This is a genomic window from Micromonospora sp. NPDC000442 (assembly GCF_042898635.1).
Lineage (GTDB): Bacteria > Actinomycetota > Actinomycetes > Mycobacteriales > Micromonosporaceae > Micromonospora.
The window spans coordinates 77,027-191,924 of the sequence record NZ_JBIAYZ010000010.1 but is presented as its reverse complement, the minus strand read 5'-3'; the positions used below and the strand labels follow the sequence as shown (position 1 = coordinate 191,924).

Sequence of the window (114,898 nt, the reverse complement as noted above, 5' to 3'; positions counted from 1 at the left end):
GTGCGACCGTCGGGCGAGAGCAGGACCGAGGTCATCAGGCCGAGCGAGCCGAAGCCCTGCGCGACGGTGTCGGACTGCACGTCACCGTCGTAGTTCTTGCAGGCCCAGACGTAGCCACCCTCCCACTTGAGCGCGGCGGCGACCATGTCGTCGATGAGCCGGTGCTCGTAGGTGAGGCCGGCGGCGTCGAACTCGGCCTTGAACTCGTTCTCGAACACCTCGGCGAAGATGTCCTTGAACCGGCCGTCGTACGCCTTGAGGATGGTGTTCTTGGTGGACATGTAGACCGGGTAGTTGCGGTCCAGGCCGTAGCGGAACGAGGCCCGGGCGAAGTCCCGGATCGACTCGTCGTAGTTGTACATGCCCATCGCGATGCCGCCGCCGGGGAAGTTGGCGACCTCCATCTCGACCGGCTGCGAGCCGTCGGCGGGGGTGTAGGTGATGGTCACCGTGCCCGGGCCGGGGACCACGAAGTCGGTGGCCTTGTACTGGTCGCCATGGGCGTGCCGGCCGATGATGATCGGCTTGGTCCAGCCGGGGACCAGCCGCGGCACGTTGGACATGATGATCGGCTCGCGGAAGACCACGCCGCCGAGGATGTTGCGGATCGTGCCGTTCGGCGACCGCCACATCTTCTTCAGGCCGAACTCCTCGACCCGGGCCTCGTCCGGAGTGATGGTGGCGCACTTGACGCCCACGCCGTGCTCCTTGATGGCGTTCGCGGCGTCGACGGTCACCTGGTCGTCGGTGGCGTCGCGGTGCTGGATCGAGAGGTCGTAGTAGTGCAGGTCGACGTCGAGGTAGGGCAGGATCAGCTGCTCCCGGATCTGCTTCCAGATGATCCGGGTCATCTCGTCGCCGTCGAGCTCCACGACCGGGTTGTTTACCTTGATCTTCGCCATCCGCCGGCGCTCCTCTCAGGGGACATGCTCAAGCAGTACGAGCGTACTGGATCGGCTCGGACAAGGAACGCCGCGCCCACCGGTCGGCCCGCGCCGGCAGGCTGGCGACACGGACGTGCGCCGGGCCCGGCGGAGCAATACCCCACCGCGCCCAGCGCACACCAGCACGCGGACCGCCTGGTTCAGCCGGCGGCCTCCGGCCCGTGCACCCATTGCACGAGTTGGAGGATCACCCCGTTGGGGTCGGCGACCTGGAAGAAGCGCTCCCCCCACGGCTCGGTCTGGATCGGAGTGGCGATCGGCACACCGGCGGCGGTCAGCCGGGCGTACTCGGCATCGATGTCGTCGACCACAAAAGCGACGATCACACCCTCGGTCCGCTGCGTCCGCAGGCTCTCCGGCTGAAGGCTGGCCAACCCGGTACGCAGGAAGATCAGGTTGAAACCGACCCCGTCCCGGGCCAGCGAGACGAAGCCCTCGGCCGACATCTGCTCCTGGAATCCGAAGTGCTGCTTGACGAACGCGACCGAGGCCGGCACGTCCTCGACGTTGAGCGAGATCGCCGATGCAGTGATGTGCACGCGCACCCCCTGTGCGGAGACAATAACTACGTACATTGTACAACGTACTGCGTACGGCGATTCGACCTGCGAAGATCGGAGGGTGCCCGACCACCGCACCGGAGGCGGAGACCCCGCTCACACCCTGCGCCTGCTCTGGCGGCAGACCGACGATGTCCCTCGTCGTGGCCCCCGCCAGGGCCGCTCCCTGGACGACATCGTCACGGCCGCGATCGAGTTGGCGGACGCCGAAGGGCTGGACGCGGTGACCATGCGAGCGCTCGCCCAGGCCGTCGGCGTGGCACCGATGACCCTCTACACCTACGTTCCGGGCAAGGCCGAACTGCTCGACCTGATGCTTGACGCGATCTACACCGGCATGCCCAGGCCGGACCGCTCCGGCGACCCGTGGCGGGCGCGGGTGGCGGCAGTGGCGACGGACAACCGGGACCTCTTCACCGCCCACCCCTGGGCCGCCGAGGTCGCCACCGGCCGCCCGCCGCTCGGGCCGGGTCAGATGACGAAGTACGAGTACGAACTGCGCGCCTTCGACGGCACCGGGCTGGACGACGTGACCCGCGACGCCGCATTGACCTATGTCCTCGACTTCGTCCGGGCTGCCGCCCGCTCGGCGGCCGAGGCACGCTCCGCCCAACAGGAGAGCGCCTGGACGGACGAACAGTGGTGGACGGCGAACGCACCCCTGTTGACGCAGGTGCTCGACGAGCGACGCTTCCCGACCGCCGTCCGGGTCGGTGCCGCGGCCGGAGCGGCTCAGAACGCCGCATACCACCCCGACCACGCGTACGAGTTCGGCCTGGCCCGGGTCCTGGACGGCCTGACCACCCTGATCGCCGCCACCCCCACCACCCCACCGGCCCACCCCGCCGGGGAACCGCCACATTGACCAAGAGGTTTGCGTCTCGGATCAGCTTTCCCGAGACGCAAACCTCTTGATCGACTCAATTCGGTGCGGTCACATGGACGCGACGTCGGCCTGCTTGGCGCGGACGGCCTCGGCGGCCTCCTTGAGCGCGGCCAGCTCGTCGGCGTCGAGGTCGGTCTCCACCACGCGGTTGACGCCCTGGGCACCGATTTCGGCCTCGACACCCAGGTAGACACCGGAGATGCCGTATTCGCCGTCGACCCAGGCGCAGACCGGCATGACCTCGCCGGAGTCCTCCGCGACCGCCTTCGCCATCCGGGCCGCCGCCGCCGACGGGGCGTAGTACGCCGACCCCGTCTTGAGCAGCGCCACCACCTCGGCGCCACCGTTGCGGGTACGCACGACCAGGTCCTCGATCTGCTCGGCCGGCATCACCTCGCGCAGCGGCTTGCCGTTCACGCTGCTCTGCGACGGCACCGGAACCATGGTGTCGCCGTGCGAACCCAGGGTCAGCGTCTTCACCGACTTCACCGGCACCTGCAACGCCTCGGCGACGAAGTTGGTGAACCGGGCGGTGTCCAGCATGCCGGCCTGGCCGAGCACCCGGTTGCGCGGGAACTGGGTGGCGATCTGGGCCAGCGCGGTCATCTCGTCGAGCGGGTTGGAGACCACGATGACGACGGCGTTCGGGGCGTACTTGGCCACGTTCTCGGCGACCTGGCGGACGATCTTGGCGTTGGTCTCCAGCAGGTCCATCCGGCTCATCCCGGGCTTACGCGGCAGGCCGGCGGTGATGACGACCACGTCCGAGCCCTCGATGCCCTCGTAGCCCTCACCGTTCGGGCCGGTCGTGACCCCGACGACCTTGGTCTCGAAGCCCTCCACAGCACGCGACTGGTTGAGGTCGAGGGCGATGCCCGCGGGCTTACCCTCGATGATGTCGGTGATCACGACGGTGTCGAAGACGTCGTACTCGGCCAGGCGCTGCGCGGTGGTAGAGCCGTAGAATCCGGCCCCGACGACAGTGACCTTCTTACCCATGGTCGTCCCACTCCCTGATACCAGTCGGTTTTCCGGACCGTATCAGCCATCCTGGCACCGTTCGGGCCAGGGGCGGACGGTTATGGGCGTTCGGCCCGCTCCACGACGTTGGTGAGCAACATGGCGCGGGTCATCGGCCCGACCCCGCCGGGCATCGGCACCAGCTTGCCGGCCACCTCGGCCACCTCCGGGTCCACGTCGCCGGTGTAGCGGCCCTTGCCGTCGGGGCCGATCACCCGGGTGATGCCCACGTCCACCACGACCGCACCCGGTGTGATCATGTCCCCGGTGAGCAGACCGGGTACGCCCGCCGCCACGATCACGATGTCGGCGGCCCGGGTGTGCCCGGCCAGGTCAAGGGTGCCGGTGTGGCAGAGGGTGACGGTGGCGTTCTCGCTCCGCCGCGTCAACAGCAGCCCCAGGGGGCGCCCGACGGTGTTGCCCCGGCCCACCACCGCCACGTTGGCGCCGCGCAGCGGCACGTCGTGCCGGCGGAGCAGTTCCACGATGCCGCGCGGAGTGCAGGGCAGCGGCGCGTCGTAGCCGAGCACCAGCCGGCCCAGGTTGACCGGGTGCAGGCCGTCGGCGTCCTTGTCCGGGTCGATCAGCTCCAGCACCCGCTGCGTGTCCAGGTGTGCCGGCAACGGCAGCTGGACGATGTAGCCGTGGCAGGCCGGATCGGCGTTCAGCTCGGCGAGGACCTGGTCGACCTGCTCCTGGGTGGCGTCGGCCGGCAGTTCCCGGCGGATGGAGGCGATGCCGACCTCGGCGCAGTCCCGGTGCTTGCCGTTGACGTACGCCTGCGAGCCCGGATCGGACCCGACCAGCACCGTGCCGAGCCCTGGCACGATGCCCCGTTCCGCAAGCGCCTTGACCCGCGCCCGCAGCTCGTCCTTGATCTCGGCCGCGGTCGCCTTGCCGTTCATAAGCGTCGCCGTCACGAGCAGATCGTCTCACGCCCGCCGCCACCGGCTCCCCCGACCTCGACGACCGCCCGATCGGCCGAACAGACTACTTTGCGTGAGGTGTCGTTAGTCACTTAGCGTAACGCCTTGTGCAGCACACCACAGCAAATCAGGATGTCGGGGCACAAATGCCTGCAATCCGGCGATCATGACGAGCAGCCCCAGGCACCCCAGCGCCCCCCTGATGCGCCCCAACCAACCACATCTCCGCACGTCAAGGCGGGGTATCGGCAGCGCGCGTAGCACGCGGGTGTCAACCCGACAAGGCCGGGGGTGGCGTTCCGTTACCCCTTCGCAACCGCTACGTTGCCGATTCGCGGCATATGACCTACCGTTGCCCGTCGTTGCGCAGCGTCACCCAATGCCGGGCCCGACTGCGCAGCGTAATGGAGATGAGGAGGCTAGATGCGTGTTCGTAGGCTTGCCGCCTGGACCGCCCTCCCGCTCGCGGTGACCCTGGGCCTGGTGGCCTGCGGCTCGGGCGGCGACGGTGGATCCGGCGAGAGCGACCCCAACGCGGCCGTGCGGATCGAGATCGCCGAGCCGCAGCACCTGGTGCCGACCAACACCAACGAGACGAGTGGCTCCCAGGTGCTCGCCGCCCTGTTCAGCCCGCTCGTCGACTACGACGAGGCCCACAAGCCGTACGAGGTGGCCGCAGAGTCGATCACGTCCGAGGACAACACCACCTGGACGATCAAGCTCAAGGACGGCTACACGTTCCACAACGGCGAGAAGGTGACCGCCGACAACTACATCGACGCCTGGAACTACGGCGCGTACGCGCCGAACGGGCAGAACTCCAGCTACTTCTTCGAGAAGATCGCCGGCTACGACGACCTCCAGGGCGAGAGCCCGAAGGCCGACACGCTCAGCGGACTGAAGCAGGTCGACGACCTGACCTTCACCGTCACGCTCTCGCAGCCGTACAGCGAGTTCAAGTCGATGCTCGGCTACACCGCCTTCTACCCGCTGCCCGAGGCCGCGTTCAGCGCTCCCGGCGAGTTGGCTGAGGGTTACGAGCAGGCGCCGATCGGCCAGGGCCCGTTCAAGATGAAGGGCACCTGGCAGCACGACGCCAAGGTCGAGGTCGAGCGGTACGAAGCCTTCCCCGGCGAGCAGCCGAAGGTGGCCGGCGTCGAGTTCCGGATCTACCAGCAGCTGACCGCGGCGTACGCGGACGTGCTGTCGGACAACCTCGACGTGATCAAGACCATCCCGACCGAGAACCTCTCCACCGCCGGCACCGACCTGGGCGACCGCTTCCTGCAGAGCCCGGCGTCCTCGCTGCACTTCCTGGCGTTCCCCACCTTCCAGGACGAGTTCAGCAACCCGGACGTGCGCAAGGCCATCTCGATGGCGATCGACCGCGAGGAGATCACTCGGTCGATCTTCAAGGACTCGCAGCAGCCGGCCCGCGCGTTCGTCTCCCCGGCCGTCGCCGGCTACCGGGAGAACACCGTCGGTGCCGCGGGCGAGTTCGACCCCGCCAAGGCCAAGGCGCTCTACCAGGCTGCCGGCGGACCGTCGAAGATCACCCTGTCCTACAACGGCGACGGCGGTCACAAGGACTGGATCGACGCCACCTGCAACCAGCTCAAGGCCAACCTGGGCGTGGACTGCGTCGGCAGCGCCGAGCCCAAGTTCGCCGACCTGCTGACGAAGGTCAAGGCGAAGCAGCCGGTGGGCCTGTTCCGGATGGGCTGGATCATGGACTACCCGTCCATGGAGAACTACCTGGGCCCGCTGTACAGCACCAACGGCTCGTCGAACTACTACGGCTACAGCAACCCGGACTTCGACCGTCTGCTCGCCGAGGGCGCCAGCGCCCCAAGCGAGGAAGAGGCGATCAAGAAGTACCAGGAGGCCGAGGACCTGCTGGCCGAGGACCTGCCGGTCGTACCGCTGCGGTTCGGCCAGAACAACTTCGGCCACTCGACCAAGGTCAAGAACGTCGAGATGGATCTCTTCGACCGGGTCAACCTGACCAAGATCGAAGCGATCAAGTAACACTCACGCCGGCGGGTCGGGTCATCGCGAGGTGACCCGACCCGCCACGCGGTTCGCCCCTTTTCAGGGAGACTGCCAATTATGTTCCGCTTCGTCGTGCGGCGTCTGCTCCAGATGGTCCTGGCCTTCTTCGGGACCACGCTGATCGTCTACGCGCTGATGTTCGCCGGTCAGGGTGACCCGATCCAGGCACTCGCCGGGGAACGCCCGGTCACCGCCGCGCAGCGGGCGTACCTCACGGAGAAGTACCACCTCGACGCCACCGGGATCGGCGGCTTCTTCTACCGGTACTTCGACTACATCTCGAATCTGCTCCGCGGCGACCTGGGCGAGTCGCTCACCGGACGGTCGATCGGCGACATCCTCGCCGCCGCCTGGCCCGTCACGATCAGGCTGGCCCTGATCGCCATCGCGGTCGCGGTCATCTTCGGTGTCACCGCAGGCGTGCTCGCCGGCATCCGGCGGGCCAGCATCTTCGACAACGCCACCCTGCTGCTGACCCTCCTGGTGCTCGGTATCCCGACCATCGTGCTCGCCCCGCTGGCGCAGTACTTCCTGGGTGTCAAGTGGCAACTCTTCCCGCCCACCGCCGGCGCCGACCCCGACTTCTTCGCGCTGCTGTTGCCGGGCATCGTGCTCGGCTCGCTCTCCCTGGCCACCGCGCTTCGGCTGACCCGTACCTCGGTAGCCGAGAACCTGCGCGCCGACTACGTGCGTACCGCGCGGTCGAAGGGCCTGCCGAATCGGCGGGTGGTAAGCGTGCACGTGCTGCGTAACTCGCTCATCCCGGTGATCACCTTCCTCGGCGTCGAGGTCGGCAACCTGATGAGCGGCGCGATCATCACCGAGGGCGTGTTCAACATTCCCGGCGTCGGCTTCAACCTCTTCCGCGGCATCCGCACCGAGGACGGCCCGCTGGTGGTGGGGATAGTCAGCGTGCTCGTCGTGGTCTACCTCGTCTCCAACCTGGTGGTCGACGTCCTGTACGCCGTCCTGGACCCAAGGATCCGCTATGAGTGAGCGCACCCTCAGCAGGTCGATCATGAAGTTGTTGCCCCGACACGCCGCAGAGGCTGGCAACAACTCCATGATCGACGCTCGTGGTGGGGTCGACGGCATCGAGGTGCCGGCATGAGTGACTTCGAGACGGTGGCGGCGTCGGAGAACCAGGCCGCCCGGCGCGGGCCCTCCGGGGAACCGGGTACGCCGAACCAGGTGGGTCAGCCCCGCAAGCCGCGCAGCCTGGCCGGCGATGCCTGGCGCGACCTGCGCCGCAAGCCGATCTTCTGGATCAGCCTGATCCTGGTGCTGCTGGTGACCGCGATGGCCGCCGTGCCGGGCCTGTTCACCAGCAACGACCCCGCCGACTGCATCTTGTCCCGGCAGCACGCGGCGCCCTCCGGCGGAGCCATCTTCGGGTACGACTTCCAGGGCTGCGACACGTACGCCCGGGCGGTCCACGGCGCTCGCGCGTCGCTGCTTGTCGGCGCCCTGAGCGCGCTGTTCACCGGCCTGATCGCGCTGGTCGTGGGAATGCTCGCCGGATACTTCGGCGGCTGGGTCGACGCGGTGCTCTCCCGGGTGATCGACATCGTGCTCGGCATCCCGCTGCTGCTGGCCGCGATCGTTCTGCTCAAGCGCATCGGCAGCGACAGCGCCACGGTACGCGTCGCCGCGGTCATCTTCGTGTTGGCGGTGCTCGGCTGGACCACCGCCGCCCGGGTGGTCCGTTCCTCGGTGATCACCGCGCGGGAGCAGGACTACGTGGCCGCGGCCCGGATGCTGGGGGCCGGCAACGGGCGGATCATGTGGCGGCACATCCTGCCGAACGCGCTCGCCCCGGCAATCGTGGTGCTGACCATCGCGCTCGGCTCGTTCATCGCCGCCGAGGCGACGCTGTCCTTCCTCGGCATCGGGCTGCGGGAGCCGACCATCTCCTGGGGCATCGAGATCAACAACGGTCGGGTGCACATGCGGGAATCGGCGACCCCGCTGGTGGTTCCGTCGACCTTCCTGGCGCTGACCGTCCTGGCCTTCATCATGCTCGGCGACGCGATCCGCGACGCCTTCGACCCGAAGCTGCGGTGAGGCGATTCATGCGAGCGCGAGGAGTGAGCGCAGCGAGCCCCGCAGTCGCGAGCGAAAGGCAGGCACCGCGAGCGCGAGGAGTGAGCGCAGCGAGCCCCGCAGTCGCGAGCGAAAGGCAGGCACCGTGAGTCAGCACGCCGTCCGGCCGACGCCGGCCTCGCCCACCCCGCCCGGCGGGCACCTGCTGGAGGTACGCGACCTGCACGTCGAGTTCCGCACCGGCGAGGGTGTGGCCAAGGTGATCAACGGGGTCAGTTACCACCTGGACCCGGGCGAGACGCTCGCCGTGCTGGGCGAGTCCGGCTCGGGCAAGTCCGTCACCGCCCAGGCCATCATGGGCATCCTGGACACTCCGCCGGCCCACATCAGCTCGGGCGAGATCTGCTACTCCGGCCGTGACCTGCTGAGTCTGCCGGAGGAGCAGCGCCGGCAGATCCGGGGCAAGGAGATCGCGATGATCTTCCAGGACGCCCTCTCCGCGTTGAACCCGGTCTTCCCGGTCGGCTGGCAGATCGGCGAGACGCTGCGCCAGCGACTCGGAATGTCCCGCGCGGACGCCCGTCGTCGCTCGGTGGAGCTGATGGACCTGGTGCAGATCCCCGCGGCGGGGCGGCGTCTCGGTGACTACCCGCACCAGTTCTCCGGCGGCATGCGGCAGCGGGTGATGATCGCGATGGCCCTGGCGATGGAGCCGAAGGTGCTCATCGCCGACGAGCCCACCACCGCGCTGGACGTCACCGTGCAGGCCCAGATCATGGATCTCCTCGGCGACCTGCGGCGGGACCTGGAGATGGCGATGATCCTGATCACCCACGACCTCGGCGTGGTCGCCGACGTCGCGGACCGGATCGCGGTCATGTACGCGGGTCGGATCGTCGAGCACGCCGATGTCCGATCGCTGTACCGGGCGCCCGCCCACCCGTACACGAAGGGTCTGTTGAACTCGATTCCGCGCCTGGACCAGCGGGGCGGGAAGCTGTCCACGATCCGCGGCCTGCCGCCCAACCTGATGCGGATCCCCAGCGGTTGTCCCTTCCACCCCCGGTGCCCGTACGCGCAGCAGGTCTGCGTGGACGTGGTGCCGCACGATCTGGTCCTCGGTGACGGCCGGACCAGCGCGTGTCACTTCGCCCAGGAGGTACGTGATGACCGCGCCGGCTAGCCCCACCACCGTCCGCGGCGAGACCCTCCTCGACGTCAACCACGTGGTCAAGCACTTCCCGATCACGCAGGGCGTGGTTCTCAAGAAGAAGACCGGGGCGGTCAAGGCCGTCGACGGGGTGAGCTTCCAGCTGCGCCGGGGCGAGACGCTGGGCATCGTCGGTGAGTCGGGCTGCGGCAAGTCCACCCTGGCCCGGCTGCTGATGCGGCTGGAGAAACCCACCGCCGGCCGCGCCACCCTGGCCGGTCGAGACCTGTTCGCCGCCTCCGGCGGTGAGCTACGCCGGATCCGGCGCAACATGCAGATGGTCATGCAGGACCCGTACACCTCGCTTAACCCGCGGATGACCGTCGGCGACATCATCGGCGAGCCGTTCGAGATCCATCCGGAGGCGGCCCCGAAGGGCAGCCGCCAGCGGCGTGTCCAGGAACTGCTCGACGTCGTCGGGCTGAACCCGGAGCACATCAACCGGTATCCGCACCAGTTCTCCGGTGGCCAGCGGCAGCGGATCGGCATCGCCCGGGCGTTGGCGCTACGGCCAGAGGTGATCGTCTGTGACGAGCCGGTCTCCGCGCTGGACGTCTCCATCCAGGCGCAGGTGATCAACCTGCTGGAGGAACTTCAGGACGAACTGGGCCTTTCCTACATCTTCATCGCCCACGACCTGTCGGTGGTGCGGCACATCTCCGACCGGGTCGCAGTGATGTACCTGGGCCGGATCGTGGAGATCGGCACCGAGGACGAGATCTACGATCGCGCCACCCACCCGTACACGCAGGCGCTGCTCTCCGCGGCACCGGTGCCGGACCCGGACGCCCGGGAACACCGCAGCATCATCCGGCTGCGCGGCGACGTGCCCAGCCCGGCGGACCCGCCGAGCGGCTGCCACTTCCGCACCCGGTGCTGGAAGGCCCAGGACATCTGCGCCACCCAGGATCCGCAGGCGGTGCTACGCGCCGCCGACCCGCACCCGTCGGCCTGCCACTTCGCCGAACTACGCCCGGGAGGGTGAGCACCGAACCTCCCTCCCTAGTGGATACTGCGGCATCGAAGAAGCACCCGATGACGGATGGCGATCCCCTGCTCACTCACTAGGGTCTACAGCCGTGACGCAGGTGGCGCTACGGCCGACGACAGGCCCCACGGTCGGGGTCGCCGCGACGAACAGCCGGATCGCCGTCCGGTACGTGCAGGCCACCGTCGCGGTCATCGCCCTCGGCATCGTCTGGTGCGTCGCGAACTTCACGGTCGGCGCCGGAACCGAGGCGCTCGCGTACACCTTCGTTCCCGTCGGCGGGGTCTTCGCCGCCGGGTCCGTCGTACACCTGCTCCGCCACGCCGACCTCGACCCGGTCACCCGACGCTTCTGGCGCGCGCTCCTCGTCGCCGCGGTCACCATCACGATCGGGTACGGCTGGCTGGCGCTGGACATGCTGACGCACGCCGCCGAGGCCCGTACCCGAAGCATGCCGTTGCCGGCGGCGGCCTGCGTGGCGATCGGATTCGTCGTCGCCAGCTGGGCGGTGGCCCGGGTGCCGATCGCCGAAACCGGCGGTGTCGAGCGGTGGCGCGTCCTGCTCGACCGCATGATCGCGTTCCTCGGCTGCGCGGCCCTGCTCTGTTACGTCGGGCTGGCCCCGATGCTGACCGCCGACGAGCCGTGGAGCCCGCAGGCGATGGCGCTGGTCGGGCTCGCCTTCCTGGTCGCGGTCGGCGCCGCGACAAAGGTGTCCTTCGTCGCTGGCGGCCCGGTGGATCGCGTCGCCCTACGATTCGTCGCGGCCAGCGGCGGCGTCACCGCCGGGATCGTCGCCGTACTCGCGGTCCGGTTCGGGTACGTCGCCGGCATCCCCGTCCAGGCGATCGTGATGCCGTTGACCCCGGTGTTCTTCACGCTTGGCGTCAGGGCGCAGTGGCGGGCCGGTCTCGGTGTCCGCCGCGATCAGGCCCGCAACGGCGTGCTCCTGCCGTACCTGGCGGTAGTGGCGGTCGACGTGCCACTGCTCGCCGTCGCGTTCGGCGCCCCCCTGAACTGGCCGGTCCGGGTGGTCCTGATCGCCGCCGTGGTGGTGACCGCGCTGGTAAGCGCCCGACAGTTCATCGCCTATCGAGAGAACGCCAGACTGCTGCGCAACACCCGCCTTCAGGAGGAGCGCCTCCAGTACGAGGTCAGCCACGACGGCCTCACCGGGCTGGCCAACCGGGTGCTCTTCCGGGACCGGCTCGCGTCCGCGCTCACCGCCACGACGCCCGCGTCGGTGCTCCTGGTCGACCTGGACGACTTCAAGACCGTCAACGACCTGCTCGGCCACGGCGTCGGTGATCGGCTGCTCGTCTCGGTCGCCCAACTGCTGCGGGCCGAGGTCGGCGACGAGGGCCTGCCGGTGCGGGTCGCCGGTGACGAGTTCGCCGTCCTGCTCACCGGCGCGGACGCCGACCCCGAGGAGTTGGCCGGCCGGCTGCTGGCCGCCCTCGACCAGCCGATCAGTAAGCACCGCCTGCTGGTGCAGGCCAGCATCGGCATCGCCGACGCCGCACCCGGTGCCACCGTCGACTCGGTGCTGCGAGACGCCGACGTCGCCATGTACACGGCCAAACAGCGTGGGAAGGCGAGCTTCGTACGGTACGTGGACGGCATGGGTGAGCCGGTACTGGCGCACATGCAGCTCGGCGGCGAACTGCGGCGGGCCCTGGACGACAACGAGCTGCGGGTCGTCTACCAGCCGATCCTGCGGCTCGACGACAACTGGTTGGTCGGGGTCGAGGCGCTGGTCCGTTGGCATCACCCGACGCGCGGGGTCGTCGGCCCGGCCGAGTTCATCCCGGCCGCCGAGCGGACCGGTCTGATCGTGCCGCTGGGCCGGTTCGTACTGCGCGAGACGTGCCGCCAGGCGGCGGCGTGGTCACGGGAGTTCGGGCCGGACGCACTCCGGGAGGCGGGCCTGAACGTCTCCGCGCGGCAACTGCACGATCCCGACTTCGTCTCCGACGTGACGGCCGCGCTGGCCGAGAGCGGGCTGCCCTGCGAGCGGCTGGTGCTGGAGGTGACCGAGTCGGCGGTGCTCCGCGGTCAGCAGGTCTCCCGAACCCTCTTCGAACTCGACCGGATGGGCATCCGCCTCTCGCTTGACGACTTCGGCACCGGCGAATCGTCGCTCAGCCTGCTGCGGGCCTTCCCCGCCGCGATCGTGAAACTCGACAGGTCCTTCGTCGAGGGAATCGAGATCGACGACGGTCAGGCCGCGGCGGCCGACGCCCGACAGGCGGTGGCCCGCGCGGTGATCCAACTCGCCCGCGCCCTCGGCCTGGAGACAGTCGCCGAGGGCGTCGAGAGCGCCGAGCAGGTCGCCGTGCTCCGCGACCTCGGCTACACCCGTGGCCAGGGCTATCACCTGGCCCGACCGATGACCGCCGACGGCATCTCCTGCCTGCTGGCCCGACAGCGGACCGTGACAGCCATCCGACCGCCGACCTGACCGGATGACCCCCGGCGATGCAGTTTCCAGCTACAGGTTCGGTCCAAACCTTGGACGATTTCCGTTAGCGGCTAACGGAAATCGTCCAAGATTTAGCATTGGCATCTCATCCGGTGAGAACAGGACCGCGCCGCGAGCTAGTGGAAGAAGTGGCGGGTGCCGGTGAGGTACATGGTGACGTCGGCCTGCTTGCAGGCGGCGATCACTTCTTCGTCGCGGATGGAGCCGCCGGGCTGGACGATCGCCCGGATGCCCGCGTCGATGAGGATCTGCGGGCCGTCGGCGAACGGGAAGAACGCGTCCGAGGCGGCCACCGCGCCGCGTGCCCGGTCGGCGCCGGCCCGGCTGACCGCGAGACGGGCCGAGTCCACCCGGTTGACCTGCCCCATCCCGACGCCGACCGTGGCGCCGTCCTGCGCCAGCAGGATCGCGTTGCTCTTCACCGCGCGTACCGCCCGCCAGGCGAAGGCAAGGTCGGCCAGGGTCGCCGCGTCGGCCGGCTCCCCGGTGGCCAGCCGCCAGGTGGCCGGGTCGTCGCCCTCGGCGTCGATCGCATCGCGCAACTGCACCAGTACGCCGCCGCTGACCTGCCGCCACTCGGTCGGACGCGGCTGGAAGACGGGCGCACGCAGCAACCGGATGTTCTTCTTGGCCTGGAGCGTCTCCACCGCACCGGGTGCGTAGTCGGGCGCCACCACGACCTCGGTGAAGATCTCGGCGATCTGCCCGGCCAGCTCGACCGAGACCGGCCCGTTGATGGCGATGACTCCGCCGAAGGCGGAAACCGGGTCGCAGGCGTGCGCCTTGCGGTGCGCCTCCGCCACGTCCGCGCCGACCGCGATGCCGCACGGGTTGGCGTGTTTGATGATGGCAACCGCGGGCTGGTCGGCGAAGTCGTTCGCGGCCCGCCAGGCGGCATCCGCGTCGACGTAGTTGTTGTAGGACATCTCCTTGCCGTGCAACTGCTCGGCCTGGGCCAGCCCGACCGGCCCGGCCGGGTCGGTGTAGAGAGCGGCGCTCTGGTGCGGGTTCTCGCCGTAGCGCAGCACCGACTGCCGACGCAACGCCAGGCCGGCGAACTCCGGCATGCCGTCGGCCGCCGGGGCGACCGACGCGGCGAACCACTCGGCGACCGCTACGTCGTACTCGGCGATGTCGGCGAAGGCGCGGGCGGCCAGCGCCCGACGCTGCGTCAGGGTGAAGCCACCGCCGTCGAGGGCGGCCAGCAGCATCGGGTACGCGCCCGGGTCGGTGACCACGGCCACCGAGGCGTGGTTCTTGGCGGCCGCCCGCACCATCGCCGGGCCACCAATGTCGATCTGCTCGACACACTCGTCCTGACCGGCACCGGAGGCGACGGTGTCCTGGAAGGGGTACAGGTTCGACACCAGCAGGTCGATCCCGGCGATGTGGTGCTCGTCGAGCTGCGCGGTGTGCGCGTCCTTACGCAGGTCGGCGAGGAGCCCGCCGTGGATGGCCGGATGCAGGGTCTTCACCCGCCCATCGAGGATCTCCGGGAAGCCGGTCACCTGCTCCACCGGCGTCACCGGCACCCCCGCCGCGGCGATCGTCGACGCGGTGCTTCCGGTGGAGACGATCTCCACACCGGCGGCGTGCAGGGCCTGGGCCAGTTCGGCCAGGCCGGTCTTGTCGTAGACGCTGACAAGTGCCCGCCGGATCGGGCGCCGCCCGTCCTGGATGGAGTCCACTCCGACCGTGACCTTTCTTCCAGTGATCGTCCAACCTTCACGGACCAGCCGGCCCACCTGCTCGACGAGCTGGCTCCGTTCCGCTTCCTTGATGCGCTCGGTGAGCGTGTCGACGTCGTCGTCGTCGCGTACCGGCACCGCCACCTGCGCGACGATCGGGCCGGTGTCCATCCCGGCGTCGACGAAGAAGAGGGTCGCCCCGGTCACCTTGACCCCGTAGGCGAGGGCGTCACGCGGGCCGTGGATGCCGGGAAACGCCGGCAGCAGGGTGTTGTGCGTGTTGAGGTACCGGTCGCCGAAGGTGGCGAGGAAGCGGGGTCCGACCAGCTTCAGAAACCCGGCCGAGATGACCAGGTCGGGTCGGTGCTCGGCGACCCGCGCGGTGAGCGCGGCGTCCCACTGTTCGCGGTCCGAGTGGTCCTTGACCCGCTCGACGAAGGTGGGCACCCCCGCGGCGACGGCCCGGTCCAGGCCCGCGATCCCGTCACGGTCCGCCCCGACCGCGACCACCCGCGCCCCGTACGCCGGGTCGGCGGTCGCGTCCAACAGAGCCTGGAGATTGCTTCCGGAGCCGGAGACAAGGACGACGATACGGGCGGACTGGGTCACCGGCTCACCCTATCCGGCCGCCGACCGGTGCCCATCCGCTGGGCAGCGCGGTGTCGCGCGACCACCCGACTGGCCGGAACCGGGTACGCTGCCGGTCGCTTGGGACCGGCGCATGTCCGGTCCCGCACCCGTCAGCGAACAACCGTGAGGAGCACGTCGTCATGCAGCCCGAATACCAGTCTCAGCCACCGCAGTCGGTCGACAACAACATGACAATGTCGATCGTCGCGATCTTCCTTTTCTGGCCGCTGGCCATCCCGGCGATCATCAACGCCTCGAAGGTCAACCCGCTGCTTCAGCAGGGTGACTACGCCGGTGCCCAGGCCGCGGCGGCCGAGTCGAAGAAGTGGTCCAAGTGGGCCCTGATCGTCGGTATCGCCTGGCTCGCGATCGTCCTGGTTTGCTGCCTCGGCGGCGGCCTGCTGGGCTCGTTGAGCAGCAACAACGCCAGCGGTTACTGAGTACCGGATGCAGCCCGGTCACCCCGGTCAGGACCCGTACGGCCAACAGCCGCCGTACGGGGACCCGACCACACCCCAGCCGGCAAACCCGTACGCGCCGCCCCCGGCGAACCCGTACGCGCCACCGCCGGCCAACCCGTACGCCCAGCCGACCGACCCGTACGGCCAGCAGCCCCCGGCCGACCCGTACGGTCAGCAACCCCCGGTCCCGGGTCAGCCGGAGCCGCCGGCCTCGCCGGCGCCCTACGATCCGTACGCACCGCCGGCCGGTCCTCCACCGGCCGCCGGGCAGCCCCTGGCGTACGGTCAGCCGGGCTACGGGCAACCGGGCTACGGGCAACCGGGCTACGGGCAACCGGGCTACGGGCAGCCCCACGCCGACCCGTACGCCCCGCAGCCCTACGGCGGCACGCCGATGTACCCGAACGCGGGCTTCACCGGCGCGCAGGGGCAGCAGAACACCCTCGGTCTGGTCGCGATGATCCTCGGTATCGCGTCGATTCCGCTGAGCTGCTGCTACCTCGGAATCCCGCTGGGACTGGCCGCACTCGTCACCGGCTGGCTGGGCAAGCAGAAGGCCGACCAGGGCCTGGCCGGCAATTCCGGTCAGGCACTCGCCGGTCTGATCTGCGGCGCGGTGGGGCTGCTGCTGGGTCTGCTCCAGATCGTGGTAGTCGCACTGAACGTCGGCGGGTCGATGTATCCCTGACAAGAACCTGCCCACCGCCAGGGGCGTCCCGGTGCATCCGGGACGCCCCTGGCTCGTCAGGGTCGCCCCACTTCTCCAGAATCCCCCCACCTACCGCAGCTTTGCCGCCTCCGGCGCCAGCGTGCACCGACAACATCAGGGATGTTGCCGCCTCCCGCCCCCAGGCAGGCCACAACATGGGGGATGTTGCGGCCTCCCCGGCGCGAGATGCAACCACGGTCTAGGGAAGGTGCGGTTTCGGGCGCGGGGAACGAGAGCGCGACGAAGGCTGGGAGCGGAAGGGGACGGGGGCGCGGCGGGAAGCCCAGGCGGCACCCCGTCGGATCTCCGTCTGCGCGAGCCGGGCGAGCCAGGGTGTGGCGGGCCGCTCAGGTCGCGAGCCAGGGTGCGGCAGGACGCTCAGGTCGCGAGCCGGGCGAGCCAGCGGGTGGCGGCGGCACCGAGCAGCGCGCCGGCACCGGTGACCAGCAGCGCCGCGAGCGCCACCTGCCAACCGACCGGCCCGACCTCCGCCAGCCGGCCGGCGCCCAGCGGCCCGCCGGACGCCTTCGCCGCCGCGCCGAGCAGCACGCCGGCCACCGGTCCGGCGAGCGCCGCCGGTACGAGCAGCCGCCGCCACGACAGGGTCGTCCGTTCGGCGATGGCCAGGCGCAGCAACCGGCGCGCGAGCAGCCAGCCGGTGGCCATCCCCACGAGGACGGGCAGGGCGAGAACGGTGACCGCGCCGGGCCCGTCGACCGGCCCGCTGGGCAGGCCGGCGAACAACGGCAGAGCCGGTAGCGCGCCGACCGACACCTCGCTGGTGCGTACCGCCGTGTCGGTGCCGACCGCGAAGCCAGGGCCGAGCAGATAGCTGGCCGACCACACGCTGACATTGGGCGCGTACGCGAGGCTGACCAGGGTGATGCCGGCCTGGCCGGCGACACCGGTGCGGTAGGCGCCGATCAGGTCGGCCGCGTCACCACCACCGGTCGCCACGGCGAGCCCCGCCACGGCGGCCCCCGCGCCGAGCAGCACCAGCGCGGCGACCAGGCCGGCACGTAAGCCCTCGCGCAACGGCATCGGCGTCTGCCCGGCGAAGACCTCCGCCACCCCGGTCGTACGGGCGGCACCGACACCGGCGGCGAGGGTGCCGACGGTCACGAACGTCAGCCCGGCACGTACCGGCGACACGCCGGGGCCACCCGCACTGACCACGATGGCGGCGAGCGTTCCCAGCAGCCCGTACGCGACGCCGACGGCCGTCGCGGCAGCGAGCGTACGGCCCGGGGACCGGCCGCCGCGGGCACCGATCGCGCGGCTCGCGTGCACCCCGGCCCGGGTGAGCCGCCACACCGCCAGCGCGGTCACCGCGAGCGGTGCCAGGCCCAGCGGGCCGGTGGCCGTGGCCAGGGGCACCCCGTGGCCGAGGAGCCAGCCCGCCGCCCCCGCGCGGGCGGCGTCGAGCAGGCTGCCGGCACCCTCGCTGAGCTGGAACAGCCAGAGCGCCAGTGCCACGGGAAGCCAGGTGGTGACGGCCGCCCCGCTGGCCGCGACCAGTGCGGCGACCGCGAGCGGCGCGTGGCTGCGCCCCGTGGGCGACGCCCGCGCAGCCGGCACCCGGCGCGGAAGGCCGGCCCGGCCGGGTGGCCGGGCGCCGGCACCGCGGGCGTCGGTCGCCCGGCGAGGCTGGTCAGGGGTGACAAAGGACATCGGCTCTACTCTGGCATGCCGTGCCGGCCCTGGCTGCCCGACACCCGCCCGCAACCGCACCCGGTACGCCGGACGCACCAGTTCGCCTGATCCGACGTGGGAGGGCGTCGGCTCCTCTAGCCTCGGCTCAGGGGCCGTGACCGACGTCGCGGCAGCATGTGACCGGAAGGGGAGTCGTGAACGCTCCGTATCCACCGCCCCCGCCACCACCGGCCGGCCGGGACCGCACGACCCTCTGGGGCGTGATCGGCATCGTGACCGGTGTGCTCTGCTGCGGCATCCTCGGCATCGTCTTCGGCTGGTTGTCGATCCGCGACGCGCGGCGGTACCGCCAGTCGCCGGTGCTGGGCTACGTGGCCATCGCGCTGGGCGTGCTGAACATCGTCGTCAGCCTGATCCTGCAGGCGACCGGGAACTACCCGTACTGGAACCGCTGAGGGGCCGACCTTTCGGTCGGCCCCTCGATGCGTGGTCCGCTCAGCCCGCGGACATGATCTCGCGCATCAGCTTGGCCGTCTCGGTCGGCGTCTTGCCGACCTTCACGCCGACCGCCTCCAGCGCTTCCTTCTTGGCCTCGGCGGTGCCCGCCGAGCCGGAGATGATCGCACCGGCGTGCCCCATGGTCTTGCCGGGCGGGGCGGTGAAACCGGCGATGTAGCCGACCACCGGCTTGCTGACGTTGGCCTTGATGAACTCGGCCGCCCGCTCCTCGGCGTCCCCACCGATCTCACCGATCATGACGATGGCGTCGGTGTCCGGGTCGGCCTCGAACGCGGCCAGCGCGTCGATGTGGGTAGTCCCGATGATCGGGTCGCCGCCGATGCCGACACAGGTCGAGAAGCCGATGTCCCGCAGCTCGTACATCATCTGGTAGGTCAGCGTGCCACTCTTGCTGACCAGGCCGATCCGGCCGGAGCCGGTGATGTCGGCCGGGATGATGCCGGCGTTCGAGGCACCCGGCGAGGCGATGCCGGGGCAGTTCGGGCCGATGATCCGGGTCCGCTCCCCCTTGGCCACGTTGTACGCCCAAAAGGCGGCGGTGTCGTGCACCGGCACCCCCTCGGTGATCACCACGGCCAGCGGGATCTCGGCGTCGATCGCCTCGATGACCGCGGCCTTGGTGAACTGCGGCGGTACGAAGATGACCGTGACGTCCGCGCCGGTGTCCTTCATCGCGTCGGCGACGCCGGCGAAGACCGGCAGTTCGGTGCCGTCGAAGTCGACGGTGGTGCCGGCCTTGCGCGGGTTGACGCCGCCCACAACGTTCGTACCGGCGGCAAGCATCCGGCGGGTGTGCTTGGAACCCTCGGAGCCGGTCATCCCCTGGACGATGATCTTCGAGTCCTTGGTCAGCCAGATAGCCATGTGTCAGACCCCCGCAGCCGCCAGCTCGGCGGCCCGCTCGGCCGCGCCGTCCATGGTGTCGACCCGCTCGATCAGCGGGTTGTTCGCGCCGTCGAGGATCGCCCGACCGGCCTCGGCGTTGTTGCCGTCAAGACGGACGACGAGCGGCTTGGTGACCTGCTCGCCCCGCTGCTCCAGCAGGCCCAACGCCTGCACGATGCCGTTGGCGACCGCGTCGCAGGCGGTGATGCCGCCGAAGACGTTGACGAAGACGCTCTTGACCGACGGGTCGGAGAGCACGATCTCCAGACCGTTGGCCATGACCGCGGCGCTCGCGCCGCCGCCGATGTCGAGGAAGTTGGCCGGCTTGACGTTGCCGTGCCGCTCCCCGGCGTACGCGACCACGTCGAGGGTCGACATGACCAGGCCCGCGCCGTTGCCGATGATGCCGACCTCACCGTCGAGCTTGACGTAGTTGAGGTCCTTCTCCTTGGCCGCCTGCTCCAGGGGGTCCACCGCCGCCTGGTCGACCAGTGCCTCGTGGTCGGGGTGCCGGAAGCCGGCGTTCTCGTCCAGCGACACCTTGGCGTCGAGCAGCAGCAGCTTGCCCTCGGCGGTCTTGGCCAGGGGGTTCACCTCGACCAGGGTGGCGTCCTCCGCGACGAACGCCCGCCACAGGCTGACCGCGACGTCGACGACCTGGTCGGCGACGTCGGCCGGGAAGCCGGCCGCGTTCACGATCTCCCGCGCCTTCGCCTCGTCCACGCCCTTGACGGCGTCGATCGGTGCCTTGACGACCTTCTCCGGGGCCTCGGCGGCGACCTGCTCGATGTCCATGCCACCGGCGACGCTCGCGATGCAGAGGAACGTGCGGTTCGCCCGATCGAGCAGGTACGAGAAGTAGTACTCCTCGGCCACGTCCGCGGTCACGGTGATCATGACCTTGTGGACGGTGTGGCCCTTGATGTCCATGCCGAGGATGTCGGTGGCGCGGGCCACCGTCTCCTCCGCGCCCTCGGCCAGCTTGACGCCGCCCGCCTTGCCTCGGCCGCCGACCTTCACCTGCGCCTTGACGACCACCCGGCCGCCGAGGCGTTCGGCGATCGCGCGGGCCTCCTCCGGGGTCCTGGCGACGCCGCCGGCGAGCACGGGAAGCCCGTGCCGCTCGAACAGGTCCCGCCCCTGGTACTCGTACAGGTCCACGATTGCGCGTCCCGTCCCGTCTCTGCGGCGCACCGTCGCGCCGCCACCAGCGTATGGAAAGAAAACAGTGTGATGCCCGACATCAGTTGAAGTTGACGCAGGCCGTCGAACCCTCGCCACCGCGACCACGCGCCGCAGCCGACCTGACGGTCCGGCTCGCGGAGGGAGGTGGGAAAGGGTTCATTGGGCGCAGCCTAGCGATGCCGGCACCTCCGGCAACCGAGCGGGTGCGCGGTGTGCGGTAATGCACAGCCCTGGCCGACGCTGGGTCACCGGCAGGGCAGCCGTCAGGGCGGCGGGCCGAGCAACGTCACCCGTTCGAGCGATCTTGTCAGGGCGGCGACGGTTCTCGACGGTGCCGCGTAACCCCGCAGGAAGGGCGTCGTTGAGTCAGGTGTCGGAGCGCTGGAAAGCGCGAAGACGGAAACGGCCGATGCCCTGTCGGTCGAGGGGTGGCGGCGGGGCATCGTGCATAGAGGGGCCGGACGTGTGAGGGGTGCGTCCGGCCCCTCCCCTGTGCTCAGGCCACCGGCTGGGCGACGTTGCCGCGGACCCATTCCACGATGGACGCGGTAGTGGCGCCCGGGGTGAAGATCTTGGCCACGCCGAGCCGCTCCAGCTCGGGAAGGTCGGCCTCCGGGATGATGCCTCCGCCGAAGACGACGATGTCCCGGGCCTCCCGCTCGTCGAGCAGTTCGAGGACCCGGCGGAACAGCGTCATGTGCGCCCCGGAGAGCACTGAGAGACCGACGGCGTCGGCGTCCTCCTGGATCGCGGTCTCCACGATCTGCTCCGGGGTCTGGTGCAGGCCGGTGTAGATGACCTCCATGCCGGCGTCGCGGAGAGCGCGCGCCACCACCTTGGCACCACGGTCGTGGCCGTCCAGGCCCGGCTTGGCGACGACGACCCGAACACGAGAGCTCATCTGGGCATCCCTTTCACCGGCTCCGCGGCATTCACCTGAACGAACGGTAACCCGACCGGCCGGGGCCGGGGAACCGGGGCCGGCAGGACGAGCGGTAAACAGCCTTCGTCATCCGGACCCGCCGTGGCATCCGGTCACCTCACGCAGGCATCACCGGCACTTCACGCAGAGACACGACCGACGCGCGACGCGTCAAGCGGGACGACTCCGCCGATCGGTCACGGTGTGCGACGAATGGAGGATAACGAGGGCACCCCACTGCACCCCCGAGCCATGACAATCTCGGACGGAACCGGACAGAACGTTGCAGGCAATTCGGCGCTTCGGCTTGTGACAGGACTGACGGTTGGCTACCGTGTCCACGGTTGTCATCAGGTCTACGGACGGGTGACGACGCGACCAGCCGACGCACGGTCACCAGATCCGGACGACGGCTGATCCGCATCGGAACCCCGACAACGGAGGGTATGCGTGCGCCAGCGCCTGTCGTCTGAGCCCGACCGATATCGCGGCCGCCGCCGCGTACCCACCCCCCCGCGCAGCCGCTACGCCGCGGTTGTCACCACCGCTTTCGTCGGCGCCGGTGTGGTGGCACTGGGTGCCAGCGCGATGCCGGACGCCAAGAGCGTCAGCCCGACGGTGCTCGACGAGCTGAAGCAGGCGTCGATCAGCAACCAGGGCGCGGCCGAGCGGGCCGACGCCGCCGAGCGGGCCTCCCGGGACAGCCGCAGCGGCCCGGAGAGCGCCGAGGAGACCGGCGTCTGGCTGCTGCCCCTCCAGGGCTACGACTTCAACTCCCCCTACGGCATACGCTGGGGCAAGCTGCACACCGGCGTCGACCTCGTCGCGCCGGAGGGAACCCCGTACGTCGCCATCCACGAGGGCACCGTCACCAAGGCCGGCTGGTTCGGCGGCTACGGACACGCGGTGATCGTCCAGCACGCCGACGGCAGCGAGGCCATCTACGGCCACTCCTCCGCGCTCAACGTGCGCGAGGGGCAGCAGGTCAAGGCTGGTGATCAGCTCGGTCTGGTCGGCAACACGGGCCACTCCTACGGCTCCCACCTGCACCTGGAGATCCATGTCAAGGGCGAGCCGCTCGACCCGGTGCCATGGCTCCAGGAGCGCGGAGTGGACATCAAGCTACAAGTCGAGGCAATCTACAGCGAGGTAGCCGCGTCCTGACCGGCCGTGACGCCCGTTGACCGCCCGGATCTGTCGATCCGGGCGGTTTTGCTTGACCCCTCGCGGCCGTAAGTGTCCCAGCTCACACCCGCGATTGTGACGGGCGGCACACCAGTCGACCGGGTCAGCATCGGGCAGTCGAGAACAGCCAGGCACGAACGCGGACAGCGGCACCGACCACCGTCCGCGCCGCCCACACCCCCGGTACCCACCGACGCCCGGACCGACACCAGGATTTCGAGGTCACGTACCACTCGAAACCAATGAGGTCCCTACCCGTGCAGGACGACAGCCCCACCCCGACCCGCAGGATCCCCCACGCCCCGGCTCGACACCGGCGACGCCTGAGCCGGCACTCCCGTCTCCTGGCCATCGGTGCGGTCGCCCTGGTGGGGCTCGGCGTCGGCGGTGTCGTCATGACCGACCGCGATGAGCGGCCGGCCACCAGCCCGGTCGCCCTGGATGCTCAGACCCGGGCCGAGGCCGCCGAGCGCGCCGACCGTTCGGCCCGCGAACCTGCCGCCTCGGGCAGCTCGTCGCCGAGCCCGTCAGCGAGCGCCAGCCCCACCGCGACGCCCAGCCCCAAACCGAAGCCGAAGGCCAGCCGAACGGCCACCGCCAAGGCGAAGCCGAAGAAGAGTACGAAGCCGAAGTCGTCCTGGGTCCTGCCGATGGCGGGAGGCGGCATCACCTCCTGCTACGGGCCCCGGTGGGGCACCCTGCACGCCGGCATCGACTTCGCCATGCCCGCCGGCACCCCCGTACGCGCCGCCTTCGGTGGCACCGTGACGAAGGCCGGCGACGTCGGCGACGGGTACGGCATCTCCGTGGTCATCGACCACGGCAACGGCTACCTCACCCACTACGCCCACCTGAGCACGGCCAGGGTGAGCGTGGGCGAGAAGGTCGGTACCGGGCAGACGATCGGCCTGGAGGGCTCCACGGGCGACTCCACCGGCCCGCATCTGCACTTCGAGGTGCACCAGGGCCAGATGTGGAACCAGATCGACCCGGCGCCGTTCCTGCGCGCCCGCGGCATCGACGTGGCCTGCTGAGCCTGCGGATCCGCCGGAGCGTCGGGGCTTAGCTGCCGTCTCAGATCTTCTCGATCGGGGCGTGTCGCAGCACCAGCCACAGCGTCTGGTCGCCGAAGTCGATCTGCGCCCGGGCGCCCGGGCCGTGCCCCTCCACGGCCACCACCCGGCCGAGGCCGTACCGCTGGTGGTTCACCCGGTCCCCGGCGGTGACCTTGGGCCCCTGCGGCAGCTCGCTCGCGGTGGCCAGCCGGCTGCCGTCCACCCCGAGCTTGCGGGCCAGCTGAACCGCCCGAGGCGTGCCGCCAGCGAACCCGCCGCGACCGCCGGGGGTCCGGTCCGCGCGACCACCCACGCCGCCACCACCGCCGCCCCAGGAGGTGTACGAGCCCTCGGTCCGCTCCCAGCGGACCAGTTCGGGCGGCAGCTCCTCGACGAACCGGGACGGCGGGTTGTAGGACGGCTGGCCCCACGCCGAGCGGGTCACCGCCCGGGAGAGGTAGAGCCGCTGCCGGGCTCGGGTGATGCCCACGTACGCCAGCCGGCGCTCCTCCTCCAGCTCCCGGGTGTCGCCCAGCGAGCGCAGGTGCGGGAAGACGCCGTCCTCCAGGCCGGTCAGGAACACCACCGGGAACTCCAGGCCCTTGGCGGTGTGCAGCGTCATCAGAGTGACCACGCCCTGATGCTCGGGGTCGTCGGTGGGCACCTGGTCGGCGTCGGCGACCAGCGCGACCTGCTCCAGGAAACCGGCCAGGGTGGCCCGCTCCCCCTCCGCGCCGGTCGCCTCGATCCGCTCGGTGTACTCGCGGGCGACGCTGACCAGCTCCTGGAGGTTGTCGACCCGGCCCGCGTCCTGCGGGTCGAGGCTCTCCTCCAGCTCGGTCAGGTAACCCGAGCGGGTCAGCACCGCCTCCAGCACGTCCTCCGGGGTGCCGTCGACGGCCAGCTCACGGGCGGCGTCGAGCAGCGCCACGAAGTCGGCGATGCCGTTGGCCGCCCGGGTCGAGATGCCGGGCGCGTCACCGGCCCGCCGCAATGCGGCACCGAAGGAGATCCGGTCCCGGCTGGCCAGCGCCTCCACACAGGCCTCGGCGCGGTCGCCGATGCCCCGGCGCGGGGTGTTGAGGATCCGCCGCAGGCTGACCGTGTCGTCGTCGTTGACCACCGAACGCAGGTAGGCCAGTGCGTCCCGGACCTCCTTGCGCTCGTAGAAGCGCACCCCGCCGACGACCTTGTACGGCAGACCGAGGCGGATGAACACCTCCTCGAAGACCCGGGACTGCGCGTTGGTGCGGTAGAAGACCGCCACGTCGCCCGGGCGCGTCTCCCCGTCGTCGACCAACCGGTCGATTTCCCGGGCCACCCAGTCCGCCTCGGCGTGCTCGGTGTCGGCGACGTACGCGACGATCGGTTCACCCTGGCCGGCATCGCTCCACAATCGCTTCGGCTTACGAGACGTGTTGCGGTCGATCACCGCGTTCGCGGCGTTCAGGATGGTCTGGGTGGAGCGGTAGTTCTGCTCCAGCAAGATGGTGCGGGCGTTTGTGAAGTCGCGCTCGAACTCCAGGATGTTGCGGATCGTCGCGCCCCGGAAGGCGTAGATCGACTGGTCCGCGTCGCCGACCACGCACAGCTCCGCCGGGTCGAGGCCCTCGGTGCCGGAGACCAACTCCTTGATCAGGACGTACTGCGCGTGGTTGGTGTCCTGGTACTCGTCGACAAGCACATGCCGGAAACGACGGCGGTAGCTCTCCGCGACGTGCGGATGCGACTGGAGCAGATGCACCGTCGTCATGATCAGGTCATCGAAGTCCAGCGCGTGGGCCTCGCGGAGCCGTCGCTGGTAGAGGGCGTACGCCTCGGCCAGGGCGCGTTCGTTGGGCCCGCTGGCCCGCGCGGCGAACGTCTCCGGGTCGACCAGCTCGTTCTTGAGATTAGAGACCTGGGCGGCCAGGCCACGCGCCGGATACCGCTTCGGGTCCAGGTCGAGTTCCCGGGCGACGAGCTGCATCAGCCGGCGGGAGTCGTCCGCGTCGTAGATCGAGAACGTGGACTTCAGGCCGGCCTGCTCGTGCTCGGCACGCAGGATCCGCACACAGGCGGAGTGGAACGTGGAGACCCACATCAGCCGGGCCCGTGGGCCGACCAGGGCGGTGACCCGGTCCTTCATCTCGCCGGCGGCCTTGTTGGTGAAGGTGATCGCAATGATCTCACCGGGGTGCACGTCCCGCGCGGCGAGCAGGTACGCGATCCGGTGGGTCAGCACGCGAGTCTTGCCCGACCCGGCGCCGGCCACGATCAGCAGCGGCGAGCCCGCGTGGGTGACCGCGTCCCGTTGCGGGCCGTTGAGTCCCTCCGCCAGCTGCGCCGGGTCGAGACGGCCGGGCGCGGGCCGATGGGGCGGCAGCGCCCGGGCAGGCTCGGGCTCGGGCGGGGACGCGGGGATGTCGAAGAGAGGATGCATCGCACGGCGAGTCTATGCCGCCGGCCGGACATCACCCGCCGACGGCACCACCGTCCAGATGCAAGGAAGGGCCCCAGTAGCGCCTGCGGTGGCGGAAGGGCCCCTCGTCGACGGCTTTCCTTGCGCGCCAACCGCCGGGGCGGCATACTCGGCAGCGTGTTCGACAAGCGCTTCTACTTTTACTACGGCTCCGGGAGTCCGGCAGCCGTAGGTCGCGCCTGATCGATCAGACCTACGAAAAGCCCCGGGCTCTCGGAGCCCGGGGCTTTTCGCGTCCCGGAATCCGGGCAACGGGCACCACATCGCGAGGGGTACCTGAAGATGGCAGACGTGATGGAGCAGAACGGCGGCGCGACCGGGTCCGGCACGATCTCGAACGGCGCCGGTCCCACCGGGCCCGAGGGGGGCAACCCGGCCACCGGCACCGCCGAGCCGGACGCCGCCAGCCGGATCGCCGAGATCCGGGTACGGATCGACGAGATCGACCGTGCGCTGATCGAGTTGTGGCAGGAGCGGGCCGCGCTCTCCCAGGAGGTCGGCGCGACGCGGATGGCTTCCGGCGGCACCCGACTCGTCCTCTCCCGCGAGCAGGAGATCCTGGAGCGGTTCCGGTCGGCCCTGGGCGCGGACGGCACCCAACTCGCCCTGCTGCTGCTCCGCGCCGGCCGCGGCCCCCTCTGACCCACCCGCCGACCAAGCTCCGACCGCCCCGTTGATCAAGAAGTTTGCGTCCGGAATCGCGCTGTTCCAGACGGAAACTTCTTGATCGACCCGAGGGCCGGGGCCAGTGACCGGTGAGCCGCGTCGAGGTGGGTGGGGATGTGGACCGGGGCGCCGGCTGCTGGTGACGGCCGACGCCCCGAATCACTGAGGAGGCACTACCTTCACCGCTGCTTCCGGTACGGATGGACGGAGCGGCGGCGTCTGTGGGGCTACTCCGTCGCGTGTACCACGTCGCGCACCTCAGCGAAGTGGCAGGCGCTCGGGTGGCCCGACTTGTCGCGGACCTCCAGCGCCGGCTGCTGCTCGGCGCAGATGTCCTGGGCCTTCCAGCACCGGGTACGGAACCGGCAGCCCGAGGGCGGGTTGGCCGGCGACGGCACGTCACCGGTCAGCACGATCTGGTCCCGATGCCCGCGCAGCTTCGGGTCCGGCACCGGCACCGCGGACAGCAGCGCCTGCGTGTACGGGTGGGTCGGCTTGTCGTAGATCTCGTCCTCGGTGCCGATCTCGATGATCTTGCCGAGGTACATGACCGCGACCCGGTCGGCGATGTGCCGGACCACCGACAGGTCGTGGGCGATGAAGATGTACGACAGCCCGAGCTCCTGCTGGAGCTTCTCCAGCAGGTTGATCACCTGGGCCTGGATGGAGACGTCCAGCGCGGAGACCGGCTCGTCACACAGGATGATCTCCGGGTTGAGCGCCAGCGCCCGGGCGATGCCGATGCGCTGCCGCTGGCCGCCGGAGAACTGGTGCGGGTACCGGGTGATGTGGTCCGGGTTGAGACCCACCAGATCGAGCAGTTCCTGCACCTTGGCCCGCCGCTTGCCCTTCGGCAGCACGTCCGGGTGCACCTCGAACGGCTCCCCGACGATGTCACCGACGGTCATCCGCGGGTTCAGCGAGGTGTACGGATCCTGCATCACCAGCTGGATGTTGCGCCGGCCCCGACGTCGCTCCTCGGCGCTGACCTTTGACATGTTCTTGCCCTGCACGAACAGGTCACCGGAGGTCGGCGTCTCCAACCCCACAAGCATCCGGGCCAGCGTCGACTTGCCGCAGCCGGACTCGCCCACGATGCCGAGCGTCTCGCCGCGCCGCAGCTGCAGGTTGACCCCGTCGACCGCCTGGACCGCTCCGTACTGCTTCTTGAAGACGATGCCCCGGGTCAGTGGGAAGTGCTTGACCAGGTCGCGGGTTTCCAGCACCACGTCACTCATCGCCCTTGACCTCCTTCCAGAAGTGGCAGGCGGCCGTCCGGCTCGGCGACACCTGGTACAGCGGTGGCGCCGGGTCCTGCCGGCAGACCTCCTGCGCGTACCGGCACCGGGGGTTGAAGGCGCAGCCCGGTGGGATGTTAGTCAGCATCGGCGGCAGGCCCTTGATGGCGCTGAGCTCGTGACCCTTGAGGTCCAGGCGCGGGATCGACTCCAGCAGACCCTTTGTGTACGGGTGGGCGGGGCTGGCGTAGATGTCGTTCACGCCGGCTTCCTCGATGACCCGACCGGCGTACATGACCGAGATCTGGTCCGCCACGTCGGCCACCACACCCATGTCGTGGGTGATCAGCACGAGGCCCATGTTCCGTTCCCGCTGCAACTCGGCGAGCAGCGCCATGATCTGCGCCTGCACGGTCACGTCCAGCGCGGTGGTCGGCTCGTCCGCGATCAGCACCTCGGGGTCGAGCGCCAACGCCATGGCGATCATGACGCGCTGCCGCATACCACCCGAGAACTGGTGCGGGTAGTCGTTCACCCGCTGCTTGGCCGCCGGGATCTTCACCAGGTCCAGCAGCTCGACGGCACGAGCCTTGGCGTCCTGGCGGGACATGCCGCGGTGCTTGCGGAACAGCTCCGCGAGCTGGAACCCGACGGTGAAGACCGGGTTCAACGCGGAGAGCGCATCCTGGAAGATCATCGCGATCCGGTTCGCCCGCACCTTACGGCGCTCGGACTCCGGCAGCTTGAGCAGGTCGACACCCCGGTAGAGGATCTCGCCGCCGGTGATGAAGCCGGGCGGGGTGTCCAGGATGCCCATGATCGCCTGAGCGGTCACGCTCTTGCCGCAGCCGGACTCGCCGAGGATCGCACGGGTCTCGCCGGCCCGCAGGTCGAAGCTCACGCCGTTGACGGCGCGGGCGATGCCGTTGCGGGTGCGGAACTCCACGTGCAGGTCCTTGACCTGCAGCGGCAGCGCGTCCGGGTCGACACCCGCCAGCGCCTCCATCTTGACGTTCACATCAGTGCTCATGCCGGCACTCCGCTCGCTCCGTGCCCTCGTGAGGCACCGTCGCCCTTGGCTGATGATTCGCTCGCTGAGACTCGCTCATCGGACTCACCGGAACTTCGGGTCGAGGGCGTCACGCAGGGCGTCACCCATCAGGATGAAGGACAGCACCGTGCCGACCAACAGACCGCAGGGGAAGAGCAGCAGCCACGGGTCGTCCAGGAAGTAGACCTGGTGAGTGCTGATCATGATCCCCCAGGACTGCGCGGGCTGCTGGAGCCCGACACCGAGGAAGGTAAGCGTGGCCTCGGCGGCGACGAACGAACCGAGCACGATGGTGGCGTACACAAGCATCGGGGCGATCGCGTTCGGCAGAATGTGCCGGAACATCAACCGGGAGTTGCGGGCGCCGACCGCCTTCGCGGCGTGCACGTAGTCCAGGTCCTTCGAGGAGATGACGCTGCCCCGGATGATCCGGGCGATGGTCGGCCAGGCCAGCAGGAACAGCACCGCGGTGATGGTCCAGATGTTCTGCCGCTTGATCACGGTGAGGAACACGATCGCGCCGAGCAGGAACGGCAGCGAGAAGAAGATGTCCATCACCCGGGAGATGACCGCGTCGACCCAGCCGCCGTAGTAGCCGGCGAGCAGGCCGAGCACCCCACCGAACAGCACGATGCCGCTTGTCGCCATCACCGCGATCACCATCGACGGGTGGGCGCCGTAGATCGCGTGCGCGTAGTAGTCACAGCCCAGCACGTCGAAGCCGAAGGGGTGCTCCCAGCTCGGCGAGACCCGGGACCGGTCGGTGCTGCACGCCCGCGGGTCCTGGCTGGTCCAGAGCTTCGGGAAGGCCGCCATCGAACCGACCGCGAGGATGTAGAGAAGGGCGACCACAAAGACCGGGTCGCGCAGCAGCTGCCGCCGGGCGTCCGCCCACAGGCTCGCGCTGCGCTCCTTGCCGCCCGGCGCGTCAGTCGTGGGGCTGTCACCGGCCACCGGCGCACCGCCGACGGCGGCGCCCGCGCTCGTCAGGTCACTCATGTCCACACCTCGTTTCGCTCCACCCGGCCACCAGGAACGGTGGGAAGACCAGCGTCCGCCACCGTGGTTCGGTCACTCATAGCGGATCCTCGGGTCGAGCACGGCGTACAGGAGGTCGACAAGCAGGTTGGCGACCAGGACGACAAGCACCAGCATGGTCACCACGCCGACCACCACCGAGGACTCACCGGTACGCGCCGACATCGTCACCAGTCGCCCGATGCCCGGCACGTTGAAGATGGTCTCGGTGACGACCGCGCCGGCCATCGCGGCGCCGATGTCGACGCCGAGGAAGGTGATCACGGGGATCAGCGAGTTGCGGAGCGTGTGCACGCCGATGACGCGCTTGTTGGTCAGACCCTTGGCCTTGGCGGTACGGACGTAGTCCGCCCGGATGTTCTCCATGATGCTGGTCCGGGTGAGCCGGGCGGTGGTGGCCAACGAGACCGCGCCGAGCACCATCCCCGGAATTACGAGACTGGCCAGCGGATAGTCGGGCTTGAATCCAGGCGTGAAGACGCCGACGGAAATCAGGTCGGGAATCCAGTCCTGGCCCCGCAGCACGTTGCCGAACTTGACCCCGACGAACTCCCGGACGACCAGGCCCAGCACGAAGATCGGCACCGAGATGACGAAGACCGTGCTGATCTTCACCATGTAGTCGGTGAAGCTGCCGCCTCGCAGACCGGCCAGCACACCCGCCGCGATGCCGACGACCGCCTCGAACACGATCGCGATCACCAGCAGCTTCAGGGTGAACGGGATGGCATCGGCGACCAGGTCGGTGACCTCCCGCTGGCGCAGGTTGATGCCGAAGTCGAAGTGGAAGAAAATGTTCTGCAAGCGGTCCAGGAAGAGCCCGAAGCAGGGGTTGCCCCGCTGGTCGAGACACGGGTCGGCGTAGCCGAGCCGCTCGGTGATCGCCGCAAGCAGAGCGGGATCCGGCGTCCGGTCCCCGAACAGCGCCCGGACCGGGTTCCCGCTGAACTGGATCGCCAGCGAGGTCATGTAGTGCAGTAGGAACATGGTGCCCAGCACGGTGGGGATGAACTGGAGCAACCGTCGAATGACGTAGCGCCCCATGACGGGGTCTCCTCTCGGCGCTGACGTGGCGGCAACGATCACCCTGTTGGGGTCACCGTTGCCGCCACGTCGTATTACGGCAGGATCAGGAGTCTGAAGCTCAGTTCTGCTTCAGCGAAATCGCACCGTAGTCGGCATCCGAGACGGCGTTCCAGACGAACTGGTCGACGTTCTCGCTGTAGACCGCGCCAACCTTGTTGAACCACATCGGGATGACCGGCAGGTCCTCGCCGAGGATGTCCTCCGCCTTCTGGTAGGACGGGATGGCGGCCTGGATCGAGTCGGCCGAGTCACCCTCCTTCATCAGAGCGTCGAAGGCCTCGTTCGAGTAGCCCGAGTTGTTGCTGCCGGCACCGGTGCCGTACAGCGGGTAGAGGAAGGTCTCCATGAACGGGTAGTCCGGACCCCAGCCGAGGCGGAACCCACCGGTGAACTTCTTCTGGTCAGCGGTCTCGAGGTACTCGGCGAACTGCAGGTTGACCTTGAGCTCGTAGTCGATGCCCAGGGCCTCCTTGATCTGGTCACCGACCGCCTGCAGCCACAGGTCGTGGCCGGCACCGGCGTTGGCCCACAGGATCAGCTTCTCACCGGCCGGCCAGCCGCCGGCCTCGGCGAGCAGCTGCTTGGCCTTCTCGACGTCCTTGGTGCAGTACTTGCAGACGCCCTCGCGAGCACCCTCGAAGGTCGGGGCCACGTAGCCGCTGGCCGGGGTGAACCGGCCGTCGAAGACGGCGTCGATGATCGACTGCCGGTCGATCGACAGCGACAGCGCCTGGCGGATCCGCTTGTCCTTGAAGGCGTCCTGGTACAGCGGCATACCGACGTAGGTGAAGCTGTCACCCGGCTGTTCGTACATCCGGTCGCCGTACTGCGCCTGTGCCTCCTTGTAGCGGGCCGGGGGCAGGGTGTAGAGCACGTCCAGCTCGCCCGCCTGGAACGCGGCGTAGCCGGCGTCGATGTCGGCGAAGATCCGGTACTCGATGCGGTCCGGCTTGCCCGGCTCGCCCTTCCAGCTGTCGCTGCGGACCAGGTTGATGGCGACGTTGTGCTGCCAGCTGCCATCGATCTTGTAGGGGCCGTTACCGATCGGCGTCTCGTTGCACTTCGCGATGTCGTCGACGCAGGCCTGGGCCATCGGGAAGAAGCCCGGGTAGCCGATCGTGGTCGGGAAACCGGAGAACGGCGCGTCAAGCTCGACGGTGAAGGTCAGGTCGTCGACCTTCTTGAGACCCGACATGGTCTCGGAGGTCGGCGCCGGAGCCTTCTTCGGGCCCTCGCCGTCCGGGTCCGCCGGTGCCACGTCCGCCTTACCGGCGATCCGCTTCATGAAGTAGCCGTTGTTCTGGGCGTTCGGCCCGTAAGCGGCGTAGTTCCACGACCGGAGGAACGCGTCGGCGTTGACCGGCTCACCGTTGTCGAAGGTGTAGCCGCTCTTGAGCTTGATCGTCCAGAGCTTCTGGTCGTCCGACTCGACCGACTCGGCCAGGTCCATCTCGACGGCCGAGGTCTCGGCGTTGTACTTGACCAGACCGCGATACAGCTGACGGATCACGTACAGCGACGGCTCGTCGTCGCCACCGGACGGGGTCAGGAACGCCGGCTCGGCGTTGTACACCCGCAGGGTGCCGCCGGACTCGCCGGCTGGCTCGTTGTCGTCGCCACCGCTACTACAAGCGGTAGCCAACATGGCGGTGGCGGTCGCCGCGACCGCCACCTTCAGGAATTTCCCGCGCATGGGAGTGCCTCCTCAGGGCGCTCGGCTCACGAGGGGGTTGTGAGGTGCCTGCAACTGTGACACTCAATGCGCCCAGGCGGGAAGGCGTGTTATCAACCCGATACGCGCCCGGGACGGTGCCGACATCGACCCGCAGGCGCCGCTCCGACGCCCCGGAGGCATGGTATGAGCTGCTCGTCAACCACATTTCCACGCTCGGCCGGCCGTCGGATGACGCGGGGGCGACGACTCCGCGAACCCACCGGAGTATCGACGTGAATCCCGCCACTCCTTCCGCAATCCTATCCGAAAGTATGAGTCTGATTCCAGACCAGCGGTCGACCGTTCTGGTCGGGCGAAGGACTCCTGCCCCCGAAGACGGTCCGGCCCCGGATCCCGCGTGCTGCGGGATCCGGGGCCGGACGGGGTGTCGCGGCGTGGTGATCAGGCCGTGAAGTGGATCCTGCGACGACGCAGCACCAGGACGGTGACCGCGCCCGCGACCAGGAGCACCAGCCCGGCGGCGATCGCGGTGACGATCGGCGCACCGGTCAGCGGCAGACCACCGTCGTTCGAGGCCGGCGAGGTGGACGGGGCGGGGCTCGCCGGCGACTCCTCGGGGGTGCTCGGCGAGGGCTCCGGCGACTCCGTCGGGGTGGACGGGGTCGGCTCCGGCGTCGTCGGCTCGGGCTGAGGGCTGCTCGGCGTCGGCGACGGCGCCTCGGTGAAGGTCGCGGACGCGTCGGCGGTCACCGTGGCACCAGTGCTGCCGCCCAGGATCAGCTTCTGCGCCGCCTTGGGCCCGGTGTAGAGGAACACCCGGCCGAAGGAGACCGAGTCGGCGGCGGACGCGGTCACGTTGACCTCGCCCGCACCCTCGGCGGTGAGCCAGAACTGGCCCTCGTTGCTGGTCGTGGTCAGCGGCGCGCCCTCGGCGTCGACGGCCGAACCGCCGGTGACCGCCAGCGTGATCTCGCCCGCCGGGCCCTTCACGGTGAAGGGTCCGGCCTTCTCGCCGACCGCCGCGGTGGCCGTGGTCGGATCGATGCTCAGCTCAGCCTTCGGCTCGGGCTGGTCGGTGGCGTTCGCGACCAGGTAGTCGTGGACCTTCTTGATCACGTCGTACTTCGCCTTGCCGATCAGGCCACGTCCAGCGACCCAGTCGCCCAGCTCGATGCCGTCGCTGAAGTGCCACACGGCGGTCTGGGTGCCGAAGTAGAGCAGGTTGCTGCGTGCCTTCTCGTTCGTGCCGGCAGGCACGGTGGCACCGGCGGCGGCCAGCAACGCGGCAGGGTCGGCGTTGGGGTACCCGTGGGTCAGCACCCACTGAACCTTCGCGAGGTTCTTCACCTGGGACTCGTCCCAGGTGCCCTCCTGGTACTTCCCGTCGAGCGCGACCCGGGTGTGGTAGTCGATGCAGAAGGCCGGAAGCTGCTTGCCGTCGATCTTGATAGCCAGCGCCGAGGTCTGCTTGACCTTGCCGTCGAGCAGCAGCTTGACGCTGCTGCCGGGCACCGACTTCGCCACGCCGGTGGCCGGGTCCTCGGCGGCGGCAGGGGCGGCGGCACCGAGCGCCAGCGCGCCACCGGTGACGGCAGCGAGCGCGATCCGCGCCCAGCGCCGTCCTCGTTGTCCGATCATGAGTTCGTGCACCTCTCGGGCAGGGAGTGACCCGCGTACGCGCGGGCGGCCGGAGTCGCCGTTCCCGCGGGATGAGCGGCATCCGCACGCGGGAAAGGCGAGGGGAATTATCGACCGCAACTTGATCACATGTCACGCCGAGGAGCCGGAATAGCCGCTTATGCCAGAAAGGTCGGTTATACCAAGCGCCGGTCCGCCGCCCAGCGGGACAGCTCGTACCGGTTGGACATCTGGAGCTTGCGCAGCACGTTGGAGACGTGGGTCTCGACTGTCTTGATCGAGATGTACAGCTCCCGGGCGATCTCCTTGTACGCGTACCCCCGGGCGAGCAGCCGCAGCACCTCGCGTTCCCGGTTGGTCAGCTGGTCCAGCTCCGGATCGGCGACCGGGGCGTCCGGACGGGCCGCGAAGGCGTCCAGCACGAAACCGGCCAGGCGCGGGCTGAACACCGCGTCGCCGTCGGCCACCCGCCGGATCGCCGCGGCCAACTCGTCCGGCGAGATGGTCTTGGTGACGTAACCACGCGCACCCGCCCGGATCAGCCCGATCACGTCCTCGGCGGCGTCGGAGACGCTGAGCGCCAGGAACCGGACCTCGGGATGGCTACGCCGCATCGCCTCCAGCACCGCCCGGCCACCACCGTCGGGCATGTGCACGTCGAGCAGGACCACGTCCGGCCCGGTGGCCGCGATCCGGCTGACCGCCTCGGCCACCGTGCTCGCCTCGCCCACCACCTCGACGTGCGCACCGAGTTCGGCGCGTACCCCTGCTCGGAACATGGCGTGGTCGTCGACCAGGAACACCCGCAGCCTTCCGGGCGCGGTGCTCTCCGGTTCGACCGGTGGTGTCGACTGCTCGGCCATCATCTGTCCCTCTCCGCAGTGGCCGACTCCCGGGAGATCGGCAGGATCAACCGGACCTCGGTCCCCTCTCCAGGCCGGGAGCGGATCTCCGCCCGGCCACCGTGCCGTTTCATTCGCCCGACGATCGAACCTCGGACACCATGCCGATGGTCCTCCACGGTATCCGGGTCGAACCCGACACCCCGATCCCGTACGAAGACACTCACCTGCTCGGGCTCGACCTCGGCGTAGAGCGAGACGGTCTGCACCCCGGCGTGCCGAGCAGCGTTCACCAGCGCCTCGCGCGCCGCGGCCACCAGCGCACCGACCCGCTCGTCGGTTTCCCGGTCGCCCACCACCACCGCCTCCACCGTCATCGCGAAGGTGTCCTCCACCTCGGCCGCGGCCTGTTCCAGCGCGGCAGCGAGGCGCTCGGTGGGTGACGCGGTGGGCTTGTAGAGCCAGTTGCGCAGCGAGCGCTCCTGGCCCCGGGCGAGCCGCTGCACCGTCTTGACGTCGCTGGCGTTGCGCTGGATCAACGCGAGGGTGTGCAGCACCTGGTCGTGCACCATGGCCGCCAGCTCGGCCCGTTCCTGCTCGCGGATGCGGCCCTCGCGCTCCGAGCGGAGCTGGTTCCAGGTACGCCAGAGCACCGGCGCGGCCACCACTCCAACCCCGGCCAGCCCGACCAGCGCGAAGATCACTCCGTTGATCACGGCGTCGAGGTTCTGTGCCGGTGAGTAGACCGCGGCCACACCGATGATGCCGACCGCGACCAGCACCCCACCCCCGACGAAGCGCAGCACGAAAGCCCGCCGGTCGCTCTCCTCTATCACCGCGCCGAGCCAGGGCACGGGCATCGACTCGCCCCACTGCCGTCGCCGCTCGGGCGCGGACTGGTGCCAGATCACGCCGGCGCCGACCGCGATGATGGCGACCAACCAGCCCGCCGTGCCGGCCGCGCCGACCGAGTCGAAGACCATCACCTGGATCAGCAGTACGCCGAGCCCGATGGCCACGAAGGGCAGCAGCTGGCCGACATCGCGGCGCGCCGGCACGGCGTTGTCACCGGGTCGCAGCGGCACGACCGCCCAAAAGGCCGCATAGAGCAGCAGACCCAACCCGCTCAGCCCCAGCAGCACCATGAAGGCGATCCGGACCCGAACCACCGGGACGCCGAGATGCTCGGCGATGCCGGCGGCCACCCCGGCGGCCATCCGGTGCTCCGGAGCGCGGTAGAGGCGGGGTGGTTGACTGATGCTGCTGATCGCGGGCTCCCTGGTCAGCATGGTCGGGCCGGAGGAGTGGCGAGGGTTCCCGGCGCCGGTTCGATCGTCACACGCGGCGTGGCGGTCCGACCACGGGGACGCCCCCGACATTCGGGCGGGCCGGATCTCAGGGTGGGGTCAGGGTCGTCTCCGGAGGACGCTCAGGCGTCGGGCGCAGCAGGATCGAGGCATGACCGACGACGCTGCCCAGCCGCACCGGCCGGGGCCGACCGAACCGGAGCCGACGCCTCCGGCGGCCACCGGGCCGGCCGTACCCGCATCCCCCGGTGCCGCCACGGACGGCCCGGCCGCACCGGCCGCCGGACGGGCGCCGACCGGCGGGACGGCGTGGGACGACACACCGCCACCCGTCGCCGCCGCGCCACCGCCCACCGGCGAGACGGCATGGGACACCACCACCGCGCCACCGTCCGCCGGGCCGGGGGGGCCGGGCGGACCAGGGGGGCCAGGCGCACCAGGGGGACCGGGCCGACCCGGCGGACCGGGGTGGTGGGGCGGGCCGCCGCCGGGGGGTGGCCCGGGCGCTCCCTTCGGCGGTGCCGGCTTCACCTCGCGGTACGGCCTGGTCCGGCCCCGCGAGGGCCGTTACCTGGCGGGCGTCTGTGCTGCCGTCGGCCGAGCCACCAACACCGACCCCGTGCTCTGGCGGGTGCTGCTGGCGGTCCTGGGCTTCTTCGGCGGCGTCGGCATCCTGGTCTACGTCGCCGCCTGGTTGATCATCCCGGGCGAGGGTGACAGCGCCTCGCCCATCGAATCCATGCTGGGCCGCGGGCGTTCCAGCATGTCCCCGGTCACCGTGATCGTCCTCGGCGTGGTGGTCGCGGTGGGTTTCGGCTTCGTCGTCACCGACGCCTTCCGCGCGGTACTTCTCGGCGCGGCCATCCTGGTCGGCGGCGCGCTGCTGCTGAACCGTCAGCAGCGCGAGTCCCGACCCGAGCCGATCCCGACCGCACCGGGTACGCCGGATGCGGGTGTCGCCGCGAATCCACCTCCGCCACCCGGTCCGGTGCCACCGGTCAGTTACCCCGGGCCGACCGCCTATTCCGCGGCGTACCCGGAGTTCGGCCGGACCGCGACCGTCACGCCGCCCGCCTTCCACCCACCCGGCTCGACGTCCGGCGTTCCCTCGGCGCCGGGCGGGCCTGAGGAGCCAACAATGCAGACGTCAGCGTGGCCGACGAGCGCCGCCGCGTCAGGCCCACCGGTCGGCCAATCGACCTACCGTCCCCCGTTCGCCCCGCACGGCCCCTACGCCGGTCCACCGAAGGTGGCTCCGCCGCCACCACCACCGCCCAGTGCGAAGCCGCCCCGCAAACCCCGGGAACGATCAGCCCTGGGCGCGGTGACCTTCTCGTCGATCTTTGTCGCGTTGGGCCTGGTCGGCGTCCTCGACCTGCTGGACGTCTTCGGGATCGGCGCGTCGGCCTACTTCGCCGCGGCACTCGCGGTGATCGGCCTCGGCCTGCTCGTGGGTACCTGGTTCGGGCGGGCCCGCTGGCTGATCGCGCTCGGCCTGGTGACCGCCGCCGCCCTGGCCGTGGTCACGGTCGTCGAGTCCTACGACCGGGTCCGTGGTGTCGACGGGGCGGTCACCTGGGCACCGACGAGTCAACGTGACCTCGCCGTCCGGTACGAACAGAGTTTCGGCGACGCGGTGCTCGACCTGCGGGCGATCGACTTCAGCCAGCAGGAGACGGAGATCACCGTCGCCATCAACTTCGGCGAGGCCACGGTGGTGCTGCCGCCGAACGTGGACGTCACGGCGATGACGCAGGTGACCGCCGGTGACGCCAACGTCCTCGGCCAGCGGACGCAGGGCATGGACAACCGGGCCACCGACATCGTCGATCTCGGCCCGGACGGCGCCGGGGGCGGCAAACTGCGCCTCAACCTGCACGTAAACGCCGGCCACATGGAGGTGACCCGGTGAGGACCCACCGCACCGACCTGGTGTCGTTCGCCTTCGGACTGCTCTTCCTCGCACTCGCCGCCTGGTGGCTGCTCGCCCAGGTGCTCGGTCTCGTGCTGCCGCCGGTCGGCTGGTTCCTGGCCGGTGGGCTGATCCTGGTCGGCGGGCTCGGTCTGATCGGCGCCCTGCGCTCCAGCCGATACAACAGTCGGCCCGCACCGGTCGACACCCCTGACGACACCGGCCGGGACGTCTCGGCACCGGGCGCTGGGGACGCCACCGCGGATCCGCTGCCGGACCCGGCGCGTCCCGACACGCCGACGGACGAGCCGGCCCCGGTCGGCTCGGCAGCGGCAGCCGACCCGGAGCCGCAGGTGGACCGCACGCTGGATCTGTTCGGCGGGGCGGACGAGACGCCACCGCCCGGACGGCCGGGGCGCGACGCCTGACCGTGCGGCCACGGTCGCTCGCCGCCTATGCTGGCCGGTGTGCTCCCGCCAGCGCTGGCCGGCCCGCGCCGCAGGGCAACCCCCGCGGGTCGTCGGCGCGCGGGCCGTCCGTGGCCGGGCCGACCTCGCCGCCGGCGGTGACCATCGCGTCAGTCGCCTCTACCCGTCAGGAGCCCGTTCGACATGACCCAGTCCCCCGCCGTGCGTACGCCCGACCGCTCCGGTCCGGTCCGCCTCGGCGAGCGCGCCGCCCGTACCCTCGTCTCCGAGCTTGCCCGGATCAACGAACCGAAGGCCGCCCTACTGGTCGGTGCGGCTCCGGAGTCCGCGGTGCTGACCGCGGCGATCGAAGCGATGCTGCCCGGCGACACCCTCACCCTGGTACCCGCCGAACGGGTCAGCGCCACGGCGCTGCGGGAGCACGTCACCGCCCAGGGCCGCTGGGTCGCCGAGCGGGTCCGGGTCGTGGACAGCCTCGCCGAGGCGGAGGCCGCTGTGGTGGTCATCGCCGCCGAGGCGTTCACCGGCACCGCGGACGAGGCCCGCGCCACCATCGGGGCACTCACCAAGTACCTGGCCGACGGCGCGGTGCTCAGCGTCGCCACCGCCGTCGCCCGGACCGCCGGCGCAGCCGCCGAGTTGGATCGGCAGGGCGCGCTGTACGGCGTCGGCAACGACCTGGTGCTGCGCAACAACCCGCCGGTACGCGTGTACCGGCTCCGCTTCACCCCGGCCGACGCCGCAGTGGCGGAGCAGCTCGCTCCCGCGTACCGGCCGTCGAGCGTGCCGCTCAGCCGCGACATGCACATCGACTCCAACGGGGTCGCCGCCGCCGGCATCGCCCTCGGGCTGGCCGCGCTGACCCGACTGGCCCGACCGAAGTCGAAGCTCTGGCTGCTGCCCGCGCTGGCCGCCGCGCCGGTGGCCGCCTTCTTCCGGGACCCGCAGCGGGATGTGCCAGAGGACCCTTCGGCCGTGGTGGCCGCCGCCGACGGGCAGGTGTTGTCGGTGCAGCGGCTGACCGACGAACGCTTCGGCGACGGCGAGTTCCTGCGGATCGCAGTCTTCCTGTCGGTGCTGGACGTGCACGTCAACCGCTCCCCGGTGGCCGGCAAGGTGGTCGACTACTTCGTCGCCGACGGCGGGTTCGTCAACGCGATGAAGCCGGACGCGGAGCACAACGTGGCCGCCTACACGGTGCTGGACACCACCCACGGCACCGTGGTGGTGGCTCAACGGACCGGCCTGATCGCCCGCCGGATCGTGCAGCGCGCTCCGATCGGCGCGTTGCTGGCCCGCGGCGAACGGTTCGGGCTGATCCGCTTCGGCTCACGTACCGACGTCTACCTGCCGGCAGAGGCCGCGGAGCCGCTGGTCGGGCCGGGCGACAAGGTCATCGGCGGATCGAGCGTGATCGCCCGCTGGCGCTGAACCCGGGCACCCGCGCAGGCGGCGGCCCGGCTACAGCGGCACCCAGGCCCGAGGCCCGGCACAACGGCACCCAGGCCCGAGGCCGGGTGCAGCGGCACCCGGGTTGCGGTAACCCGGGCCCTCAACCGGCGCGGACACCGCGAGATGCCGCGAGCCGGGTCCCACCCGTCGGGTGAGGCCCGCCGGTTGACAGCTGAGGTGCTTACGAAAGGGGCGTCGCGGCCTGGCCGCGACGCCCCTTTCCAGCAGCGGGTCAAGTCAGACGATGGTGCGGCGCTGGCGCAGCCAGAGCACCGGACCGCTGACCAGGTATCCGATCACGATCAGGCCGAAGGTGAGCCGGACGTCGATCAGGGCGCCGATCACCGGCGCGAGCCAGACCCACGGCGGCAGCTTGACCAGGCGGGCGAGCTTGGCGTATGGGAAGCTGCTGACCATGGTGAAGGCGAGCAGGGCCACCCCGGCGATCTGCACCGCCCCCGGCACCGGCATGCCGATCACCACCATCAGGGCGAGCACGGCGGCCGCCATCGTGGTGGGTACGCCGGAGAAGAACCGTCCGTCGTTCGGTGAGACGTTGAACCTCGCCAGCCGGATGGCGGCGCAGGCGGCGACGAGCGCGGCGGCCACCGCGGCGGCGGCCGTCGGTGCGGAGCCGGCCAGCGACGCGTAGACCACCACGGGTGCGGCGAGCCCGAAGGAGCACATGTCGGCCAGCGAGTCCATCTGGGCACCGAACGGGCTGGACACCCCGAGCTTGCGGGCCAGCGCGCCGTCCAGGCCGTCGAACGCGACGCAGGCGATCAGGAGGAGCGCGGCCAGCCGCACCTCACCCTGCATGGCGACGAAGATCGCGTTGATGCCGAGCAGCAGGCTGGCCAGGGTGCAGGCGTTGACCAGGGCGAACTTCATCCGTCGTGCCGGGGTCCGCTCACCCGGCAGCAGCGGCGCAGGTGTCGCTGACGACGCACCCGGCGCCGGAGCCGGCACGACGGGTGTATTGACCGTGACCGGGCCGACAAGCGGGCTGACCGGGGAGATGGTCTCCATCCCGGTGCGGTGGAACCGCTTGAGGCCGTACCGGCGACGCGGGCGGTCCTGATACCGGGGCTCGGGCAACACGTCGGTCGCGCCGTGCAGTTCCGCACCTCGGCGGCCGACGCGAACCAGCAGGACCTGGCGGGCGAGGGTGCCGCTGCGGCGCAGCGGGCCCGTCCAGCTTCGCCCTGCGGGACGCGGGCTGTCAGTCGTACGACGCCGGCGCCATGGGGCTCTCGGCACGTTTCCTCCATCACCGGATCGGCTTACCGCCGCATGGCGGGCGTCCGGCTGTCTCGTGCCGGACCTTCCTGGCCCGGCAGCCGTTTTGCGGAGTACACCATCGCACAGGGGGTGGGGGAATGGCGATAGCTGCCGGCGGTACTTATATCTCCCCTTAACCGCGCGAACCGCCGTCTTATTCCCATCCGGGACACCATCGCCCGTTTTCTACGCCCGTCCTGCCTCGACTGTACCGGAGTCGTCCGCACCGGCTTGGCGGTGAGATCGGCCCGGCATCGCCACCGTGGGTTACCGCGACGGTTCCAGGGCTGTCGCGGCGATCTCAGTCATCGGAAGATTCCACAGCTTAGATGGGGTGAACCAGGCGGCACGGGCGGTAGAGCCGCCGGCCAGTTCGGTCACCGCCGGTTCGGTCGGCACGTCAACCTGCACCCGGTAGACGACCCGGATGCCGTGCCAGTCGAGGGGGTACCCCTCCGGGCCCAGGGCCGCCGGGTTGTGCAGGTTGTCCACACCGATCAGCTCGGTCACCCGGCCCAGTTGGCCGGACTCCTCGACCAACTCCCGTAGCAGGGCGGTGACGGGTTGTTCACCGTGATCGGTGCCCCCACCGGGCAGGTGCCAGCGCCCCGCTCCGGGATAGCCCTCGGCGATCAGGGTCAGCAACACCCGTCCGCTCGGATCGGTGACCACCCCGTACGCCCCGAAGCGCTGCCGGCGGTCGGCCCCGGGGCGGGGGAACGGCTCTCGACGACGCAGGGCACCGGACGGCAGCGGAACGACCGGCAGACCGACAGCTTCGGCGGTGAACGCCAGCAGCGGCAATTCGGCCGCCTCGTCCAGGGTCAGCCAACGGGCCAGGTCGGTGCTGCCATCGCGCTCGGCACGCAGCCGTCCACCGACGGCCGTCACGTCGAACAGCATCCGATCGGTGTGCAGTGCGACCCCGAGGTCCGGGTACGGCATCACATCCGCGACGACCGCGCGCAGCCCGCTCACCTCGACGGTCAGCCCGGTCTCCTCGCTGACCTCGCGGACCACCGCGTGCGCGGGATGTTCGGCATGTCCCAGCCCACCACCGGGCAGCGACCAGACCCCGGGAAAGTCCGCCAACGCGGAGCCCCGCACCAGCAACACCCGCCGCTCGGCGCCCCACAACACCCCGTACGCCCCCACCCGCCGCACCTGCTCCACAACCCCCGCCATCGCCCCGCCCTCGCCCCGACGCCCGCCGCCCCACGCAGGCCCTACGCCGCGCCGATCATGAAGTTATCGCCGTCGCCATCGGCGTGTCCCGACAATAACTTCATGATCGACGCGCGCACGGGGGTAGGGGTGCGCAGGCGCAGGGAGGCGGGGGTGGGGGGGTGGGGGTGGGGGGGTGGGGGTGGGGGTGGGGGGTCAGGTTAGGTGGGCGGCTTGGACGGCTTCGGCGGTGACCTCGGTGAGGCGGTCGGTGGGGAGAGCACCCAGTTCTTCCCGGGCGAACCAGCGGGCCTCGCAGGTGGAACCCCCGACGTCACCGACGGTGGGCGGAGCCGGCTGGTCCACCACCACCCGGTAGAAGGCACGCACTCCGTGCCAGTCGATCGGGTAACCCTCCGGGCCGAGCGAGGCAGCGTCCCGGTGACTGGCCACCCCGAGCAACCCGACGAGCCGACCGGTCTGCCCGGTCTCCTCGACCAGTTCCCGGATCAGCGCCGCGCCCGGCTGCTCGCCGTAGTCGGTGCCGCCTCCGGGCAGGTGCCAGCAGCCGGCACCCGGGTAGCCGTCGGAGACCCGGGTCAGCAGCACCCGACCTGCCGGGTCGGTCACCACGGCGTACGCGGCGAAGCGCTGCGCCCGGTGCAGCCCGTCCGGGCCGGGTACCGCATAGAAGGAGGGGAACTCCGGCGGCTCGTCCGGGACGATGTCCGCCGACGAGGCGGGCAGCCCGAGAGCGCGGGCGGTGAACGAGCGAAGTGGCAACCGCGCCGCCTCCTCCCGGGTGAACCAGCGGGCCAGGTCGGTGGGCCGGTCGACCCGGTCGGTGAGTGAGCCGCCCCGGACCGACACCCGGTAGACCAACCGGTCGGTGTGGATGGTGATGCCCCGCTCGGGAAGTGCCCGCATGTCGGCCAGCACGTCGTGCAGGCTGGCGACGGCCACCGACAGGCCGGTCTCGGCGGCGGTCTCGCGGACGACGGTGTGGTGCGGGTCCTCGCCGTGGTCGACCGCCCCGCCGGGCAGGGACCACGTGCCGGGGGTGCCGGAGCGCTCCGATGCGCGGACCAGCAGAACTCGGTCTACGGAATCAGTACAGACTGCGTATGCCGCGATCCTGCGCAGCGGCTCGAGCATGGTGGTCACGGAGCCAAATTCTCCCCGTCCCCCGTTGCCGACGCGGAAAAGAGTCGGATTCCTGACTGATGACTCGCCCCTGAGAGCTGGTTCAGGGTAAGGATCCGGGCGGTCACCGAGGTCGATACGCTGCGCGACGGGGACCGTGGAGACATGACTTCCACACCTCACGCTCCGTACCGGCAACTGCGCCGCCCCACCACCGACCGGATGATCGCCGGTGTGGCCAGCGGTCTCGGCCGCTACTTCGGCGTCGACCCCACCCTGATCCGGGTGGCATTCGCCATCGTCACGCTGGTGACCGGCGGGATCGCCGCCCTCGCGTACCCGATCATGTGGTTCCTGATGCCCGAGGAGCCGGCCGGCGCACCCGCCTGGCCGCACCCGGCGCCCGGCGCGCCGCACGGACCCACCGGCACGCCGCCGCAGCCGGCCACCACACCACACCCCGCCTGGCCGTTCCCCGGGCCGACCGGACCGGTGCCGCACGCCGGGCCGCCGGCGCCAGCCACCTGGCCGCCGGCAGCCACCCCGCCCGCGCCGGCCCCGCACCCCGACGTCCCGCCCGCACAACCTGAACCGTCGGCACCTGCCGACACCAAGCCGACCCGGTCCGAGGGCCCATCGGTTCAGCCCGGGGCCACGCCAGCGAATCCCGACGGCCTGCCGGCACAGCCCGCGACCGGCCCGGCCGAAGCAGACGCCGGACCGGAACGTGCGGACACCACGCCGGAGGCCGGGACGACGCCGGAGCCGGCGCCGCGACCGGCGCCTCAGCCGCCCGCGTGAGGCGTCGCTCCAACGGGGTACGGCGTCACTCCCACTCGATGGTGCCCGGGGGCTTGCTGGTGACGTCCAGCACCACCCGGTTCACCTCGGCCACCTCGTTGGTGATCCGAGTGGAGATCCGGGCGATCACGTCGTAGGGCAGCCGGGACCAGTCGGCGGTCATCGCGTCCTCGCTGGAGACCGGGCGCAGCACCACGGGATGCCCGTAGCTGCGCCCGTCACCCTGGACACCGACGCTGCGCACGTCGGCCAGCAGCACCACCGGGAACTGCCAGACGTCCCGGTCGAGACCGGCGGCGCTGAGTTCCTGGCGGGCGATGAAGTCGGCCCGGCGGAGCACATCGAGCCGCTCCCGGTCTACCGCCCCGATGATCCGGATGGCCAGGCCGGGGCCGGGGAACGGGTGCCGCCAGACCATCGCCTCGGGCAGCCCGAGTTGGAGGCCGAGCGTACGGACCTCGTCCTTGAACAGCGTGCGCAGCGGCTCGACCAGGGCGAACTTCAGGTCCTCGGGCAATCCGCCGACGTTGTGGTGGCTCTTGATGTTGGCGGTACCGGTGCCGCCGCCGGACTCGACCACGTCCGGGTAGAGGGTGCCCTGCACCAGGAACTCGACGTCACCGTGCGAGGCGATCTCCCGGGCGGCGGCCTCGAAGACCCGGATGAACTCCCGGCCGATGATCTTGCGCTTCTGCTCCGGGTCGGTCACGCCGGCCAGCGCGCCGAGGAACCGGTCGGCCGCGTCGACCACCTTCAGCTTGATGCCGGTGGCGGCGACGTAGTCCTTCTCCACCTGCTCGGCCTCGCCCGCGCGCAGCAGCCCGTGGTCGACGAAGACGCAGGTCAACTGATCGCCGACGGCCTTGTGGACGAGCGCGGCGGCGACCGCCGAGTCCACCCCGCCGCTCAGGCCGCAGATGACCTCCTTGTCGCCGACCTGCTCGCGGATCCGGGCCACCTGCTCGTCGATGATGTTCTCGGCCGTCCAGGTCGGCTCGATCCCGGCGATCTCGTAGAGGAAGCGGGTAAGCATTTCCTGCCCGTGCGCGGTGTGCCCCACCTCGGGGTGGAACTGCACGCCGGCCCGCCGGCCGGCCAGGTCCTCGAACGCGGCCACCGGCGCACCGGCCGACTCGGCGGTCACCGTGAAGCCCTCCGGCGCCTCGGTCACGCAGTCTCCGTGGCTCATCCACACCGGCAGGTCGGCCGGCAGGTCACGGAGCAGTACGCCTGGTTCGAGCAGGCGGGGGCGCAGCGGGGTGCCGCCGTACTCGCGGCCGCCGGTGCGGGCCACCGTGCCGCCGAGGGAGCGGGCCATCGCCTGGAACCCGTAGCAGATGCCGAAGACCGGCACGCCCGTGGTGAACAGCCCGTCGTCGACCTGCGGAGCGCCCGGCTCGTAGACGCTGGCCGGGCCGCCGGAGAGGATGATCGCGGCGGGATCGCGGGCCAGCATCTCGGCCACGGGCATGGTGTGCGGGACGATCTCGGAGTAGACCTTCGCCTCGCGTACCCGGCGCGCGATCAGCTGGGCGTACTGGGCTCCGAAGTCGACCACGAGGACAGGACGCGGCAGGCTCATAGCCGGCAATCCTACCGAGCGTGACGCTCCCTCCCCCGCCCACCGCCCCCATCGGCCCTCCCCCGCCGATCTTGCACTTTCGGTCGCCGTTATGACCGCTATACGACGTTATGCACGGACAGCAAGTGCAAGATCGAGGAGACGGGGGGCGGGGGGTGGGGGGTGGGGGGCGGGGTCAGGGGTGGCGGAGGGCGGCGGGGGCGTGTGGGGGGACGGCGGGGTGGTGTGGGGGGACGGGGGGCAGGGGGCGGTAGGGGGAGCCGGGGGCGGGGCGGGGGTCGGGGTCACCCTTGTTGGGCCAGAGGGAGAGGGCGCGCTCGGCCTGGGCGGTGATGGTGAGGGACGGGTTGACGCCGAGGTTGGCCGAGATGGCGGCACCGTCGACGACGTGCAGGCCCGGGTGGCCGTGGACGCGGTGGTAGGGGTCGATCACGCCGTCGGCGGCGGTGGCACCGATCACCGCACCGCCCAGGATGTGCGCGGTCACCGGGATGTCGAACGGCTCGGTCAGCGCGCCGCCCGGCGTACCGTCGATCTCCTCGGCGAGCAGCCGGACCGCCTCGTTGCCGGCCGGGATCCAGGTCGGGTTGGGGCGGCCGTGGCCCGGGCCGGAGACGAGCCGACGGCCGAGCGGCCCACGCCGCAGCCGGAGGGTCAGCGAGTTGTCGGTCGACTGCATCACCAGGGCGATCACCGTACGCTCCGACCAGCGGCGGACGGAGAGCAACCGGGCGGCGACCCGGGGCTGCCGCAGCAACTGGCCGAGCCACCGGCGCAGCCGGTGCGGCCCGCCGTCGACAAGCAGCGACTGGAGCAGCCCCATCGCGTTCGAGCCCCGGCCGTAGCGGACCGGCTCGATGTGGGTCTGTGGATCCGGGTGGAACGAGCTGGTGATGGCCACCCCCTCGGTGAAGTCCACGCCACGCTCGCGGGCCCGCCGGTGCGGCACGGAGGCACCGAGGATCGCCTCCGAGTTGGTCCGGGTCAGCTCGCCGAGTCGGGGCGAGAGGCCGGGCAGGTGGCCACGTTCCCGCATCTCGTGCAGCAACCGCTGGGTGCCCAGCGCGCCGGCGGCGAAGACCACCTGGTCGGCGTGGATCACCTGCCGGCTCCGGCGCAGCCAGGCGCCGGTGCGCTCGGTGTGCACCTGGTACCCGCCGTCGACCGGCCGGACCGCGGTCACCGTGGTCAGTGGATGTACCCGGACGCCGAGCCGTTCGGCCAGCCAGAGATAGTTCTTGACAAGCGTGTTCTTCGCGCCGAAGCGGCAGCCGGTCATGCAGGCGCCGCAGTGGGTGCAGCCGGTACGCTCCGGGCCGGCCCCGCCGAAGTACGGGTCGGCGACCCGCTCCCCCGGCCGTCCGAGGTGCACGCCGACCGGGGTGGCGTGGAAGGTGTGCCCCACTCCCATCCGCTCGGCGACCTGCCGCATCGCCCGGTCCGCCGCGGTGGCGATCGGGTATGTGGTCACCCCGAGCATCCGCTTGGCCTGGTCGTAGTGGGGAGCCAGCTCAGCCCGCCAGTCGGTGAGGTGCCGCCACTGCGGGTCGTCGTAGAAGGCGTCCAGGGGTTCGTAGAGGGTGTTGGCGTACACAAGCGAACCGCCGCCGACGCCCGCTCCGGACAGCACCAGTACGCCGCCGCCGGCCCGCCGGCCGGCCGCCCGGAGCAGGGTGATGCGCTGTAGGCCGAAACAACCGAGCCTCGGCGCCCACAGGAAGCGCCGCAGCCGCCACGACGTCCGCGGAAAATCGTCGTCGGCGAACCGCCGGCCCGCCTCCAGTACGCCGACCGAGTAGCCCTTCTCGGCCAGCCGCAATGCGGCGACGCTGCCGCCGAAACCTGATCCGATGACCACCACGTCGTACCGCATGAACGCATCATTACTCGCGAGTAGCTCTCGCGCCAGGACCCGATTCCGCGCGATCATGCTCCGCACCGCGTCGACCTCGCCCGATCGGGACGCAACCACGAGCCCGGTTCACCGCGTTGGACCGGTATCGACCCAGGCGGGTGTCGAAGTCCACCGCCGAGCCGAGGCGGAGTCGCAGGCGGCGTCGCAGGCGGCCAGGGGTTCGGCAGACGCCCTAAGGAGGCGGGGGATGATGCTCGGAGGAGACCGGAGACGGTTGACGTTGGCGCTGGCCGGTCTGGTCACGCTCGCGGTGGTCGCAGTGATCGGCGTGGTGGTGGCCCGTACGGTCGGCGACGACCGCCGGACACCGACCACCGCCACCGGCGGTCCGAGCGGGTCGCCCAGCCCGAGCCCCAGTCCGAGCCCGAGCCCGCCGCCGGGTGCCGACATCACCGGCCCGCTCAACCTGCTGCTGGTCGGGGTGGACACCCGGGTGAGTGTGCCCGGCTGGGAGCCGCACGCCGACGCCGTACTCGTGCTGCACGTGCCGGCGGGGCTGTCCCAGGCGTACCTCTTCTCTCTCCCCCGCGATCTGGTGGTGGACATTCCGGCGTACAAGCCGGCCGGCTACCCGGGCGGGCGGACCAAGCTCACCCATGCGATGAGCTACGGCAGCCGGGTACCGGACCGCCCCAAGCGACCCGACCCCGCCCAGGGGTATGAGCTGCTGCGCCGCACGGTCAGCGACTACACCGACCTACGCATCGACGCGGGCGCGGTGCTCACCTTCGGCGGCTTCGACGAGTTGGTCGACAGTCTGGGTGGCGTGGACATCCGCGTCGACCAGCGGGTCGTGTCCCGGCACCGGCAGCCCGACGGCAAGCACCGGAAGCCGGGCCCGGGGGTGGGCGGCTACGTCGGGCCACAGATGGTCTACGAACCCGGCGAGCGTCACCTCAACGGCTGGCAGGCCCTCGACTACGCCCGCCAGCGTTACCTACCCGGTGGTGACTACGCCCGGCAACGCCACCACCAGCAGCTGATCCGGGCGCTGATCGGGAAGATCCTCGATGCGGACCTGGCCCGGCAGCCCGAGCGGGTCGAGCAGGTCGTCGCGGCGCTCGGCGACGCACTGCTCTACGTCGGTGGCCGGCGGATCGTGGACTTCGCGTACGCCCTCGGCACGCTGCCGCCGCAGGCGGTCACGCTGGTCGGGCTGCCCGGTGCGTCGGTGGGCCGGGGCAACGCCTACCGGGGCGAGGAACTGACCTCCGTCGGCCGCCGCTTCCTCACCGAGCTGCGCGCCGGCAAGGCCGACGCCTTCCTGGCCGAACATCCGAAACTGAAGGTCAAGAGCTGAGCTGCCCGCCACCGGGCGATGAACGCCTCGCCCGGTGGCGGACGAACCCTAGAGGCGCTTCGGAGCGGCGGGCTTCTTCTTGCCGTAGAGCCAGGCGTCGAAGAGCTTGTCCAGCTTCTCACCGGAGATCCGCTCGGCCAGCGCCACGAACTCCTCCGTGGTGGCGTTGGCGTCGCGCTTCTCCCGCGCCCAGGTCTTGAGGATCTCGAAGAACGCCTTGTCGCCCACGGACACCCGCAGGGCGTGCACCGTCATCGCGCCGCGCTGGTAGACCGACTCGCTGAACATGTTCTTCACCCCCGGCTTGCCCGGCGGCGTACGCCAGACCTCCGCCGGTACCCGCGCCATCCGGATCTCGAACGCCTCCTTCGCGGTGAACTCGTCGGTGTGCTCGGCCCACAACCACTCGGCGTACGACGAGAGACCCTCGTTGAGCCAGATGTCCTGCCACCGACTCAGCGCCACACTGTTGCCGAACCACTGGTGGGCGACCTCGTGCGCGACGACGCCGGTGTTCTCGCCCCGCCGGAAGAAGCCCGCCGAGTAGACCGACCTGCTCTGTGTCTCCAACGCGTACCGGATCCGCTCGTCCGAGACGACCACACCGCCGTACGCCTCGACCGGGTACGGACCGAAGACGGTCTCCAGGTAGTCGGCCACCTTGATGGTCTTGGCCATCGAGGCGTCCGCCGCGCCCTTGGACACCTTCCTGGTCACCGCGTTGAACACCGGCCGTCCCTTGTGGCTGCCCTCGGTGATCCGGAACTTCCCGATCGTCACCATGCTCAGGTAGCTGGCCATCGGCGTGTTCTCGGCCCAGCGCCAGGTGGTCCAGCCGTCGGTGCTGGTCTTGCCGCCCGGGACGCCGTTGCTGATCGCGGTCAGCCCGTCCGGGACGGTGATCTCGAACCGGTAGGTGGCCTTGTCCGACGGGTGGTCGTTCACCGGGAACCAGGTGCTGGCCGACTCGGGCTGGCCGAGCGCGATCGCGCCGTCGCTGGTGTGCAGCCAGCCACCCTCGCCGACCGCCTCGTTCTTCAGCGACTTCGGCTTACCCGCGTACGTGATCTCGGCGGTGAAGTCCCGGCCGGACACCAGCCCGTCGGCCGGAGTCACGACCAGTTCGTTCTTCTCCTGCCGGTGCTGCGCCGGTGCACCGTCCACCGTGACCTCGCTGACCTTCAAATGCGCCAGGTCGAGGTTGAACGACGACAGGTCGGCCGTCGCCTTCGCCTGGACCGTGGTGACACCGCTCAACTGGTCCTTCGCCGGGTCGTAGCGGACCTTCACCGTGTAGCCGGCGACGTCGTAGCCGCCGTTGCCGTAGCTGGGAAAGTACGGATCCCCGGCCCCTGCGGCACCCGGCTGGAAGTCCGGTGCCGGTGCGGCCGACTCGCTCGGCGTTGCCGCGCTCGGCTCCGTCTCCTCCGGGGCGGCCGAATCACAGCCGGTCAGCCCCAACGTCCCCACCAGCAGCAAAGCCACGCTCCGCCGCAGGTGCGTCCGCACACCTGTCATCGCACGTCCTCCCCGTGACACGGGACCGACCGACGGCCGGCCCGCGCGACCGACCGTCCGATCGCAGGCCGCAGCCTACCGATCGAATAATCACCGGAAGTACGTCGATCCGGCGGTTGCGGCGGGCCGTTCTCCGGCCGAGGGTGGCCGGGTGGACGAAGCGCCCGTCAGGGCAGGGCGGGGGCGGCGGTGCCGGTCAGCCAGGTGTCGAAGAACGGGCCCAGCTCACGCCCGGAAACCCGCTCGGCCAGGGCGACGAAGTCGTCGGTGGTGGCCGTGCCGTCCCGACGCTCGCTGGTCCACGTCCGCAGGATCTCGAAGAAGGCGTCGTCGCCGACGGTACGCCGCAGCGCGTGCACGGTCAGCGCCCCACGCTTGTAGACGGCGGTGCTGAACATCTGACCGGGGCCGGGATCGAGGGTGCGCCGGGACCAGTCGGTGGCCGCGTACTGGAGTTCGAAGTTGCGTTGGGCGCTGCGCCCGCCGTCGTGCTCCTCCCACAGCCACTCGGCGTAGCTGGCGAAGCCCTCGTTGAGCCAGATGTCACCCCAGCGGGCCAGCGCCACACTGTTGCCGAACCACTGGTGGGCCAGCTCGTGGGCGACCACGCTGAAGTTCGGCTCACCGCCGCGAAAGAAACCCGGCCCGTAGACCGGCCGGGACTGGGTCTCCAGCGCGTACCCGATCCGGCCGTCGGAGACCACCACGCCGCCGTACGACTCGAAGGGGTACGGCCCGAAGCGGGTGGTCAGGAAGTCGGCGATCTCGCCGGTGCGGGCCAGGGAGGCCGCCGCCGGCCCGGTCGCCGGCAGTCCGTCCGGTACGGCGGTGACCACGGGCTTGCCGGCGTGCTCGTCGGTCTGCACCCGGTAGTCGCCGATCACCAGAGTGGTGAGGTAGCTCGCCATCGGTGCACGTTCGGCCCAGCGCCAGGTGGTCCAGCCGTCGGCGCTGGTCTGCTCCCCCGGTACCCCGTTGCTGAGCGCGGCGAGCCCGTCCGGGACGGTCACCTCAAGGTCGTAGGTGGCCTTGTCCGACGGATGGTCGTTGACCGGGAACCAGGTGGCCGCCGAGTGTGGTTGGCCGAGGGCGATCGCGCCGTCGTCGGTGTGCTGGAAACCGCCACTGCCCAGCACGCCGTCGGCGTCCGCCTCGGGCACGCCGCCGTACGTGACCTCCACCGTGAACCGACTACCGGAGTCGAGCCCCCGGGCCGGGGTGACCACGAGTTCGCCGTCGTCCCGCCGGTGCTCGGCCGAGGCACCGTCCACGGTCACCGAGCTGACCTCCAACCCGGACAGGTCCAGGTTGAATCGGGACAGCGCATGGGTGGCGGTCGCGGTGATCTCGGCGTTGCCGGTGAGCCGGTCATCAGCCGGGTCGTAGCGCACCACGAGCCGGTAGTGGGCCACGTCGTAGCCGCCGTTGCCGCTGCCCGGCACGTACGGGTCGCCGAGATCGACGCTGCCCGCCCGGAACCCGCCCGGCTCCGCCGCGTCCCGGTCCCCGATGCCGATGACCAGTACGACCGCCGCCACCACGGCCGCGATCACCGCCGCCGCACCGGCCCCCCACCACCTGCCAACCCTGCTGCTCACCAGCCCGAGCCTACTGCGCCCGCTCCGTCGATCATGGAGTTGTGGCACGTGGCGAATCGGGCATCACCCATCCGACCGGGTGCCACAACTGCACGATCGACTCGGCGGGAGGGGCGGGCTCAGCGGTCCAGGACCAGGCCGACCTTCTGGAACTCCTTGAGGTCGCGGTAGCCGCACTTGGCCATGGCACGGCGCAGGCCGCCGAAGAGGTTGAGCTGGCCGTCCGGTTCGTCGGCGGGGCCGAAGAGGAGGCGCTCCATCGAGCCGAGGGGCTCACCGGCGGTCTCGAAGGCGCCGCGGGGCAGCGACGGGTGGCTGGCCGCCGAGTGCCACCAGGACCCGCCGGCCGGCGCCTCCTCGCACAGCGACAGCGGCTCGCCGAGCATCACCGCGTCCGCACCGCAGCCGAGGGCCTTGGCGATGTCGCCGGAGGTCCGGATGTCGCCGTCGGCGATCAGGTGCACGTACCGCCCGCCGGTCTCGTCGAGGTAGTCGCGCCGGGCCGCGGCAGCGTCGGCGATCGCGGTGGCCATCGGTACCCGGATGCCGAGCACCGACTCGGTGGTGGACCACTCGTCCCCGCCGATACCGACGATCACGCCGGCCGCGCCGGTGCGCATCAGGTGCAGGGCCGTCTTGTAGTCGGTGCAGCCGCCGACGATGACCGGGAGGTCGAGGTCGGCGATGAACTCCTTGAGGTTGAGCGGCTCGTCGGTGGTCGAGACGTGCTCGGCCGAGACGATGGTGCCCTGGATGACCAGGATGTCGACGCCCGCGTCGAGGATGACCGGCGCCAGCGCCAGGGTGTGCTGCGGGGAGACCCGCACCGCCACCGTGCCGCCACCGTCACGCAGCTCGCGGACCCGTTCGGTGATCAGATCCGGCCGGATCGGCTCGGCGTACACCTCCTGGAGCCGTTTGGTGGCGCGGGCGTCCTCGTCGAGGCCGCCGAGCTCCTCCAGCACCTTGCTCGGGTTCTCGTAGCGGGTCCACAGCCCTTCGACGTTTAGTACGCCGAGCCCGCCGAGCTGACCGAGCCGGACCGCCGAGGCCGGGCTCATCGTCGCGTCGGAGGGGTGCCCGACGCACGGAATGCCGAACTGGTACGCGTCGAGCTGCCATCCGGTGGAGACGTCGTCGACGTCCCGGGTCCGGCGGGACGGCACGATGGCGATGTCGTCCAGGTGGTAGCCGCGCTGCGCGGTCTTGCCCAGCCCGATCTCGACCACGTCACGCATGGGGCACTCCAGATGTCTTCGGGGGTGGTGGGAGAGGTCAGCGGGTGTGGTAGTTGGGCGCTTCGACGGTCATCTGGATGTCGTGCGGGTGGCTCTCCTTGAGCCCGGCCGCGGTGATCCGGATGAGCTGACCCCGCTGGTGCAGCTCGGGGATGTTCTCCGCGCCTGCGTACCCCATCGCCAGGCGCAGGCCGCCGACCAGCTGATGGGCCACCCGGGCCAGCGGCCCACGGTACGGCACCTGGCCCTCGACGCCCTCCGGGACCAGCTTCTCGTCGCTTGTCACGTCCTGCTGGAAGTAGCGGTCCTTGGAGTAGGACTTGGCCTGCCCACGGGACTGCATGGCGCCGAGCGAACCCATCCCGCGGTACGTCTTGAACTGCTTGCCGTTGACGAAGATCAGCTCACCGGGGCTCTCCTCGCAGCCGGCCAGCAGGCTGCCGAGCATCACCGTGTCCGCGCCGGCGACAAGTGCCTTGGCGATGTCGCCGGAATACTGGATGCCGCCGTCCCCGATGACCGGCACGCCGGCCGGGCGGGCCGCCCGGGCGGCCTCCATGATCGCCGTGATCTGCGGAACGCCGACGCCGGCCACGATCCGGGTGGTGCAGATGGCCCCCGGGCCGACACCCACCTTCACGCCGTCGGCACCGGCGTCGACCAGGGCCTTCGCGCCGGCGTAGGTCGCCACGTTGCCGCCGACGATGTCGACGGCGACGTCCTTCTTGAGCCGGCTGACCATCTCCAGCACCGCGCGCTGGTGACCGTGGGCGGTGTCCACGATGATGACGTCGACACCGGCGTCGACAAGCGCCCGGGCCCGCTTGTACGCGTCCTCGCCGACACCGATGGCTGCCGCCACCCGCAGCCGCCCGGCCTCGTCCTTGGTGGCGCTCGGGTACTGCTCGCTCTTGGTGAAGTCCTTGACGGTGATCAACCCGCGCAGCTTGCCGGAGCCGTCGACGATCGGCAGCTTCTCGACCTTGTGCTGGCGCAGCAGGCCGAGCGCCTCGTCCTTGCTCACCCCGACCGGTGCGGTGACCAGCGGCGCCTTGGTCATGATCTCGCGAACCGGCACGGCCGGGTCGGAGACGAAGCGCATGTCCCGGTTGGTGACGATGCCCACCAACTGCCCCTGGGCGTCCACCACCGGCACCCCCGAGATGCGGTAGCGCCCGCAGAGCTGGTCGACCTCGCGCAGGGTGTCGTCCGGACTCGCGGTCACCGGGTTGGTGATCATGCCGGACTCGGAGCGCTTGACCAGGTCGACCTGGAGCGCCTGATCCTCCACCGAGAGGTTGCGGTGCAGCACGCCGATGCCACCCTGGCGGGCCATCGCGATCGCCATCCGGGCCTCGGTGACCGTGTCCATCGCGCTGGACAGCAGCGGGATGGAGAGCGAGACGTTACGGGTCAACCGGGTGATGGTGTTCACCCGGCTCGGTACCACGTCGGACTCACCCGGCTGGAGCAGCACGTCGTCGAAGGTCAGCCCCAGCGGCACCACCCTGGCCGAACCGGCGGGCAGCTCGGGCAGATGGCCGCCCAGCTCGCCGCCCTCGACGCCGGCGGAAAGGTCGGTACGGGGCGAATTCTCCACGATTGCTCTCCTGAGCTGCTCGAACCGGGCTTCAGCGAGGTGGCACGGGGGCACCGGCGAACGCCGGGCGAGGGTGCGTCAGCCTCATCGTACCCACTGAAGCTTTCACCACCTGAACCGCGCGGCGCCCGCCCCGGTAACGGCTCGCGCGACCGGGGGACAGGCGTCGACGGTGGCAGGGGACTACGGTGAGGGGGTGCACGACGATCCCATCGACCCGTTCACCGGCGACCCGACCGATCCGGCGGCCGACCTGGACGCCACCGGCGACGACGCGCCGCTGGACCCACTGACCGACGTCGAGCGCCAGGACGTGCTGGAGGACCTCGCCGACCTGGAGATCTACCAGGCGTTGCTCGCGCCGATCGGCGTACGCGGGCTGGTCATCGAGTGTGAGGACTGCCGGGAACCGCACTACTTCGACTGGGACCTGCTCCGGGGCAACCTGCGGCACCTGCTCAACTCCGGGCGCCCACGGGTGCACGAGCCTGCCTACGATCCCGACCCCGACCACTACGTCACCTGGGACTACGCGCGCGGCTACGCCGACGGCGTGCACGACACCCTCAGCGAGGGCACCGACGACGAGCCCGGCGCGGAGCGCTGACCCGCTGCCGCCAGCTCAACTCGCCCGGACCAGCCCGACCTGCCCGGCCGACTTGACCTGCCAGATCGACCCGACCGGCGTGGCCGACCCGACCGCCGTGGCCAGCCGGACCCCCATGGCCGGCCGGACCGCCATGGCCGGCCGGACCGCCATGGCCGACCCGACTTGCCAGATCGGCCTGACCGGCGTGGTCGGCGAACTCGGCCGGACCGATCCGGCCGGCGAACTCAGGCGACCAGCCCGGCCCGGAAGCCGGCGGCCACGGCGTGCGCCCGGTCGCGGGCACCGAGCTTGCGGAACAGCCGCCGGGCGTGGGTCTTGACGGTGTCCTCGGAGACGAACAGTTCCCGGCCGATCTCGGCGTTGCTCTTGCCCTCGGCCATGCCGAGCAGCACCTGTAGCTCCCGCTCGGTGAGGCCGATCACGGACCGGTCGGTCCGCGCTGGCGATGCGGGCTTGTCCGGCTCGGACTCGGCACCCGGTTCGGCCGGATCGTCGCCACGCTGCACCGGCACCACCGCCGGGCTGCCCGCCGCGTCCGTACCCGCCCAGGCGGTGGGCGCATCGCCGCCGGTGCGACCGCCGGGTGCCGGGCGGGTCGGGCTGCCGACCGCTGCGGCGTCCCGGGCGGGATCAGCGATCCGGTGTCGGTTGGTCCGACCGGGCGCGGCCAGCAGCAGCAGCGCCTTGGCGACGGCGCTGGTCAGATCCTGGTCGACCCCCTGAATCAGCCCACGCGCCCCGGCGCCGATGGTCGCCGCCGCCGCCTCGGACTCCTCGGCACCGAGCAGCAGGACAGCGGCCTGCGGAGCGCGGGCCAGCACCCGGCGGACGAAGCCGACGCTGTCGGGGCGGGTTAGTGCGGTGTCGGCGAGCACCACGTCGGCCGGACGTTCGGCCAGCCGCAACATCACCTCGGGGTCGGAGACCGCCGTCCGGACGGCACCCGACAATCCCAACCGCGCTGCCGCGGAGGTCAGGTGCTGCGCCGCGAGCGGCGTTCGAACGCACACGAGAACGGTACGCACAGGCATCTCCTCTCCGCTGACGAGCAGACCATGACCGGCCCCGGTCGGGAGGAGGTTCCGGGCAATCCTCCCAACTTTTCCGACAGATAGGGCATATGCCGCAATCTGTCAGATGCTTTGGATCAAAGACGTGTGAGGCGAGGGACGCCCGGGTAGGGAGTGGCCAGGCCGGGAACGGTGCGCCTGCGCGGCCCGCCGCCCGGACAACCGGCCACAAGCTGTCTCGCGGTGCCGCGCGAGAGGAGGGGTGCTGATGTCGAACGTACGTAGACTGCCCGGACCCATCATCGACCTCTGGGACTGGCAGCGGCTTGGTGCCTGCCGAGGCCGCGACAGCGCCCAGTTCTTCCACCCCGACGGTGAGCGGGGATCGTCCCGGCTGCGCCGGGAATCCTCCGCCAAGGCCGTCTGCCGTTCCTGCCCCGTCCGCGCCGAGTGCGCCGCGCACGCTCTTGCGGTACGCGAGCCGTACGGCGTGTGGGGTGGCTTCAGTGAGTCCGAGCGGCTGCGGCTGCTCGCGGTCGGCTGGGAGGACCTCGCCGACCGCCGACAGACCCGCGTCGACGTCAACCGGCTGGAGGCCCGGCTGGGCAGCTCGCACCGCTCGACGGTGCCCATCCAGCGCAACGTCGCCTGACCAACCGCACCACCGACGCCGCGTCCCGACCCGAGGGACGCGGCGTCGCGCTGTCCGCCCCACTCCCGCCACTACCGGCGGATCGATCATGAAGTTGTTGTCATCGACACGCCGACGGGGCAACAACAACCTCATGATCAACCGGTGCGGGTGGGTGGTGCGGGTGGGGTGGTGCGGATGGGGTGGTGCGGGTGGGGTCAGGTGACGGTGAGCTTGATGGAGTGCCAGCCGGTGGCGCCGTCGGGCGCGACGCCGCGTGGCTCGCCGGTCTGCGTCTCGCCGGTGCTGTCCGTCGCCCGGACCTGGAGGGTGTGTTCCCCCGGGGTGGCCGGCCACTGCCATGACCACTGCACCCAGGTGTCCACCGAGATGGTCGGCGCCAGTTGGGCCTCCTGCCAGGGCCCTTCGTCGACGCGTACCTCGACGCGGTCGATGCCCCGGTGCTGCGCCCAGGCGACGCCCGCGACCGTGACCGGGCCGGCGGCCGGCCGGTTGCGCGGGCGGGGCGTGTCGATCCGCGACTGCGTCTTCACCGGCCCCTGCGCCGACCACCCCCGGGGCACCCAGTACGCGTCGAAGTCCGCGAAGCTGGTCAACTCCAGTTCGGTGATCCACTTGCACGCCGACACGTAGCCGTACAGGCCCGGCACCACCATCCGGGCCGGGAAGCCGTGCTGCACCGGCAGCGGCTCGCCGTTCATGCCGACGGCAAGCAACGCGTCCCGCCCGTCACGCAGCACGGCGGTCGGGGTGCCACAGGTCCAACCGTCCACCGAACGCCCGACCACCTGGTCGGCTCCGTCCAGCGGCCCCACCTCGTCGAGCAGTTCCCGGATCGGTACGCCGAGCCACCGCGCGTTGCCGATCAGGTCGCCGCCGACCTCGTTGGAGACGCAGGCCAGCGTCACGTACCGCTCCACCATGGGCCGGGCGAGCAGATCGGCGTAGCTCAGCGTGACCGGGTTACGGACCCGGCCGTGAATGCGCAACTGCCAGGTCGTCGGATCGACCTGCGGCACCACAAGCGCGGTGTCGATCCGGTAGAAGCTCCGGTTCGACGTGACGTAGCTGGTCAGCCCGGGCTGGGCCAGGTCGGCGCCGGCCGGCACCGCTGGTGCGGCGGAGACCGGGGCCGGCAGCGTGATCGCCTCGCGGGCGGCCGACACCCCCTGACGGCCAGCGAGCCACCGCCCGGCGACTCCCCCGACGGCGGCCACCCCGAGCACCGTGCCGACACCGGTGAGGAACCGCCGCCGCGAGTCCGGGTCGACCCGCCGCCCCGGCGCTGCGGGGCCTGACGGGCCACCGGGGTCCGACGGGCGTCCGAGGGCCGGCGGGCTTCCCGGGACCGACGGGCTTCCGGCCGACGCGGTCGGGTCGGTCGCCGTCCCGTCGGGGACCCCGGCGGTTCCGACCGGATCCGGGTCCGGCTCGGCAGCGGGACCGGTCACGGAGGGCGGGCCGACCGGCGTCGGCGGGGACCAGGGCCAGGGGTCGAGTTCGAGCGGACCGGCGACGAACGCCCAGAGCGCCACCCCGCCGACCACCGCTCCGACCAGCGACGGCAGCACGTCGGCGGCGTCCGCGCCGGCCCGGGTCAGGGCCGCTGCCGCGCCGATCCCGCCGAAGACGACGATGCCGGCCAGGCCGACCGTCAGGCGGCGGACGGCCAGCATGCCCAACAGGGCAGCGAAGCCGCCGAGCAGCAATGCCGTACCGACCAGCAGGGCGATCTTGTCGTACGTGCCGAAGACCTCGATGCCGAACCGCTTGACCGGCTCGGGGGCGGTGTCCACGACGAGACCGCCGACCGCGACGAGCGGGGACGAGCGGGGGCCGGTCAGGGCGGCGACCAGTTCGGCGGTGCCGATGGCCGCCGCAGCGGCGGCGACGCCGGCCAGGGCCGCGAACCGGGGTGTCGTGCTGCTCACCCGCCCAGTGTTTCCCACCGACCAACGGTCCGGAAGTCGCCGTCGGCGTTCCGTAACCTCTCGTCACCGGTACACAGCCCGGTCGGCGTCCGACGCCCCGGAGCCACGCCCGACGACGCTCGGGGCACGCCCGACGCCAGCCGGGGCACGACCGAGGCCGCCCGAAGCCGGCCGGGACGCGACCGAAGTCAACCCGGGGCACGACCGCCCAGACTCAAGACGCGTGGGGCGCACCGTCTGGTCGACGGTGCGCCCCACGTTCGGCGTACGGCAGGCTCAGAAGCCCGGGCCGTGCTGGTGGCTGTGACCGTGGCCGTGCGAGTGGCCGTGGCCACCCGCGGCGGGCTCCGGCTCGGCCGGCTTCTCCACCACCAGGCTCTCGGTGGTGAGCAGCAGACCGGCGATCGACGCGGCGTTGGTGACCGCGTTGCGGGTCACCTTGACCGGGTCGATGATGCCAGCCTTGGTCAGGTCGACGTACTCGCCGACGGCGGCGTCGAGGCCGTGGCCCCAGTCGCTGCCGGTGACCTTCTGCACGACGACGTAGCCGTCGTGGCCGGCGTTCTGGGCGATCCAGCGCAGCGGCTCGACAAGTGCCTTACGCACGATCGACACGCCGACCTTCTCGTCGCCGGTGAAGCCGAGGTCGTCGTCGAGCACCGACAGGATCTGCGCCAGGGCGGCGCCTCCGCCGGGCACGGTGCCCTCCTCGACCGCGGCCTTGGTCGCGGCGATGGCGTCCTCGATGCGGTGCTTGCGCTCCTTCATCTCGACCTCGGTGGCCGCACCGACCTTGACCACCGCCACACCGCCGGAGAGCTTGGCCAGCCGCTCGGCGAGCTTCTCCCGGTCCCACTCGGAGTCCGAGGCCTCGATCTCCTTGCGGATCTGCGCGACCCGGTCGGCCACCTCGCTGGCCTGGCCACCACCCTCGACGACGGTGGTGTTCTCCTTGTCGACCACGATGCGCCGGGCGCTGCCCAGCACCTCCAGGCCGACCTGGTCGAGCTTGTAGCCGAGCTCCGGGGCGACCAGCTCGGCGCCGGTGAGGATCGCCATGTCCTGGAGCATCGCCTTGCGGCGGTCACCGAAGCCGGGCGCCTTGACCGCGCAGACCTTGATGGTCTTGCGAATGGCGTTTACCACCAGGGTGGACAGCGCCTGACCCTCGACGTCCTCGGCGATGATGAGCAGCGGCTTGTTGTTCTGGAGGACCTTCTCCAGCAGCGGCAGCAGCTCCTCGATCGCGGAGATCTTCTGCGTGGTGATCAGGACGTACGCGTCCTCCAGCACCGACTCCTGCGACTCCGCGTCGGTGACGAAGTTCGGCGAGATGAAGCCCTTGTCGAACTGGAGGCCCTCGGTGACGTCCAGCTCGGTGTGCAGCGCGGAGCCTTCCTCGACGGTGATCACACCGTCACGGCCGACCTTCTCCATCGCCTCGGCGATCAGCTCGCCGATGGTGGCGTCCTGCGCGGAGATCGTCGCGACGTGCGCGACCGACTTCTTGTCGGAGACCTCGACGGCCTTGCCGAGCAGCGCCTCGGAGACCTTGGTGGCGGCGGCGTCGATGCCCCGCTTGAGGCCGGCCGGGTTGGCGCCCGCGGTGACGTTGCGCAGGCCCTCACGGACCATGGCCTGGGCGAGCACGGTCGCGGTGGTGGTCCCGTCGCCGGCGACGTCGTTGGTCTTGGTCGCCACCTCCTTGACCAGCTGCGCGCCGAGGTTCTCGTACGGGTTGGTGAGCTCGATCTCCTTGGCGATGGTCACACCATCGTTGGTGATCGTCGGCGCACCGAATTTCTTGTCGAGGACGACGTTGCGCCCGCGCGGCCCGAGGGTGACCTTGACCGCGTCAGCGAGCGCGTTGACACCGTGCTCCAGCAGGTGCCGGGCGTCGTCCGAGAAGCTCAGGATCTTCGCCATCTATGTCCCTTCGAAAGCGACGTTGCCCCGGCCCGGCGAGCCGGACCGGGGCAACGACACTGATCGGTTGCTTACTTCTCGATGACCGCGAGGACGTCGCGGGCGGAGAGCACCAGGTACTCCTCGCCGGCGTACTTGACCTCGGTGCCGCCGTACTTCGAGTAGAGAACGGTGTCGCCGACGGAGACGTCGATCGGCACGCGGTTGCCCTTGTCGTCGATCCGGCCCGGGCCGACAGCGAGGACGGTGCCCTCCTGCGGCTTCTCCTTGGCGGTGTCGGGGATCACGATGCCCGAGGCGGTGGTGGTCTCGGCCTCGTTCGCCTGGACCACGATGCGGTCCTCGAGCGGCTTGATCGCAACCTTGGTCGCGGTAGTCACGGGCATACCCTCCTGGGGTACTTGGTTTCGTTGCCGATCGGCATGCCGACCAGCGTCAATCTGCCACATGCCACCGGGCGGGGCCGTCGTCGCGGGTGCCGGTCCGCCTGGCGTTCAACCCTCGGACACCAGGGCCCGAAGGTTGGCACCCTCAGGGTGAGAGTGCTAATCGCAGGTTATTCCTCGGCTAGCACTCCGTCAAGGAGAGTGCCAATCCGCCACCCCCGTGTCGCCACGCTCGCGCACCCGCACCGCCACTCTTTCCGCAGTCTTCCGTCGCCGTTCGCCAGGGTTGACCGCAACACGCCGACAGTGCCTTCCCGCCGAGCGCGCCGACCCTTACTCTCCGGCGCGACCACGTCACGGAGGGCGGGCAGATGGCGGACATACCAACCCTGGGATTCCTGCGCGACCAGTTGCGCCGGGCCCGCAAGGTACGCGGGCTGAGCCAGGAGGAGCTGAGCAAAATGATCAACTATTCCCCGTCGGCGGTGAGCGCGATGGAAATCGGTCCGAACCAGCTGAGCGCCGATTACCTGGCCCGGTTCGACAAGGTGCTGGAGACCGGCGGCCTCTTCGTCGGGATGCTGGAGCTGATCCGGCTGCACGCCGAGCCGGACTGGTTCCGGCCGTGGGGCGAGATCGAACGCGAGGCGGTCGCGCTGCGCTGGTACGACCCGGCCGTGGTGCCGGGCCTGCTCCAGACCGAGGCGTACGCGCGGGCGATGCTCCGGGCCGGCCCACCGCTTACCGACGAGCAGATCGAGAAGCGGGTGCTGGCCCGGATGGCCCGGCAGGAGGTGCTCGCCCGCGAGGAGCCGCCGCAGCTCGTCGCGGTGCTCGACGAGCAGGTGCTGCGCCGGCAGGTGGGCGAGCGCGCGACGATGCGCGAGCAGTTGGAGCACCTGCGCAGCCTCACCGACCGCCCGCACGTCCAGGTACGCGTCATCCCGGCCGAGACCCCGTGGTACGTCGGACTCAACGGGCCGTTCGTGCTGGCCCGGCTCGCCGACGGCACCGAGGTGGCGCACCTGGACAACCAGCTCCGGGGGCACACTGTGGACAGCCCGAACGACCTTGCCAGCCTCGGACGACGTTGGGAGACTGTGGCCGGTGAGGCGCTGCCGCGCCGGCAGTCCGCCCGCCTGATCGAGGAAGTGGCGAAGTCATGGACCTGACCCGTGCCGCCTGGCGCACGTCCTCCCGCAGCAACAGCAATGGCGGCGCCTGCGTCGAGGTCGCCGACAACCTGCCCGGCGTGGTCGCCGTACGCGACAGCAAGGACCCGGCCGGCCCGGTGCTCGCCTTCACCCCGGCTGCCTGGCGCGCCTTCGTCGCCCCCCACGCCCCCACCCGCTAGACCCGGCCCCGACGCGGCGTCCGCCCGCGCCGCGCGCCCGCCCACCGCCTCCCGGCCCGACTCGGCTCGGCTCGCTCAGCTCGACTCGGCCCGACTCGGCTCGCTCAGCTCGACTCAGCTCGACTCGGCCCGAATCGGCCCGAATCGGCTCGCTCGGCCCGACTCGGCTCGCTCAGCTCAGCTCGGCCCGACTCGGCCCGGCCAGGCCCGGCCCAAGCCGGCCCACCCCGGCCCGGGCTGCCGAGTTGCCCGACCTCGCCCCGCGGGTGTGCGCGCGGGTTGCGGCATGACGCGGCCTCCCGCCGAGCTGACAGCCCAAGATGCCGCAACCCGCGCCTTCCGGCCGGCGTGAGGGCCCAAGATGCCGCAAGTCGCGACCGGCATGCCCGCAAGAGGCCGGCCGGGGCCTCCGGCGGGGCGGACGGGGGCGGGACGGAAGAATGGGGCGGGTGGATCTGGAGCAGTTCGCCGCGTTGCGTACCGCTGAGGGGTCGGCCGCGCTCGACGCGGCGGCCCGGGTGGCCGGCGGTGATCCGCTGGTCGCGGCGGCGGCGCTGCGCTCGGCCGGGGTGCCGGCCGGGCTCGCGGCGGCGGCGCTGACCCAGGCGGAGCTGCGCCGCCGGGCGACCGGCAAGTTCGGGCCGGCGGCGGCCGGCATGTTCTTCACCCGGCCGGGGCTGGAGCAGGCCACCCGGCAGGTCGTCGCCGACCGGCGGGCGCGGCGGCTGCGCGCCGCCGGGGTGAGCACGCTTGCCGACCTGGGCTGCGGGCTGGGCGCCGACGCGCTCGCCGCCGCCCGCACCGGCTTCCGGGTGTACGCGGTGGAGGCGGACCCGCTCACCGCTGCGCTGGCCGAGGCGAACGCCCAGGCCGCCGGGCTGGCCGACCTGGTCACCGTCGAGTGCGGCGACGCGACGGCGTTCGACGTGACCCGGGTCGAGGCGGTCTTCTGCGACCCGGCCCGACGCCGGGCCGGCACCGGCCGCCGGATCTTCGACCCGAACTCGTACTCGCCGCCGTGGGACTTCGTGACCGGCCTGGCCGAGCGGGTGCCGCACACGGTGGTGAAGGTCGCGCCGGGGATCGACCACGCGCTGATCCCGCCCGGTGCCGAGGCCGAGTGGGTGAGCGTCGACGGCGACCTGGTCGAGGCGGCCCTCTGGTGTGGCGAACTGGCCGAGCTGCCCCGCCGCGCGACAGTGCTGAAGGAGAAACTTTCGGCTGTCGTCCCGAGCGGAGCAGCAGTTTCCTCCGGCCACCCGACCGACGGGGAAAGCCGGCACACCGACGGAGCCGGCGGCGGAAGCCGGCACACCGACGGCCCGGCGACGTACCAGCTGACCGGAACCGGGGCACGTGAGGCGGTGGTCGGGCCGGTGCGACGCTTCGTCTACGACCCGGATCCGGCGGTGGTCCGGGCTCACCTGGTGGCCGAGCTGGCGGCCGAGCTGGACGCCACGTTGGCCGACCCGACAATCGCCTACCTCTACGCCGACGCAGCCCAGCGCACGCCGTACGCCCGTTGCCTGGAGGTGACCGACGTGCTGCCGTTCTCCCTCAAGCGGCTGCGGGCGTTGCTGCGGGAACGGCAGGTCGGCCGGGTGGAGATCCTCAAGCGCGGCTCCGCGTTGGAACCCGAGCGACTCCGGCGCGACCTGCGGCTGGCCGGCGACCAGCCGGCGAGCCTGGTGCTCACCCGGGTCGCCAGCGCCCCGACGGTCCTGCTCTGCCGCCCGGTGGCCTGAACCCGAGCCCCCGGAGCCGAACCACCGGCTGAGAAGGCACTGGCTCGGGTATCGGGCCGGGGCTACCTTGGCGGACATGGCGGGACGTGGCACCCCGGCGATCGCGCTGCTGGCGAAGCGGAAGGTCGACCATCGCACCCATCCGTACGACGTCTCGCCTGACGAGCCCAACTATGGCGCGCTGGTCGCCGCCGCGCTCGCGGTGGCGCCCGAGCGGGTCTTCAAGACTCTGGTCACCGAGGTTGACGGGGCGCTGACGGTGGCGGTGGTGCCGGTGACCGGCGATCTCGACCTCAAGGCGCTGGCGGCGGCCGTGGGCGGCAAGCGGGCCACGCTGGCCGAGCGGGCGGCGGCCGAGCGGGCCACGGGGTACGTGCGCGGCGGCATCAGCCCACTGGGCCAGCGGCGACGCCTGCCCACTGTCCTCGACGTCTCCGCCCTGGCGCACCCGACGGTGTACGTCTCGGCCGGCCGCCGAGGGCTCCAGGTGGAGCTGAGCCCCGGGGATCTGGTCGCGCTCACCGACGCGCAGACCGCACGCCTCGCCGCCGTCTGACCCGGCCGGAGGAGTCCCGGCTGAACGGGACGCCGGCACCGGAACACGGACGGTGGCGGCGCGATGTCGAGGGCGTTGCTGAATTGTTACCGCTGACAACAAACTCATGACCGGCGCACCCTTGTGCTGGCGTGTGGCGCGCAATACGTTGCCGGACACAACAAAACAAAAACACCGACACCCTTCCCCACCCTCGAAAGGACCCTGCACATGCGCAAGGGCTTCCTCGCCGTCGGCACCGTGGGCCTGCTGGCCCTCGGCAGCCTGACGGCCTGTGGCGACGAGTCCGGCGGCGACCAGGCCGGCTCCGACGTGACCCCGAAGATCGGCGTGATCCTGCCGGACAGCAAGTCCTCCGCCCGCTGGGAGGGCGCTGACCGCAAGTTCCTCCAGGCCGCCTTCGATGCTGCCGGTGTCGAGGCGGACATCCAGAACGCGCAGGGCGACAAGACCCAGTTCCAGACCATCGCCGACCAGATGATCACGAGCGGCGTCACCGCGCTGATGATCGTGAACTTGGACTCCGGCACCGGCAAGGCCGTCCTCGACAAGGCCAAGTCGCAGGGCGTCGCCACCATCGACTACGACCGCCTCACCCTCGGCGGCTCGGCGGAGTACTACGTCAGCTTCGACAACGAGGCCGTCGGCAAGCTCCAGGGCGAGGGCCTGGCCAAGTGCCTGACCGACCAGAAGGCGGAGAAGCCGGTCGTGGCGTACCTGAACGGGTCGCCGACCGACAACAACGCCACCCTGTTCAAGAACGGCTACGACTCGATCCTCAAGCCCAAGTTCGACGCCAACGAGTACGTCAAGGGCCCGGACCAGTCCGTGCCGGACTGGGACAACGCCCAGGCCGCCACGATCTTCGAGCAGATGCTCACCCAGACCGGTGGCAAGATCGACGGTGTGCTGGCCGCCAACGACGGCCTCGGCAACGCCGCCATCTCGGTGCTGAAGAAGAACAAGCTCAACGGCAAGGTCCCGGTGACCGGCCAGGACGCCACCACGCAGGGCCTGCAGAACATCCTCGCCGGTGACCAGTGCATGACCGTCTACAAGGCCGTCAAGCAGGAGGCCGACGCCGCCGCCGAGCTGGCCATCGCGCTGGCCAAGGGCGAGCGCAAGGAGACCGGCCAGACCGTCAAGGACCCGGAGGGCAACCGCGACGTCCCCGCCGTCCTGCTCACCCCGCAGGCGATCTACAAGGAGAACGTCAAGGACGTCATCGCCGACGGTTTCGTGACCAAGGAAGAGGTCTGCACCGGCAACTTCGCCGCGCTCTGCACCGAAGCGGGCATCAGCTGACCTCACCCGCCTAGGCGGCGCCGCCCGGCACGGTAACCCCGTGCCGGGCGGCGTGCCGCCGCTGGACGGGCCCCGATCTCCCTCCGTGACAAAGGAGAACCCCGTGTCCGCGACCCCTCTGCTGGAGCTACGCGGGATCGACAAGAGTTTCGGTCCCGTCCAGGTCCTACGCGATGTCGCCTTCGCCGCCTATCCGGGCGAGGTCACCGCGCTCGTCGGTGACAACGGCGCCGGCAAGTCGACCCTGGTCAAGTGCATCAGCGGCATCTACCCGACCGACGCCGGGCAGTTCGTCTTCGACGGCCGGCCGGTGAACATCCACAGCCCGCGCGACGCAGCAGCGCTCGGCATCGAGGTCGTCTACCAGGACCTCGCGCTCTGCGACAACCTCGACATCGTGCAGAACATGTTCCTCGGCCGCGAGAAGCGCAGCGGCATCGTCCTCGACGAGCCGACCATGGAACAGATGGCGGCCGACACGCTCGCCGGGCTCTCCGTACGCACCGTCAAGTCGCTGCGCCAGCACGTCTCCAGCCTCTCCGGCGGCCAGCGCCAGACCGTGGCGATCGCCAAGGCGGTGCTCTGGAACAGCAAGCTGGTGATCCTGGACGAGCCGACCGCCGCGCTCGGCGTCGCGCAGACCGCCCAGGTGCTCGAACTGGTCCGGCGGCTGGCCGACAACGGTCTGGCCGTCGTGCTCATCTCGCACAACATGAACGACGTCTTCGCCGTCTCCGACCGGGTCGCCGCGCTCTACCTCGGCCAGATGGTCGCCCAGGTGAAGACCACCGACATCACTCACGCGCAGGTGGTCGAGCTGATCACCGCCGGTCGCTCCGGCGGGCTCGGGCTCACCGGCGAACCGGCCACCAACGGCAACGGCGCGGCGCCGGCCGGTAGCACCACGGGAGGCGTCTCATGAGCACCACCGCCGTCAAGCAGGAAGGGCCGGCCGCCGTCGCGTCGACGCCCTCCGTCGGCAGCCACGTCCGCGACTACTGGCGACGGGTACGCGGTGGCGACATCGGCGCCCTGCCCGCCGTCCTCGGCCTGCTCGTCCTCTGCACGATCTTCTCCATCCTGCGGCCGTCCTTCCTCAGCGCCGGGAACTTCGCCAACCTGTTCACCCAGGGCGCGGCGGTCACCCTGATCGCGATGGGCCTGGTCTTCGTCCTGCTGCTGGGTGAGATCGACCTGTCGGCCGGCTTCGCCAGCGGCGTCTGCGCGGCGGTGCTGGCCAACGTGGTCACCGTGCTCGGATATCCCTGGTACGTCGCGGTGGCCGCCGCCGTGCTCACCGGCATGGTGATCGGTACGATCCTCGGCCTCCTGGTCGCCAAGATCGGCATCCCGTCCTTCGTGGTCACCCTGGCCGGCTTCCTGGCCTTCCAGGGCGTGGTACTGCTGCTGATGGAGCAGGGACGCAACATCTCGGTGCGCGATTCGGTGCTGGTGGCGATCGCCAACCGCAACCTGCCCCCGGTGATCGGCTGGGCGCTCGCCGCCGTGGCCGTCGCCGGCTACGCCGCCGTCCAGTTGCTCCGCCACCGCAATCGCGCCGCGCGTGGCCTGATCACCGACCCGATGACCGTGGTGCTCGCCCGGATCGGCGGGCTGGCGGTCATCCTCGGCCTCGCGGTCTACATGCTCAACCTGGAGCGCAGCCGCAACGTGCTGATCAGCTCGCTCAAGGGCGTACCGATCGTGGTGCCGATCATCGCCGTGCTGCTCATCGTCTGGACCTTCGTGCTCCAGCGCACCAGCTACGGCCGCCACGTCTACGCGGTCGGCGGCAACAGGGAGGCCGCCCGCCGGGCCGGCATCAACGTGGACCGGATCCGCATCTCGGTCTTCGTCATCTGCTCCACGATGGCCGCGATCGGCGGCATCGTCGCCGCCAGCCGGGCCAACTCCGTCGACCCGAACACCGGCGGCAGCAACGTGCTGCTCTACGCCGTGGGCGCGGCCGTGATCGGTGGCACCAGCCTCTTCGGCGGCAAGGGCCGGGTGCTGGACGCGGTACTCGGTGGCGCGGTGGTCGCGGTGATCGACAACGGCATGGGTCTGATGGGCTACAGCTCCGGCGTCAAGTACGTGGTCACCGGTGTGGTGCTGCTCCTGGCGGCCAGCGTCGACGCGCTGTCGCGCCGACGAGCCGCAGCCAGTGGCAGCCGCTGATCCGCTGCACCGAAGGTAGTCACAACCGATGCGCGTGGGACCGAGCCAGGATGAGATTCGTCGGCAGAATCTCGGTGCCCTGCTGCGCTACGTGCACGTGCACGGTGCCACCACACGTGCGGAACTGACCACCGCACTGGGGCTGAACCGGAGCACCATCGGCGCGCTCACCGCCGACCTCGCCGCGGCCGGCCTGGTGACTGAGGGGGCGCCGAAGGAAACCGGCCGGGCCGGACGACCGTCGCTTGTCGTCCGGCCCGAGTCGGACCGGGTCTTCGCGTACGCGTACAGCATCGAGGTGGACCGGCTCCGGGCCGCGCGGGTCGGGCTCGGCGGCGCGGTGCTCGACCGCCGGGAACTGGACCGCCCCCGCGGTCTCACCGCCGCGGAGGCCGCCCCGCTGCTGGCCGGCGCGGTCAAGGAGATGCGGCAGGCGCTGCCGGAGGATGCCGTCTGCGTCGGTGCCGGGGTTGCGGTCTGCGGCATGGTCCGCCGCGACGACGGCCTGGTCCGGCTCGGGCCCACCACCGGTTGGGTGGACGAGCCGATCGGCACGGCGCTCGGCTCGGAACTCGGGGTCGACGTGCCGGTCACGGTCGGGAACGTGGCCGATGTGGCGGCCTTCGCCGAACACGCCCGTGGCGCGGCGGCCGGCTGCGACAACGTCATCTACCTCTATGGCGACGTCGGCGTCGGCGCCGGGATCATCGCCGGAGGCCGGCGGCTGACCGGGCACGGCGGCTACAGCGGCGAGGTTGGGCACATGGTGGTGGTCCGCGACGGGGCCCGCTGCGAGTGCGGCAACCGGGGGTGCTGGGAGACCGAGATCGGCGAGCACGGGCTGCTCCGGGCGGCCGGCCGCTCCGACGCCCGAGGCCGGGAGGCGATGCTGGCGGTCTTCGACGCCGCCGACCGCGGGGACGCCCAGGCCCAGATCGCGGTACGCCAGGCCGGCGACTGGCTCGGCTTCGGCGTCGCCAACCTGGTCAACATCTTCAACCCGGAGATGGTCATCTTCGGCGGCACCATGCGCGACCTCTATCTGGCCGCCGCTGCACAGGTGCGCAGTCGGCTCAACTCCAACGGGCTGCCGGCCTGCCTTGAGCACGTCCGACTGCGTACCCCGAAGCTCGGTGAGGACGCTCCCCTGGTCGGCGCGGGCGAACTCGCCTTCGACCGGCTGCTGGCCGACCCGCTCGACGTCAACTGACCTCCAGTTCCAGATTTCGCGAGCAGGTTTCGCCAATCGGTGAACTGATCGGCCGAACAATCCGTACCAGGTTGCGGACGGCCGACGGGGTGCGGACGTCCGTCGCTCAACGATCGGTTCTCGTCCGAGGAGGCGTCGCAGACATGGCACCGCTGGATTCCGCTCGTCGCCGGCAGGGCAACCGGTCCCGTCGCTTGGCGGTGCTGCTCACCACCATCGCCGCAGCCCTCGTCGTCCTGCCCGGCGTGGCTCTGGCCGCGCCCGCCGCTCAGCAACTCGCCGCCGCCGACCAGGCCCTGCTCGACGGGGTACGGCTCGCCGGGCTCTGGGAAATGCCGGCCGGGCAGATGGCCGCCGAGAAGGGCCAGTCACGGGTGGTCCGCGAGGTGGGCGCCGAGATCGCCCGGCAGCACGAGGAGCTTGACCGGATCACCGTGGAGGCGGCCAACAAGCTGAGCGCCGTCATTCCCAACGCGCCGACCGCCGAGCAGCAGGGCTGGCTCACCGAGATGAAGGACGCCAACGGCGCCCGCTTCGACCAGATCTTCGTCACCCGGCTCCGGGTCGCCCACGGCAAGATCTTCCCGGTCATCGGCGCGGTCCGGGCCAGCACCCGCAACGAGGTCATCCGGGACCTGGCCAACTCGGCGAACACGTTCGTCGGTGATCACATGCGGATGCTGGAGAGCACCGGCCTGGTCCGGTACGCCGAACTGCCGCCCGCCGCACTGCCGGCCCCGGGCAACGACGGCCTGCTCGCCGCCGCGTCGGCCAACACCGGCCCGCAGATCGGCGTCAGCAACACGCTGATCTGGGCGATCTTCCTCGGCGCCCTCGGCACCGGCGGCTTCCTCACGTACCGCATGTTCCGTCGCAGCTGATCGCCGCCACCTGATTCGATGACCGTTCGTACCCGAGCCGCTGCCCTGCTCGGGCTGATCCTCACCGCACTGTGCGCCGCCCTGGGCCCCGCCGGCCCAGCGGCGGCGCACGCCGTGGTGGTCGCCACCACCCCGCAGCGTGACGAGGTGCTCGGGTACGCGCCGCGCGAGGTGCTGGTGACCTTCAGCGAAACCATCGCCGTGGTCCCCGGCCGGGTACAGGTCCTCGCCCCCGACGGAAAGCGGATCAATGTCGGCGAGCCCGAGGTTCGGGACCGGACCGTCCGGATCGCCCTGCGACCCTCGGACCGTCCACTCGGCACCTACCTGGTCAGCTACCGCGTCATCTCGGCCGACAGTCACCCGGTCGCGGGCAGCTTCACCTTCGCCGCCGGGGCACCGTCGGCGACCCCGCCGCAGCCGGCCCTGGCGGAGTCCGAGTCACCGGCCGGGGTGCTGGTACCGGTAGCGAAGTACCTCGGGTACCTGGGGCTGCTCCTGGCGGTCGGCCCGCCGCTGCTCGCGGCCACCATGTGGCCCCGCCGCCGCCGTCGGGGTGCCACGGCCACCGCGCTGTGCGGGCTCGGTCTGGTCGCCGCCGGCACGCTCGGCACCTGGGTCGGGCAGGCGGCACAGGTGGTCGGTGCGCCGGTCGGGCAGCTCTCCCTGGCCGACCTGCGGGCCGTCGCGGACAGCGACGTCGGAGTGGTGCTGGCCGCCCGGCTGGCGCTGGTCGGCTTGGCGGCGGCCCTGCTGCCGGCGGTGCTGCGGGGTGTTGATGACCGTTCGTCGGCCGGTCGCGTCGTCGCCGGGCGGGTACGCGGTGCGGCACTGGCGGCAATCGGCCTGGCCGGGTTCGTCACCTGGCCACTGGCCGGGCATCCGGTCGCCTCGCCGCTGCCGCCGGTGAGCATCGCACTGGGCACCCTGCACGTCGCCGGGGTGACCGTCTGGTTGGGCGGACTGTTCGCGCTTACCGTGTTCCTGCTCCGGGGCACCCACGAGCGGGTGCTCGCCCGGATCCTGCCGGCCTGGTCCCGGCTGGCCACCCTCGCGGTGGCCTGGCTGGTCGCCGCCGGGCTCGGTCAGGCCGTGATCGAGCTCGGCCGCCCTTCGGCCCTGTGGGGCAGCACGTACGGTCGCCTGCTGCTGGCCAAGGCGGCACTGCTGGCCGGGGTGCTGGCGGTGGCGGCCGGGCAACGCCGACTGATCAGGCGACGGGTCGCGGCGGTTCGACCCCGGTGGGTCGCCCGGGCGGCCGGCGTGGAACTCGCCGTGACGGCGGTGGTGCTGGCGCTGACGGCGGTGCTGGTGCAGACACCGCCTGGTCGGTCCGCCGGTACGGCGGCCGACGGGGTGAACCGGGAGGGTGTCGCGCAATCGCTCACCACCGATCTGTTCACCTTGCAGTTCGACATCTACCCGGCGGTCGCCGGCACCACGAACAGCCTGCACGCGTACGTCTACACACCGCAGGCGAAGGAGTTGCCGGTGGCGGAGTGGACGGTCACCGCCGCCCTGCCGGAGGCCGGCATCGAGCCGATCACCGTCGACGTGTTCGCGCTGGAACCGCACCACGGCAGCGCCGAAATCCACTTCCCGGTCGCCGGTGACTGGACGTTGCGGGTCAGCGCCCGAACCAGCGAGATCGACCGTTCCACCGCCACCACCACGGTGACGATTCGCTGACCTGACCTGGCTCGATGACGCCTCAGCGGTCGACCTGGGTGAAGTCCCAGGAATGCGGCTGCCGGGCCAGCAGCATCACCGGCGGGTCGGGCAGCGGCCGAGGGCTGCTGCGCCACTTGGAGATCACCACGACCCGGTGGTCGGTGGAGGAGAAGACCTCGCTGGACACGTGCAGCGGATCGTGCTCGAACTCGGGCAGCGCGCTGTCGCACACCCAGGTGATCAGGTCGGCGAGCGCGTACGGCTCAGCCCGTGCCTCCCACATCCGTACGATCACGTCGTCGTCCTCCTCAGACGCTGACCGTGGTCAGCGGCATGGCCGAATCCGCGGGCAGGTCGAGCCGGCTCGGCGCGACGCCCGAGGCGACCAGGTGCGAGCCGAGCGCCGCCACCATCGCGCCGTTGTCCGTACACAGGCCGGGCCGGGGCACCCGTACCCGGATGCCGTACCGGGCGGCCCGCTGCTCGGCCATCGCCCGCAACCGTGAGTTGGCCGCCACTCCCCCGCCGATCACCAGCGTCTCCACACCCCGACCACGGCAGGCGTCCAGGGCCTTGTTCACCAGCACGTCGCAGACCGCCTCCTGGAAGGACGCGGCGACGTCCGCGACCGGGACCGGCTCGCCGGCCCGCTGGCGAGCCTCCACCCACCGCGCCACCGCGGTCTTCAGCCCGGAGAAGGAGAAGTCGTGGCGGTGCGCCACGAGATCCTTGGCTGCGGTCAGGCCACGCGGGAAGGCGATCGCCGCCGGGTCGCCGGCCCGGGCCTCCCGATCGATGTAAGGCCCACCGGGAAACGGTAGACCGAGCAGCCGGGCCACCTTGTCGAACGCCTCGCCGGCCGCGTCGTCGATGGTGGCGCCCAGCGGGGTCACGCCCCGGGCCAGATCGTCGATCAGGAGCAGCGACGAATGGCCACCGGAGACCAGCAGCGCGATCGCCGGTTCGGGCAGCGGACCGTGCTCCAGCGTGTCCACCGCGACGTGCGCGGCGAGATGGTTGACGCCGTAGACCGGTTTCTCGGCGGCGACCGCGTATCCCTTGGCCGCGGCCACCCCGACCAGCAGCGCCCCGGCCAGGCCCGGCCCGGCGGTGACCGCGATCGCGTCGACGTCGGCGAGCGTCAACCCCGCCTCGGTCAATGCCCGCTGCATCGTCGGCACGATGGCCTCCAGGTGCGCCCGGCTGGCCACCTCCGGCACCACCCCACCGAATCGGGCGTGCTGGTCCACGCTGGATGCGAGCGCATCGGCGAGCAGGGTGTGCCCGCGTACGACACCGACGCCGGTCTCGTCGCACGAGGTTTCGATGCCGAGGATCAGTGGTTCGTCAGCCATGGGCTTTCTCAGTCCTGGGTGCGCTGCATCACCAGCGCGTCGGTGTTGCTCGGTTGGTAGTAGCCGCGCCGCACGCCGATCGGTTCGAAACCGTGCATCGCGTAGAGCCGCTGGGCCGGGGCGTTGTCGGCGGCGACCTCCAGTAGAACGGCGCGTACACCGAGCCGGCCGGCCTCGGCGAGCAGCGCCTCCAGCAGCAGTCGGCCGATCCCCCGGCGCTGCGCGTCCCGCCGGACCGCGATGTTCTGCACCCACGCCTCGTCGGGCGGGGCGACGGCGAGCCCGGCGTAGCCGAGCACCCCGCCGTCGTCGGTGAACACCCGGTAGAAGTGCCCGTGCGACAGCTCGTTCCAGAACATCGCCGCGGACCACTGCTCGGCACCGAATAGATCCGCTTCGATCGGCAGCACCTCGTCGATGTGCCACCAGCGGAACCGGGCCGGCCGCGACCGGCTCACGGCAGCACCGGCTTGCGCGCGGTGGCGGCCACCGCGTCCGGTCGGCGCAGGTAGAGCGGGGTGAGCGGATCGCCGGCCGCGCCGGCCCGGATCCGCTCGGCGGCCAGGGTGGCCAGCGCACCCGCGTCCGGATAGCGGGGTTCGGCCCGCAGCGGCAGGCCCAGAGCCTCGGCGTAGCGGTGGGCACCGTCACCGACCGCCACTGTCGCGCCCAGTTCCCGGGCCCGATCGGCGGCCACCGAGGGCGCACCGACCTCCGGCCCGACCAGACGTTCACCCGCCCCGTCGTAGACCGCCCAGTAGATCTCCCGCCGCCGGGCGTCGCTCGCCGCCAGCACCGGCTCGCCAGCCGCCGCCGGGTGGCCGATGGCGTCGAGCGAGCAGACACCGTACGCCGGAATGTCGAGCACCTGCCCCATCGTGGCGGCGGTGACCAGCCCCACCCGCAGCCCGGTGAACGGGCCGGGGCCGACCCCGGCGACGATCGCGGCCAGGTCGGCGGGACGGGCATCCGCGTCGGTGAGCACCGCCTCCACCTGCGGCGCCAGCAGTTCGCCGTGCGCGCGGGCATCCACCGTGCACCGGTGCGCCCGGGTGACGACCGCGTTCGCGGTGACCTCGACGAGCGCCGCGGTCACCGCCGGGGTCGAGCTGTCCACCACCAGTACGAGCACAATTGACCAGCCTAGCCGCATCGCCTCCGGCCCTTGGACGCCCGCCCGCCATCACCGCCGGGTCGTAGCGCTCGCGCGCACCGCACCCATGACGATGAGTAGTCAGGAGATGAGGGGCCAGGCCCGTGAGCGCCTGGCCCCTCATCGACGGATCAGTTGCGGCGGATCAGTTGCGGCGGCTCCACTGCTGGTTTGCTCCACCCCAGCAGCTGTACAGCTGGATCATCGCCCCGTTACCGCTACCACCGGCGTCGAGGCACAGCCCTGACTGCACGCCGGTGATCGTGCCGTTGGAGTTGATGTTCCACTGCTGGTTCGCGCCGCTGTGGCAGTCATACAACTGGATCCGGGTGCCGTTGCTCGTGCTGGAGTTCGGCACGTCCAGGCACTTGCCGTTCACCGTCAGCTGCCTGCTCGAGGTGTGGGTGAACCGCTGGTTCGAGCCACCCCAGCAGTCATACAACTGGATCTGGGTGCCGTTGCTGGTGCTCGAGTTCGGCACGTCCAGGCACCGGCCGGACTGCTGACCGACGATCATCTGGCCGGACCCGCCACTGGGCGGCGGGGTGGTCGGGTTGGGCGGGTTGGTCGGGCCGGGGCCGGGGGTGCCGCCTTCCGAGAGGGTGATGTCCGAGCTTCCCTGGCTCTGGTAACCCTCGGTGGCCATGATCTGGTAGTAGTGGTTACCGAGGTTCAGGCCAACCCGGGCCCAGGCGTCGAAGTGGTTGGCGGTGGTGATGGTGCCGCTGCTGCGCTTCTGCTGCCGGACGCTCCAGTACTGGTAGAACGTCTGGGTGCCGTCGATCGAGGGCTGGTTGACCCGCTGGCTGCGCAGAATGTCGTAGGTGCCGCCGTCGGTGGTGACGCTGCCCAGCCGGGTGGCGCCGCTGCTCGGGTTGTAGCTGCCGAAGTTCTCGACGACGTAGTACTCGACGAGCGGGTTACGGGTCCAGCCGTACAGGGCCAGGTAGCTGTTGTTGTTACCCGGGTTGTAGCTGCCCGAGTAGCTGATCGTGCGGCGGGTGCCAGGGTTCCAGCCCTTGCCACCGACCCAGTTGTTGGTGCTCCTGCTCCACGAACTGGAGTAGCGGCCGTTCTCACGCAACACCATGCAGGCGTCGCCGCTGTCCTTCCAGAACGAGAAGAAGAACCCGTTGTGGGTGCCTTCCGTGTTCGAGCAGACCTGCCGGTCGGCCTCGGCCTGGGCGGGGCTGGCCGAGATCGCGACGGTGCCAGTGGTGGCCAACACTGCGGCGAAGGCGGCGGCAGCCAGCATCCTGACGCGGCCGCGTCGGCGACTCTTGGGGTGAGTGGGGACTTCGTTCATGGTGGTGTGCTTCTCCCTGCGAGAGGCGGCGTGACGTGATCGGCGGGGTGCGGGTGGTTGAGGGACGGTCACCGCGCGTCGATGCCACGCCATGGTTGTACGAATTGCCGGACTGTCGGTTGTGTAGATGCTCCACTGCTGCTGTGCGTCGCCACTGACCCCCAGACTGAAGACGTTAGCGAGCATCTATATTTCCGATATCGTTATCCAACGATCGACGTCAGTCAAGAAATGTCGTCCGACCGGCTCCACCGACTGACCAGGCGGCTGCCACCACCTGGTACGTGCGGGCGGCGTGGGGCAGGAGCACACGGGTCAGCCGGCCGAGCGCTCCCAGTCGATGGTGGGCAGGCCGGCGTCGGCGAGCGCCTTGTTGGCGGCACTGAACGGGCGGCTGCCGAGGAAACCGCGCGGGTTCATCGGGCTGGGGTGACCGGCCTCCAGGACCACGTGCTGCGGGTTGCCGACAAGCGCCGTCTTCTTCCGGGCGTACCCGCCCCAGAGCAGGAACACCACCCGCGACTCCAGCGCGTCGAGTGCCCGGATGGTCGCGTCGGTGAACTCCTCCCAGCCCCGGTTCGCGTGTGAGCCGGGCGTGCCCTGGCGAACGGTCAACACCGAGTTGAGCAACAGCACGCCCTGCGCAGCCCAGCCGTCGAGGTTGCCGCTGCGCGGCTTCGGCACGCCCAGATCCTCGCCCAACTCCTTGAAGACGTTGCGCAACGACGGAGGCACGGACACACCCTCACGCACGCTGAAGCTCAACCCGTGCGCCTGGCCGGCCCGGTGGTAGGGATCCTGGCCGAGAATCAGCACCCGGCAGGCCGACGGTGCGCAGAGCCGATAGGCCGAGAACAGATCCTCGACCGGCGGGAAGACCGGGCCGGCAGCGTACTCCCGGGCGACGAACTCGGCCAACGCGGACACCCGGGCCGGTTCGAGATGGGGGGTCAGCACCACCCGCCACTCGTCGGGGAGCAGCGCCAGCAGGTCGAGAGCAGGGGTGTCGTCGGGCATCGGCAACCTCTCACCGGTCGGAACGTCTGCGGGCACTGTAGGTATCGGGTACGACAGCGCTCAGCCCAGGGCGGCGAGGCGCTCCGCCCAGTCGCCACCGACCGGCTCCAGCTCCGCCGTGCGGGTGTCGTCGTCGTGCCGGTGCAGGCGGATCCGCAGGTGAGCGTCGGCCAGTTGCTCGACCATTCCTTCGCCCCACTCGACCACGGTCACCGAGTCGTCGACCGAAGCGTCCAGGTCGAGGTCGTCGATCTCGGCCCGCGGGTCGACCGCGTCACCCAACCGGTACGCGTCGGCGTGCACCAGCGCCACCTCTCGCCCGCCGGCCGGGTCCGGGCGGTGCACCCGGGCGATCACGAACGTCGGCGAGGTGATGTCGCCGAGCACCCCCAGGCCGGCGCCGATCCCCCGGGTCAGCGCGGTCTTGCCGGCACCCAGCGGGCCGGTGAGCAGTACCAGATCACCGGCGCGCAGCAGCCCGGCCAGCCGGCACCCGAAGGCGTACGTGTCCGCGACCGTCGGCAGCACGACCTCGGTCACGAGTCGCCCCGCCCGCAGGTGCCGAGAAAGCCGAGCAACGCGGCGTTGACCTCGTCGGCGTGCTCCAGCATCACCACGTGACCGCTGTCGGGGATCCGGACGAACTCGGCGTGCGGCAGCCGCCGGACGATCTCCTCCGAGTGGGTCAACGGTGTGATCATGTCCTTGTCTCCCACGATCACCAGCACCGGCGTGCCCTCCAACGCGGCCAGTGCCGGGAACCGCGAGTGGGTCGCCAGGGTACGCAGGTAGCGGGTCACCGTGTCGGCGGAGGTACGGGAGTTCATCTCCTCCACGTACGACACCAGGGCGGGGCTCGGCTGCCGGGTGCCGAAGCCGTACCTGCGGGTCAGCAACCAGGCCACGTTGGTCGTCGAGCGGCGGGCCCGGTCGATGACCGCGCCGCCGTACCGGGTGACGTTGCCCGCCATGTAGAGCACCGGCGCACCCACCCGGCCCAGCAGGGCGGGCGCGACCAGCTTCGTCTCCGCCAGCAGCCCGCCCGACGTGGCCATCAGCACGGTCCCCACCACCCGGTCGCCGAACATCTCCGGATACAGCTCGGCCAGGGCCATGATGGTCATGCCACCCATCGAGTGGCCGACGAGCACCAATGGCCCGTCGGGGGCCGCCTCGTCGATCACCCGGCGCAGCGTACGGCCGAGCGCGGTCAGGTCGTACTCGCCGGTCTCCAGCCGGCCCGACTGGCCATGCCCCGGCTGGTCGTACGCGACGATCCGGTGCTCACCCCGCTCGGCGAGCAGTTTGCGCTGGAAGTGGAAGGTGCCCATGTCCAGGCAGAAGCCGTGCACCAGCAGCACCGTCGGGTTGCCGTCGACCGGCCTTGTCGGCTCGACCACCTCGACGTGGATGTCGGTGCCGTCGGGCATCTCCAGCCGGTACGCCTCGTCGTACCGCTGGTCGCCGAAGACCTCGCCGGCGTACGGGTCGGTGGGGTCCGCCTTCAGCCGGCGGACCAGGGCGCGTTCCGTGGCGACGCCGGCGGCCAGCCCGGCGGCGGCCACCCCCAGCGCAGCACCGACCAGGCCGGCGGCCTTTCCGGCGGTGGTCCGGGGCCGCGGGATGTGCCAACCGGTCATGCCCGATCGCCGTCGTAGACGCGCGGGACCCGGGTGCTGCCGAACCGGGTCACGATTTCGTAGTTGATGGTGCCGACGGCCTCGGCCCAGTCGTCGGCCGTGGGCTCGCCCTCGGACCCGCTGCCGAACAGGGTCGCCACGTCGCCGGCAGCCACCGGGTCGTCGCCGCAGTCGAGCACGAACTGGTCCATGCAGACCCGACCGGAGATGGTCCGGCGGACCCCGCCGAGCTGCACCGGGCCGCAGTTCGAGGCGTGCCGGGGTACCCCGTCGGCGTAGCCGAGCGGCACCACGGCGAGGTTCGCCTCGCGTTCGGTCGTGTAGGTGTGGCCGTAGGAGACGCCGGCACCGGCCGGCACCCGCTTGGTCAGCATCACCCGGGCGCGGGCGGTCATCGCCGGACGCAGCCCGTACGTCTCGCCCGCCACCGGGGAGAGGCCGTAGACGGCCAGCCCCGGACGGACCAGGTCGAAGTGGGTGTCCGGCCGGGTCAGCGTGGCCGCCGAGTTGGCCAGGTGCCGGTATCGCGGGCGCAGTCCGGCCCGCTCGACCATGGCCAGCCCCTCGTGGAAGACCGCCACCTGCCGATCCGTGGTCGGGTGACCGGGCAGGTCGGCGTAGACGAAGTGGCTCCACACCCCGACCACCTCGACCAGTCCGTCGGCCTGTGCCTTGGCGGCGGCGTCGAGCAGAGCCGGCCAGTCGGCGACCGTCGCGCCACCCCGGGCCAGCCCGGTGTCGATCTTCAAGTGCAGTCGGGCGGGCTGCCCAGCCGTCCGGCTCGCCTCCAGCATCTCGTCGAGCTGCGGCAGGCTGGCCACGCCCAGGTCGACGCCGGCGGTCACCCCGGTGTGCAGCGGTAGCCCCGGGGCGAGCAGCCAGGCAAGCACCGGGGCGTCGATGCCGGCCGCGCGCAGCGCCAGCGCCTCGTCCAGGGTGCAGACGCCGAGCCAGTCCGCCCCCGCGTCGAGCGCCGCCCGGGCGGCCGGGACCATGCCGTGGCCGTAGCCGTCGCCCTTCACCACCGCCATCAGTTCCGCGCTGGTGCCGGCGCGCAGCCGGTCCACGTTCTCCCGGATCGCGTCTAGGTCGACACGTACCTCGGCCTGCCACATGCCCCCACCCTACTTTCCGCGCTGATCACCACGGCGGGTACTCAGGGCAGACGGGCCAGCACGGGACGCAGCGCGACGGCGACGTCCGGCGCGGTCACCGGGCCGCCGCGGGCCGCTTTCCGGCCGGCCAGCCCGTGCAGGTACGCCGCCGCGGCGGCGGCCCGCTCGGCCGGCAACCCGGCCGCGAGCAACGAACCGAGAAGTCCGGCCAGCACGTCGCCAGTGCCACCGGTGGCCAGCGCGGGGGTGCCGGTCGGATTGACGTACGCCCGCCCGTCCGGCGTGCCGACCACCGTGCGATCCCCCTTGAGCAGCACCACCGCGTTCATCCAGGCGGCCAGTCGAAGCGTGGCGGCGACCCGGTCGGCGCCCGGCTCCTCCCCGCAGAGCCGGGTGAACTCCCGATCGTGCGGGGTGACCACGATCGGCGCGTCCCGCTGGCGCAGCTGGTCGGCGAGGGAGCCGTCGACCAGCAGGGTCAGCGCGTCGGCGTCCAGCACCACCGGCACCGGGGTGGCGAGCACGGTCCGCAGCTCGGTGGCCGCCCGCTCGTCGGTGCCCAGCCCCGAACCACACACCCAGGCCTGCACCCGGCCGGCGTCGGACACCCGGCCCGTGGCGATCACCGAGGGGTGCTCGCGGACCACCTCGTCCCGGGCACCGCCGGCGTAACGGACCAGGCCGGTCGGACCGGCGAGCGCACCGCCGACGGAGAGCACCGCCGCACCCGGGTACGTCGCGGAGCCGGTGGCCACCCCGACCACCCCACGGGAGTACTTCTCCGAGGTGGGGCCGAGCCCCGGGTACCAGTCGGCCACGTCCGACCACTCCACGACGTGCAGCGCGGGGCTGCCCCGCAGCCACGGCGCCAGCCCGATGTCGACCAGTTCCACCTCGCCGGCCAACGCGGCGGCCGGGCCGACCGCCAGGGCCGGCTTCAACGCGCCGAAGGCCACCGTCACGTCGGCGCGCACCGCGTTCGGACGGCCGGACGGCGTCAACGGCACCGCCCCGGTGTCCACCGCGACACCGCTGGGCACGTCCACCGCCACGACCGTCGCCCGCTCACCGTCACGTCCCCGGTGCCGCAGCAGACTCGCCGCCAACTGCTCCGCGGTCTCCCGCAGGCCACCACGACCGCCGATGCCGACGATCCCGTCGAGCACCACGTCGACCACGGCCGGCGGTCGCGCCACCACCCGTCCCCCGGCGGCACGCAGCGCGGCCAGCCCTTCGGCGTGCACCCGATCCGGGGTGAGCAGCAATGCCGACACGGCGGCACCGCGCCGGGCGAGCCGAGCGCCGGCGTACAGGGCGTCGCCGCCGTTGTCGCCCGAGCCGACGAGCAGCAACACCGGTGCGGCGTACACCCCGCCCCGCTCGGTGAGCAGCAGCGCGCAGCGGCGGGCCAGCCCGGCGGCGGCCCGTTGCATCAGGGTGCCGGGCGGCACCGTGGCCATCAGGGCGGCCTCCGCCGCGCGTACGTCCGCGACCCGCCAGACCGGTCTCATGCCACACCCCGTTTCCCGATCACCCGGCCAACCCTACCGGCGTGGGGGCCGCAAGATAGCCGTCGGCCGTGCGCCCGGCAACGCCTGTGGACGAACCGGGGGTACGCCCACCGCCGGCTGTCCACAGGGCACGGCCGCCGGCCCCACCACCGCCTAACGTCTGCGTCGTACTGACGCCAGGCGGGAGGAACGATGGCCGAGGGGAAGCTGGCCGTACGGCCGGAACTGCTGCACCGGGTCGGGCGGTCGCTTGGTGACACCGGCTACCGGCTGGCGCACGGGGTGGCCGGCGGCCCCGGTCTGGCCGCACCGGCCCGGGAGTGGTCGACGGCGCGGGCGCTCGCCGGCCTGGAGGCGGCCGTGCACGCCTGGTCCGGTCGGCTCGGTGCCCGGGTCGCGGAGACCGGCGACGGGGTACGCGCCGCCGCCGGGGCGTACGAGTCGGTGGACGCCAGGGCCGCCGCCCGGCTCTCCGCCCTGCCCCGATGAGCGCGCCGGGGCCTGTCGGTTACGCCCAGCTCTCCATGGTCGACCCGGCGGCGTGGCGGGCCACCGGATCGGCCTGGGCGAGCCTGGCGGGGGTGGCCGAGCGGCGGGCCGGTGAGCTCGCCGACGGCAGCACCGCCCTGCGCACCGGTTGGTCCGGCAGTGCCGCCGAGTCGGCCGGTGCCCGGCTGACCGGGCTGCGCGACGAGTTGGTCGCGCTGGTTCCGGCCGCGATCGAGACCGATCAGGTGCTCGCCGAGTTCGCCACGCGGTTGGTGGCCGCCCGGGCTCGGCTGACGGCGGCCGTGGCGTTGGCCGCCGCCACCGGCGTGCTGATCGACCGTCGGGGTGGCGTACGCGCCGATCCCGCCCGGGTCCCGTCCGACCGCACCGGCGCGACGGTGGCCCAGGTGGCCACGGCCCTGCGGGAGGCCCTCGACCTGGCCACCACGGCCGACGTGGAGGCCACGACACGCCTCGCGCGGCTGACCGAGGCCGCCGGTAGCGGCTGGACGGCCCGGCCCCCGTCGTACCGGCCACCGCCGAACGCCGAGCCGGGTCTGGTACGGCGCTGGTGGGCCGGGCTGACCCCGGCCGAGCGCCGCTGGTTGGTGGTGCACGAGCCGGAGCTGACCGGCCGACTCGACGGGGTGCCGGCCGATACCCGTGACCAGGCCAACCGGTTGCTACTCGCGGCCCGGCGAGCGGCACTGGTCGCCCGGTGGGAGCAGTTGCTGGCCCGGGTGCCCCGAGGTCCGCTGGAAGTGGTCGGGCTGCGCAGCGTCGAGGCCGCGCTGTCCGGGCTGGACGCGCTCGTCGCCCGGCTGGAGTCGGCCCAGCAGCCGCGGGCGTACCTGCTGGGCCTGGACGTCGGCGGCGAGGGGCGGGCGGTGGTGGCACTGGGCAACCCGGACCGGGCCACGGATGTGCTCACCTATGTGCCCGGGATGACCGCCGGGCTCGACGACGCCACCGGCGAGTTGGGTCGGGCGGCACGGGTGCTGGCCCGCGGGGCCGAGTTGGCCCCGGGTACGCAGACCTCGGCGGTGCTCTGGCTGGACTACGACGCCCCGGACTTCCTGCACGAGGCGGCCTGGGACGGGCAGGCCCGCGCGGCCGGTGAGGCGCTGCACCGGTTCCAGGAGGGTCTCCGGGCCACCCACGACGACCCGCCGGCCCGGCAGACCGTGCTCGGGCACAGCTACGGTTCGCTGGTGGTGGGCACCGCCGCTCGCGACCACGGCCTCGCCGCCGACGCGCTGGTCTTCGTCGGCTCACCCGGCGTCGGCGTGACGCAGGCGGCCGACCTGGGGTTGCCACCCGGGCAGGTGTGGGCCAGCACCGCACCGGACGACGTGATCCGGCTGACCCGCCCGCCGGACGAGTTGGCCCGGCGGGCGGTGCTCGGTGCCTCGCCGGTCGGCACCATCGCCGGCTGGCTGGCCGGGCCGAGCGACGAACTGTGGTTCGGGCGCGACCCGGCCGAGCCGGGCTTCGGGGGCCGGACGTTTCCCAGCGGCCGGTACGGCCACACCGGCTACTGGCATCCGGACAATCCGGCGTTGGACGGCATGGCGCGGGTGATGCTGGGGCGCTGAGGTCGGTACCGGCGGCCGGGTCGGTCGACCGCCGGTTGCCGCCCGGCGGCTACTCGACGGTGACGGACTTGGCGAGGTTGCGTGGCTGGTCGACGTCGTGTCCCCGGGCGGCGGCGATCTCGGCCGCGAACACCTGCAACGGCACGGTGGTCACCAGCGGCGCGAGCAGCGTCGGCGTACGCGGCACGTGGATCAGGTGATCGGCGTAGCGGACCACTGATTCGTCGCCCTCCTCGGCGATGACGATGGTGCGGGCACCCCGCGCGCGTACCTCCTGGATGTTGGAGACGACCTTGTCGTGCAGCATGCCCCGGCCCACCGGAGAGGGGACGATGCAGATCACCGGGGTGCCCTCGTCGATGAGCGAGATCGGGCCGTGCTTCAGCTCGCCCGCGGCGAAGCCCTCGGCGTGCATGTACGCCAGCTCCTTGAGCTTCAGCGCGCCCTCCAGCGCCACCGGGTAGCCGACGTGCCGGCCGATGAACAGCACCGTCGACTCGGCACGCAGCTCGCGGGCCAGCTCGCGGACCGGCTCGATCCGCCCGAGCAGCTCGCGCAGCTTGTCCGGCACCCGGTGGAGCTGCTCGACCACGGCCGCCACCTCGTCGGCGTACTTGACGCCGCGCACCTGCGCCAGGTGCAGCCCGATCAGGTAGCAGGCGATCACCTGGGTGAGGAACGCCTTGGTGGAGGCGACGGCGATCTCCGGGCCGCCGTGGGTGTAGAGCACCGCGTCGGACTCCCGGGGGATGGTGGAGCCGTTGGTGTTGCAGATGGCCAGCACCCGGGCCTTCTGCTCCTTGGCGTGCCGCAGCGCCATCAGGGTGTCCATGGTCTCGCCGGACTGTGAGATCACCACGATCAGGGTGGACCGGTCCAGCACCGGGTCGCGATAGCGGAACTCGCTGGCCAGCTCCACCTCGCAGGGGATCCGGGTCCAGTGCTCGATGGCGTACTTGGCCACCATTCCGGCGTGGTACGAGGTGCCGCAGGCGACGATGAAGATCTTGTCGACGTCACGCAGATCCTGGTCGCTGAGGCGGACCTCGTCGAGCATGATCTCGCCGGTCTCGGTCAACCGTCCGAGCAGCGTGTCGGCGACGGCCTGCGGCTGCTCCTCGATCTCCTTGAGCATGAACCAGTCGTAGCCGCCCTTCTCGGCGGCCGAGGAGTCCCAGTCGATGTGGAAGTCCTTGCCGCTGGCCGGCTGCCCCTCGAAGTCGGTGATCTCGATGCTCTCGGCGGTGATCAGCACGATCTGGTCCTGGCCGAGCTCGACCGCGTCCCGGGTGTGCTCGATGAACGCGGCGACGTCACTGGCGAGGTAGTTCTCCCCGTCGCCGCGGCCGACGACCAGGGGTGAGTTGCGGCGTGCGCCGACCACCGCGCCGGAGATCGCCGAGTCGACGGCGAGCAGCGTGAAGGCGCCCTCCAACCGCTGGCAGACCACGCGCATGGCCGCGGTCAGCAGTTGCGGCCCGTCCGGCTGGCCCGCCGCACGCAGGTCGGTCAGGGCAGCGGAGAGCAGGTGGGCGGCGCACTCGGTGTCGGTGTCGCTGGTGAAGGTGACGCCCTCGTCCTCCAGCTCGGCACGGAGCTTGGCGAAGTTCTCGATGATGCCGTTGTGGATCACCGCGACCCGCCCGTCGGGTGACAGGTGCGGGTGGGCGTTGCGGTCGGAGGGGCCGCCGTGGGTGGCCCATCGGGTGTGTCCGATGCCGGTGGTGCCGTCGCCGATGCCGATCGGGCTGGCGCCGCAGCCGGCCGGGTCCTCGGCCGCCCGCTCGGAGAGCACCTTCTCCAGGTTGGCCAGCTTGCCGGCCTTCTTCTCGGTCAACAGCGCCCCGTCGCAGACGACGGCGACGCCGGCCGAGTCGTAGCCGCGGTACTCCAGCCGCCGCAAGCCGTCGAGCACGATGCCGAGCGCCGGTCGGGCACCGGCGTAACCCACGATTCCACACATGGGTGGCAGCCTAACCAGTTTCGCTCACGATGTCTGCTCGAAAGCGGGGTAAACAAGCACCGAATTTGAGCGATCTGGCGATGACGGTGAAGGCTGCCACAAAGCACGCATCCGGTGGCGGGCCGGCCGGCAGATCGCACCCGTACCCTGACGGGCGTGATGAGCAGCGATGTCGATCCGCTGGTGGCCCGGATGCGCCCGTTCGGGACGACGATCTTCGCCGAGATGTCCGCCCTCGCGGTGCGTACCGGCGCAGTGAACCTCGGGCAGGGCTTCCCGGACACCGACGGCCCGCCCGAGATGCTCACCGCCGCGGCGGAGGCCCTGGCCGCCGGCCGCAACCAGTACCCACCCGGCCCCGGCGTCCCCGAACTACGGGCGGCCGTGGCGGCACACCAGCGCCGCTTCTGGGGGCTGGAGTACGACCCGGACGGCGAGGTGGTGGTCACCGCCGGAGCCACCGAGGCCATCGCCGCAGCCATCCTCGCCCTCTGCGAACCCGGCGACGAGGTGGTCTGCTTCGAGCCCTACTACGACTCGTACGCCGCCTCGATCGCCCTGGCCGGCGCGATCCGGCGACCGGTGACGCTCCGCCCCGACGCCGACGGGCGGTACGTCTTCGACCCGGCGGAGCTGCGGGCCGCGTTCGGTGCGCGTACCCGGCTGGTGCTGCTGAACTCGCCGCACAACCCGACCGGCAAGGTGTTCACCCCGGACGAGCTGGCCCTGGTCGCGCAGCTGTGCCAGGAGCACGACACGTACGCGGTCACCGACGAGGTGTACGAGCACCTGGCCTTCACCGACGCCGTCAGCGGGCACGTGCCGCTGGCCACGCTGCCCGGGATGCGCGAGCGCACCCTGCGGATCTCCTCGGCCGGCAAGACCTTCTCCTGCACCGGCTGGAAGGTGGGCTGGGCCAGCGGGCCGGCAGCGCTGGTGTCCGCGGTGCTGCGGGTCAAACAGTTCCTCACCTACGTCAACGCCGGGCCCCTGCAACCGGCGGTGGCGGTGGCACTCGCGCTGCCCGACGACTACTTCACCACCTTCCGGGCCGAGCTGCAGGCCCGTCGTGACCAACTGGTCCGCGGGCTGACCGCCGCCGGGTTCGAGGTGCTCAACCCGGAGGGCACCTACTTCGTCACCGCCGACATCACCGCCCTCGGCGGCACCGATGGGGTCGACTTCTGCCGCACACTGCCCGAGCGGTCCGGCGTGGTGGCGGTACCCACCCAGGTCTTCTACGACGACCCCGGGGCCGGTCGGCGGTTGATCCGGTTCGCCTTCTGCAAACGCCAGGAGGTGCTGGCCGAGGCGGTGACCCGGCTGCGCCGGCTGCCCGGGCTCCGGTGACCGACCCGGCGTCAGCTCGGGGTGTGGGCAGTCCCGGTGTCGGCCGGCGTCACGTCGACCGGTGACCGCGCGGCCCGGGCCCGTCGCCGCGCCGCCGACCAGGCCAGCACCATCGCCGCGAGGAAGAGCGCGGGTGCGAGCTGAGCGAACTCGGCTGCCGGACGGATGTCGTCGGTGACCGCGAGGAAGCGGGCACGCTCGGCCGCGTCCTGCCATTCCTCAGGGTTCAGACCGAGGTAATCGTGCGCGAGGACGAGCGCGAAGGCCGCCGGCACTGTCACCAGTAGCAGCGGCAACCGGCCCCGGGTCGACCGGCGCAGCGCGGCCCACCAGGTCAGGGCGGCGAGCGCCAGCGTGCCGACCATGGTGAGCACCGATGCGGTACCGAAGGTGGGCCACCAGACGTTGCGCCGGTCCAGTTCGTTCGCGGTCGCGCCGTACACGGTCAACCAGGGCAGAGCCAGGCCGGCGAGCAGCGCCAAGGTGCCGGCCGCAGCCACGACGATCCGGCCGGAACCCGGCCACCAACTGGTAAGCGCCACGGCGGCGAGAGCTGCCACGACGAGCACCGCGAACGTCAGACCAGGGCTTTCGTAGCCGAACCAGATGGACCCGTAGTCCCGATCCAGGACGGGCGCCACCTGGCGCACGACCTCAGCCCAGCGGGCGGCGCCCTCGTCCGGCGCCGACGAGAGGTGATAAGCGGCACCGGCCAGGATCGTCGACGTGGCCAGCAGGGCGGCACCCGCCGCGACGGCGGCGGCTCGTCCCGCGTACCCGGGCAGCACCACCGAGGCCAACGTCAGCAGCACCAGCGGCACCACCAGGAGCAGATAGGCCCATCCCCACCCGTCGATCTCCGTCACGCTGAGCCCGACTTTCGAATCCTGGTAGAGGAGCGAGCCGGCTCTGCTGCCCAGCACCTCGATGGTCACCTCGGACCACGGTGTCGCAATGGAGCCGACGACCAGCCCCACGACGACCACGATCATGAGCAGGCGACCCCAGCGGGCCCCGATCCAGCTCTGCGGTGCGCTGGGCGGAGCCTCGGCCAGCGGATGGCCGAGGGAACCAGGAGAACCTGGGTGGGACACAGTCACCCCCGTGAGATGTGGCGTCCGCCCGTGCGGCGGCCGGCGGTCATCGTCCCACGGCACGCTACACAGTAGGGGGAGGCCCGTCCGGCCACGGTGGAGCCGATCACCACCTGCGGTCCGGGTCAGGCCGGGCTGGCGGTGCGGACGTGGGCGGCGATGCGCTCGGCGATGTCGCGGGCCGTCGGCTCGGTGGCGGCCTCGACCATCACCCGGACCAGCGGCTCGGTGCCCGACGGGCGCAGGAGCACCCGGCCGGTCTCGCCCAGCTCGGCCTCGGCCCGCTCGACCTCGGCGCGTACCGCCGGTGCGGCGGCACCGACGGTGCGGTCACCGACCGGCACGTTGATCAGCACCTGGGGAAGCTTGGTGACCACGCTGGCGAGGTCCGCCAGGGAGCGACCGGTGGCCGCCATCCGGGCCATCAGGTGCAGCCCGGTGAGGACGCCGTCACCAGTGGTCGCGTACGCCGGCATCACGATGTGCCCGCTCTGTTCGCCGCCGAGGGCGAGCCCGGAGGCGCGCAGTTCCTCAAGCACGTACCGGTCGCCGACCTTGGTCTCGACCAGCCGGATGCCCGCCGCGGACATGGCCAGGCGCAGACCGAGGTTGCTCATCACGGTGGCGACCAGGGTGTCCCCGGTCAGCGTGCCGGCATCCCGCATGGCCAGCGCCAGGATCGCCATCACCTGGTCGCCGTCCACCTCGTCGCCGTCGGCGGTCACGGCCACGCACCGGTCGGCGTCACCGTCGTGCGCGATGCCGAGCTGTGCCCCGTGCTGCACCACCGCCTGGCGCAGCGCCTCGATGTGGTTGGAGCCGCACTCATCGTTGATGTTGAGCCCGTCCGGCTCGGCGTTGATCGCGATGACCTCGGCACCGGCCTCCCGGTAGACGGCCGGGGCCACCTCGGCGGCGGCGCCGTTGGCGCAGTCGACCACGACCTTGATCCCGTCGAGGCGGTGCGCCGCCGTTCCGGCGACGTGCTGCACGTAGTGGTTCGCGCCGTCGAGCAGGTCGTGCACCCGGCCCACTCCCGCGCCGACCGGGCGCTTCCAGGCGGTGGTGGCGTTGGCCTCGATCGCCGCCTCGATCCGCATCTCGATCTCGTCGGGCAGCTTGTGCCCACCGGCCGCGAACAGCTTGATGCCGTTGTCCGGCATCGGGTTGTGCGAGGCCGACAACATCACTCCGAGATCCGCCTTGGCCTCCGCGGTGAGGAACGCCACCGCCGGGGTGGGCAGCACACCCACCCGGATCACCGTCGCGCCCGCGCTGGTCAGCCCGGCCACCACGGCAGCCTCAAGCATCTCGCCGCTGGCCCGGGTGTCCCGACCAACCACGGCCAGTGGGGCGCGGCCACGGTCCGACTCGGCGAGGGTGTGGGCGGCCGCGACGGCCACCGAGAGCGCCAACTCCGGGGTGAGATCGGCGTTCGCCCGCCCGCGTACGCCGTCCGTGCCGAACAACCGGCCCATACCCACCAACCTCCGATGAACTGCCGATACAGGAAAAAAGCCTTGTCGTGAGGCGACGAAACGGCCGGCCCACCTCCCTGCCGAGGGGAGGCGGACCGGCCGTCCGTCAGAAGTACAAGGTGCGGCTGGAGGTCAGCGCTTCGAGTACTGGGGAGCCTTACGGGCCTTCTTGAGGCCGTACTTCTTGCTCTCCTTGACCCGGGCGTCCCGGGTCAAGAAGCCGGCCTTCTTCAGGGCCGGACGGTCGTCGGGCTCGCTGACGATCAGCGCCCGGGCGATGGCCAGCCGCAGCGCACCGGCCTGGCCGGTGGTGCCGCCGCCGCGCAGGTTGGCGATGACGTCGAACGCCTCGGGCTTCTCGGCGGTCACCAGCGGATCCTTGATCAGCTGCTGGTGCACCTTGCTCGGGAAGTACGCCTCCAGGTCACGCCCGTTGCAGGTGATCTTGCCGGTGCCCGGCACGATGCGCACCCGGACGATGGCCTCCTTGCGCCGACCCACGGTCTGGATCGGGCGGTCACCACGAGGCGCGCGCGCGACGGGCGCCGGCGCCTCGGTGGCCTCAGGGGCGACCTCGGTGGCGGTGATGTCGGTCATGCTGCTTCCTTCGCCCGCGCTCACTGCGCGATCTGCTTGATCTCGAACGGCACCGGCTGCTGCGCGCCGTGCGGGTGCTCGGCACCGGCGTAGACCTTCAGCTTCTTGATGAGCTGACGGCCGAGCTTGTTGTGCGGGAGCATCCCCTTCACCGCCAGCTCGATGGCCCGCTCGGGACGCTTGGCCAGCAACTCCTCGTAGCCGACCTGCTTCAGGCCACCCGGGTAACCGGAGTGCCGGTAAGCGATCTTCTGCTGGCGCTTGTTGCCGGTCAGCGCTACCTTGCCCGCGTTCACGACGACGACGAAGTCGCCCGTGTCGACGTGCGGCGCGAAAGTCGGCTTGTGCTTGCCCCGCAGCAGCGTGGCGGCGTGGGTGGCCAGGCGGCCCAGCACGACATCAGAGGCGTCGATGACGTGCCACTGACGCTCGATCTCACCCGGCTTCGGGCTGTACGTACGCACAGGTCTACCTTGTCTCGTCGTCGGTCTGGGGTAGCGCGCCGAGGTGACCAGGACATCCCAGCCGGACCAGCGCGCACGAACGACCAAGCGTACCTCAAGCGGCACGCCCACAGATGTCGTACAACAGCAGGCAACGATACCCGCAGCCCCGCCGGCCGGTCAAAACGGGGTCCGGCCGGCGGGGGCGGACGGGGGCCGACATGACGGTTGTCACACCCCGGCGCGGGCCATCCGACTGCCGGGACGCAGGTACGCCGCCCAGGTGACCACCAGCAGCACCAGGAAGAACCCCACGTAGAAGCGCAACGCCGGCTGGATGCCCCCGTAGGTCGACCGGGCCCAGGCGTAACAGATCGGCACCAGGAAACCACCGAAGGCACCGACCGCAGAGATGATGCCCAGCGCGCCCGCGGCCTGTCGGCGCATCGCCAGCATCACCTCCGGGGCACCGCCCTGCTCCTCACCCTTGATCTGGAAGATTCTGCTGATCATCCGGTAGGTCGAACCGTTGCCGACGCCGGTGGCCACGAAGAGCAGCAGGAAGGCCACGAAGAACAGGCCCAGGCTGCGTTGCTCGACCGACCAGAGCGCGCCCAGGGCACCGACCGCCATCAGCACGAAGCTGGCCACCGTGACCCGGGCCCCGCCGACGAGGTCGGACAGGCGGCCACCGAACGGCCGGCAGAGCGAGCCCACTCCCGCGCCGAGGAACGCCCAGGCCAGCGCGACGTCCGGCCGGCCGAACACCGAGTTGAGCAGGGTGGGAAAGGCCGCCGAGTAGCCGATGAACGAGCCGAAGGTGCCGATGTACAGCAGCGACATGATCCAGGTGTCGCGGTGCCGCAGCGACGACCAGACCGGCCGCACGTCGGCCTTCGCCTCGACCAGGTTGTCCATGAACAGGTACGCGCAGACGGCGGCGATCACCGCCAGCGGGATGTACATCAGACCGGCCCGGGCCAACGCGAGCCCGCCGCCCAGCACGATCACCTGGGGCACCACGAACTGCACGACGGCCACCCCGATGTTGCCGCCGGCCGCATTGAGCCCCAACGCCCATCCCTTCTCCCGCTCCGGATAGAAGAAGGAGATGTTGGCCATGCTGGAGGCGAAGTTGCCGCCGCCGAATCCTGCCGTTGCCGCGATCAGCAGCAACGACACGAAGCCGATCTCCGGGTGCTCGACCGCCCAGGCCAGTCCGGCGCAGGGCACGATCAGCAGCAGCGCGGAGATGACGGTCCAGTTGCGGCCACCGAAGACCGGCACGGCGAAGGTGTACGGCAGTCGCAGCAGGGCGCCGACTCCGCTGGGCACGGCGGTCAACCAGAGCGCCTGGCTGGTGGTGAGCTGCCAACCGGAGTCGCCGAGCCGGACGACGACGATGCTCCAGAGCAGCCACACCGAGAAGCCGATGTGCTCGGCGAAGATCGACCAGATGAGGTTGCGCCGGGCGACGCCGCGGCCGGTCCGCTGCCAGAAGGCCGGATCCTCCGGTGCCCAGTGCCCGATCCACCGACCTGGTCGGCGATCCAGGCTTTCCTCTTCGATTACCGTCGGCTGTTCGCTCGTGGTGGTCATGCCCGCAGAAGCTAGGCAGCCGCCGTTACCGCGGCGTTCGCCGTTCGGGTCGGCCGGGCAACGGGGATCGCACCACTGATCGACGACCGCGGTGAGGAGCGCGTCGGCTCAGATTTGCTGAAGGATGCGCAACGCCCGGTCCACCCGCCGCATCGTCTCCGCGTCGGCGACGTCCACGCACTCGGTGAACCACTTCTTCATCGGCGAGGAGATCCGGTCGGGCATCACCACCCGGTCTCCCATCGAAACCGCAAGTGGCGAGTCGCGCAGCAGCGCCGCCTCCACCACCTCGGCCACGATCACGATGGGCACCGCCGTGGAGTTGTAGACATCTGAACTGATCACCAGGCCGAGGCGTTCCCGGGCTCCTTCGATCCGCCAGACCTCGCCCCTACGCAGCACGCGGCGGACCACCGAAGAGCAGATCGTCGACCATGCCGACCTCCTGGGCGTCGGCCAGCGAGGCGGACTCCAGATCCAGCCCGGCCCGCCCGACCGCGGCGGCGTGCGCGGCGAAGACCTCGCGCAGCGCCTTCTCCCGGGCCGCCTGGTCCATCCAGGCGGAGAGCGAGAGCCCCTCCCGCTTGGCGAACCGCCGGGCATCCGCGATCGTCTCGTCGGCGAACGACAAAGTCACCTTGGCTGTCATACCGGCAGACTACCCGCGAGTATGACTCCCAGTCATCCCCGAAGTACCCCTCGCCCGCCGGGTCACCGCAGCCGACAGCCCGAACTCTCCCCTGTCTGCGCTGTCGAGCTGATGGCGCGGACGGATCGTCGACGGTTCAGCCCGGCGCGTGGCCGCCGATAACGGCGAAGCGCCATGCCTTGAAGAAGCAGTCCACGTCATCCAGGCCCGCCTCGGTCAGCCAACGGCACTGCTCCGTGACCGACGCGGGGCGGTCGTAGGTCATCCGTTGCTCGGCGGCGGCGATCTCGGCGGCGTCGGAGCCGAGCGCCGCGACCTGGGCCAGCCAGACGTCGTGGTAACGCCGGTCCAGCTCCGGGGTCGGGCCGGCCACCTGTTCGGCATTGACGAGGACTCCACCGGGCACCAGCGACCCGGCCGCCCGCCGGTAGAGGTCACGCTTGGCGGAGTCGTCCAGGTGGTGAATGGCCAGCGCGCTGACCACGGCGTCGTACCGCCCGACGGGCAGCGGGTCAGCCAGGTCGGCCACCACCCCCCGGTGCGCGACGTCTCGACCGGCCAACTGCTCGGCGGCGACGGCAAGCATCTGCGGCGCGGCGTCCACAAGGGTCAGCCGCACGCCGGGCACGGCGGCGGAGAGCAGCGCCGACAGCAGACCGGTCCCGGCGCCGAGATCGAGCACCTCGGGCGTACGCCCGGCCGCCAGGGCGGCTCGCAACGGTGGCGCGGCCACCTCGACGGCTGTGGTGTAGAACGCGTCGAAGCAGGGCACAAGCCTGCGCCGGGCGGCGTCGTAGCTACCCGCCACCGCGTCGAACGCCCCGGCCACGCTCATGACAGCCTCCCATATAACAGGATTCTCGTTCCACATCATAGACCTCGCGAGCCGGCCCCCAGCCGCGGTGCGGTGTGAGGGGCTCTTGACAGGACCGAAACAAACGGGACGCGGCCCGGAAACTGCCCAACGGCACGCTTTGCCGACATGACAGACGGTGCACGGCCGGCGACGCGCCCGGGGCAGGAGCCCCGGGAGGTGGCGACCCACTGCCCGTACTGCGCCCTCCAGTGCGGGATGGTCCTGCGCGAGGAGGAGGACGCGGTGAGCGTGCTGCCTCGTCAGTTCCCCACCAACCGGGGCGGCCTCTGCCAGAAGGGCTGGACCTCGACGGAACTGCTCAGCCACCCGGAACGGTTGACCAGTCCCCTGCTGCGTGACCCGACCACCGGCGAGCTGCGCCCGGCCAGTTGGGACGCCGCGCTGGACCGGATCACCGCCGGCCTTCGCGACGTGCAGGAGCAGCACGGCCGCGACGCGGTCGCGGTCTTCGGCGGGGGCGGGCTCACCAACGAGAAGGCGTACGCGCTGGGCCGGTTCGCCCGGGTGGCACTGGGCACCCGACACATCGACTACAACGGACGGTTCTGCATGTCCTCGGCCGCGGCCGCCGGCATGCGCGCCTTCGGCGTGGACCGGGGTCTGCCGTTCCCGCTGTCCGACCTGGGTCGGGCGGACACCCTGCTGCTGGTCGGCGCGAACCCGGCGGAGACCATGCCGCCACTGGTGCGCTGGCTGACCGAGCAACGGGAGCGGGGCGGCAAGCTGATCGTGGTCGACCCACGGGTGACCGCCACCACCCGGCAGGCCGATCTGCACCTGCAACCGCTGCCCGGCACCGACCTGGCGGTGGCCAGCGCACTGCTGCACATCGCCCTGACCGAGGGGTACGTCGACGGTGACTACGTCGCCACCCGTACCACCGGATTCACCGGCGTGCGACGCACCGTGGCCGGCTGGTGGCCCGCGCGCGCCGAGGCGCTCTCCGGCGTGCCCGTGGCCGATCTGGAGGAGACCGCGCGAGCCCTCGGCACCGCCGAACGGGCGATCATCCTCACCGCACGCGGCGCGGAACAGCACGCCAAGGGCGTCGACACCGTCACCGGCTTCGTCAACCTCGCCCTCGCGCTCGGTCTGCCCGGTCGCCCCGGCTCCGGATACGGCTGCCTGACCGGGCAGGGCAACGGGCAGGGTGGCCGGGAGCACGGGCAGAAGGCCGACCAGCTCCCTGGGTACCGCAAGATCGACGATCTGGAGGCCCGGGCCCACGTCGCGCGGGTCTGGGGGGTGCCGGCCGACGAGTTGCCCGGTCCGGGCGTGCCGGCGTACCAACTGCTCGACTCGCTCGGCACCGACCAGGGGCCACGGGCGCTGCTGGTGTTCGGCTCGAACCCGGTGGTCTCCGCACCCCGCGCCGCCCGGGTCGAGGGCCGCCTGCGCGACCTGGACCTGCTGGTCGTCGCCGACTTCCTGCTCTCCGAAACGGCGGCGCTGGCCGACGTGGTGCTACCCACCGCCCAATGGGCCGAGGAGGACGGCACGATGACCAACCTGGAAGGGCGGGTGCTGCGCCGCCGGGCGCTACGTCCGCCCCCGGCGGGCGTCCGCACCGACCTGGAGATCCTGGCCGCCCTCTCCGCCCGGATGCGGGGCGCACCTCCGCTCCGCCCGGTGCCGGAAAACGGCACCGGCCCGACAGCGGGCGCACGGCCGAGTGAGGCGGAGGCGGCAGACCCGCGCCTGGTCTTCGCCGAGTTGCGCCGGGCCTCGGCCGGCGGCATCGCCGACTACGCCGGGATCAGCTGGGACCGGATCGACGCCGCGGACGGCGTCTTCTGGCCGTGTCCCGACGACGAAGGGCCCGACTCCCCCCGACTCTTCACCGAGCGCTTCGCCACACCCGACGGGCTGGCCCGGTTCCACCCGGTGGAGCATCGACCGGCAGCCGAGGAGGTCTGCGCCGACTACCCGCTGCACTTCACCACCGGCCGGGTACTCGCCCAGTACCAGTCCGGCACCCAGACGCGCCGGGTGGCCGCGCTGCGTCGGGCCGCCCCCGAGGCGTTCGTGGAGCTGCATCCGGACCTCGCCGAGCGGCTGGGCGTCGCCGACGGCGAGCCGGTACGGGTGCTCTCGCGGCGCGGCGAGTTTCAGGCACCGGCCCGGCTGAGCCCGGGCATCCGGCCGGACACCGTCTTCGCGCCGTTCCACTGGGGTGGGCCGGCACGGGCGAACTCCGTCACCAACGACGCCGTCGACCCGGTCTCAGGGATGCCGGAGTTCAAGATCTGCGCGGTACGGGTGGAGAAGGCATGACCGGGCGCAGCGAGCGGGTCGTGGTGGTCGGCAACGGGATGGCCGGTGCCCGGGTGGCGGGGGAACTGCACGCCCGTGGCGAGGACCTTAAGGTCACCGTGCTCGGCGCGGAACCGCATCCCGCGTACAACCGGATCATGTTGTCCACCCTGCTCACCGGCAAGATCGGTGAGTCGGACGTGGAGCTGGCGGAGGTCGCCGGGCGCGGCGTCGACCTGCGTACCGGGGTGACGGTGAGCGCGATCGACCGCGCCGCCGCGCTGGTACGCACCGACGACGGCGACCAGATCCGCTACGACCACCTGGTCCTCGCCACCGGCAGCCGGGCGGTGGTGCCCGCCCTGCCCGGGCTCGACCCGGAGCACCTTCCGGAGCGGGTGATCCCGTTTCGCACGCTTGACGACTGCCGGCGCATCCTCGCCCTCGCGGGTACCGCCCGGCGCGCCCTGGTGCTCGGCGGCGGGCTGCTCGGCCTGGAGGCGGCCCGGGGGCTGGCTCTGCGCGGGCTCGACGTGGGCGTGGTGCACCGGGTGCCGTACCTCATGGACCGTCAGCTCGACCCGGCTGCCGGTGCCATGCTCGCCGGTACGCTCGCCGATCTCGGCGTGACCACCCACCTGGCGGTGGAGCCGACCGCGGTACACGCCGACGCCGCGGGGGTGCGGCTGGAGCTGTCCGACGGTCGGTCGCTCGACGCCGACCTGCTGGTGCTCGCCTGCGGCGTACGCCCCGACACCGCCCTCGCCGCGGCCGCCGGCCTGACCGTGGAGCGGGGCGTGCTGGTCGACGACCGGCTGCGCACCAGCGACCAGCGGATCTCCGCGATCGGCGACTGCGCCCAGCACGACGGCACGCTTACCGGGCTGGTGGCACCGGCCTGGGCACAGGCGCGGGTGGTGGCCCAGGTGGTGACCGGGCAGGACCCGCAGGCCCGGTACCGGCCGCGACCGATGGTCACCCGGCTCAAGGCGGCCGGCATCGATCTCGCCGCGATGGGTGACCCGACGGCCGGCCCCGGGGAGGAGTTGACCTTCGCCGACCCGACCCGGGGCACCTATGCCTGGCTGCGCATCCACGACGAACGGTTGGCCGCCGCGATCCTGCTCGGCGACAACCCCTCGGTCGGCACGGTGATCCAGCTTTTCGACCGCGGCCACCCGGTGCCCACCGACCGGCGGGCGCTGCTGCTCGGCCGGGCGGTCGGCGGGGCGGTCGCGGCACCGGCCGCGTCACCGGCGCTGATGCCGGACGCGGCCACGGTCTGCCAGTGCAACACGGTGAGCAAGGGCGCCCTCGTGCGCTGCTGGCGGGACGGAGCCCGCACGGTCGACGCCGTGGTCGCGGGGACCCGGGCCGGCACCGGCTGCGGCAGCTGCCGCGACGCGGTCGCCGGCATCGTCGACTGGTTGTCCAGAACTGATCCCGTGGAGGTGGGGCGATGACCGGCGGCAACGTGGTCGTCATCGGCAACGGCATGGTAGGCCAGCGGTTCGTGGACGCGCTGCGGGCCCGCGACCCACAGGGGCGGTGGCGGGTCACGGTGCTCGCCGAGGAGAGCCGGCCGGCGTACGACCGGGTGCGGCTCTCGGCGTACTTCGACGGTGCCGACGAGGAGGACCTGAACCTGCACACCCCGCACGACGGGGTGCAGTTGCGCCTCGGCGAGTCGGCCACCGGCGTGGACCGGAGCCGCCGGGTGGTGACCACGACGTCCGGCGAGCACCCGTACGACGTCCTGGTGTTCGCGACCGGGTCGTACCCGTTCGTGCCACCGGTGCCGGGAGCGGACCTGACCGGCGTCTTCGTCTATCGGACCCTGGACGATCTCGCCGCCATCCGCCGGTACGCGAAGGACCGCCGCACCGGTGCGGTGATCGGGGGCGGGCTGCTCGGCCTGGAGGCGGCGAACGCGCTGCGCCTGCTCGGGCTGACCACTAGCGTGGTGGAGTTCGCCCCGCGGCTTATGCCGGTGCAGGTGGACACCGCCGGTGGCGCGATGCTCCGGCGCTACGTCGAGGACCTGGACGTGTCCTGCCACCTGGGCGTGGCGACCACCGCGCTGCGGCCCGGCGCGGACGGGGCGGTGGCCGCGCTGGAACTCGCCGACGGCGCGGTGCTCGACGCCGACCTGGTGGTGGTGGCCGCCGGCATCCGACCCCGCGACGAACTGGCCCGGGCGGCCGGACTCGACATCGGTCCACGCGGCGGCGTCCTTGTCGACGCCGCCTGCCGGACCACCGACGAGCGGATCTACGCGGTCGGCGAGTGCGCGGCGGTCGACGGCACCTGCTACGGCCTGGTCGCCCCCGGCTACGCGATGGCCGAGGTGGTGGCCGACCGACTGGTCGGCGGCGCGGCCACCTTCCCCGGTGCGGACACCGCCACCAAGCTCAAGCTGCTCGGTGTCGACGTCGCCTCGTTCGGCGACGCGCACGGTGCGACACCCGGCTGCCTGGACGTCACCTGGACCGACCCGGCCGCCCGGGTGTACGCCAAGCTGGTCCTCTCCGACGACGCGTCCACGCTGCTCGGCGGGGTGCTGGTCGGCGACGCCAGCGCGTATCCGACGCTGCGCGCCAGCGTCGGTGGGCCGCTGCCGGCCGCACCGCTGGCCCTGCTGGCCGGCGACGACGCGGTGGGAGCCACGGCCGGCACCCTGCCCGCGACCGCCCAGGTCTGCTCCTGCAACGCGGTGACCCGGGCGCACATCGACACGGCGATCACGGACGGCTGCGCCGACGTGGCCTCCCTGAAGGCGTGCACCCGGGCCGGGACGAGCTGCGGCTCCTGCGTACCGATGCTGAAGCAACTGCTCGACGCGGCCGGCGTCGTCCAGTCGAAGGCGCTGTGCGAGCACTTCGACGTCAGCCGGCAGGAGCTGTTCGACATCGTCCGGGTACGCGGCATCAGGACGTTCTCCCGGCTGATCGCCGAGCACGGTCGGGGGCAGGGCTGCGACATCTGCAAACCGGTCGTCGCCTCGATCCTCGCCTCGCTCGGCAACGGTCACATCCTCGACGGCGAACAGGCTTCGTTGCAGGACACCAACGACCACTTCCTGGCCAACCTGCAACGTGACGGCAGCTACTCGGTGGTGCCCCGGATCCCGGGCGGAGAGATCACCCCGGAGAAGCTGATCGTCATCGGCGAGGTGGCCCGCGACTTCAACCTCTACACCAAGATCACCGGCGGGCAGCGGATCGACCTGTTCGGCGCCCGGGTCGACCAGCTACCGCAGATCTGGCGCCGGCTGGTGGACGCCGGGTTCGAGTCCGGGCACGCGTACGGCAAGGCGCTGCGCACGGTGAAGTCCTGTGTCGGCTCCACCTGGTGCCGCTACGGAGTGCAGGACTCGGTCGGCCTGGCCGTCGCGCTGGAGCTGCGTTACCGGGGACTCCGCGCCCCACACAAGATCAAATCCGCGGTCTCCGGCTGCGCCCGGGAATGCGCCGAGGCCCGCAGCAAGGATTTCGGTGTGATCGCCACGGAAACCGGATGGAACCTCTACGTCGGCGGCAACGGCGGCTTCCGGCCACGGCACGCCGATCTGTTCGCCACCGACCTGTCCACCGAAGCGCTGGTCACGCTTATCGACAGGTTCCTGATGTACTACATCCGTACCGCCGACCGGCTGCAACGCACCGCCGCCTGGATCGAGGCGATGGACGGGGGCCTGGACCACCTCCGGGCGGTGATCGTGGACAATTCGCTCGGCCTCTGCGAAGAACTGGACGCCGCGATGGCCCGGCACGTCATGTCGTACTCGGACGAGTGGCGCGACGTCCTGGCCGACGCTGACCGACTGCGCCGGTTCACCTCGTTCGTCAACGCGCCGGAGGTGCCCGACCCGTCGATCACCTTCGTCACCGAACGCGGACAGCCGGTGCCCGTCGGTGGGCATCCGTCCGGCCCACAGGGCCGCCAACCGGTCGCGCTCGGCCTGCCGGAGGTGCGTCGATGACCGCCGCGACGGTACTGAGCTGGGTCACCGTCTGCCCGCTGGAGCACCTGGACCGGGACCGGGGCGTCGCCGCCCTCGTCGCCGGGGTGCAGGTGGCGATCTTCCGGACCACGGACGGGCTGTACGCGATCGACAACCTCGACCCGGTCTCCGGGGCGTACGTGCTCTCCCGCGGCATCGTGGGCAGCCGGGGTGAGGTGCCGACGGTCGCGTCGCCGCTGCACAAGCAGGTGTACGACCTGCGCACGGGGGACTGTCTCGACCTGCCGGGCGTTTCGGTCGCTCGGCACCAGATCCGTTGCCACAACGGCATGGTCGAGGTGCGGCTGCGACAGGAGGGCTGATGCGCGAGGAACTGGCCGGCTTCACCATCGGGGTGACCGCCGACCGGCGGCGGGACGAACTCGCCGCGCTGCTCCAACGGCGGGGCGCCCGGGTGGTGCTCGCTCCCGCCCTGCGGATCGTGCCGCTCGCGGACGACACCGAGCTACGCGAGGCCACTCGAGCCTGCCTGGAACGGCCGCCCGACATCCTGATGGCCAACACCGGCATCGGGATGCGCGGTTGGCTGGAGGCGGCCGAGGGTTGGGGGCTCGCCGAGCCGCTGCGCGGGGTCCTCGGTGACGCGTACGTGGTGGCCCGGGGCCCCAAGGCCCGTGGGGCGATCCGCGCGGCCGGACTGTTCGACCAGTGGTCGCCCGCCTCGGAGAGCTGCGACGAGGTGGTCGATCACCTGCGTCAGCGGGGCGTGTCCGGTCAGGTGATCGCCATGCAGCTGCACGGCGAACGGCAGCCGGAGTGCACCCGTGCGCTGGAGGAGGCCGGTGCCACGGTCATCGAGATCCCGGTCTACCGCTGGGCCCCGCCGACCGACCCCGCGCCGCTGCACCGCCTGGTCGACCTGGTGGCGGGGCGGCTGGTCGACGCGGTCACCTTCACCTCGGCACCGGCGGTGGAGGCGCTGCTGCGGGCCTCCGGCGACCGCACGGACGCGGTGCTGGACGCGCTGCGCAGTGACGTGCTGGCCAGTTGCGTCGGGCAGGTCACCGCCGAGCCGCTGATCCGACGCGGGGTGCCGGTCAGCGCGCCGAGCCGGGCCCGCCTCGGCGCGCTGGTTCGCACCATCGTCGACGAGCTGCCCCGCCGTACGGTGACCATCAAGGTCGCCGGGCACCTGCTCACCCTGCGCGGCCACGCCGCGGTGGTCGACGGCGAGCTGCGTCCGCTGGCCCCGGCGCCGATGGCGGTGCTGCGGGCGCTGGCGCAGACGCCGGGCCGGGTGCTGTCGCGTACCGCCCTGTTGCGGACGTTGCCGCGCGGCGCCGACGAGCACGCGGTGGAGATGGCGGTGGCCCGGCTGCGGGCCGGCCTGAAGGCGCCACGCGTCGTGCAGACGGTGGTCAAACGGGGCTACCGCCTCCGCGTCGACTGAGCGGCACACCACCCGCTCGCGTCGACTGAGCGGCACGCCACCCGCCGGCCCGGTTGCGGCCGGGCCGGCGGATGGCGCCGAAGACTCAGCGGGCCTATCCGACCGGAGTCGGGAAACCCCGGTCGTGCTCGGCCTGGAGTCGCGCCATGGCGTGCTCGACGACGGTCACCAGGACCCGTTTGACCGACTCGCGCTCCCGAGCGTCGGTCATCACCAACGGCACGTCCGGCGAGATGGCCAGTGCCTCGCGGACCTCGTCCAGTTCGTACTGCGGCGCACCGTCGAACCGGTTGAGCGCGACCACGTACGGCAGGTTGCGGTTCTCGAAGTAGTCCAGCGGGGCGAACGCGTCGGTGATCCGGCGGGTGTCCACCAGCACCGCGGCGCCCACCGCGCCTCGGATGATCTCGTCCCACATGAACCAGAACCGGGTCTGGCCAGGCGTACCGAAGAGGTACAGGATCAGATCCTGTGCCATGGTGATCCGGCCGAAGTCCATGGCGACCGTGGTGGTCTCCTTGCCCGGCACCTTGGACGGGTCGTCGATGCCGACTCCGGCCGAGGTCATCACCGCCTCGGTGGTCAGCGGTGTGATCTCGGAGATCGCACCGACAAGCGTGGTCTTGCCGACACCGAAGCCACCCGCGACGACGATCTTCGCGGAGATGATTCCCCGGCTCTGGCGGGCCCCGGCGGGGTCATAGCTCGCGAAGTCCACTCAGCACCCTTCCCAGCATTTCCATCCGCTCCTCGTAACCTGTGGCGGGAGCGGCCGTCTGTAGCGTCAACAGGCCCTCGGCCACCATGTCGGCGACCAGCACCCGGGCGACACCCAGCGGTAACCGGGTGTACGCGGCGATTTCCGCCAGCGACTCGGGCCGGCCCTCGCAGACCATGGCGATGCGATGCTTGTCGTGCCCGGCGAAACGTGATTCGGCGATCTGGGTGGGACTGGCCACCAGCACCGCCTCCAGGGCGATGTCCTGCAACGGCTCGGTCCGGCCCCGGGTGACCGCGTACGGCCGAACCAGCGCACCCCGTGGGTCACGCTGCCGATCCATCCGCGATCACCTCCTCTGCCCTCCGCCGGTCCGGTGCACCCGTTACGACCGCACCGCGTCCCGGGGCAGCGGTACCAGCGCCGCACCGACCCGTTCCACCAGCAGCGCCATTTCGTAGCCCACCTGACCGACGTCGCAGCTACGCGCCGCGAGCACCGCCATCGACGATCCGTCGCTGATGGACATCAGGAACAGGTAGCCACTGTCCATTTCGATCACTGTCTGCAACACCCCGCCGGCACTGAACATCCGGGCGGCGCCCTCGGTCAGGCTCACCACGCCGGAGGTGATCGCGGCGAGCTGGTCCGCCCGGTCCGTCGGCAGGTCCCGGGAGGAGGCGAGCAGCAGCCCGTCCGCGGACACCGCCACCACGTGGGCGATACCTGCCACGCTGTCGGCGAAGTTGCTGAGCAGCCAACCCATGTCCTGTATGGCCGCTGGCCTGTTCATCGGCTCGTCTCCTTGGTCGAGGTGCTGTTCTGACTGGCTCCGGCCGTCCGACCACGTTGGACGCCTCGGTGATACGCCGACAGCAGACCGCGTACTTCGTCTGGGGTCCGGCGGCCGTGCTCACGCCCGCCGCGAGGCTCGATGCCACCCGGCACGAGTTGCGCCTGGGGCACCCGCTTGGGCAGCCCCGACCGGGTCGTACCGGCGGGGGTGGGCTCGGCCGCCCGGCTGGCCCGTGACCAGCCCTCGTCGGCCGCTGTCCGCCAGGCGTCGTCCTCCGGGTGGCCGGTTTCGGGCCGGGCGGACGGCGGTGGCGCGGACGGCGGTGGCGGCGCGGGCTGGGTCGGCGGCGCGCTCGGCGCCGGACCGGCCGTGCTGACGGACGAGGAAGTGTACGACGGTGGCGGCGCGGGTGTCGCGGCGGCAGCCGCACCCGGCGTGCGGGTTGGCAACGGACTCCGTCCCCTGGTCGGCTCGACAGGAGGCGCCGGTGGGCTGGCGGCCGCCTGCGGGGGCGGCTCGTCGAACTGTGGCCGGCTGAAGATCGTGGTGACGTCGTTGCCGTGCGACCGGAACCAGACCGCCTCCATCTCCCGGAAGATCGGCGCCTCGGAGGACTGCTCGGGTGGCACGGTGATCGGACGCGTCGGGGGTGGTGCGGTGGCGGCCAGACTGGCGCCCAGACCACGGAACCCGGAGCCGTCGAAATCTCCGCCACCGGGCTGCTGACCAGCGGCCGGGGCGAAATTGGTCGGCGCGGCGACCCCCGCACCCGCGACCGGCCCCACCGGCAGGCCGGACGCTGCGGACTGACTGTGGTCGCCGAGACCCCGGTTCGGCAGCGGATCGAGGGTGGGTTGCGCGACCGTCGGCGTGCCCGCGTTGAATCCGTTGAAGGCCGGCGGCGTACGGGCCGGTGGCGGGTCGGCGGGGGCCGCCTCCGTCGCCGGCCAGGGCGGGGCGGAGGAAGTGCCGTTGTGCCACCGGTCGACCAGGGTCGCGGTGTTGCCGCGACCCGTGCCGCCGGCCGAATCACCGAGACCGACCGACGCCAGCGGGGTCTGCTCGACCGCGAGCGGCTGCCGGGGTCGGGTGATCGCCTGGTCGCGACCGCGCAGGCTGGGCAGCACCACGGTGGCGGCGGGCAGGGTGACCTGCGCGACGGTGCCGCCCTCGACGTTGCGGCGCAACTCGACCCGGATGCCGTAGCGGGCTGCCAGTCGGCTGACCACCGCCAGGCCCATCAGGCGGAACGCCGCGACGTCGACGGCGGATGGTGCGGCGAGCCGCCGGTTGAGTGCGTCCAACTGCTCGTCGGAGAGGCCGAGACCGCGGTCCTCGATCTGAATGAGCACGTAGTCCCGGATGCGTCGCCCGTCGGCCACCACCGTGGTGTTGGGCGGCGAGAAGCGGGTGGCGTTGTCGAGCAGCTCGGCCACCAGCCGCACCACGTCGTTGACCGCGTGGGCCGCCACGGACACGTCGGTGTCGACCGTGCCGAACTCGATCCGGTTGTAGAGCTCCACCTCGGACTGCGCGGCCCGCAGCACGTCCACCAGCAGGGCGTCGTCGCGACGCGGCACGGCCGAGTCCGCGCCGGCCAGCACGAGCAGGTTCTCGTCGTTGCGGCGCATTCGGGTGGCGAGGTGGTCGAGCTCGAAGAGCTGTGCGAGCCGCTTCGGATCCTCCTCGCCGCGCTCGATCGCGTCCAGTTCGCCGATCATGCGGTCGACCAGGGTCTGACTGCGTCGAGCCAGGTTCAGGAACATCGCCGAGACGCTGGTCCGCAGGGCCGCCTGTTCGGCCGCGACCCGGACCGCCTCCCGGTGTACGACGTTGAAGGCCGAGGCGACCTGCCCCACCTCGTCGCGGTTGCTGAGCTGGATCGGGTCGCGTACCTCGCGGACGATTTCGTCGACGCTGCCGTCGCTGACGTTGCCCATCCCCTGTAGCCGACGCACCGCCTCCGGCAGGTCGTGGTTCGCCACGGAGAGCGCGCCCTCCCGCAGCCGGCGCAGGGAGTGGTTCAGCGAGCGGGCCAGCACCACGGCCAGGGTCACCGCGATGATCAGGGTGAGCAGCACCAGCGTGGTCTCGACGACGGCCTGCCGGAGGACGTCGGAGCGGGCCTGTTCGGCCTGGGCGAGCAGGCGGCTCTGCAGCTCGATCTCGGCCCACCGCATCAGCTCGTTGACCGCGCCGATCGCTGCCGTGGCTTCCTGTGCGGTGAACGGCGCACGCTGGTTGACCGACCGGCTGATGTCGGTGGCGATCCGGTCGGCCAGCACCACCGCGTCACCGGAAACGGTGCTCTCGACCAAGGCACGCTGCACCGGGTCGGCGGCGAGCGAGAAGGCGACCAGCGCCTCCTGCTGTCCGGTGAGGGTGGCCACGAAGGCGGAGAACTGCTCGTTGTCCAGCCGGCCGCCACTGAGTGCCGTGAAGGTGACCGCTTCCTCCTCGGCGACGGCTGCCTTCGCCCGGGCGAAGGCAGCGACCGCCCGGCGACTGTCACCGAGTTCCTCGTCGCCGGGCAACTGGGCCAGCCCGTCGCCGTAGGCGACCAGGTCGTTGAGGACCACCCCGTAGCGCAGCGCCGCCTCGGCGACCTCCATCTGCTCCCGGGCGAGCACCTCCTGCCGGGTGCCGTCGAGGGTGTCCAGGTGCGCGTCGATGGCTGCGAGCCGGTCGCGGACCGCCGCCGGCGCGTCGCCGACCCGGTCCCGCTCCGCGCGGTACTCGTCGATCCGCTGCTGGGTCTCGCGGACCCGCAGGTTGTACGCGTCGGCCCGCTGTTGCGGTGCGGCGAGGTAGGCCGCCGCCGCCATCCGTTCGGCGTGCAGGTCGTTCGTCAGCGCGGAGACATCGATGGACAGCGCCGTGAGTGCGCGGGACTGACTCGCGTCGTAGGCACCCTCACCGACGGAGACCAGGCGGACCGTGGCAAGCGCGATGACCGCCGCCACGGGAACGACCAGAATCAGCGCCAGCTTGGACCGGATCCGCGCGTCGCGCAGCCGGGGCAGCCAACCGCTGTTTTTCTGCGCGGCGTCACCACGGGCGGGCAGGGTCGTCGGTCCGGTGCTCACGACATCGCCTCCGTCGATTTCTTCCCGCCAGGACCGCCGACCCGTACGCGGAGCGACGGCCGGCGCCACGCGCGGCACGGCCGCGATTTCATCAGACGAGATCGTGTTTGGGAAGCCGCAGGAGGGCAGGAAACGGTCGGACGGCATGCAACCCGTGATGCGGTCAACTAATACCTACATTTCCACAGCGCCCCTGAACAGGGCATGTAACTCCAGAGTGGCCATACGACTCGCCACAGTGAGCATTTGAAAACATTTGGTTACGCCAGCATGTGGGATCGGCGTCCCGAAACGTTCTCACTGACCCGCTTGACCACAGCGCCCGGCATTGGCAAGGTTTTGCAGGCTTCGCGCACACGGTACGGCAGAGCCGTCTCATTATCCACAGAGGACGGATGAGCCGCCGGTGACCGGGCCCCGCCCGTGCCGCATCAGGAGGACCGAGTTGACCCCCTTCCGCTCCGCGACCGCCACGGCGCTCGTGTCGACCCTGCTCGCCACCACCCTCGCCGGCTGTCAGTTCGGCGGGGAGGAGCAGGACACGAGCCCGATTGTGATCGCCGCCGACCTGGAACTCTCCGGCGCTGCGGCCGGAGTCGGCGAGGCGTACCGGCAGGCCCTGGAACTGAAGCGCGATCAGTTGAACGCCTCGGGCGCACTCAACGGCCGTACGGTCGAACTATTGTTGAAGGACAACCGTTCCGACGCCAGTGAGTCACTGCGGAACATCGTCGACTTCAGCAACGACAAGCGGGTCACCGCCATCGTCATGGGTGGCTGCAACGAATGCGCGGTCGGTGCGGTGCGCACGGTCAATGAGAACCGGATCCCGACCATCGCGCTCGCGGCGGCCGGCGCCGTGGTGAACCCGGTCGCGGAACGCCGCTACATGTTCAAACTGGCTCCCAACGCCGCCGACAACGCCGCGGCGCTCACCGTCGAACTGCGCCGCCGCAACATCGACACGGTCGGCCTCCTGCGCAGCGACGACGCCTACGGCCAGGAGGGCGCAACGGCCCTGCGCCGCGAGTTCGGCAAGGTCGGCATCCAGGTGCTGGCCGAGGCGTCCGCCCGCGGCACCGACACGGAGTTGGACGGGCAGGCCGGCCGACTGGCCTCGGCCGACCCCGACGCTCTGGTCATCTGGACCCCGCCGGAGCAGGCGATGCTCGCCTCCAGCGCGGTCAAGCGGGCCAACTACACAGGTGCCCTGTTCCTGGACGCCTCGGCCGCGGGCGACCTCTTCCTCGGCTCGGCCGCCAGGTCGGCGGAACGGGCCACCCTGGTCTTCACCCAGACGATGGTGATCGACGACGTCATCGCGACCACCCCCGCGAAGGCCGCGCGCCGCCAGTGGTTCCAGGACTACACCGCCCGGTACGGCGGCTACCACGGCTCCGCCTCGTTCGCCGCGGACGCGATCCAGCTGATCGCCGACGCGGAGCTGCGAGCCGGCGGACCCATCGGCGAGGTCGACCGGGACCGCCTCCGCGACGTGCTGGAGACGTCTCAGATGGACGGCCTGTCCGGTCCGATCCGGATGACGCCGGACAACCACTCCGGGCTGATGCCGCAGGCGCTGACGACCCTGATCGCCCGGAACGGCCGGTGGAGGCTGGCGAGCTGATCGGTCCGTCCCCTGTTCGCAGGTGACGACCGACCGTCAGCCGTGGGTGATCTCTTGGGTGGCTGGTGTGGTCAGCGGGTGGAGGTGGTTTCCCGAAGCCAGGGCAGGCTGCGCCGCTCGACGAGGACCAGCGCGGCGTAGAGCAGGATGCTGACCAGGGCGACGAGGATGATCGCGGCCCACGCGGTGGCGGTGTCGCCGATGCCGGCGTACTGCTGGATCACGTAGCCGAGACCACCCTCACCGGCCTGGAACTCACCGATCACGGCACCGATCGCGGCCAGCGGCATGGCGACCTTCAGGCCCACGAAGATCTGCGGTAGCGCGGCCGGGAAGCGGACCTTGCGGAACGCCTGCCAACGGGAGGCGTTCCAGGACCGCACCAGTTCGGCCAGTTCGGCCGGAGTGGTGGTCAGGCCGGTGGCGGTGGACAACACGATCGGGAAGAAGCAGAGCAGGAAGACCATTGTGAGGATCGGCTTCTGACCCCAACCGAGCGCCACCACCAGCAGTGGGCCCAGGGTGATCTTCGGAACGGCGTTGACCGCCACCAGCAGCGGGGTGAACATCCGCTCGACGGTCCGGGAGGCCGCCAGCGCCAGGCCGATCAGCACCCCGGCCACCGCGGAGAGCGCGAAGCCGATCAGGATCTCGCCGGTGGTGGCGACGGTGTGCTCCAGCAGCCGGGCCGGCCGGTCGGAGAATGCCGCGAGCACGTCACCGGGCGGCGGCAGGGCGGCCGGATGGATCAGTTCCAGCCGGGCCACCAGCCACCAGAGACCGAGCGCGACAAGCAGCCCGGCCACCGGAAGCAACGCGGCCGTCGCACCCGAGCGCAGGTCACCCATTCGCCACCGTCGGCCACGCGGTGCGGCCGGGGACTGCTCGGGGGTGAGCGTCGCCTCCGGCTGCCGTGGACGGACGTCGGTCATCGGATCCTCCTGCGGTTCGGCGCATTTTCGTGAGCGGGGAGCAGAGCACGCCGCACCGGCGATGCGGTGCGGCGCACTCCGCGCGGTGCCGAGCGGCTCAGGCCTTCGGCGCCAGGTTGAAGTCGATGATCTGGTCGGGGGTGAGATCCGACTTCAGAGCGCCGGCACCACGCAGGATCGCGATGCTCTTGGCGACCCGGCCGCTGTCCAGCGTGCCCAGTGCGGTGCCGGAGTTGCTGGAGCGGACGTAGCCGGCCATCAGCTGCAACTCGGCAGCGGCAGCAGCGGGAACGACCGCCTCGGCGTTCTTGGCCAGGATCTCAGCCGCCTCCTGCGGGTTCGCCAGGGCGTACTCCAGGCCCTTGAGCAGCGCCTCGGTGAACCGCTTGACCTGCTCCGGCTTCTCACTGGCGTACTGCTTGGAGGTGATCAGCACGTTGCCGTAAAGGTCCTGCATGACGTTGCTGTACGGCAGCAGAACGGCCTTCTTCTTGGTCACTGCCTCGATGGTCGGCTGGCCGACCACGAACTGGCCGATTCCGTCGACGGAACCGGAGGCCAGCGTGCCCATCAGGGTCTGCGCCTCACCGTTGACCCACTTCACCTTGGTGTAGTCGATGCCGGCCATGCGCGCGTACGTCGGGAAGAGGTTGCGGACCACCGAGCCAGGGGTGTCGGCGAGAGTCTTGCCCTCCAGGTCCTTCGGGGTGGTGATGCCCGTGCCGTCGACAGTGGCGATGGCCGCCATGGTGCGCTGCTGGATGGCGGCCACCGCGACGAAGTCCTTCGCGTCACCGTTGCCGAGCTGGAGCAGCCCACCGGTCAGGTCGATCGGGCCGAAGTGCGCCTGACCGCCGACGACCGTCTGGATCACGGCGCCGGTGCCCTGCCCCGGCTTGATCTCGACGTCGAAACCGGCGTCCTTGAAGTAGCCCTTCTCCTTGGCTACCCAGGCGTAGGAGTCACGCCCGAAGTTGCCGAACGAGGTGAGGTACGTCACCTGCTCCAGGGACGAGCCGACGTCGTTGCCGTCACTGTCGTCCGAGCCGCTGCTACACGCGGAGACCAGGGCGAGCGCGGTGGCCATCGTGGCCGCGGCGACCGTACGGGTCAGCCTTCTCATCAGTGCACCTTGTCCTTTCCAACCGGGGCGTCGGGCCGCCGGAAGGGAGTTGTCGGGGCGGCACCGGCAGCCGGATGGAAGCCGACACCGCGTATCGAGGGGGACTCTCGCGGGCACAGCGTACGAGAACCCCACCTTTGCGACGCCAGGCGTACCGGGTTGCGGAACGGATACAAAGTGATGTCCACCCCGGACGGTGCGATACAGGACCGAGGCCGATAGCCTTTGCCAGTTCCTGACTTTCCACTCAGGGGAGGCCCGTCGGCGATGATCCGACTCTCCGAGGTGTCGCGCACCTTCGACGGCCGCGCTGGTCGGGTCGAGGCGTTGCGGGGCATCGACCTCGACGTCGCCGACGGTGAGTTCGTCGCGGTACTCGGCCGCTCCGGGTGTGGCAAGTCCACCCTGCTGCGGCTGATCTCCGGTCTGATCCCGGTCACCTCCGGCGAGGTCACCGTCGCCGGCAAGCCGGTCACCGGACCGCGCCGGGACATCGCCATGCTGTTCCAGCGGCCGGCCCTGCTCCCCTGGCGCACCGTGCTGGACAACGTCCTGCTGCCGGTGGAGGTCTTCGGCTGGAAGCGGGCCGCGCACCGGGACCGGGCCCGGGACCTGCTCGACGTGGCCGGGCTGTCCGGCTTCGAGAAGCGGCTGCCGCACGAGCTGTCCGGTGGCATGCAGCAGCGGGTCTCGCTGTGCCGATCGCTGATCGGCGACCCCCGGGTCATGCTGATGGACGAACCCTTCTCCGCGCTCGACGCGCTCACCCGCGAGGAACTCGCCGGCGAACTCCAGCGGGTGCACATGCGCAACGGCGCGACGGTCGTCTTCGTCACCCACTCCATCGACGAGGCGGTGCTGCTCGCCGACCGGGTGGTGGTGCTCAGCCCGCGCCCCGGCCGCGTCCGCAAGGTCGTCGAGGTGACCATTCCCCGCCCGCGCACCCTGGGTCGCAACGCGCATCTGGCCGAGGTCGCCCAGGTCAGTGCCGACCTGCACGAACTGCTGATGGAACGCGACCAGCCGGCGGGAGCCGGTACGGAGGGACGATGAGCGAGCGCAGCGAGGTGACGCGATGAGCATGCGGGTGGCCGTTTTCACGGAGCCGCACCGGGGCGCCACCTATGACGACCAGCTCCGCTTCGCCCGGCTCGCCGAGCAGGGCGGCTTCGACGCCTTCCTCCGAGCCGATCACTACCAGTCCATGGGTGACGAACCAGCCCTACCCGGCCCGACCGACGCCTGGCTGACCCTGGCGGCGCTCGCCCGGGAAACCAGCCGGATCCGGCTGGGCACCCTGGTCACCTCGGCGACGTTCCGGCTACCCGGCCCGCTGGCGGTGATGGTGGCCCAGGTCGACCAGATGAGTGGCGGGCGGGTCGAGCTGGGCATCGGTGCCGGCTGGTACGCCCGGGAGCATGTCTCCTACGGCATTCCGTTCCCGAGCACCAGCGAGCGCTTCGACCGCCTCGCCGAACAGCTCGAAGTGATCACCGGCCTGTGGGGCACCCCGTCCGGCGGGACCTTCACCTACGTCGGTGACCACTACCGGCTCACCGATTGTCCGGCGCTGCCCAAACCGGTGCAGACCCCCGGCCCTCCGGTGATCGTCGGAGGGCGGGGCCCCAAGCGCACCCCGGAGCTTGCCGCCCGGTACGCCGACGAGTTCAACGTCCCCTTCACCAGCGTCGAACAGGCCCGCGAGGCGTACGAGCGGGTCCAGGAGGCGGGTCAGCGGGTCGACCGCGCCGGCACCGGGCGTCGGCCGTTGACGCTCTCCGCCGGCATCGTGGTGGCGATCGGGCGTACCGACGGCGAGGCCCGACGGCGAGCGGCGCCGCTGCACGTCAAGAGCGCCCTGCCGCCGGAGGACCCGGTGGTCGGCTCACCGCAGCAACTGGTCGACCGGATCGGCGAGTTCGCGGCGATCGGCGCCACGCGGGTGCATCTACGCCTGATCGACCTCACCGACCTGGACCACCTGGAACTGATCGCCGCCGAGGTGCTCCCCCGACTGGACGGAATCCGATGACCGAGACGCCACCCGACGTTGCCACGCCCGGCTCCGAGCCCGTGCTCGGCCCGGTGGGGCAGGAGATCGTCTTCGAGAACGACCGGGTTCGGGTCTGGCACATCCGGCTGGAGCCCGGTGAAGGTCAGCCGCTGCACCGGCACGACCACCCCTATCTCGTGGTGGCCGTCCAAGGCGCGAAGAACCTTATTCAAACTGTCGACGGTGTGCGGATCGACGCCGACGAGCCGACCGGCGGAGTGGTCTACCGCGATCCGGGGGCGGTGCACATGCTCACGAACGTCGGCGACACGACATACCTGGCCCGGCTGGTCGAGCTCAAGTAGACCCGCCGCGAGCAGGTCGTACGTCCGTCCACGGCGTGCCGGTGGCGATCGGTGGCGACGGACCGTAACGTGCCGGTCATGGCCCATCGGACATCGAGCCGACTACTGCTCACCGCGTTCGGCGTCAGCCTGTTGGCCGGTGCCGGTCAGCTCGGCCTCGCCTTCGGCTTCGGCATCGTCCGGCTAACCGGAAGCTTCACCGGCGCGAGCATCAACCAGTGGCCGGCCCAGCTCGTCTGGGCCGGCTGGTTCGCCACGAACGCCGCCGTGATCGGTGCCGTGCTCACCGAGCGGCTGGCCCGTCACGGCGGGCAGCTCACCGGCACCCCGCGGCAACTGGCCGTCGCGGGCAGCGCCGCGCTGGGCGCCACGGTCGTGGCACCACTGTGCATGCAGCCGGCCCGCAACGCCGAGCTCATCTCGGTCGATCCGGTCTGGGCCGTGGCCATCTGTGCCGGTCTCGGCGCGGTGGTCGGTGCCGGTGCCGCGCTGGCCGTGCTGGTCCGGCCGCCGTTCGCCTGGAACATGGCAGCGGTGGCCGCAGCCGTCTGGCTACTCGCGTTACTGTCCGTGCTGCCGTCGCTGGGGGCGAGCGGACCACTGGCCCCGGTGCGCCTCGGCGTCCTGGAGCCGGCCTGGCTCACCGCCGGCACCGCGCAGCAACTGGCGCTGCTGATCCTGCCGACGGTGACCCTGCTGGCCGGCGCGGCGACCGCGGCGGCGGCCCGGTGGCGCGGGCATCCGCCACTTGTCAGCGGGCCCAGCGGGGTCGCCGGACCGGTGCTGGTGGCGTTCGCCTACCTGGCCGCCGGCCCGGGTGACACGGGCGATCGGTACCAGTTGACCCCCTACTACGCGGCGCTGCTCGCGGTGGTGGTCGGCGCGCTCGGTTCGGCCGCGGCAGCCCTGGTGCCCTGGACTGTCACCGGCCGGCCCGCCCACCGGGCACCCACCAGCGGGGCCGCACCCACAAGCGGGACGGCCATCGAGCCGACCGCCATCCTCCAACCGTTGCCCGCGGCCCCCGCGCTACCCGCGGCGGCCCGGGACTCGGCCGACGCGGCGGCCACCCCGGCACACCCGGTCGTCGTTGTCGACGGCGGCACCGCGACCGACCGGTCGACCGGCGGTATCCGCTCCGACGACGGTCCCCGCGCCGCCGCCTTCGACGGCTCACCGCCACACTGGCACTGGCCCATCGCGCACACCGACCCGTCCGCCACCGCGACCACGCCGACCGCCGACGATGCGGACACCCGCGGCCAGGCCACCGCCGCCGTCACCGCACCCCCAGCCGCCGCACCGCCGGCCGCCGCACCTCCCATCGCCGCACCACCGGCCGCCGCACCGCGAGCCGCCACATCCCCCACCGCCACACCGCCGGCCGCCACACCGCCGGCCGCCGCACCGCCGGCCGCCACACCGCTGGACGCTGCACGGGCCACCGGCACCGGCAACAGAGAGCAGCCCTGGGGCGGTGTGCGCTCCGACGACAGCGGAGGCATCGGCGACGGCGAACGGGCCGACGGTACCGGCCCTGCGGACGACGGTGCCGGGCGTGCCGACGAAGCCGGAAGCCGAACCCACGCCGTCGATCGCACCCGCAGCGGCGAACGGTCCCATGGTGGCGAACGGAGCGGTCGGCAGGCAGAGCCGGATCGCGAGGCGGGGACGCGTGAGACGGCCGGGCATTCCGAGGCTGCGACCGATCCGGCGCCGGTGGGCGACGGCAGCGACCTGCCCCGGACGGCACCGACCACGACGGAGGCCGCGGCGCCGGTTGCCCCCACCGGCAAGACTCCGACGCCCCGCCGCGCCCGCACACCCCGCACACCCCGGCCACCGACCCCGTCGGCGGACCAGTCGCCCAGGACAGCGACGGCGCCGACCGCGCCGACCGCCGAGCCAGCCCCAGCCCCAGCCCCAGCCCCAGCCCCAGCCCCAGCCCCAGCCCCAGCCCCAGCCCCAGCCCCAGCCCCAGCCCCAGCCCCAGCCCCAGCCCCAGCCC

The 114,898-nt window shown here is 71.3% G+C and carries 96 protein-coding genes and 8 pseudogenes (1 of these 104 only partly in view); 46 read left to right on the top strand and 58 right to left on the bottom strand.

Annotated elements, in window-relative coordinates; genetic code table 11:
- Positions 1-902 carry the 5' portion of an NADP-dependent isocitrate dehydrogenase gene (locus ACFY2A_RS18460; protein WP_387172977.1) on the bottom strand. 316 nt of this gene lie to the left of the window's left edge, so only the first 902 of its 1,218 coding nucleotides appear in the window; it begins with the start codon at positions 900-902; its stop codon lies off the left edge, out of view.
- Positions 903-1,084: 182 nt separating this feature from the next.
- A complete protein-coding gene (locus ACFY2A_RS18455) occupies positions 1,085-1,483 on the bottom strand; it encodes a VOC family protein (protein WP_387172975.1) in 399 nt (132 codons plus the stop codon).
- A gap of 82 nt (positions 1,484-1,565) precedes the next feature.
- Between ACFY2A_RS18455 and ACFY2A_RS18450 the strand changes: the two genes are divergently transcribed.
- Positions 1,566-2,369 carry a TetR/AcrR family transcriptional regulator gene (locus ACFY2A_RS18450; RefSeq protein ID WP_387172973.1) on the top strand — a complete coding sequence of 268 codons (804 nt, stop codon included), beginning with the start codon at positions 1,566-1,568 and terminating at the stop codon, positions 2,367-2,369.
- Positions 2,370-2,438: 69 nt separating this feature from the next.
- On the opposite strand, the gene ACFY2A_RS18445 is transcribed toward ACFY2A_RS18450, so the two are convergent.
- The gene (locus ACFY2A_RS18445) at positions 2,439-3,389 is read right to left on the bottom strand and encodes a malate dehydrogenase (protein WP_363922618.1); all 951 of its coding nucleotides are present in this window, start codon (positions 3,387-3,389) and stop codon (positions 2,439-2,441) included.
- Between the two features lie 80 nt (positions 3,390-3,469).
- Entirely contained in the window at positions 3,470-4,330 is an 861-nt protein-coding gene (locus tag ACFY2A_RS18440; protein WP_387172971.1) for a bifunctional methylenetetrahydrofolate dehydrogenase/methenyltetrahydrofolate cyclohydrolase, read from the bottom strand.
- Between the two features lie 429 nt (positions 4,331-4,759).
- Between ACFY2A_RS18440 and ACFY2A_RS18435 the strand changes: the two genes are divergently transcribed.
- From ACFY2A_RS18435 to ACFY2A_RS18405, 7 genes are all read left to right on the top strand, one after another.
- Entirely contained in the window at positions 4,760-6,364 is a 1,605-nt protein-coding gene (locus tag ACFY2A_RS18435; protein WP_387172969.1) for an ABC transporter substrate-binding protein, read from the top strand.
- An 81-nt stretch (positions 6,365-6,445) separates the two neighbouring features.
- Positions 6,446-7,384 (top strand): ABC transporter permease, encoded by a 939-nt coding sequence (locus ACFY2A_RS18430; protein WP_363922612.1) that lies wholly within the window; start codon positions 6,446-6,448, stop codon positions 7,382-7,384.
- The gene (locus ACFY2A_RS18425; RefSeq protein WP_387172967.1) at positions 7,377-7,499 is read left to right on the top strand and encodes a hypothetical protein; all 123 of its coding nucleotides are present in this window, start codon (positions 7,377-7,379) and stop codon (positions 7,497-7,499) included. The genes ACFY2A_RS18430 and ACFY2A_RS18425 overlap by 8 nt, the downstream gene beginning before the upstream one ends.
- Positions 7,496-8,452 (top strand): ABC transporter permease, encoded by a 957-nt coding sequence (locus tag ACFY2A_RS18420; RefSeq protein ID WP_363922608.1) that lies wholly within the window; start codon positions 7,496-7,498, stop codon positions 8,450-8,452. The genes ACFY2A_RS18425 and ACFY2A_RS18420 overlap by 4 nt, the downstream gene beginning before the upstream one ends.
- Before the next feature lie 124 nt (positions 8,453-8,576).
- Entirely contained in the window at positions 8,577-9,614 is a 1,038-nt protein-coding gene (locus ACFY2A_RS18415; protein ID WP_387172965.1) for an ABC transporter ATP-binding protein, read from the top strand.
- Positions 9,598-10,626 carry a dipeptide ABC transporter ATP-binding protein gene (locus ACFY2A_RS18410; RefSeq protein WP_363922604.1) on the top strand — a complete coding sequence of 343 codons (1,029 nt, stop codon included), beginning with the start codon at positions 9,598-9,600 and terminating at the stop codon, positions 10,624-10,626. Before ACFY2A_RS18415 ends, ACFY2A_RS18410 begins: the two co-directional genes overlap by 17 nt.
- Before the next feature lie 94 nt (positions 10,627-10,720).
- A complete protein-coding gene (locus tag ACFY2A_RS18405; RefSeq protein WP_387172963.1) occupies positions 10,721-13,090 on the top strand; it encodes a putative bifunctional diguanylate cyclase/phosphodiesterase in 2,370 nt (789 codons plus the stop codon).
- A gap of 137 nt (positions 13,091-13,227) precedes the next feature.
- Here the strand turns inward: ACFY2A_RS18405 and purH are convergent, their stop codons facing one another.
- Both purH and purN read right to left on the bottom strand, forming a co-directional pair.
- On the bottom strand, positions 13,228-14,799 hold the full coding sequence (gene purH / locus ACFY2A_RS18400) for a bifunctional phosphoribosylaminoimidazolecarboxamide formyltransferase/IMP cyclohydrolase (protein ID WP_387173085.1): 1,572 nt from the start codon (positions 14,797-14,799) through the stop codon (positions 13,228-13,230).
- A 3-nt stretch (positions 14,800-14,802) separates the two neighbouring features.
- A pseudogene (gene purN, locus ACFY2A_RS18395) lies at positions 14,803-15,408 on the bottom strand (phosphoribosylglycinamide formyltransferase); the annotation flags it as partial.
- 161 nt (positions 15,409-15,569) lie between these two features.
- Between purN and ACFY2A_RS18390 the strand changes: the two are divergent.
- Positions 15,570-15,869 (top strand): CD225/dispanin family protein, encoded by a 300-nt coding sequence (locus ACFY2A_RS18390; RefSeq protein ID WP_363922600.1) that lies wholly within the window; start codon positions 15,570-15,572, stop codon positions 15,867-15,869.
- A gap of 7 nt (positions 15,870-15,876) precedes the next feature.
- Positions 15,877-16,578 (top strand): DUF4190 domain-containing protein, encoded by a 702-nt coding sequence (locus ACFY2A_RS18385; RefSeq protein ID WP_387172961.1) that lies wholly within the window; start codon positions 15,877-15,879, stop codon positions 16,576-16,578.
- 399 nt (positions 16,579-16,977) lie between these two features.
- Here ACFY2A_RS18385 and ACFY2A_RS18380 read toward each other — a convergent pair whose 3' ends face one another.
- On the bottom strand, positions 16,978-18,270 hold the full coding sequence (locus tag ACFY2A_RS18380) for a DUF6350 family protein (RefSeq protein WP_387172959.1): 1,293 nt from the start codon (positions 18,268-18,270) through the stop codon (positions 16,978-16,980).
- Positions 18,271-18,446: 176 nt separating this feature from the next.
- On the opposite strand from ACFY2A_RS18380, the gene ACFY2A_RS18375 reads away from it, so the two are divergent.
- Positions 18,447-18,707, top strand: coding sequence for a DUF4190 domain-containing protein (locus tag ACFY2A_RS18375; RefSeq protein WP_387172957.1), 261 nt, complete (start codon positions 18,447-18,449; stop codon positions 18,705-18,707).
- A 40-nt stretch (positions 18,708-18,747) separates the two neighbouring features.
- On the opposite strand, the gene sucD is transcribed toward ACFY2A_RS18375, so the two are convergent.
- The 3 genes from sucD to ACFY2A_RS18360 all read right to left on the bottom strand — a co-directional run bounded on the left by sucD (position 18,748) and on the right by ACFY2A_RS18360 (position 21,742).
- The gene (sucD, locus tag ACFY2A_RS18370) at positions 18,748-19,635 is read right to left on the bottom strand and encodes a succinate--CoA ligase subunit alpha (protein ID WP_363922593.1); all 888 of its coding nucleotides are present in this window, start codon (positions 19,633-19,635) and stop codon (positions 18,748-18,750) included.
- Positions 19,636-19,638: 3 nt separating this feature from the next.
- A complete protein-coding gene (gene sucC / locus ACFY2A_RS18365) occupies positions 19,639-20,817 on the bottom strand; it encodes an ADP-forming succinate--CoA ligase subunit beta (protein ID WP_387172955.1) in 1,179 nt (392 codons plus the stop codon).
- A 520-nt stretch (positions 20,818-21,337) separates the two neighbouring features.
- Positions 21,338-21,742 carry a cobalamin B12-binding domain-containing protein gene (locus ACFY2A_RS18360; RefSeq protein WP_387172953.1) on the bottom strand — a complete coding sequence of 135 codons (405 nt, stop codon included), beginning with the start codon at positions 21,740-21,742 and terminating at the stop codon, positions 21,338-21,340.
- 471 nt (positions 21,743-22,213) lie between these two features.
- On the opposite strand from ACFY2A_RS18360, the gene ACFY2A_RS18355 reads away from it, so the two are divergent.
- Both ACFY2A_RS18355 and ACFY2A_RS18350 read left to right on the top strand, forming a co-directional pair.
- Positions 22,214-22,927 carry a M23 family metallopeptidase gene (locus ACFY2A_RS18355; RefSeq protein WP_363922587.1) on the top strand — a complete coding sequence of 238 codons (714 nt, stop codon included), beginning with the start codon at positions 22,214-22,216 and terminating at the stop codon, positions 22,925-22,927.
- Between the two features lie 278 nt (positions 22,928-23,205).
- Entirely contained in the window at positions 23,206-23,982 is a 777-nt protein-coding gene (locus tag ACFY2A_RS18350; RefSeq protein ID WP_387172951.1) for a M23 family metallopeptidase, read from the top strand.
- Between the two features lie 40 nt (positions 23,983-24,022).
- On the opposite strand, the gene pcrA is transcribed toward ACFY2A_RS18350, so the two are convergent.
- Positions 24,023-26,425 (bottom strand): DNA helicase PcrA, encoded by a 2,403-nt coding sequence (gene pcrA, locus ACFY2A_RS18345; protein WP_387172949.1) that lies wholly within the window; start codon positions 26,423-26,425, stop codon positions 24,023-24,025.
- 321 nt (positions 26,426-26,746) lie between these two features.
- Here pcrA and ACFY2A_RS18340 point away from each other — a divergent pair, with 321 nt between their 5' ends.
- Entirely contained in the window at positions 26,747-27,106 is a 360-nt protein-coding gene (locus tag ACFY2A_RS18340) for a chorismate mutase (protein ID WP_363922581.1), read from the top strand.
- A gap of 251 nt (positions 27,107-27,357) precedes the next feature.
- Here the strand turns inward: ACFY2A_RS18340 and ACFY2A_RS18335 are convergent, their stop codons facing one another.
- From ACFY2A_RS18335 to ACFY2A_RS18300, 8 genes are all read right to left on the bottom strand, one after another.
- Complete coding sequence (locus ACFY2A_RS18335) at positions 27,358-28,368, bottom strand: dipeptide ABC transporter ATP-binding protein (protein ID WP_363922579.1); 1,011 nt, start codon at positions 28,366-28,368, stop codon at positions 27,358-27,360.
- On the bottom strand, positions 28,361-29,398 hold the full coding sequence (locus tag ACFY2A_RS18330; protein WP_363922577.1) for an ABC transporter ATP-binding protein: 1,038 nt from the start codon (positions 29,396-29,398) through the stop codon (positions 28,361-28,363). Before ACFY2A_RS18330 ends, ACFY2A_RS18335 begins: the two co-directional genes overlap by 8 nt.
- An 84-nt stretch (positions 29,399-29,482) precedes the next feature.
- A complete protein-coding gene (locus ACFY2A_RS18325; protein ID WP_387172946.1) occupies positions 29,483-30,418 on the bottom strand; it encodes an ABC transporter permease in 936 nt (311 codons plus the stop codon).
- A 72-nt stretch (positions 30,419-30,490) separates the two neighbouring features.
- Positions 30,491-31,501 carry an ABC transporter permease gene (locus tag ACFY2A_RS18320; protein ID WP_387172944.1) on the bottom strand — a complete coding sequence of 337 codons (1,011 nt, stop codon included), beginning with the start codon at positions 31,499-31,501 and terminating at the stop codon, positions 30,491-30,493.
- Positions 31,502-31,601: 100 nt separating this feature from the next.
- Positions 31,602-33,236, bottom strand: a complete 1,635-nt coding sequence (locus ACFY2A_RS18315; protein WP_387172942.1) for an ABC transporter substrate-binding protein — start codon at positions 33,234-33,236, stop codon at positions 31,602-31,604.
- Positions 33,237-33,659: 423 nt separating this feature from the next.
- Entirely contained in the window at positions 33,660-34,856 is a 1,197-nt protein-coding gene (locus ACFY2A_RS18310) for a thioester domain-containing protein (RefSeq protein WP_387172940.1), read from the bottom strand.
- A gap of 176 nt (positions 34,857-35,032) precedes the next feature.
- Positions 35,033-35,719: a response regulator transcription factor gene (locus ACFY2A_RS18305; protein WP_363922971.1), complete on the bottom strand. Its 687-nt coding sequence runs from the start codon at positions 35,717-35,719 to the stop codon at positions 35,033-35,035.
- Positions 35,719-36,984 carry a PspC domain-containing protein gene (locus ACFY2A_RS18300; protein ID WP_387173083.1) on the bottom strand — a complete coding sequence of 422 codons (1,266 nt, stop codon included), beginning with the start codon at positions 36,982-36,984 and terminating at the stop codon, positions 35,719-35,721. Before ACFY2A_RS18300 ends, ACFY2A_RS18305 begins: the two co-directional genes overlap by 1 nt.
- A gap of 172 nt (positions 36,985-37,156) precedes the next feature.
- Between ACFY2A_RS18300 and ACFY2A_RS18295 the strand changes: the two genes are divergently transcribed.
- The 3 genes and pseudogenes from ACFY2A_RS18295 to ACFY2A_RS18285 all read left to right on the top strand — a co-directional run bounded on the left by ACFY2A_RS18295 (position 37,157) and on the right by ACFY2A_RS18285 (position 40,776).
- The gene (locus ACFY2A_RS18295) at positions 37,157-38,917 is read left to right on the top strand and encodes a PspC domain-containing protein (protein ID WP_387172938.1); all 1,761 of its coding nucleotides are present in this window, start codon (positions 37,157-37,159) and stop codon (positions 38,915-38,917) included.
- Positions 38,914-39,183 (top strand): annotated as a pseudogene (locus ACFY2A_RS18290) (hypothetical protein); the annotation flags it as partial. The gene ACFY2A_RS18295 and the pseudogene ACFY2A_RS18290, both read left to right, overlap by 4 nt.
- Before the next feature lie 345 nt (positions 39,184-39,528).
- On the top strand, positions 39,529-40,776 hold the full coding sequence (locus ACFY2A_RS18285) for a phosphatidylserine decarboxylase (protein WP_387172936.1): 1,248 nt from the start codon (positions 39,529-39,531) through the stop codon (positions 40,774-40,776).
- A 258-nt stretch (positions 40,777-41,034) separates the two neighbouring features.
- Here the strand turns inward: ACFY2A_RS18285 and ACFY2A_RS18280 are convergent, their stop codons facing one another.
- From ACFY2A_RS18280 to ACFY2A_RS18270, 3 genes are all read right to left on the bottom strand, one after another.
- Positions 41,035-41,982 (bottom strand): CDP-alcohol phosphatidyltransferase family protein, encoded by a 948-nt coding sequence (locus ACFY2A_RS18280; protein ID WP_387173082.1) that lies wholly within the window; start codon positions 41,980-41,982, stop codon positions 41,035-41,037.
- 363 nt (positions 41,983-42,345) lie between these two features.
- Positions 42,346-43,251: an NUDIX hydrolase gene (locus ACFY2A_RS18275; RefSeq protein ID WP_387173080.1), complete on the bottom strand. Its 906-nt coding sequence runs from the start codon at positions 43,249-43,251 to the stop codon at positions 42,346-42,348.
- A 207-nt stretch (positions 43,252-43,458) separates the two neighbouring features.
- Positions 43,459-44,406 (bottom strand): NUDIX domain-containing protein, encoded by a 948-nt coding sequence (locus tag ACFY2A_RS18270; RefSeq protein WP_387172934.1) that lies wholly within the window; start codon positions 44,404-44,406, stop codon positions 43,459-43,461.
- A 144-nt stretch (positions 44,407-44,550) separates the two neighbouring features.
- Here ACFY2A_RS18270 and ACFY2A_RS18265 point away from each other — a divergent pair.
- Positions 44,551-44,892, top strand: a pseudogene (locus tag ACFY2A_RS18265) (PspC domain-containing protein); the annotation flags it as partial.
- Positions 44,893-45,211: 319 nt separating this feature from the next.
- On the opposite strand, the gene guaA reads toward ACFY2A_RS18265, so the two are convergent.
- Both guaA and ACFY2A_RS18255 read right to left on the bottom strand, forming a co-directional pair.
- Positions 45,212-46,768: a glutamine-hydrolyzing GMP synthase gene (gene guaA, locus ACFY2A_RS18260; protein WP_387172932.1), complete on the bottom strand. Its 1,557-nt coding sequence runs from the start codon at positions 46,766-46,768 to the stop codon at positions 45,212-45,214.
- Positions 46,769-46,943: 175 nt separating this feature from the next.
- Entirely contained in the window at positions 46,944-48,641 is a 1,698-nt protein-coding gene (locus ACFY2A_RS18255) for an FAD-dependent oxidoreductase (protein WP_387172930.1), read from the bottom strand.
- Between the two features lie 229 nt (positions 48,642-48,870).
- Here ACFY2A_RS18255 and ACFY2A_RS18250 point away from each other — a divergent pair, with 229 nt between their 5' ends.
- Positions 48,871-49,983, top strand: a complete 1,113-nt coding sequence (locus ACFY2A_RS18250) for an LCP family protein (protein ID WP_363925654.1) — start codon at positions 48,871-48,873, stop codon at positions 49,981-49,983.
- Positions 49,984-50,031: 48 nt separating this feature from the next.
- On the opposite strand, the gene ACFY2A_RS18245 is transcribed toward ACFY2A_RS18250, so the two are convergent.
- The 4 genes from ACFY2A_RS18245 to guaB form a co-directional block, all read right to left on the bottom strand.
- Positions 50,032-51,501 (bottom strand): M1 family metallopeptidase, encoded by a 1,470-nt coding sequence (locus ACFY2A_RS18245; RefSeq protein ID WP_387172928.1) that lies wholly within the window; start codon positions 51,499-51,501, stop codon positions 50,032-50,034.
- Between the two features lie 167 nt (positions 51,502-51,668).
- On the bottom strand, positions 51,669-53,099 hold the full coding sequence (locus tag ACFY2A_RS18240; RefSeq protein WP_387172926.1) for a M1 family metallopeptidase: 1,431 nt from the start codon (positions 53,097-53,099) through the stop codon (positions 51,669-51,671).
- A gap of 119 nt (positions 53,100-53,218) precedes the next feature.
- On the bottom strand, positions 53,219-54,337 hold the full coding sequence (locus tag ACFY2A_RS18235) for a GuaB3 family IMP dehydrogenase-related protein (RefSeq protein ID WP_387172924.1): 1,119 nt from the start codon (positions 54,335-54,337) through the stop codon (positions 53,219-53,221).
- Positions 54,338-54,374: 37 nt separating this feature from the next.
- Positions 54,375-55,937: an IMP dehydrogenase gene (gene guaB, locus ACFY2A_RS18230; protein ID WP_387172922.1), complete on the bottom strand. Its 1,563-nt coding sequence runs from the start codon at positions 55,935-55,937 to the stop codon at positions 54,375-54,377.
- Between the two features lie 196 nt (positions 55,938-56,133).
- On the opposite strand from guaB, the gene ACFY2A_RS18225 reads away from it, so the two are divergent.
- Positions 56,134-56,544 carry a DUF5319 domain-containing protein gene (locus tag ACFY2A_RS18225; protein WP_363925658.1) on the top strand — a complete coding sequence of 137 codons (411 nt, stop codon included), beginning with the start codon at positions 56,134-56,136 and terminating at the stop codon, positions 56,542-56,544.
- Positions 56,545-56,559: 15 nt separating this feature from the next.
- Here ACFY2A_RS18225 and ACFY2A_RS18220 read toward each other — a convergent pair whose 3' ends face one another.
- Both ACFY2A_RS18220 and ACFY2A_RS18215 read right to left on the bottom strand, forming a co-directional pair.
- Entirely contained in the window at positions 56,560-56,697 is a 138-nt protein-coding gene (locus ACFY2A_RS18220) for a hypothetical protein (RefSeq protein ID WP_387172920.1), read from the bottom strand.
- A 74-nt stretch (positions 56,698-56,771) separates the two neighbouring features.
- On the bottom strand, positions 56,772-57,572 hold the full coding sequence (locus ACFY2A_RS18215; RefSeq protein WP_387172918.1) for a response regulator transcription factor: 801 nt from the start codon (positions 57,570-57,572) through the stop codon (positions 56,772-56,774).
- A gap of 253 nt (positions 57,573-57,825) precedes the next feature.
- Between ACFY2A_RS18215 and ACFY2A_RS18210 the strand changes: the two genes are divergently transcribed.
- Positions 57,826-58,209 (top strand): WhiB family transcriptional regulator, encoded by a 384-nt coding sequence (locus ACFY2A_RS18210; RefSeq protein ID WP_387172916.1) that lies wholly within the window; start codon positions 57,826-57,828, stop codon positions 58,207-58,209.
- 197 nt (positions 58,210-58,406) lie between these two features.
- On the opposite strand, the gene ACFY2A_RS18205 is transcribed toward ACFY2A_RS18210, so the two are convergent.
- The 3 genes from ACFY2A_RS18205 to groES form a co-directional block, all read right to left on the bottom strand.
- Entirely contained in the window at positions 58,407-60,140 is a 1,734-nt protein-coding gene (locus ACFY2A_RS18205; RefSeq protein WP_387172914.1) for a molybdopterin-dependent oxidoreductase, read from the bottom strand.
- A 276-nt stretch (positions 60,141-60,416) separates the two neighbouring features.
- Positions 60,417-62,066: a chaperonin GroEL gene (gene groL / locus ACFY2A_RS18200; RefSeq protein WP_387172912.1), complete on the bottom strand. Its 1,650-nt coding sequence runs from the start codon at positions 62,064-62,066 to the stop codon at positions 60,417-60,419.
- A gap of 71 nt (positions 62,067-62,137) precedes the next feature.
- Positions 62,138-62,452, bottom strand: a complete 315-nt coding sequence (groES, locus tag ACFY2A_RS18195; RefSeq protein ID WP_089155197.1) for a co-chaperone GroES — start codon at positions 62,450-62,452, stop codon at positions 62,138-62,140.
- Positions 62,453-62,823: 371 nt separating this feature from the next.
- Here groES and ACFY2A_RS18190 point away from each other — a divergent pair, with 371 nt between their 5' ends.
- From ACFY2A_RS18190 to ACFY2A_RS18140, 11 genes and pseudogenes are all read left to right on the top strand, one after another.
- Positions 62,824-63,624 (top strand): helix-turn-helix domain-containing protein, encoded by an 801-nt coding sequence (locus tag ACFY2A_RS18190; protein WP_387172909.1) that lies wholly within the window; start codon positions 62,824-62,826, stop codon positions 63,622-63,624.
- Positions 63,615-63,806, top strand: a complete 192-nt coding sequence (locus ACFY2A_RS18185; RefSeq protein ID WP_387172907.1) for a DUF397 domain-containing protein — start codon at positions 63,615-63,617, stop codon at positions 63,804-63,806. Before ACFY2A_RS18190 ends, ACFY2A_RS18185 begins: the two co-directional genes overlap by 10 nt.
- Positions 63,807-64,126: 320 nt before the next feature.
- Positions 64,127-64,699 (top strand): annotated as a pseudogene (locus ACFY2A_RS18180) (hypothetical protein); the annotation flags it as partial.
- Between the two features lie 441 nt (positions 64,700-65,140).
- A pseudogene (locus ACFY2A_RS18175) lies at positions 65,141-65,551 on the top strand (SAM-dependent methyltransferase); the annotation flags it as partial.
- A gap of 76 nt (positions 65,552-65,627) precedes the next feature.
- Positions 65,628-66,107: a Cys-tRNA(Pro) deacylase gene (gene ybaK / locus ACFY2A_RS18170; RefSeq protein WP_387172905.1), complete on the top strand. Its 480-nt coding sequence runs from the start codon at positions 65,628-65,630 to the stop codon at positions 66,105-66,107.
- 210 nt (positions 66,108-66,317) lie between these two features.
- Positions 66,318-67,412 (top strand): substrate-binding domain-containing protein, encoded by a 1,095-nt coding sequence (locus ACFY2A_RS18165; RefSeq protein WP_363925667.1) that lies wholly within the window; start codon positions 66,318-66,320, stop codon positions 67,410-67,412.
- Positions 67,413-67,515: 103 nt separating this feature from the next.
- The gene (locus tag ACFY2A_RS18160; protein WP_387172903.1) at positions 67,516-68,334 is read left to right on the top strand and encodes an ATP-binding cassette domain-containing protein; all 819 of its coding nucleotides are present in this window, start codon (positions 67,516-67,518) and stop codon (positions 68,332-68,334) included.
- The gene (locus ACFY2A_RS18155) at positions 68,331-69,590 is read left to right on the top strand and encodes a sugar ABC transporter permease (RefSeq protein ID WP_387172901.1); all 1,260 of its coding nucleotides are present in this window, start codon (positions 68,331-68,333) and stop codon (positions 69,588-69,590) included. Before ACFY2A_RS18160 ends, ACFY2A_RS18155 begins: the two co-directional genes overlap by 4 nt.
- Positions 69,591-69,618: 28 nt before the next feature.
- A complete protein-coding gene (locus ACFY2A_RS18150) occupies positions 69,619-70,800 on the top strand; it encodes an ROK family protein (protein ID WP_387172897.1) in 1,182 nt (393 codons plus the stop codon).
- A 143-nt stretch (positions 70,801-70,943) separates the two neighbouring features.
- Positions 70,944-71,681: a DUF4142 domain-containing protein gene (locus tag ACFY2A_RS18145; protein WP_363925671.1), complete on the top strand. Its 738-nt coding sequence runs from the start codon at positions 70,944-70,946 to the stop codon at positions 71,679-71,681.
- An 18-nt stretch (positions 71,682-71,699) separates the two neighbouring features.
- On the top strand, positions 71,700-73,370 hold the full coding sequence (locus tag ACFY2A_RS18140; RefSeq protein ID WP_387172895.1) for a copper resistance protein CopC: 1,671 nt from the start codon (positions 71,700-71,702) through the stop codon (positions 73,368-73,370).
- Between the two features lie 22 nt (positions 73,371-73,392).
- Here ACFY2A_RS18140 and ACFY2A_RS18135 read toward each other — a convergent pair whose 3' ends face one another.
- The 10 genes from ACFY2A_RS18135 to ACFY2A_RS18090 all read right to left on the bottom strand — a co-directional run bounded on the left by ACFY2A_RS18135 (position 73,393) and on the right by ACFY2A_RS18090 (position 82,449).
- Positions 73,393-73,647 (bottom strand): hypothetical protein, encoded by a 255-nt coding sequence (locus tag ACFY2A_RS18135; RefSeq protein ID WP_281603026.1) that lies wholly within the window; start codon positions 73,645-73,647, stop codon positions 73,393-73,395.
- A 13-nt stretch (positions 73,648-73,660) separates the two neighbouring features.
- Complete coding sequence (gene tsaD, locus ACFY2A_RS18130) at positions 73,661-74,707, bottom strand: tRNA (adenosine(37)-N6)-threonylcarbamoyltransferase complex transferase subunit TsaD (protein WP_387172893.1); 1,047 nt, start codon at positions 74,705-74,707, stop codon at positions 73,661-73,663.
- Between the two features lie 8 nt (positions 74,708-74,715).
- Positions 74,716-75,165: a ribosomal protein S18-alanine N-acetyltransferase gene (rimI, locus tag ACFY2A_RS18125; RefSeq protein WP_387172891.1), complete on the bottom strand. Its 450-nt coding sequence runs from the start codon at positions 75,163-75,165 to the stop codon at positions 74,716-74,718.
- A complete protein-coding gene (tsaB, locus tag ACFY2A_RS18120) occupies positions 75,162-75,839 on the bottom strand; it encodes a tRNA (adenosine(37)-N6)-threonylcarbamoyltransferase complex dimerization subunit type 1 TsaB (RefSeq protein ID WP_387172889.1) in 678 nt (225 codons plus the stop codon). Before tsaB ends, rimI begins: the two co-directional genes overlap by 4 nt.
- A gap of 166 nt (positions 75,840-76,005) precedes the next feature.
- Positions 76,006-77,166, bottom strand: a complete 1,161-nt coding sequence (locus ACFY2A_RS18115) for a glycoside hydrolase family 11 protein (RefSeq protein ID WP_387172887.1) — start codon at positions 77,164-77,166, stop codon at positions 76,006-76,008.
- A 315-nt stretch (positions 77,167-77,481) separates the two neighbouring features.
- Positions 77,482-78,183: a uracil-DNA glycosylase gene (ung, locus tag ACFY2A_RS18110; protein WP_387172885.1), complete on the bottom strand. Its 702-nt coding sequence runs from the start codon at positions 78,181-78,183 to the stop codon at positions 77,482-77,484.
- Between the two features lie 60 nt (positions 78,184-78,243).
- Positions 78,244-78,723 carry a tRNA (adenosine(37)-N6)-threonylcarbamoyltransferase complex ATPase subunit type 1 TsaE gene (gene tsaE / locus ACFY2A_RS18105; protein ID WP_363918518.1) on the bottom strand — a complete coding sequence of 160 codons (480 nt, stop codon included), beginning with the start codon at positions 78,721-78,723 and terminating at the stop codon, positions 78,244-78,246.
- Complete coding sequence (locus ACFY2A_RS18100) at positions 78,720-79,823, bottom strand: alpha/beta hydrolase (RefSeq protein ID WP_363918516.1); 1,104 nt, start codon at positions 79,821-79,823, stop codon at positions 78,720-78,722. The genes tsaE and ACFY2A_RS18100 overlap by 4 nt, the downstream gene beginning before the upstream one ends.
- A complete protein-coding gene (alr, locus tag ACFY2A_RS18095; protein ID WP_387172882.1) occupies positions 79,820-80,938 on the bottom strand; it encodes an alanine racemase in 1,119 nt (372 codons plus the stop codon). Before alr ends, ACFY2A_RS18100 begins: the two co-directional genes overlap by 4 nt.
- Before the next feature lie 41 nt (positions 80,939-80,979).
- Positions 80,980-82,449: an NAD(P)H-hydrate dehydratase gene (locus ACFY2A_RS18090; protein ID WP_387172880.1), complete on the bottom strand. Its 1,470-nt coding sequence runs from the start codon at positions 82,447-82,449 to the stop codon at positions 80,980-80,982.
- A gap of 192 nt (positions 82,450-82,641) precedes the next feature.
- Here ACFY2A_RS18090 and ACFY2A_RS18085 point away from each other — a divergent pair, with 192 nt between their 5' ends.
- Complete coding sequence (locus tag ACFY2A_RS18085) at positions 82,642-82,938, top strand: hypothetical protein (protein WP_387172878.1); 297 nt, start codon at positions 82,642-82,644, stop codon at positions 82,936-82,938.
- Positions 82,935-84,533, top strand: coding sequence for an alpha/beta hydrolase (locus tag ACFY2A_RS18080; protein ID WP_387172876.1), 1,599 nt, complete (start codon positions 82,935-82,937; stop codon positions 84,531-84,533). The genes ACFY2A_RS18085 and ACFY2A_RS18080 overlap by 4 nt, the downstream gene beginning before the upstream one ends.
- A 49-nt stretch (positions 84,534-84,582) precedes the next feature.
- On the opposite strand, the gene glmS is transcribed toward ACFY2A_RS18080, so the two are convergent.
- On the bottom strand, positions 84,583-86,496 hold the full coding sequence (glmS, locus tag ACFY2A_RS18075) for a glutamine--fructose-6-phosphate transaminase (isomerizing) (RefSeq protein ID WP_387172874.1): 1,914 nt from the start codon (positions 86,494-86,496) through the stop codon (positions 84,583-84,585).
- A gap of 159 nt (positions 86,497-86,655) precedes the next feature.
- On the opposite strand from glmS, the gene ACFY2A_RS18070 reads away from it, so the two are divergent.
- Positions 86,656-87,846 carry a pyridoxal phosphate-dependent aminotransferase gene (locus ACFY2A_RS18070; RefSeq protein ID WP_387173078.1) on the top strand — a complete coding sequence of 397 codons (1,191 nt, stop codon included), beginning with the start codon at positions 86,656-86,658 and terminating at the stop codon, positions 87,844-87,846.
- A gap of 11 nt (positions 87,847-87,857) precedes the next feature.
- Here the strand turns inward: ACFY2A_RS18070 and ACFY2A_RS18065 are convergent, their stop codons facing one another.
- The 8 genes from ACFY2A_RS18065 to ACFY2A_RS18030 all read right to left on the bottom strand — a co-directional run bounded on the left by ACFY2A_RS18065 (position 87,858) and on the right by ACFY2A_RS18030 (position 94,541).
- Positions 87,858-88,940, bottom strand: a complete 1,083-nt coding sequence (locus tag ACFY2A_RS18065; RefSeq protein WP_387172871.1) for a hypothetical protein — start codon at positions 88,938-88,940, stop codon at positions 87,858-87,860.
- Between the two features lie 125 nt (positions 88,941-89,065).
- Positions 89,066-90,418, bottom strand: a complete 1,353-nt coding sequence (gene glmM / locus ACFY2A_RS18060) for a phosphoglucosamine mutase (RefSeq protein ID WP_363918500.1) — start codon at positions 90,416-90,418, stop codon at positions 89,066-89,068.
- Between the two features lie 132 nt (positions 90,419-90,550).
- Positions 90,551-91,015, bottom strand: coding sequence for a 30S ribosomal protein S9 (gene rpsI, locus ACFY2A_RS18055; RefSeq protein WP_018784602.1), 465 nt, complete (start codon positions 91,013-91,015; stop codon positions 90,551-90,553).
- 20 nt (positions 91,016-91,035) lie between these two features.
- Positions 91,036-91,479: a 50S ribosomal protein L13 gene (gene rplM, locus ACFY2A_RS18050; RefSeq protein ID WP_093411456.1), complete on the bottom strand. Its 444-nt coding sequence runs from the start codon at positions 91,477-91,479 to the stop codon at positions 91,036-91,038.
- Positions 91,480-91,689: 210 nt separating this feature from the next.
- Positions 91,690-93,057, bottom strand: a complete 1,368-nt coding sequence (locus ACFY2A_RS18045) for a nitrate/nitrite transporter (RefSeq protein WP_363918497.1) — start codon at positions 93,055-93,057, stop codon at positions 91,690-91,692.
- A gap of 108 nt (positions 93,058-93,165) precedes the next feature.
- Complete coding sequence (locus ACFY2A_RS18040) at positions 93,166-93,471, bottom strand: type II toxin-antitoxin system PemK/MazF family toxin (protein WP_387172868.1); 306 nt, start codon at positions 93,469-93,471, stop codon at positions 93,166-93,168.
- Positions 93,449-93,706, bottom strand: a complete 258-nt coding sequence (locus ACFY2A_RS18035) for a hypothetical protein (RefSeq protein ID WP_155214581.1) — start codon at positions 93,704-93,706, stop codon at positions 93,449-93,451. The genes ACFY2A_RS18040 and ACFY2A_RS18035 overlap by 23 nt, the downstream gene beginning before the upstream one ends.
- 136 nt (positions 93,707-93,842) lie before the next feature.
- A complete protein-coding gene (locus tag ACFY2A_RS18030; protein ID WP_387172865.1) occupies positions 93,843-94,541 on the bottom strand; it encodes a class I SAM-dependent methyltransferase in 699 nt (232 codons plus the stop codon).
- Between the two features lie 237 nt (positions 94,542-94,778).
- Between ACFY2A_RS18030 and ACFY2A_RS18025 the strand changes: the two are divergent.
- From ACFY2A_RS18025 to ACFY2A_RS18000, 6 genes and pseudogenes are all read left to right on the top strand, one after another.
- A pseudogene (locus ACFY2A_RS18025) lies at positions 94,779-96,180 on the top strand (molybdopterin oxidoreductase family protein); the annotation flags it as partial.
- A gap of 95 nt (positions 96,181-96,275) precedes the next feature.
- Positions 96,276-96,857 (top strand): annotated as a pseudogene (locus ACFY2A_RS18020) (molybdopterin oxidoreductase family protein); the annotation flags it as partial.
- A complete protein-coding gene (locus ACFY2A_RS18015; RefSeq protein WP_387172863.1) occupies positions 96,854-98,299 on the top strand; it encodes an FAD-dependent oxidoreductase in 1,446 nt (481 codons plus the stop codon). The pseudogene ACFY2A_RS18020 and the gene ACFY2A_RS18015, both read left to right, overlap by 4 nt.
- A complete protein-coding gene (gene nirB / locus ACFY2A_RS18010; RefSeq protein ID WP_387172861.1) occupies positions 98,296-100,818 on the top strand; it encodes a nitrite reductase large subunit NirB in 2,523 nt (840 codons plus the stop codon). Before ACFY2A_RS18015 ends, nirB begins: the two co-directional genes overlap by 4 nt.
- Positions 100,815-101,162, top strand: coding sequence for a nitrite reductase small subunit NirD (nirD, locus tag ACFY2A_RS18005; RefSeq protein WP_363918485.1), 348 nt, complete (start codon positions 100,815-100,817; stop codon positions 101,160-101,162). The genes nirB and nirD overlap by 4 nt, the downstream gene beginning before the upstream one ends.
- Entirely contained in the window at positions 101,162-102,250 is a 1,089-nt protein-coding gene (locus ACFY2A_RS18000; protein WP_363918483.1) for a uroporphyrinogen-III synthase, read from the top strand. Before nirD ends, ACFY2A_RS18000 begins: the two co-directional genes overlap by 1 nt.
- 94 nt (positions 102,251-102,344) lie before the next feature.
- On the opposite strand, the gene ACFY2A_RS17995 is transcribed toward ACFY2A_RS18000, so the two are convergent.
- The 4 genes from ACFY2A_RS17995 to ACFY2A_RS17980 are packed head-to-tail and all read right to left on the bottom strand — an operon-like array spanning position 102,345 to position 106,850.
- Entirely contained in the window at positions 102,345-102,968 is a 624-nt protein-coding gene (locus ACFY2A_RS17995) for an ATP/GTP-binding protein (RefSeq protein WP_363918481.1), read from the bottom strand.
- The gene (locus ACFY2A_RS17990) at positions 102,949-103,311 is read right to left on the bottom strand and encodes a DUF742 domain-containing protein (protein WP_099849651.1); all 363 of its coding nucleotides are present in this window, start codon (positions 103,309-103,311) and stop codon (positions 102,949-102,951) included. Before ACFY2A_RS17990 ends, ACFY2A_RS17995 begins: the two co-directional genes overlap by 20 nt.
- 42 nt (positions 103,312-103,353) lie before the next feature.
- Positions 103,354-103,761 (bottom strand): roadblock/LC7 domain-containing protein, encoded by a 408-nt coding sequence (locus ACFY2A_RS17985; RefSeq protein ID WP_099849649.1) that lies wholly within the window; start codon positions 103,759-103,761, stop codon positions 103,354-103,356.
- Positions 103,758-106,850, bottom strand: coding sequence for a nitrate- and nitrite sensing domain-containing protein (locus tag ACFY2A_RS17980; RefSeq protein ID WP_387172856.1), 3,093 nt, complete (start codon positions 106,848-106,850; stop codon positions 103,758-103,760). The genes ACFY2A_RS17985 and ACFY2A_RS17980 overlap by 4 nt, the downstream gene beginning before the upstream one ends.
- 445 nt (positions 106,851-107,295) lie before the next feature.
- Here ACFY2A_RS17980 and ACFY2A_RS17975 point away from each other — a divergent pair, with 445 nt between their 5' ends.
- Positions 107,296-108,477, top strand: a complete 1,182-nt coding sequence (locus ACFY2A_RS17975) for an ABC transporter substrate-binding protein (RefSeq protein WP_387172854.1) — start codon at positions 107,296-107,298, stop codon at positions 108,475-108,477.
- A 71-nt stretch (positions 108,478-108,548) separates the two neighbouring features.
- Here the strand turns inward: ACFY2A_RS17975 and ACFY2A_RS17970 are convergent, their stop codons facing one another.
- Both ACFY2A_RS17970 and ACFY2A_RS17965 read right to left on the bottom strand, forming a co-directional pair.
- Complete coding sequence (locus ACFY2A_RS17970) at positions 108,549-109,409, bottom strand: ABC transporter permease (protein ID WP_387172852.1); 861 nt, start codon at positions 109,407-109,409, stop codon at positions 108,549-108,551.
- Between the two features lie 97 nt (positions 109,410-109,506).
- Complete coding sequence (locus ACFY2A_RS17965) at positions 109,507-110,532, bottom strand: ABC transporter substrate-binding protein (RefSeq protein WP_363918472.1); 1,026 nt, start codon at positions 110,530-110,532, stop codon at positions 109,507-109,509.
- Between the two features lie 267 nt (positions 110,533-110,799).
- On the opposite strand from ACFY2A_RS17965, the gene ACFY2A_RS17960 reads away from it, so the two are divergent.
- From ACFY2A_RS17960 to ACFY2A_RS17945, 4 genes and pseudogenes are all read left to right on the top strand, one after another.
- Positions 110,800-111,585, top strand: coding sequence for an ABC transporter ATP-binding protein (locus tag ACFY2A_RS17960; RefSeq protein WP_387172850.1), 786 nt, complete (start codon positions 110,800-110,802; stop codon positions 111,583-111,585).
- Positions 111,586-111,613: 28 nt separating this feature from the next.
- Complete coding sequence (locus tag ACFY2A_RS17955) at positions 111,614-112,564, top strand: LLM class F420-dependent oxidoreductase (RefSeq protein WP_387173076.1); 951 nt, start codon at positions 111,614-111,616, stop codon at positions 112,562-112,564.
- Positions 112,561-112,890, top strand: coding sequence for a cupin (locus ACFY2A_RS17950; protein ID WP_363918468.1), 330 nt, complete (start codon positions 112,561-112,563; stop codon positions 112,888-112,890). The genes ACFY2A_RS17955 and ACFY2A_RS17950 overlap by 4 nt, the downstream gene beginning before the upstream one ends.
- 78 nt (positions 112,891-112,968) lie before the next feature.
- Positions 112,969-114,898, top strand: a pseudogene (locus ACFY2A_RS17945) (hypothetical protein); the annotation flags it as partial.

Excerpts from the sequence above, each read along its gene's own strand:
- ACFY2A_RS18435 (WP_387172969.1), top strand. The coding sequence starts at position 4,760 with ATGCGTGTTCGTAGGCTTGCCGCCTGGACCGCCCTCCCGCTCGCGGTG.
- groL (WP_387172912.1), bottom strand. The coding sequence starts at position 62,066 with ATGGCGAAGATCCTGAGCTTCTCGGACGACGCCCGGCACCTGCTGGAG.
- nirD (WP_363918485.1), top strand. The coding sequence starts at position 100,815 with ATGACCGCCGCGACGGTACTGAGCTGGGTCACCGTCTGCCCGCTGGAG.
- ACFY2A_RS18305 (WP_363922971.1), bottom strand. The coding sequence starts at position 35,719 with ATGGCCGAGCAGTCGACACCACCGGTCGAACCGGAGAGCACCGCGCCC.
- ACFY2A_RS18295 (WP_387172938.1), top strand. The coding sequence starts at position 37,157 with ATGACCGACGACGCTGCCCAGCCGCACCGGCCGGGGCCGACCGAACCG.
- groES (WP_089155197.1), bottom strand. The coding sequence starts at position 62,452 with ATGCCCGTGACTACCGCGACCAAGGTTGCGATCAAGCCGCTCGAGGAC.
- ACFY2A_RS18090 (WP_387172880.1), bottom strand. The coding sequence starts at position 82,449 with ATGAGACCGGTCTGGCGGGTCGCGGACGTACGCGCGGCGGAGGCCGCC.
- ACFY2A_RS17970 (WP_387172852.1), bottom strand. The coding sequence starts at position 109,409 with ATGACCGACGTCCGTCCACGGCAGCCGGAGGCGACGCTCACCCCCGAG.
- ACFY2A_RS18310 (WP_387172940.1), bottom strand. The coding sequence starts at position 34,856 with ATGATCGGACAACGAGGACGGCGCTGGGCGCGGATCGCGCTCGCTGCC.
- ACFY2A_RS18385 (WP_387172961.1), top strand. The coding sequence starts at position 15,877 with ATGCAGCCCGGTCACCCCGGTCAGGACCCGTACGGCCAACAGCCGCCG.
- ACFY2A_RS17990 (WP_099849651.1), bottom strand. The coding sequence starts at position 103,311 with ATGGATCGGCAGCGTGACCCACGGGGTGCGCTGGTTCGGCCGTACGCG.
- ACFY2A_RS18255 (WP_387172930.1), bottom strand. The coding sequence starts at position 48,641 with ATGCGGTACGACGTGGTGGTCATCGGATCAGGTTTCGGCGGCAGCGTC.
- ACFY2A_RS18430 (WP_363922612.1), top strand. The coding sequence starts at position 6,446 with ATGTTCCGCTTCGTCGTGCGGCGTCTGCTCCAGATGGTCCTGGCCTTC.
- ACFY2A_RS18285 (WP_387172936.1), top strand. The coding sequence starts at position 39,529 with ATGACCCAGTCCCCCGCCGTGCGTACGCCCGACCGCTCCGGTCCGGTC.
- ACFY2A_RS17950 (WP_363918468.1), top strand. The coding sequence starts at position 112,561 with ATGACCGAGACGCCACCCGACGTTGCCACGCCCGGCTCCGAGCCCGTG.
- ACFY2A_RS18245 (WP_387172928.1), bottom strand. The coding sequence starts at position 51,501 with ATGACAGGTGTGCGGACGCACCTGCGGCGGAGCGTGGCTTTGCTGCTG.
- ACFY2A_RS17965 (WP_363918472.1), bottom strand. The coding sequence starts at position 110,532 with ATGAGAAGGCTGACCCGTACGGTCGCCGCGGCCACGATGGCCACCGCG.
- ACFY2A_RS18190 (WP_387172909.1), top strand. The coding sequence starts at position 62,824 with ATGGCGGACATACCAACCCTGGGATTCCTGCGCGACCAGTTGCGCCGG.
- ACFY2A_RS18155 (WP_387172901.1), top strand. The coding sequence starts at position 68,331 with ATGAGCACCACCGCCGTCAAGCAGGAAGGGCCGGCCGCCGTCGCGTCG.
- ACFY2A_RS18315 (WP_387172942.1), bottom strand. The coding sequence starts at position 33,236 with ATGCGCGGGAAATTCCTGAAGGTGGCGGTCGCGGCGACCGCCACCGCC.
- ACFY2A_RS18165 (WP_363925667.1), top strand. The coding sequence starts at position 66,318 with ATGCGCAAGGGCTTCCTCGCCGTCGGCACCGTGGGCCTGCTGGCCCTC.
- ACFY2A_RS18220 (WP_387172920.1), bottom strand. The coding sequence starts at position 56,697 with ATGGCGGTCCGGCCGGCCATGGCGGTCCGGCCGGCCATGGGGGTCCGG.
- tsaD (WP_387172893.1), bottom strand. The coding sequence starts at position 74,707 with ATGGCTGACGAACCACTGATCCTCGGCATCGAAACCTCGTGCGACGAG.
- ACFY2A_RS18330 (WP_363922577.1), bottom strand. The coding sequence starts at position 29,398 with ATGAGCACTGATGTGAACGTCAAGATGGAGGCGCTGGCGGGTGTCGAC.
- ACFY2A_RS18015 (WP_387172863.1), top strand. The coding sequence starts at position 96,854 with ATGACCGGGCGCAGCGAGCGGGTCGTGGTGGTCGGCAACGGGATGGCC.
- ACFY2A_RS18115 (WP_387172887.1), bottom strand. The coding sequence starts at position 77,166 with ATGAACGAAGTCCCCACTCACCCCAAGAGTCGCCGACGCGGCCGCGTC.
- ACFY2A_RS18420 (WP_363922608.1), top strand. The coding sequence starts at position 7,496 with ATGAGTGACTTCGAGACGGTGGCGGCGTCGGAGAACCAGGCCGCCCGG.
- ACFY2A_RS18035 (WP_155214581.1), bottom strand. The coding sequence starts at position 93,706 with ATGACAGCCAAGGTGACTTTGTCGTTCGCCGACGAGACGATCGCGGAT.
- nirB (WP_387172861.1), top strand. The coding sequence starts at position 98,296 with ATGACCGGCGGCAACGTGGTCGTCATCGGCAACGGCATGGTAGGCCAG.
- ACFY2A_RS18325 (WP_387172946.1), bottom strand. The coding sequence starts at position 30,418 with ATGAGTGACCTGACGAGCGCGGGCGCCGCCGTCGGCGGTGCGCCGGTG.
- glmM (WP_363918500.1), bottom strand. The coding sequence starts at position 90,418 with ATGGGCCGGTTGTTCGGCACGGACGGCGTACGCGGGCGGGCGAACGCC.
- ACFY2A_RS18030 (WP_387172865.1), bottom strand. The coding sequence starts at position 94,541 with ATGAGCGTGGCCGGGGCGTTCGACGCGGTGGCGGGTAGCTACGACGCC.
- ACFY2A_RS18100 (WP_363918516.1), bottom strand. The coding sequence starts at position 79,823 with ATGACCGGTTGGCACATCCCGCGGCCCCGGACCACCGCCGGAAAGGCC.
- ACFY2A_RS18390 (WP_363922600.1), top strand. The coding sequence starts at position 15,570 with ATGCAGCCCGAATACCAGTCTCAGCCACCGCAGTCGGTCGACAACAAC.
- ACFY2A_RS17985 (WP_099849649.1), bottom strand. The coding sequence starts at position 103,761 with ATGAACAGGCCAGCGGCCATACAGGACATGGGTTGGCTGCTCAGCAAC.
- ACFY2A_RS18080 (WP_387172876.1), top strand. The coding sequence starts at position 82,935 with ATGAGCGCGCCGGGGCCTGTCGGTTACGCCCAGCTCTCCATGGTCGAC.
- ACFY2A_RS18070 (WP_387173078.1), top strand. The coding sequence starts at position 86,656 with ATGAGCAGCGATGTCGATCCGCTGGTGGCCCGGATGCGCCCGTTCGGG.
- ACFY2A_RS18410 (WP_363922604.1), top strand. The coding sequence starts at position 9,598 with ATGACCGCGCCGGCTAGCCCCACCACCGTCCGCGGCGAGACCCTCCTC.
- ACFY2A_RS18085 (WP_387172878.1), top strand. The coding sequence starts at position 82,642 with ATGGCCGAGGGGAAGCTGGCCGTACGGCCGGAACTGCTGCACCGGGTC.
- guaA (WP_387172932.1), bottom strand. The coding sequence starts at position 46,768 with ATGAGCCTGCCGCGTCCTGTCCTCGTGGTCGACTTCGGAGCCCAGTAC.
- ACFY2A_RS18360 (WP_387172953.1), bottom strand. The coding sequence starts at position 21,742 with ATGAGCTCTCGTGTTCGGGTCGTCGTCGCCAAGCCGGGCCTGGACGGC.
- ACFY2A_RS18185 (WP_387172907.1), top strand. The coding sequence starts at position 63,615 with ATGGACCTGACCCGTGCCGCCTGGCGCACGTCCTCCCGCAGCAACAGC.
- ACFY2A_RS18140 (WP_387172895.1), top strand. The coding sequence starts at position 71,700 with ATGACCGTTCGTACCCGAGCCGCTGCCCTGCTCGGGCTGATCCTCACC.
- ACFY2A_RS18150 (WP_387172897.1), top strand. The coding sequence starts at position 69,619 with ATGCGCGTGGGACCGAGCCAGGATGAGATTCGTCGGCAGAATCTCGGT.
- pcrA (WP_387172949.1), bottom strand. The coding sequence starts at position 26,425 with ATGCATCCTCTCTTCGACATCCCCGCGTCCCCGCCCGAGCCCGAGCCT.
- rpsI (WP_018784602.1), bottom strand. The coding sequence starts at position 91,015 with ATGACCGACATCACCGCCACCGAGGTCGCCCCTGAGGCCACCGAGGCG.
- ACFY2A_RS17960 (WP_387172850.1), top strand. The coding sequence starts at position 110,800 with ATGATCCGACTCTCCGAGGTGTCGCGCACCTTCGACGGCCGCGCTGGT.
- ACFY2A_RS18320 (WP_387172944.1), bottom strand. The coding sequence starts at position 31,501 with ATGGGGCGCTACGTCATTCGACGGTTGCTCCAGTTCATCCCCACCGTG.
- ACFY2A_RS18000 (WP_363918483.1), top strand. The coding sequence starts at position 101,162 with ATGCGCGAGGAACTGGCCGGCTTCACCATCGGGGTGACCGCCGACCGG.
- alr (WP_387172882.1), bottom strand. The coding sequence starts at position 80,938 with ATGTGGCAGGCCGAGGTACGTGTCGACCTAGACGCGATCCGGGAGAAC.
- ACFY2A_RS18145 (WP_363925671.1), top strand. The coding sequence starts at position 70,944 with ATGGCACCGCTGGATTCCGCTCGTCGCCGGCAGGGCAACCGGTCCCGT.
- glmS (WP_387172874.1), bottom strand. The coding sequence starts at position 86,496 with ATGTGTGGAATCGTGGGTTACGCCGGTGCCCGACCGGCGCTCGGCATC.
- ung (WP_387172885.1), bottom strand. The coding sequence starts at position 78,183 with ATGCCCGACGACACCCCTGCTCTCGACCTGCTGGCGCTGCTCCCCGAC.
- sucD (WP_363922593.1), bottom strand. The coding sequence starts at position 19,635 with ATGGCTATCTGGCTGACCAAGGACTCGAAGATCATCGTCCAGGGGATG.
- ybaK (WP_387172905.1), top strand. The coding sequence starts at position 65,628 with ATGGCGGGACGTGGCACCCCGGCGATCGCGCTGCTGGCGAAGCGGAAG.
- ACFY2A_RS18380 (WP_387172959.1), bottom strand. The coding sequence starts at position 18,270 with ATGTCCTTTGTCACCCCTGACCAGCCTCGCCGGGCGACCGACGCCCGC.
- ACFY2A_RS18340 (WP_363922581.1), top strand. The coding sequence starts at position 26,747 with ATGGCAGACGTGATGGAGCAGAACGGCGGCGCGACCGGGTCCGGCACG.
- ACFY2A_RS18210 (WP_387172916.1), top strand. The coding sequence starts at position 57,826 with ATGTCGAACGTACGTAGACTGCCCGGACCCATCATCGACCTCTGGGAC.
- ACFY2A_RS17955 (WP_387173076.1), top strand. The coding sequence starts at position 111,614 with ATGCGGGTGGCCGTTTTCACGGAGCCGCACCGGGGCGCCACCTATGAC.
- ACFY2A_RS18425 (WP_387172967.1), top strand. The coding sequence starts at position 7,377 with ATGAGTGAGCGCACCCTCAGCAGGTCGATCATGAAGTTGTTGCCCCGA.
- ACFY2A_RS18045 (WP_363918497.1), bottom strand. The coding sequence starts at position 93,057 with ATGACCACCACGAGCGAACAGCCGACGGTAATCGAAGAGGAAAGCCTG.
- ACFY2A_RS18250 (WP_363925654.1), top strand. The coding sequence starts at position 48,871 with ATGATGCTCGGAGGAGACCGGAGACGGTTGACGTTGGCGCTGGCCGGT.
- ACFY2A_RS18235 (WP_387172924.1), bottom strand. The coding sequence starts at position 54,337 with ATGCGTGACGTGGTCGAGATCGGGCTGGGCAAGACCGCGCAGCGCGGC.
- ACFY2A_RS18335 (WP_363922579.1), bottom strand. The coding sequence starts at position 28,368 with ATGAGTGACGTGGTGCTGGAAACCCGCGACCTGGTCAAGCACTTCCCA.
- ACFY2A_RS18445 (WP_363922618.1), bottom strand. The coding sequence starts at position 3,389 with ATGGGTAAGAAGGTCACTGTCGTCGGGGCCGGATTCTACGGCTCTACC.